Annotated in this window: 99 protein-coding genes, 1 tRNA gene and 3 pseudogenes; 50 read left to right on the top strand and 53 right to left on the bottom strand. The window is 71.2% G+C overall.

Features of this window, described 5'->3' with window-relative positions; all coding sequences use genetic code 11:
- From V6U81_RS14955 to V6U81_RS14940, 4 genes and pseudogenes are all read right to left on the bottom strand, one after another.
- Nucleotides 1-388 (bottom strand): annotated as a pseudogene (locus tag V6U81_RS14955) (CDP-alcohol phosphatidyltransferase family protein); the annotation flags it as partial.
- Nucleotides 385-999 carry an ABC transporter ATP-binding protein gene (locus V6U81_RS14950; RefSeq protein WP_420884028.1) on the bottom strand — a complete coding sequence of 205 codons (615 nt, stop codon included), beginning with the start codon at nucleotides 997-999 and terminating at the stop codon, nucleotides 385-387. The pseudogene V6U81_RS14955 and the gene V6U81_RS14950, both read right to left, overlap by 4 nt.
- A gap of 131 nt (nucleotides 1,000-1,130) precedes the next feature.
- Nucleotides 1,131-1,958, bottom strand: coding sequence for an ABC transporter permease (locus tag V6U81_RS14945; RefSeq protein WP_334489581.1), 828 nt, complete (start codon nucleotides 1,956-1,958; stop codon nucleotides 1,131-1,133).
- A 40-nt stretch (nucleotides 1,959-1,998) separates the two neighbouring features.
- On the bottom strand, nucleotides 1,999-3,369 hold the full coding sequence (locus V6U81_RS14940) for an L-serine ammonia-lyase (protein ID WP_334489579.1): 1,371 nt from the start codon (nucleotides 3,367-3,369) through the stop codon (nucleotides 1,999-2,001).
- A 304-nt stretch (nucleotides 3,370-3,673) separates the two neighbouring features.
- On the opposite strand from V6U81_RS14940, the gene V6U81_RS14935 reads away from it, so the two are divergent.
- Nucleotides 3,674-3,880, top strand: a complete 207-nt coding sequence (locus V6U81_RS14935) for a PspC domain-containing protein (RefSeq protein WP_334489577.1) — start codon at nucleotides 3,674-3,676, stop codon at nucleotides 3,878-3,880.
- Between the two features lie 46 nt (nucleotides 3,881-3,926).
- Here V6U81_RS14935 and V6U81_RS14930 read toward each other — a convergent pair whose 3' ends face one another.
- The 7 genes from V6U81_RS14930 to pdxH form a co-directional block, all read right to left on the bottom strand.
- A complete protein-coding gene (locus V6U81_RS14930) occupies nucleotides 3,927-4,694 on the bottom strand; it encodes a DUF4230 domain-containing protein (RefSeq protein WP_334489575.1) in 768 nt (255 codons plus the stop codon).
- A gap of 104 nt (nucleotides 4,695-4,798) precedes the next feature.
- Nucleotides 4,799-5,959 (bottom strand): acyl-CoA dehydrogenase family protein, encoded by a 1,161-nt coding sequence (locus V6U81_RS14925; RefSeq protein WP_334489572.1) that lies wholly within the window; start codon nucleotides 5,957-5,959, stop codon nucleotides 4,799-4,801.
- Between the two features lie 32 nt (nucleotides 5,960-5,991).
- Nucleotides 5,992-6,297, bottom strand: a complete 306-nt coding sequence (locus V6U81_RS14920) for a type II toxin-antitoxin system VapB family antitoxin (protein ID WP_334489570.1) — start codon at nucleotides 6,295-6,297, stop codon at nucleotides 5,992-5,994.
- A 179-nt stretch (nucleotides 6,298-6,476) separates the two neighbouring features.
- Nucleotides 6,477-7,079, bottom strand: a complete 603-nt coding sequence (locus V6U81_RS14915) for a nitroreductase family protein (protein WP_334489568.1) — start codon at nucleotides 7,077-7,079, stop codon at nucleotides 6,477-6,479.
- Between the two features lie 2 nt (nucleotides 7,080-7,081).
- The gene (locus V6U81_RS14910; protein WP_334489566.1) at nucleotides 7,082-8,011 is read right to left on the bottom strand and encodes an aldose 1-epimerase family protein; all 930 of its coding nucleotides are present in this window, start codon (nucleotides 8,009-8,011) and stop codon (nucleotides 7,082-7,084) included.
- A gap of 47 nt (nucleotides 8,012-8,058) precedes the next feature.
- Nucleotides 8,059-9,354: an MFS transporter gene (locus V6U81_RS14905; RefSeq protein WP_334489564.1), complete on the bottom strand. Its 1,296-nt coding sequence runs from the start codon at nucleotides 9,352-9,354 to the stop codon at nucleotides 8,059-8,061.
- A complete protein-coding gene (gene pdxH / locus V6U81_RS14900; protein ID WP_334489562.1) occupies nucleotides 9,351-10,070 on the bottom strand; it encodes a pyridoxamine 5'-phosphate oxidase in 720 nt (239 codons plus the stop codon). Before pdxH ends, V6U81_RS14905 begins: the two co-directional genes overlap by 4 nt.
- Nucleotides 10,071-10,253: 183 nt before the next feature.
- Here pdxH and V6U81_RS14895 point away from each other — a divergent pair, with 183 nt between their 5' ends.
- The 4 genes from V6U81_RS14895 to V6U81_RS14880 all read left to right on the top strand — a co-directional run bounded on the left by V6U81_RS14895 (nucleotide 10,254) and on the right by V6U81_RS14880 (nucleotide 15,059).
- Entirely contained in the window at nucleotides 10,254-11,360 is a 1,107-nt protein-coding gene (locus V6U81_RS14895) for a citrate synthase 2 (protein WP_334489560.1), read from the top strand.
- A 249-nt stretch (nucleotides 11,361-11,609) separates the two neighbouring features.
- Nucleotides 11,610-12,737 carry a phosphoserine transaminase gene (serC, locus tag V6U81_RS14890; RefSeq protein WP_334489558.1) on the top strand — a complete coding sequence of 376 codons (1,128 nt, stop codon included), beginning with the start codon at nucleotides 11,610-11,612 and terminating at the stop codon, nucleotides 12,735-12,737.
- A 188-nt stretch (nucleotides 12,738-12,925) separates the two neighbouring features.
- Nucleotides 12,926-14,011: a septation protein SepH gene (gene sepH / locus V6U81_RS14885; protein WP_334489557.1), complete on the top strand. Its 1,086-nt coding sequence runs from the start codon at nucleotides 12,926-12,928 to the stop codon at nucleotides 14,009-14,011.
- Between the two features lie 61 nt (nucleotides 14,012-14,072).
- Entirely contained in the window at nucleotides 14,073-15,059 is a 987-nt protein-coding gene (locus tag V6U81_RS14880; RefSeq protein ID WP_334489555.1) for an aldo/keto reductase, read from the top strand.
- 148 nt (nucleotides 15,060-15,207) lie between these two features.
- On the opposite strand, the gene thpR is transcribed toward V6U81_RS14880, so the two are convergent.
- From thpR to V6U81_RS14855, 5 genes are all read right to left on the bottom strand, one after another.
- Nucleotides 15,208-15,786 carry an RNA 2',3'-cyclic phosphodiesterase gene (gene thpR, locus V6U81_RS14875; RefSeq protein WP_334489552.1) on the bottom strand — a complete coding sequence of 193 codons (579 nt, stop codon included), beginning with the start codon at nucleotides 15,784-15,786 and terminating at the stop codon, nucleotides 15,208-15,210.
- Nucleotides 15,783-16,298, bottom strand: coding sequence for a hypothetical protein (locus tag V6U81_RS14870; protein ID WP_420884025.1), 516 nt, complete (start codon nucleotides 16,296-16,298; stop codon nucleotides 15,783-15,785). The genes thpR and V6U81_RS14870 overlap by 4 nt, the downstream gene beginning before the upstream one ends.
- A gap of 99 nt (nucleotides 16,299-16,397) precedes the next feature.
- Nucleotides 16,398-17,684, bottom strand: a complete 1,287-nt coding sequence (locus tag V6U81_RS14865; RefSeq protein ID WP_334489550.1) for an MFS transporter — start codon at nucleotides 17,682-17,684, stop codon at nucleotides 16,398-16,400.
- Between the two features lie 70 nt (nucleotides 17,685-17,754).
- Nucleotides 17,755-18,204, bottom strand: a complete 450-nt coding sequence (locus V6U81_RS14860; RefSeq protein WP_334489548.1) for a MarR family winged helix-turn-helix transcriptional regulator — start codon at nucleotides 18,202-18,204, stop codon at nucleotides 17,755-17,757.
- Between the two features lie 122 nt (nucleotides 18,205-18,326).
- The gene (locus V6U81_RS14855) at nucleotides 18,327-19,805 is read right to left on the bottom strand and encodes an NCS2 family permease (RefSeq protein WP_334489546.1); all 1,479 of its coding nucleotides are present in this window, start codon (nucleotides 19,803-19,805) and stop codon (nucleotides 18,327-18,329) included.
- Nucleotides 19,806-19,893: 88 nt separating this feature from the next.
- On the opposite strand from V6U81_RS14855, the gene V6U81_RS14850 reads away from it, so the two are divergent.
- Nucleotides 19,894-20,154: a DUF2530 domain-containing protein gene (locus tag V6U81_RS14850; RefSeq protein WP_334489544.1), complete on the top strand. Its 261-nt coding sequence runs from the start codon at nucleotides 19,894-19,896 to the stop codon at nucleotides 20,152-20,154.
- A 4-nt stretch (nucleotides 20,155-20,158) separates the two neighbouring features.
- Here the strand turns inward: V6U81_RS14850 and V6U81_RS14845 are convergent, their stop codons facing one another.
- Complete coding sequence (locus V6U81_RS14845) at nucleotides 20,159-20,998, bottom strand: DUF3027 domain-containing protein (protein WP_334489541.1); 840 nt, start codon at nucleotides 20,996-20,998, stop codon at nucleotides 20,159-20,161.
- An 85-nt stretch (nucleotides 20,999-21,083) separates the two neighbouring features.
- Between V6U81_RS14845 and V6U81_RS14840 the strand changes: the two genes are divergently transcribed.
- Together V6U81_RS14840 and V6U81_RS14835 are read left to right on the top strand one after the other, a co-directional pair.
- Entirely contained in the window at nucleotides 21,084-22,733 is a 1,650-nt protein-coding gene (locus V6U81_RS14840; protein ID WP_334489539.1) for an MFS transporter, read from the top strand.
- Entirely contained in the window at nucleotides 22,730-23,380 is a 651-nt protein-coding gene (locus V6U81_RS14835) for a futalosine hydrolase (RefSeq protein WP_334489537.1), read from the top strand. Before V6U81_RS14840 ends, V6U81_RS14835 begins: the two co-directional genes overlap by 4 nt.
- Here V6U81_RS14835 and V6U81_RS14830 read toward each other — a convergent pair.
- Nucleotides 23,343-24,245, bottom strand: coding sequence for a GNAT family N-acetyltransferase (locus V6U81_RS14830; protein WP_334489535.1), 903 nt, complete (start codon nucleotides 24,243-24,245; stop codon nucleotides 23,343-23,345). The two genes, V6U81_RS14835 and V6U81_RS14830, sit on opposite strands and share 38 nt — an antisense overlap.
- A gap of 479 nt (nucleotides 24,246-24,724) precedes the next feature.
- On the opposite strand from V6U81_RS14830, the gene V6U81_RS14825 reads away from it, so the two are divergent.
- A complete protein-coding gene (locus tag V6U81_RS14825; protein ID WP_334489533.1) occupies nucleotides 24,725-25,579 on the top strand; it encodes a 1,4-dihydroxy-6-naphtoate synthase in 855 nt (284 codons plus the stop codon).
- On the opposite strand, the gene V6U81_RS14820 is transcribed toward V6U81_RS14825, so the two are convergent.
- Entirely contained in the window at nucleotides 25,540-25,926 is a 387-nt protein-coding gene (locus tag V6U81_RS14820; RefSeq protein ID WP_334489531.1) for a cold-shock protein, read from the bottom strand. The genes V6U81_RS14825 and V6U81_RS14820 overlap by 40 nt on opposite strands.
- A gap of 29 nt (nucleotides 25,927-25,955) precedes the next feature.
- Nucleotides 25,956-26,579 carry an HAD family hydrolase gene (locus tag V6U81_RS14815; protein WP_334489528.1) on the bottom strand — a complete coding sequence of 208 codons (624 nt, stop codon included), beginning with the start codon at nucleotides 26,577-26,579 and terminating at the stop codon, nucleotides 25,956-25,958.
- Between the two features lie 84 nt (nucleotides 26,580-26,663).
- Here V6U81_RS14815 and V6U81_RS14810 point away from each other — a divergent pair, with 84 nt between their 5' ends.
- Nucleotides 26,664-29,132, top strand: coding sequence for a helicase-associated domain-containing protein (locus V6U81_RS14810; RefSeq protein WP_334489526.1), 2,469 nt, complete (start codon nucleotides 26,664-26,666; stop codon nucleotides 29,130-29,132).
- Nucleotides 29,133-29,135: 3 nt separating this feature from the next.
- On the opposite strand, the gene V6U81_RS14805 is transcribed toward V6U81_RS14810, so the two are convergent.
- Entirely contained in the window at nucleotides 29,136-29,387 is a 252-nt protein-coding gene (locus V6U81_RS14805; RefSeq protein WP_334489524.1) for a hypothetical protein, read from the bottom strand.
- A gap of 90 nt (nucleotides 29,388-29,477) precedes the next feature.
- Nucleotides 29,478-30,389: a L,D-transpeptidase family protein gene (locus V6U81_RS14800; protein ID WP_334489522.1), complete on the bottom strand. Its 912-nt coding sequence runs from the start codon at nucleotides 30,387-30,389 to the stop codon at nucleotides 29,478-29,480.
- Nucleotides 30,390-30,561: 172 nt separating this feature from the next.
- On the opposite strand from V6U81_RS14800, the gene V6U81_RS14795 reads away from it, so the two are divergent.
- Nucleotides 30,562-32,241 (top strand): DNA repair helicase XPB, encoded by a 1,680-nt coding sequence (locus tag V6U81_RS14795; protein ID WP_334489520.1) that lies wholly within the window; start codon nucleotides 30,562-30,564, stop codon nucleotides 32,239-32,241.
- 9 nt (nucleotides 32,242-32,250) lie between these two features.
- Here the strand turns inward: V6U81_RS14795 and V6U81_RS14790 are convergent, their stop codons facing one another.
- Both V6U81_RS14790 and V6U81_RS14785 read right to left on the bottom strand, forming a co-directional pair.
- Nucleotides 32,251-32,595 carry a type II toxin-antitoxin system HicB family antitoxin gene (locus V6U81_RS14790; protein WP_334489517.1) on the bottom strand — a complete coding sequence of 115 codons (345 nt, stop codon included), beginning with the start codon at nucleotides 32,593-32,595 and terminating at the stop codon, nucleotides 32,251-32,253.
- A gap of 484 nt (nucleotides 32,596-33,079) precedes the next feature.
- Nucleotides 33,080-33,994, bottom strand: a complete 915-nt coding sequence (locus V6U81_RS14785; protein ID WP_334489594.1) for an RNA polymerase sigma-70 factor — start codon at nucleotides 33,992-33,994, stop codon at nucleotides 33,080-33,082.
- 168 nt (nucleotides 33,995-34,162) lie between these two features.
- On the opposite strand from V6U81_RS14785, the gene V6U81_RS14780 reads away from it, so the two are divergent.
- Together V6U81_RS14780 and V6U81_RS14775 are read left to right on the top strand one after the other, a co-directional pair.
- Entirely contained in the window at nucleotides 34,163-34,648 is a 486-nt protein-coding gene (locus V6U81_RS14780; RefSeq protein WP_334489515.1) for a carboxymuconolactone decarboxylase family protein, read from the top strand.
- 108 nt (nucleotides 34,649-34,756) lie between these two features.
- Nucleotides 34,757-35,266 (top strand): annotated as a pseudogene (locus V6U81_RS14775) (helicase-related protein); the annotation flags it as partial.
- 150 nt (nucleotides 35,267-35,416) lie between these two features.
- Here V6U81_RS14775 and V6U81_RS29185 read toward each other — a convergent pair.
- Both V6U81_RS29185 and V6U81_RS14770 read right to left on the bottom strand, forming a co-directional pair.
- On the bottom strand, nucleotides 35,417-35,605 hold the full coding sequence (locus tag V6U81_RS29185) for a helix-turn-helix domain-containing protein (protein ID WP_420884024.1): 189 nt from the start codon (nucleotides 35,603-35,605) through the stop codon (nucleotides 35,417-35,419).
- A gap of 312 nt (nucleotides 35,606-35,917) precedes the next feature.
- Nucleotides 35,918-36,427, bottom strand: coding sequence for a hypothetical protein (locus tag V6U81_RS14770; RefSeq protein ID WP_334489513.1), 510 nt, complete (start codon nucleotides 36,425-36,427; stop codon nucleotides 35,918-35,920).
- 303 nt (nucleotides 36,428-36,730) lie between these two features.
- Here V6U81_RS14770 and V6U81_RS29180 point away from each other — a divergent pair, with 303 nt between their 5' ends.
- Nucleotides 36,731-37,591, top strand: coding sequence for a PD-(D/E)XK nuclease family protein (locus V6U81_RS29180; RefSeq protein ID WP_420884027.1), 861 nt, complete (start codon nucleotides 36,731-36,733; stop codon nucleotides 37,589-37,591).
- Between the two features lie 793 nt (nucleotides 37,592-38,384).
- Here V6U81_RS29180 and V6U81_RS14765 read toward each other — a convergent pair.
- Nucleotides 38,385-39,404 carry an ImmA/IrrE family metallo-endopeptidase gene (locus tag V6U81_RS14765; RefSeq protein WP_334489510.1) on the bottom strand — a complete coding sequence of 340 codons (1,020 nt, stop codon included), beginning with the start codon at nucleotides 39,402-39,404 and terminating at the stop codon, nucleotides 38,385-38,387.
- 784 nt (nucleotides 39,405-40,188) lie between these two features.
- Nucleotides 40,189-40,398 carry a winged helix-turn-helix domain-containing protein gene (locus tag V6U81_RS14760; RefSeq protein ID WP_334489508.1) on the bottom strand — a complete coding sequence of 70 codons (210 nt, stop codon included), beginning with the start codon at nucleotides 40,396-40,398 and terminating at the stop codon, nucleotides 40,189-40,191.
- Nucleotides 40,399-40,775: 377 nt separating this feature from the next.
- Between V6U81_RS14760 and V6U81_RS14755 the strand changes: the two genes are divergently transcribed.
- Nucleotides 40,776-41,048, top strand: coding sequence for a DivIVA domain-containing protein (locus V6U81_RS14755; protein WP_420884026.1), 273 nt, complete (start codon nucleotides 40,776-40,778; stop codon nucleotides 41,046-41,048).
- The gene (locus V6U81_RS14750) at nucleotides 41,045-41,314 is read left to right on the top strand and encodes a hypothetical protein (RefSeq protein WP_334489506.1); all 270 of its coding nucleotides are present in this window, start codon (nucleotides 41,045-41,047) and stop codon (nucleotides 41,312-41,314) included. The genes V6U81_RS14755 and V6U81_RS14750 overlap by 4 nt, the downstream gene beginning before the upstream one ends.
- Before the next feature lie 309 nt (nucleotides 41,315-41,623).
- Here V6U81_RS14750 and V6U81_RS14745 read toward each other — a convergent pair whose 3' ends face one another.
- From V6U81_RS14745 to ligD (V6U81_RS14725), 5 genes are all read right to left on the bottom strand, one after another.
- Entirely contained in the window at nucleotides 41,624-42,589 is a 966-nt protein-coding gene (locus V6U81_RS14745; RefSeq protein ID WP_334489504.1) for a zinc metalloprotease, read from the bottom strand.
- Between the two features lie 155 nt (nucleotides 42,590-42,744).
- Nucleotides 42,745-46,107 (bottom strand): S8 family serine peptidase, encoded by a 3,363-nt coding sequence (locus V6U81_RS14740; protein WP_334489502.1) that lies wholly within the window; start codon nucleotides 46,105-46,107, stop codon nucleotides 42,745-42,747.
- 410 nt (nucleotides 46,108-46,517) lie between these two features.
- Nucleotides 46,518-47,267, bottom strand: a complete 750-nt coding sequence (locus V6U81_RS14735; protein ID WP_334489500.1) for a TIGR03089 family protein — start codon at nucleotides 47,265-47,267, stop codon at nucleotides 46,518-46,520.
- A 179-nt stretch (nucleotides 47,268-47,446) separates the two neighbouring features.
- Nucleotides 47,447-48,358 carry a non-homologous end-joining DNA ligase gene (gene ligD, locus V6U81_RS14730; RefSeq protein WP_334489497.1) on the bottom strand — a complete coding sequence of 304 codons (912 nt, stop codon included), beginning with the start codon at nucleotides 48,356-48,358 and terminating at the stop codon, nucleotides 47,447-47,449.
- Nucleotides 48,348-49,295 carry a non-homologous end-joining DNA ligase gene (gene ligD, locus V6U81_RS14725; RefSeq protein WP_334489495.1) on the bottom strand — a complete coding sequence of 316 codons (948 nt, stop codon included), beginning with the start codon at nucleotides 49,293-49,295 and terminating at the stop codon, nucleotides 48,348-48,350. Before ligD (V6U81_RS14725) ends, ligD (V6U81_RS14730) begins: the two co-directional genes overlap by 11 nt.
- 85 nt (nucleotides 49,296-49,380) lie before the next feature.
- On the opposite strand from ligD (V6U81_RS14725), the gene ku reads away from it, so the two are divergent.
- Nucleotides 49,381-50,406: a non-homologous end joining protein Ku gene (gene ku, locus V6U81_RS14720; RefSeq protein WP_334489493.1), complete on the top strand. Its 1,026-nt coding sequence runs from the start codon at nucleotides 49,381-49,383 to the stop codon at nucleotides 50,404-50,406.
- 46 nt (nucleotides 50,407-50,452) lie between these two features.
- Here ku and V6U81_RS14715 read toward each other — a convergent pair whose 3' ends face one another.
- Nucleotides 50,453-50,845 carry a PPOX class F420-dependent oxidoreductase gene (locus tag V6U81_RS14715; protein ID WP_334489491.1) on the bottom strand — a complete coding sequence of 131 codons (393 nt, stop codon included), beginning with the start codon at nucleotides 50,843-50,845 and terminating at the stop codon, nucleotides 50,453-50,455.
- A gap of 190 nt (nucleotides 50,846-51,035) precedes the next feature.
- Between V6U81_RS14715 and V6U81_RS14710 the strand changes: the two genes are divergently transcribed.
- The 3 genes from V6U81_RS14710 to V6U81_RS14700 all read left to right on the top strand — a co-directional run bounded on the left by V6U81_RS14710 (nucleotide 51,036) and on the right by V6U81_RS14700 (nucleotide 53,333).
- Nucleotides 51,036-51,674: an FKBP-type peptidyl-prolyl cis-trans isomerase gene (locus V6U81_RS14710; RefSeq protein WP_334489489.1), complete on the top strand. Its 639-nt coding sequence runs from the start codon at nucleotides 51,036-51,038 to the stop codon at nucleotides 51,672-51,674.
- Between the two features lie 142 nt (nucleotides 51,675-51,816).
- Nucleotides 51,817-52,647 carry an SCO6745 family protein gene (locus tag V6U81_RS14705; protein ID WP_334489590.1) on the top strand — a complete coding sequence of 277 codons (831 nt, stop codon included), beginning with the start codon at nucleotides 51,817-51,819 and terminating at the stop codon, nucleotides 52,645-52,647.
- 29 nt (nucleotides 52,648-52,676) lie between these two features.
- The gene (locus V6U81_RS14700; RefSeq protein WP_334489487.1) at nucleotides 52,677-53,333 is read left to right on the top strand and encodes an HAD family hydrolase; all 657 of its coding nucleotides are present in this window, start codon (nucleotides 52,677-52,679) and stop codon (nucleotides 53,331-53,333) included.
- A 26-nt stretch (nucleotides 53,334-53,359) separates the two neighbouring features.
- Here V6U81_RS14700 and V6U81_RS14695 read toward each other — a convergent pair whose 3' ends face one another.
- A complete protein-coding gene (locus tag V6U81_RS14695; RefSeq protein ID WP_334489484.1) occupies nucleotides 53,360-53,503 on the bottom strand; it encodes a hypothetical protein in 144 nt (47 codons plus the stop codon).
- 128 nt (nucleotides 53,504-53,631) lie between these two features.
- Between V6U81_RS14695 and V6U81_RS14690 the strand changes: the two genes are divergently transcribed.
- Entirely contained in the window at nucleotides 53,632-54,645 is a 1,014-nt protein-coding gene (locus V6U81_RS14690) for an NADPH:quinone reductase (RefSeq protein ID WP_334489482.1), read from the top strand.
- A 193-nt stretch (nucleotides 54,646-54,838) separates the two neighbouring features.
- On the opposite strand, the gene V6U81_RS14685 is transcribed toward V6U81_RS14690, so the two are convergent.
- Nucleotides 54,839-56,467 (bottom strand): fatty acid--CoA ligase, encoded by a 1,629-nt coding sequence (locus tag V6U81_RS14685; RefSeq protein WP_334489588.1) that lies wholly within the window; start codon nucleotides 56,465-56,467, stop codon nucleotides 54,839-54,841.
- A gap of 99 nt (nucleotides 56,468-56,566) precedes the next feature.
- Here V6U81_RS14685 and V6U81_RS14680 point away from each other — a divergent pair, with 99 nt between their 5' ends.
- Nucleotides 56,567-57,058 carry an NUDIX domain-containing protein gene (locus V6U81_RS14680; protein ID WP_334489480.1) on the top strand — a complete coding sequence of 164 codons (492 nt, stop codon included), beginning with the start codon at nucleotides 56,567-56,569 and terminating at the stop codon, nucleotides 57,056-57,058.
- Here V6U81_RS14680 and V6U81_RS14675 read toward each other — a convergent pair.
- Complete coding sequence (locus V6U81_RS14675; protein WP_334489478.1) at nucleotides 57,051-57,932, bottom strand: EamA family transporter; 882 nt, start codon at nucleotides 57,930-57,932, stop codon at nucleotides 57,051-57,053. The two genes, V6U81_RS14680 and V6U81_RS14675, sit on opposite strands and share 8 nt — an antisense overlap.
- An 84-nt stretch (nucleotides 57,933-58,016) precedes the next feature.
- On the opposite strand from V6U81_RS14675, the gene V6U81_RS14670 reads away from it, so the two are divergent.
- Nucleotides 58,017-58,991 carry a LysR family transcriptional regulator gene (locus V6U81_RS14670; RefSeq protein WP_334489476.1) on the top strand — a complete coding sequence of 325 codons (975 nt, stop codon included), beginning with the start codon at nucleotides 58,017-58,019 and terminating at the stop codon, nucleotides 58,989-58,991.
- Here V6U81_RS14670 and V6U81_RS14665 read toward each other — a convergent pair.
- From V6U81_RS14665 to V6U81_RS14655, 3 genes are all read right to left on the bottom strand, one after another.
- Entirely contained in the window at nucleotides 58,964-59,857 is an 894-nt protein-coding gene (locus tag V6U81_RS14665; RefSeq protein ID WP_334489474.1) for a COG1361 family protein, read from the bottom strand. The genes V6U81_RS14670 and V6U81_RS14665 overlap by 28 nt on opposite strands.
- A gap of 91 nt (nucleotides 59,858-59,948) precedes the next feature.
- Nucleotides 59,949-61,625: an MDR family MFS transporter gene (locus V6U81_RS14660; RefSeq protein WP_334489472.1), complete on the bottom strand. Its 1,677-nt coding sequence runs from the start codon at nucleotides 61,623-61,625 to the stop codon at nucleotides 59,949-59,951.
- A gap of 127 nt (nucleotides 61,626-61,752) precedes the next feature.
- Nucleotides 61,753-62,313 carry a type 1 glutamine amidotransferase domain-containing protein gene (locus tag V6U81_RS14655; protein WP_334489471.1) on the bottom strand — a complete coding sequence of 187 codons (561 nt, stop codon included), beginning with the start codon at nucleotides 62,311-62,313 and terminating at the stop codon, nucleotides 61,753-61,755.
- Between the two features lie 128 nt (nucleotides 62,314-62,441).
- Here V6U81_RS14655 and rfaE2 point away from each other — a divergent pair, with 128 nt between their 5' ends.
- Nucleotides 62,442-64,268, top strand: coding sequence for a D-glycero-beta-D-manno-heptose 1-phosphate adenylyltransferase (rfaE2, locus tag V6U81_RS14650; RefSeq protein WP_334489469.1), 1,827 nt, complete (start codon nucleotides 62,442-62,444; stop codon nucleotides 64,266-64,268).
- A complete protein-coding gene (locus V6U81_RS14645; protein WP_334489467.1) occupies nucleotides 64,265-65,143 on the top strand; it encodes a glycosyltransferase family 2 protein in 879 nt (292 codons plus the stop codon). Before rfaE2 ends, V6U81_RS14645 begins: the two co-directional genes overlap by 4 nt.
- A gap of 9 nt (nucleotides 65,144-65,152) precedes the next feature.
- Here the strand turns inward: V6U81_RS14645 and V6U81_RS14640 are convergent, their stop codons facing one another.
- The 3 genes from V6U81_RS14640 to V6U81_RS14630 are packed head-to-tail and all read right to left on the bottom strand — an operon-like array spanning nucleotide 65,153 to nucleotide 67,332.
- Nucleotides 65,153-66,280 (bottom strand): glycosyltransferase family 9 protein, encoded by a 1,128-nt coding sequence (locus V6U81_RS14640; protein ID WP_334489464.1) that lies wholly within the window; start codon nucleotides 66,278-66,280, stop codon nucleotides 65,153-65,155.
- 6 nt (nucleotides 66,281-66,286) lie between these two features.
- On the bottom strand, nucleotides 66,287-66,829 hold the full coding sequence (locus tag V6U81_RS14635; RefSeq protein ID WP_334489462.1) for an Hsp20/alpha crystallin family protein: 543 nt from the start codon (nucleotides 66,827-66,829) through the stop codon (nucleotides 66,287-66,289).
- Nucleotides 66,826-67,332: a DUF2231 domain-containing protein gene (locus tag V6U81_RS14630; RefSeq protein WP_334489460.1), complete on the bottom strand. Its 507-nt coding sequence runs from the start codon at nucleotides 67,330-67,332 to the stop codon at nucleotides 66,826-66,828. The genes V6U81_RS14635 and V6U81_RS14630 overlap by 4 nt, the downstream gene beginning before the upstream one ends.
- Before the next feature lie 155 nt (nucleotides 67,333-67,487).
- Between V6U81_RS14630 and V6U81_RS14625 the strand changes: the two genes are divergently transcribed.
- From V6U81_RS14625 to V6U81_RS14610, 4 genes are all read left to right on the top strand, one after another.
- A complete protein-coding gene (locus tag V6U81_RS14625; protein ID WP_334489457.1) occupies nucleotides 67,488-68,108 on the top strand; it encodes a pyridoxamine 5'-phosphate oxidase family protein in 621 nt (206 codons plus the stop codon).
- A 115-nt stretch (nucleotides 68,109-68,223) separates the two neighbouring features.
- A complete protein-coding gene (locus V6U81_RS14620; RefSeq protein WP_334489454.1) occupies nucleotides 68,224-68,874 on the top strand; it encodes a hypothetical protein in 651 nt (216 codons plus the stop codon).
- A gap of 168 nt (nucleotides 68,875-69,042) precedes the next feature.
- Nucleotides 69,043-69,345: a DUF4190 domain-containing protein gene (locus V6U81_RS14615; protein WP_334489452.1), complete on the top strand. Its 303-nt coding sequence runs from the start codon at nucleotides 69,043-69,045 to the stop codon at nucleotides 69,343-69,345.
- 92 nt (nucleotides 69,346-69,437) lie between these two features.
- Nucleotides 69,438-69,845 (top strand): hypothetical protein, encoded by a 408-nt coding sequence (locus tag V6U81_RS14610; protein ID WP_334489449.1) that lies wholly within the window; start codon nucleotides 69,438-69,440, stop codon nucleotides 69,843-69,845.
- Nucleotides 69,846-70,193: 348 nt separating this feature from the next.
- Here the strand turns inward: V6U81_RS14610 and V6U81_RS14605 are convergent, their stop codons facing one another.
- The 3 genes from V6U81_RS14605 to V6U81_RS14595 all read right to left on the bottom strand — a co-directional run bounded on the left by V6U81_RS14605 (nucleotide 70,194) and on the right by V6U81_RS14595 (nucleotide 72,450).
- A complete protein-coding gene (locus tag V6U81_RS14605; RefSeq protein WP_334489447.1) occupies nucleotides 70,194-70,613 on the bottom strand; it encodes a hypothetical protein in 420 nt (139 codons plus the stop codon).
- A gap of 377 nt (nucleotides 70,614-70,990) precedes the next feature.
- The gene (locus V6U81_RS14600) at nucleotides 70,991-71,341 is read right to left on the bottom strand and encodes a hypothetical protein (protein WP_334489445.1); all 351 of its coding nucleotides are present in this window, start codon (nucleotides 71,339-71,341) and stop codon (nucleotides 70,991-70,993) included.
- Nucleotides 71,342-71,871: 530 nt separating this feature from the next.
- Nucleotides 71,872-72,450 carry a DinB family protein gene (locus tag V6U81_RS14595; RefSeq protein ID WP_334489443.1) on the bottom strand — a complete coding sequence of 193 codons (579 nt, stop codon included), beginning with the start codon at nucleotides 72,448-72,450 and terminating at the stop codon, nucleotides 71,872-71,874.
- Nucleotides 72,451-73,355: 905 nt separating this feature from the next.
- Between V6U81_RS14595 and V6U81_RS14590 the strand changes: the two genes are divergently transcribed.
- Nucleotides 73,356-74,678, top strand: a complete 1,323-nt coding sequence (locus V6U81_RS14590) for a hypothetical protein (protein WP_334489440.1) — start codon at nucleotides 73,356-73,358, stop codon at nucleotides 74,676-74,678.
- A 271-nt stretch (nucleotides 74,679-74,949) separates the two neighbouring features.
- Here V6U81_RS14590 and V6U81_RS14585 read toward each other — a convergent pair whose 3' ends face one another.
- Entirely contained in the window at nucleotides 74,950-77,247 is a 2,298-nt protein-coding gene (locus V6U81_RS14585) for an SDR family NAD(P)-dependent oxidoreductase (RefSeq protein ID WP_334489586.1), read from the bottom strand.
- 596 nt (nucleotides 77,248-77,843) lie between these two features.
- Between V6U81_RS14585 and V6U81_RS14580 the strand changes: the two genes are divergently transcribed.
- The 5 genes and pseudogenes from V6U81_RS14580 (at nucleotide 77,844) to V6U81_RS14560 (ending at nucleotide 81,796) form a co-directional block, all read left to right on the top strand.
- Nucleotides 77,844-78,794, top strand: coding sequence for an NADP-dependent oxidoreductase (locus V6U81_RS14580; RefSeq protein ID WP_334489438.1), 951 nt, complete (start codon nucleotides 77,844-77,846; stop codon nucleotides 78,792-78,794).
- A gap of 28 nt (nucleotides 78,795-78,822) precedes the next feature.
- Nucleotides 78,823-79,239, top strand: a pseudogene (locus V6U81_RS14575) (transposase); the annotation flags it as partial.
- Nucleotides 79,240-79,434: 195 nt separating this feature from the next.
- A complete protein-coding gene (locus V6U81_RS14570; RefSeq protein WP_334489598.1) occupies nucleotides 79,435-79,776 on the top strand; it encodes a hypothetical protein in 342 nt (113 codons plus the stop codon).
- A 278-nt stretch (nucleotides 79,777-80,054) separates the two neighbouring features.
- Nucleotides 80,055-81,236 (top strand): low temperature requirement protein A, encoded by a 1,182-nt coding sequence (locus tag V6U81_RS14565; protein WP_334489436.1) that lies wholly within the window; start codon nucleotides 80,055-80,057, stop codon nucleotides 81,234-81,236.
- A 191-nt stretch (nucleotides 81,237-81,427) separates the two neighbouring features.
- The gene (locus tag V6U81_RS14560) at nucleotides 81,428-81,796 is read left to right on the top strand and encodes a hypothetical protein (RefSeq protein WP_334489434.1); all 369 of its coding nucleotides are present in this window, start codon (nucleotides 81,428-81,430) and stop codon (nucleotides 81,794-81,796) included.
- Nucleotides 81,797-81,972: 176 nt separating this feature from the next.
- Here the strand turns inward: V6U81_RS14560 and V6U81_RS14555 are convergent, their stop codons facing one another.
- Nucleotides 81,973-82,344: a hypothetical protein gene (locus tag V6U81_RS14555; protein ID WP_334489432.1), complete on the bottom strand. Its 372-nt coding sequence runs from the start codon at nucleotides 82,342-82,344 to the stop codon at nucleotides 81,973-81,975.
- A gap of 255 nt (nucleotides 82,345-82,599) precedes the next feature.
- Here V6U81_RS14555 and V6U81_RS14550 point away from each other — a divergent pair, with 255 nt between their 5' ends.
- The 6 genes from V6U81_RS14550 (at nucleotide 82,600) to V6U81_RS14525 (ending at nucleotide 86,875) form a co-directional block, all read left to right on the top strand.
- Nucleotides 82,600-82,749, top strand: a complete 150-nt coding sequence (locus tag V6U81_RS14550; protein WP_334489430.1) for a hypothetical protein — start codon at nucleotides 82,600-82,602, stop codon at nucleotides 82,747-82,749.
- Nucleotides 82,750-83,174: 425 nt separating this feature from the next.
- Nucleotides 83,175-83,531 carry a hypothetical protein gene (locus V6U81_RS14545; RefSeq protein ID WP_334489427.1) on the top strand — a complete coding sequence of 119 codons (357 nt, stop codon included), beginning with the start codon at nucleotides 83,175-83,177 and terminating at the stop codon, nucleotides 83,529-83,531.
- 233 nt (nucleotides 83,532-83,764) lie between these two features.
- Complete coding sequence (locus tag V6U81_RS14540; protein ID WP_334489425.1) at nucleotides 83,765-84,406, top strand: hypothetical protein; 642 nt, start codon at nucleotides 83,765-83,767, stop codon at nucleotides 84,404-84,406.
- Nucleotides 84,407-84,842: 436 nt separating this feature from the next.
- On the top strand, nucleotides 84,843-84,971 hold the full coding sequence (locus tag V6U81_RS14535) for a hypothetical protein (RefSeq protein WP_334489423.1): 129 nt from the start codon (nucleotides 84,843-84,845) through the stop codon (nucleotides 84,969-84,971).
- A gap of 32 nt (nucleotides 84,972-85,003) precedes the next feature.
- A complete protein-coding gene (locus V6U81_RS14530) occupies nucleotides 85,004-85,627 on the top strand; it encodes a hypothetical protein (protein WP_334489420.1) in 624 nt (207 codons plus the stop codon).
- 597 nt (nucleotides 85,628-86,224) lie between these two features.
- Nucleotides 86,225-86,875: an HAD family hydrolase gene (locus V6U81_RS14525; RefSeq protein WP_334489417.1), complete on the top strand. Its 651-nt coding sequence runs from the start codon at nucleotides 86,225-86,227 to the stop codon at nucleotides 86,873-86,875.
- 301 nt (nucleotides 86,876-87,176) lie between these two features.
- On the opposite strand, the gene V6U81_RS14520 is transcribed toward V6U81_RS14525, so the two are convergent.
- Both V6U81_RS14520 and V6U81_RS14515 read right to left on the bottom strand, forming a co-directional pair.
- The gene (locus V6U81_RS14520) at nucleotides 87,177-87,920 is read right to left on the bottom strand and encodes a PP2C family protein-serine/threonine phosphatase (protein WP_334489414.1); all 744 of its coding nucleotides are present in this window, start codon (nucleotides 87,918-87,920) and stop codon (nucleotides 87,177-87,179) included.
- Nucleotides 87,917-88,726: a GntR family transcriptional regulator gene (locus V6U81_RS14515; protein ID WP_334489412.1), complete on the bottom strand. Its 810-nt coding sequence runs from the start codon at nucleotides 88,724-88,726 to the stop codon at nucleotides 87,917-87,919. Before V6U81_RS14515 ends, V6U81_RS14520 begins: the two co-directional genes overlap by 4 nt.
- A 157-nt stretch (nucleotides 88,727-88,883) precedes the next feature.
- Between V6U81_RS14515 and V6U81_RS14510 the strand changes: the two genes are divergently transcribed.
- From V6U81_RS14510 to V6U81_RS14475, 8 genes are all read left to right on the top strand, one after another.
- The gene (locus tag V6U81_RS14510; protein ID WP_334489409.1) at nucleotides 88,884-89,309 is read left to right on the top strand and encodes a hypothetical protein; all 426 of its coding nucleotides are present in this window, start codon (nucleotides 88,884-88,886) and stop codon (nucleotides 89,307-89,309) included.
- An 86-nt stretch (nucleotides 89,310-89,395) separates the two neighbouring features.
- Nucleotides 89,396-89,860, top strand: coding sequence for a hypothetical protein (locus tag V6U81_RS14505; protein WP_334489407.1), 465 nt, complete (start codon nucleotides 89,396-89,398; stop codon nucleotides 89,858-89,860).
- 3 nt (nucleotides 89,861-89,863) lie between these two features.
- Nucleotides 89,864-91,294: an FtsK/SpoIIIE domain-containing protein gene (locus V6U81_RS14500; RefSeq protein ID WP_334489404.1), complete on the top strand. Its 1,431-nt coding sequence runs from the start codon at nucleotides 89,864-89,866 to the stop codon at nucleotides 91,292-91,294.
- Nucleotides 91,291-91,899, top strand: coding sequence for a DUF2637 domain-containing protein (locus V6U81_RS14495; protein WP_334489401.1), 609 nt, complete (start codon nucleotides 91,291-91,293; stop codon nucleotides 91,897-91,899). Before V6U81_RS14500 ends, V6U81_RS14495 begins: the two co-directional genes overlap by 4 nt.
- Entirely contained in the window at nucleotides 91,896-92,540 is a 645-nt protein-coding gene (locus V6U81_RS14490) for a GGDEF domain-containing protein (protein WP_334489399.1), read from the top strand. Before V6U81_RS14495 ends, V6U81_RS14490 begins: the two co-directional genes overlap by 4 nt.
- A complete protein-coding gene (locus V6U81_RS14485; protein ID WP_334489395.1) occupies nucleotides 92,537-94,249 on the top strand; it encodes a replication initiator in 1,713 nt (570 codons plus the stop codon). Before V6U81_RS14490 ends, V6U81_RS14485 begins: the two co-directional genes overlap by 4 nt.
- The gene (locus tag V6U81_RS14480; protein ID WP_250791967.1) at nucleotides 94,246-94,431 is read left to right on the top strand and encodes a helix-turn-helix transcriptional regulator; all 186 of its coding nucleotides are present in this window, start codon (nucleotides 94,246-94,248) and stop codon (nucleotides 94,429-94,431) included. Before V6U81_RS14485 ends, V6U81_RS14480 begins: the two co-directional genes overlap by 4 nt.
- A 3-nt stretch (nucleotides 94,432-94,434) precedes the next feature.
- A complete protein-coding gene (locus V6U81_RS14475) occupies nucleotides 94,435-95,568 on the top strand; it encodes a tyrosine-type recombinase/integrase (RefSeq protein ID WP_334489389.1) in 1,134 nt (377 codons plus the stop codon).
- Between the two features lie 17 nt (nucleotides 95,569-95,585).
- Here V6U81_RS14475 and V6U81_RS14470 read toward each other — a convergent pair.
- Nucleotides 95,586-95,659: transfer RNA gene (locus V6U81_RS14470), tRNA-Thr, on the bottom strand.
- A 133-nt stretch (nucleotides 95,660-95,792) separates the two neighbouring features.
- Here V6U81_RS14470 and V6U81_RS14465 point away from each other — a divergent pair.
- Complete coding sequence (locus V6U81_RS14465) at nucleotides 95,793-97,535, top strand: metallophosphoesterase family protein (protein WP_334489386.1); 1,743 nt, start codon at nucleotides 95,793-95,795, stop codon at nucleotides 97,533-97,535.
- Nucleotides 97,536-97,551: 16 nt separating this feature from the next.
- Here V6U81_RS14465 and V6U81_RS14460 read toward each other — a convergent pair whose 3' ends face one another.
- On the bottom strand, nucleotides 97,552-98,391 hold the full coding sequence (locus V6U81_RS14460; RefSeq protein WP_334489382.1) for a PSP1 domain-containing protein: 840 nt from the start codon (nucleotides 98,389-98,391) through the stop codon (nucleotides 97,552-97,554).
- 261 nt (nucleotides 98,392-98,652) lie between these two features.
- On the bottom strand, nucleotides 98,653-99,306 hold the full coding sequence (locus V6U81_RS14455; RefSeq protein ID WP_334489379.1) for a hypothetical protein: 654 nt from the start codon (nucleotides 99,304-99,306) through the stop codon (nucleotides 98,653-98,655).
- Between the last annotated feature and the right edge of the window lie 105 nt (nucleotides 99,307-99,411).

The following is a 99,411-nucleotide window of genomic DNA, read 5'->3' as shown; positions in this document are numbered from 1 at the left end:
GGGCCGGCCGGTCCGCCGCGCCCACCCGCAGCGCCCCGCCGAAGACGCCGGTGGCGTCGGGCAGTTCCGGGCCGGCGTCGGCGAGCTGCCCGCGTTCCTCGCGGACGGCCGCCCGGCCGGCGGCCGGCGGATCGGCGAGCACCAGGGCCACCGTCGGCCCGGCCGGGCTGGTCGCCAGGTGCCGCAGTACGGCGGTGTGCGCCACCAGGTCGGCCCCGCTGACCAGCACCGGGCCGGGGGCGGCATCGACCAGGGCGGCCAGCTCGGCCAGGTCGCCGGCCCGGCGGACCCGGTCCGCCCCGGCCCGGCGCCACTGGGCGGCGAGCCGGTCCGCGACCGGCCCCCCGGCGGCGGGGGCCCCGGCGGTGAGCACGATCGCGAGGGTCACCTCCGCACCGCGGCGTGGTACGCCGCCAGCGCCTCGTCCACCGTCCCGTCGACGGTCAACCGGCCGGCGTCCAGATAGAGGCCCCGCCGGCAGAACCGGGTCAGATCCTTCTCGTTGTGCGACACCAGCACCAGGGTCCGGCCCTCGGCGAGCAGGCGGTCGATGGTCGCGTAGCACTTCTCCCGGAACTCCGCGTCGCCCACCGCGGTCACCTCGTCCATCAGCAGGACCGGGTGCGGCAGGTGCGAGATGATCGCGAATCCCAGCCGGACCTTCATCCCCGACGAGTAGTGCCGGACCGACGTGTCGATGGCCCGTTCCACCTGCTCGCCGGCGAAGGTCACGATGTCGTCGAAGTGGCGCTTCAGGTAGCCCGGCGAGAGCCCGTGCAGGCCGCCGACCAGGTGCAGGTTCTCCCGTCCGGTCAGCTCGTTGGAGAAGCCGGCGGAGAGTTCCAGCAGCGGCGCGACGTCGCCCCGGACCCGGATCCGCCCCTCGTCGGGGATGAGCACGCCGGCGATCAGCCGCAGCAGGGTGCTCTTGCCGGTGCCGTTGCGCCCGATCACCCCGATGGTGTCCCCGGCCTCGACGGTGAAGGAGACGTCCCGCAGCGGCCAGAACTGGCCGGCCGCGGCGGAGCGCCCGCCCCGGTGGATGAAGAGTTCGCGCAGCCGCAGCTGCCGCCGGCGGTTGCGGACGAACCGGATGCCGAGCCCCTCGGCCTCGATGATCGGGGCCACCCTCAGAGTTCTTTCAGCACGGCCGGTTCGAGCCGGCGGAACGCCCACCAGCCGGCGGCCAGTACGACCAGGCTGCCGCCGACGGTGGTCAGCAGCAGCCGGGCGTCGGGGAACTCGTCGGGGTACCAGATGGCGTGCTGGAGCTGGAAGATGCCGACCAGCGGGTTGAGCTCGTACGCCACCTTCAGCCAGCGCGGCAGGTCGGACTCCCGGACCAGGCTCAGCGGGTAGATGATCGGCGTCGCGTAGAAGAGCACCCGGATGATCAGCCGCATGATCCGCTCCACGTCGCGCATCAGCACGTTGAGCGCCGACAGCAGCAACGACATGCCGATCAGCAGGATCGCCTGCACCAGCACGGCGAGCGGCAGGGCGAGCAGGGACCAGCCGGGGTGGATCCGGCCGTGCGCGGCGTAGACGGCGGCGATGGCGGCCAGGATCGGCAGGCCGGCGACGTACTCGGCGAAGCGGCCGGTGACCCGGCCGATCGGGAAGACCTGCCGGGGCACGTTCATCGTGGTGATCAGCCGGGACTGCCCGGTCAGCGCGTTGGTCGCCTCGCTGAGCGCGGAGCTGGTCCACGCCCAGGCGAAGATGCCGGTGATCAGGAAGAGCGGGTACGACGCGCCGGCCTCGCCCAAATGCCGGGTGGTGTCACCGGCGTAGAGGACGCCGAAGACGAAGAAGTAGATCGCGCCCATGCCGAGCGGCTCGATCAGCGACCAGAGATAGCCGAGCACCGACTGCTGGTACTTGACCGCCAGGTCCCGCTTGACCAGGATCCGCAGCGAGTTGCGGTGCGACCACAACGCCCCGACCGCAGAGCTCACCGCCCGCCTCCCACCCGGACGGCGACCGGTGACCGTCAGCTCAGCACTCGATCACGTTGACGGCCAGGCCGCCCCGCGCCGTCTCCTTGTACTTGACCTTCATGTCGGCGCCCGTCTCCCGCATGGTCTTGATGACCTTGTCCAGCGAGACGGCGTGCACCCCGTCACCGCGCAGCGCGAGCCGGGCGGCCGTGATCGCCTTGATGCTAGCCACGGCGTTCCGCTCGATGCATGGGATCTGCACCAGCCCCCCGACCGGGTCGCAGGTCAGCCCCAGGTTGTGCTCCATCCCGATCTCCGCGGCGTTCTCCACCTGCTCGGGGGTGCCGCCCATCGCCTCGGCCAGCCCGGCCGCCGCCATCGAACAGGCCGAACCGACCTCGCCCTGGCAGCCCACCTCGGCGCCGGAGATCGACGCGTTCTCCTTGAACAGCACGCCGATCGCGCCGGCCGCCAGCAGGAACCGCACGACACCCTCGTCGGACGCGCCGGGGACGAACCGGGTGTAGTAGTGCAGCACCGCCGGGATGATCCCGGCCGCGCCGTTGGTCGGGGCGGTGACCACCCGGCCGCCGGCCGCGTTCTCCTCGTTGACCGCGAGCGCGAAGAGGGTCACCCAGTCCATCGTGCGCAGCGGATCGGTCGAGTCGGTCTCCGCCTCCAGACTCTTGCGCAGCTCAGCGGCCCGGCGGCGGACCTTCAGCCCGCCCGGGAGGACGCCGTCGCGCGCGCAGCCCCGCTCGACGCACTCGCCCATCACCCGCCAGATCTCCAGCAGGCCGGCCCGGACGTCGGCCTCGCCCCGCCAGGAGAGCTCGTTCGCCAGCATCACGTCGCTGATCGACAGCCCGGTGGCAGTGGTGACGCCGAGCAGCTCGGCACCGGTGTAGAACGGGTGGCGTACCCGGGTGGTGTCCGGTTTGATCCGGTCCGCCCCGGCCGCCGCCTCGTCCACCACGAAGCCGCCGCCCACCGAGTAGTAGCTGCGGGCCCGCACCTCGGCGCCCGCGGCGTCGTACGCCACGAACGTCATCCCGTTCGGGTGGTACGGCAGGGACCGGCGGCGGTGCAGCACCAGGTCCCGGTCCGGGTCGAAGTCGATCTCCTGGGTACCGAGCAGGCTGAGCCGCCGCTCGGCGCGGATCCGGGCGACCCGGGGCGCCACCGTGTCGGTGTCGACCGTCTCCGGGGCCTCGCCCTCCAGCCCGAGCAGCACGGCTCGGTCGCTGCCGTGCCCGTGCCCGGTGGCGCCGAGCGAGCCGAAGAGCTCCGCCTGCACCCGGGCGACATCGCTGAGCAGCCCGTCGGCCTTCAGCCCGCCGACGAACGTCCGGGCGGCCCGCATCGGGCCCACGGTGTGCGAGCTGGACGGCCCGATGCCGACACTGAAGAGGTCGAAAACACTGATCATGGCTGCACTTCCTCGCCGTCGTCCCCGGTGGTGCGGGGTCCGGTTCGGGTCGCGGTCGCCCGGGTCCCCGGCGGCCGTGGCGGAACCGCCCGGGGTGTGGGCGGTACCGATCGGCGAGCCTACCCGCCCAGCTCACCCTCCGTCGCCGCCGGCTTCCCGCCGGCGGTGCGTCGGCTGACCCCGACACGGGTAACCACCTACGGGTACGGGGCCGCCGGATCCCTCTCACGGCCGAGGGCGCGGTGGCCGGCCGTTCCTACCGTGGATGTCAGAGCGGCGGATCGCCGCAGAGTGGAGTACGACGATGAGTCGCAAACTGGTCCGGCCCCGCGAGGGGCGCATGCTCGCCGGCGTCTGCGCCGGCCTGGCCCGCCGGTTCAACACCTCGGCCGGCCTGATCCGGCTGCTGTTCCTGCTGTCACTGCTGCTGCCCGGCACCCAGGTGATCGTCTACCTGGTGCTCTGGGTGCTGATGCCGAACGAGGACCGCTACGCCGCCACCCGCTACTGACCGGCTCCCCCGTCGCGCGGCCCGCTCCCCGGGCCGCGCGGCGCGGTCAGGGGGCCGTGTAGCTGATGGTGACCTTCTCATAACCGAGCGACCGGAGCAGACCCTCCAGCATCTTGCGGGTGTTCTCCTCGGCGCGCTGGGTCAGTCCGCTGTCGCGGGCGGCGGCGGTGATCCGCTCCTCGGCGAGCTGGTAGACCTGCTGCTGCCGGTTGGGGTCACCGTTGACCAGCTCGCTGAGCCGGTTGAGCAGGCCGCGCTCCTCGGCGAAGACGTAGCTCTTCTCCAGGTCGAGGTTGGTCTTGCCGAGCTGCGGCGCCGGCAGCTTGATCTCCACCGACTTGCCGTCGGCGGACTCGACCACCGCCCCCTCGGAGATCTTCGCGAAGTCGACGTACGCCTCGACGCTGCCGGCCCCGACGAAGAGGGTGCGCTGGTTGAGCAGGAACTCGGGCACGTTGCTGCGGTCGTTCTGCAGGTCGACCACGACCTGGAAGTTGCCCTCGGCCGCGACGTACCGGCTGAGGTCCTGGATCGACTTGAGCAGCGGCGGTTGGCTGCGGTCGGTCTGCTCCTTGGCGAACGGGTTGCGGAACTCGGGGAAGATCCCGGTGGCCTGGGCGCCGAGCAGCACCACCACGGCCAGTGCCGCCGCGCCGAGTACCGCGAAGAGGCCCCGGGTCGCCCCGCGACCGGCGGGCGGCGGCGTTCCGGTGCGCGGCTCCGGTGTGGCGTCGGACCGCCCGGGCAGGGTGTCGGCGGTCGGGTAGCCGGGGAACTCCCTCGTCGGTTCGTTGCTGTCACCGCTGCGGGCCATCGCCCTCACCGTCCTCGTCCGACACGTCGTCTGTCGATGACGTTACGTGCCCGGTGCGACACCCGCTCGGCGAGCCACCCGGACGGGTGACGGCCCCGCCCAGGTCAGGCGAACGCGGAGATTCCGGTGAGCTTCTGCCCGATGACCAGCTGGTGGATCTCCGAGGTGCCCTCGTAGGTGAGCACGCTCTCCAGGTTGTTGGCGTGCCGCATGACCGGGTACTCGCCGGAGACGCCGTTGGCGCCGAGGATCGTGCGGCACTGCCGGGCGATCGCCAGGGCCTCCCGGACGTTGTTCAGCTTGCCCACGCTGACCTGCTCGGGGCGGAGCTTCCCGGCGTCGGCGAGCCGGCCCAGGTGCAGCGCGAGCAGCAGGCCCTTGTTCCACTCGACGGCCATGTCGGCGAGCTTGGCCTGGGTGAGCTGGAAACCGGCCAGCGGCCGGCCGAACTGGGTCCGGGTGGTCGCGTACGACAGGGCCGTCTCCAGGCAGTCGCGGGCCGCGCCGAGCGCTCCCCAGACGATGCCGTGCCGGGCCTCGGTGAGGCAGCTCAGCGGCGCCTTCAGCCCGACCGCCTCGGGCAGCCGCGCGTCCGCCGGGAGCCGGACCCCGTCGAGGGCGATCTCGCCGGTCACCGAGGCACGCAGCGACATCTTGCGGCGGATCTCCCGGGCCGTGACACCGGGCGTGTCCATGGGTACGGCGAAGCCGCGTACCCCCTCGTCGGTGCGGGCCCAGACCACCGCGACGTCGGCGATCGGCGCGTTGGTGATCCACATCTTGGCGCCGTCGAGGATCCAGTCGTCGCCGTCGCGACGGGCCCGGGTGATCATCGACGCCGGGTCGGAGCCGTGGTCCGGCTCGGTCAGCCCGAAGCAGCCGATCGCCTCGCCCGCCGCCATCGCGGGCAGCCAGCGCTGCTTCTGCTCCTCGCTGCCGAAGCGCCAGATGGCGTACATGGCCAGCGAGCCCTGCACCGAGACGAGCGAGCGGATGCCGGAGTCGCCGGCCTCCAGCTCCAGGCAGGCCAGCCCGTACGCGACGGCCGAGGCGCCGGCGCAGCCGTACCCGGTCAGGTGCATGCCGAGCAGGCCGAGCTTGCCGAACTCGCGGGCCAGCTCGCGGGCCGGCACCTCGCCGTCCTCGTACCAGCCGGCGACGTGCGGGCGGACCCGGTCGTCGATGAGCTGGCGCACCACGGCGCGGATCTGGCGCTCCTCCTCGCTCAGCGAGGCATCGACGTCCAGCAGGTCGAGAGGGCTCATGGGGGCCACCTTAACGATTCGTCAGGCGGGCGTCACTCGGCCTGACCGCTGAGCACCAGCACCCGGGCATGGATCTGGTTGCGCTGCTGCAACGCGGCGCGCAGCGCGCGGTGCAGGCCGTCCTCCAGGTAGAGGCCGCCGTTCCACTGCACGACGTGCGGGAAGAGGTCGCCGTAGAAGGTCGAGTCCTCGGCGAGGAGCTTGTCCAGCGCCAGCTCCCGCTTGGTCGTGATCAGCTGGTCCAGCCGCAGCGGGCGCGGCGGGATCTCCGCCCACTGCTTGAGCGTGAAGTGGTGCTCCGGGTACGGACGCCCGTCCCGGACCGCTCTGAAGATCACGGCACGCTCCCCTCCCCGTGGCCGGGCCGACCGACGGCGTGGAGCCGGGTCACGCCGAGGCGCCGCGGAGTGCGGCGCCCATGTCCGTGCCAGCCTAACCGCCCTCGCCACACCGTGTTTTACTCCCTCATGTCGGTTTCGCTACCGTCGATACCCGTAGCGGACCGGACGAACCGTACTCAACTCCACCGGCCTCGCCGGACCACCTCACCGACCGGCCGCCGGCCGCGACGCAGCGACGGTGACCGGTGGTCGGCTGTCCGGTAGCCCACGGTGACCGCACCGATCGGCTGGTACTCCTCGGGCACCCCGAACGCCTCCCGGTAGGCGTCCAACCGCTGCGGCGGGATACCGAAGAAGCACGCCCCCAGCCCCTCGTCGACCGCGGTGAGCAGCATCAGCAGCGCGGCGAAGCCGGTGTCGACGAACCAGTACGGCACCGGCCACCGCTCGGTCGACCGGTCCGCCCAGCCCTTGTCCGGCTCGGCGTACCGCTCGAGGTAGGCCGAGCGGTTGGCGTGCGGCACCACGATCAGCGGGGCCCGGCGCATCCCGGTCAGCCAGCGTTCCCGCCCGCCGCCCGCCGGGGTGGCCGCGGCCCAGAACCGCTCCCGGTCCTCCGGGGCCTCCAGCACCAGGAAGCCCCAGCCCTGGGCGAACCCGGCCGAGGGCGCCCGGACGGCGTGGTCGAGCAGCCGGTCCACCACCTCCGGCGGGACGGGGCGGGCGGGGTCGTAGTTGCGCACCATCCGGCGCCGCCGGACGACCTCCTGGAATTCCACGCTCAGACTCCGGGGCGGACGCCCCAGGCGCCCCGCCAGGTCACCCCCGGCTCCAGCTCGATCACGTCCTTGCCGGAGCGGAACGCGTCCGCCGGGCAGGTCATCGGCTCCACCGCCACCGACCGGCGGTGCCGCTCCCCGGTCAGGGTGTCCCCGGTGAAGACCTGCCACCAGCCGAACTCCCGGTCCGCCCAGACGTGCACCGAGGTCGCGCCGTCCGGCGCGGCCAGCGTCACCGCCGAACCGCCGTCGTCGTCCCGGACCACGTCGCCGAAGGCCAGGTCGAGCACCGCCTCACCGATCGGGCGGGGCGCGGTGTAGTCGTACTCGGAGCCGGCCACCGGGGTGGCGCCCACCGGGAGCAGCCGGCCGTCCAGCAGCACCCGGGTCCGGCCCGGGACCCGCATCGACATCTCGTTCACCGGCACCCCGGGCAGCCGCAGGTAGGGGTGCATGGAGTAGCCGTACGGGGCGGGCTCCGCGCCGAGGTTCGTCGCCTCGTGCTCGACCCGCAGGCCGTCCGCCCCGACGCTCCACCGGGTACGCAGCCGCAGCGGCCACGGGTACCCCGGGTTCGCCGGCAGGTCGTAGCCGACCGTCACCGCGTCGGCGGACTGCTCGACCAGGTGCCACCGCACCCAGTTGACCAGCCCGTGCATCGCGTTGTGCCGGGCCGGCTCGGTCAGGTCGAGCTGCAACGACCGCCCGCCGAAGGTGTACTGCCCGTCCCGGATCCGGTTCGGCCACGGCGCCAGCACCTGCCCCGCCGAGCCGGGGCAGATCTCGTCCGCCTCGTACCCGTCGACGTAGTCCACCCCGTCGTGCCGGTACCACCGCAGCCCACCGCCCACCTCCACGATGACGGCCTCGTGGCCGCCGGCGGAGATGGTCCACTGTGTCCCGGACGGGTGGCGGGGTGCGGAGTTGTCCATGTCGGCTGACCTTAGTCGGTCCCCACCGCCCCGCGCCCCACCCCGGTTCAGCCCCGCGGCTCCCGCCCCGCGCCCGCCGCCCGGTAGCGCAGCAGCGCCGGGAAGGCCACCACCAGCAGCACCGCGAGCGCGGCCGAGACCAGGCCGCCACCGATCCAGGCCACCCCGGTGCCGAAGCCGGCCGCCACCGCGCCCGCCCGCAGGTCGCCCAGGCGCGGGCCGCCGGCGACCACCACGGTGTTCACCCCCTGGAGCCGGCCGCGCATCCGGTCGGGTGCGTAGATCAGCAGCATCGACTGCCGCAGCACGGCGCTGACCAGGTCGGCGGCCCCGGCGACGGCGAGCAGCGCCACCATCAGCCAGAGCTGCCGGGCCAGGCCGGCGGCGGCGATGGCCAGCCCCCACCCGACCACCGCCACCACCAGGGCGAGGCCCTGCCGGTGGATCCGGCCGATCCAGCCGGAGGTCAGCCCGCCCACCATGGCGCCGATCGCGATGGCGCTGTAGAGCCAGCCCACCGCCGCACCACCGCCGAAGCGGCTCTCGGCGATCTCCGGGAAGAGCGCCCGAGGCATGGCCAGGATCATCGCGATCAGGTCGATGGCGAAGGACGACAGCAGCACCGGCGTGGTGCCGAGGTAGCGGAACCCGTCGAGGATGCCGGCCAGCCCACCGCGGCGCACCTCTCCCTCGGCGGCCGGCTCCGGGGGCATCGCGGGCAGCCGCACGGTGGCCACGACCAGCCCGGTGAAGAGCAGCGCGTCCAGCGCGTAGGCGACCGGCAGACCCGGTCCGGTGCCGAAGGCCGCGAAGATCAGACCGGCGGCGAGCGGCCCGACGACCGAGGCGGCGGTGAAGGTGGTGTAGTTCAGCGTGCTGCCCGCCGGCACCAGCTCCGCGGGCAGCAGCCGGGGCAGGATCGCGCTGCGGGCCGGCGAGCTGATCGCGAACGCGACCGAGTGCACCGTCACCAGGGCGAGCAGCAGCACCGGGCTGCCCCGGCCGACCAGCGCGTGCACCAGCAGGCCCACCATCGAGGCCCAGAGCAGCGCCGAGCCGGCGAGCAGCACCCGGCGCCGGTCGCGGGCGTCGGCCACCGCGCCGCCCCAGAGACCGAAGACCAACAGGGGTACGAAGCCGGCGACGCCGAGCAGCCCGACCCAGAACGAGTCCCTCGTGAGCGCGTACATCTCGACCGGCACCGCGACGGCGGTGAACTGGAAGCCGAACATGGCCAGCGTGTTGCCGAGCCACATCCGCCGGAACGCCGGCACCGCCAGTGGGCGCAGGTCGATCGCCCAGCGGCGTGCCTCGCGCGACCGGGTGCCGTCGACGGCGGTCACGGGGCGAGCCGCTCGGTGACCCAGTCGCCGTCCTCGGTCCGCCGGAAACACAGCCGGTCGTGCAGCCGGCTGGCCCGGCCCTGCCAGAACTCCACCGACTCGGGCCGGACCCGCAGGCCGCCCCAGTGCGGCGGCGCGGGGATCTGCGCCACGTCGGCGAAGCGCTCGACCACCGCCCGGTACGCCTCGTCCAGCGCCGCCCGGTCGGGGAGGACCTGGGACTGGGTGCTGGCCCAGGCGCCCAGCTGCGACCCGCGCGGCCGGCTGGCGAAGTACGCCTCGGTCTCCGCCCGGTCGACCCGCTCCACCCGGCCGGCGACCACCACCTGCCGCTGCATCGGGAACCACGGGAAGACCAGGCTCGCCCACGGGTTCGCGGTCGCCTCGGCGCCCTTGCGCGAGGCGTAGTTGGTGTAGAAGACGAAGCCCTCCGGGTCGTACCCCTTGAGCAGCACCGTCCGGCCGCTGGGGTGACCGGCGGCGTCGGCGGTGCCGACGATCATCGCGTTCGGTTCGGGCAGCCCGTGGGCCACCGCGTCGGCGAACCAGCGGTCGAACTGGCCGTACCAGTCGGCGGCCAGGTCGTCCTCGGAAAGGCCCAGGTCGGCGGCGTACTCGTTACGCATGGCCGCCGGAGCGGGTGTGTCGCCCGTCACAGTCCTTCCCCCCCCTCGTCGGGGCCGCCACGTCCCCCGACGCTGGCCAGCCCCCACCATCCAGTCTCGCCGAGACCGCGACGCCGTCCACCGGCGGGGATGTCGCGTGCGGCACAGTCGCACTGGGTCGCGGACTCGGTTACCCACCAGGCAAGATGGCACGAACACATCCCTGAGGGTCGCCTAAGGTGCAGGGCCGGATGAGCCCGCGCGGGCGCACCGATCCGGAAGCCAGGAGACGACATGTCGGACTTCAAACCGGGCCTGGAAGGCGTCGTAGCCTTCGAGACCGAGATCGCCGAACCGGACCGCGAGGGCGGTGCGCTGCGCTACCGGGGCGTGGACATCGAGGATCTGATCGGGCAGGTCTCCTTCGGCAACGTGTGGGCGCTGCTGGTCGACGGCCGCTTCGGCCCGGGCCTGCCGCCGGCCGAGCCGTTCCCGGTCCCGGTGCACTCCGGCGACATCCGGGTGGACGTGCAGTCCGCCGTCGCCATGCTCGCCCCGTACTGGGGGCTCGACCAGCTGCTGGACATCTCCGACGCGCAGGCCCGCGAGGACCTGGCCCGGGTCTCGGTGACCGCGCTCTCCTTCGTCGCCCAGTCCGCCCGCGGCCTGGGCCTGCCGGCCGTGCCGCAGAAGGAGATCGACAAGGCCGAGACGATCGTCGAGCGCTTCATGAAGCGCTGGCGCGGCGAGCCGGACCCGCGGCACGTCAAGGCCGTCGACGCGTACTTCATCTCGGCCGCCGAGCACGGCCTGAACGCCTCCACGTTCACCACCCGGATCGTCGCCTCGACCGGCGCCGACGCCGCGGCCTGCATCTCCTCCGGCATCGGCGCCCTCTCCGGCCCGCTGCACGGCGGCGCCCCCTCCCGGGTGCTCACCATGCTCGAGGCCGTCGAGCGCAGCGGCGACGCCGAGGGGTACGTCAAGGGCGTCCTCGACCGCGGCGAGCGGCTGATGGGCTTCGGCCACCGGGTCTACCGGGCCGAGGACCCGCGCGCCCGGGTGCTGCGTCGCACCGCCAAGGAGCTCGGCGCGCCGCGCTTCGAGATCGCCGAGGCGCTCGAGAAGGCCGCCCTGGCCGAGCTCCAGGCCCGCCGCCCGGACCGGGTGCTCGCCACCAACGTCGAGTTCTGGTCGGCCGTGGTGCTGGACTTCGCCGAGGTGCCGGCGCACATGTTCACCTCGATGTTCACCTGCGCCCGGATGGGCGGTTGGTCCGCGCACATCCTGGAGCAGAAGAAGCTCCAGCGGCTGGTCCGCCCGTCCGCCCGCTACGTCGGGCCGGGCAGCCGGAAGCCGCAGGAGGTCGAGGGCTGGACCGCCATCCCGCACGGCGTCTGATCCGGGTACCCGTCGAGGGGGCCCCGTCCGCGCGGACGGGGCCCCCTCGCGCGTCTGTGGCGCACGACTCACCCCCCGGCGTGGGACCAGCCGCCGGGCCGGCCGGCCCGGGTGCGAGGATGAAGACCGGCAGTGTCGCCGGACCGGGCCGGATCCCGGCCGCGCCGCGCGCCCGCGCGCAGCGCCGCTGGGCAGATCCGCGCCCGGTGTAGGGCCCGCCCTCGCCCATGCGGAAGGATCTCGACAACCGTGGCTGACGCACCGACCATCCGGATTCCCGACGACCTCAAGCCCGCCGACGGCCGGTTCGGCTGCGGGCCGTCCAAGGTCCGTCCAGCGGCGGTGTCCGCACTCGCCGACGTGGCCACCAGCTACCTGGGCACCTCGCACCGGCAGAAGACGGTCCGCGACCAGGTGGCCCGCCTGCGCAAGGGCATCGCCGAGTTCTTCTCCCTCCCCGAGGGCTACGAGGTGGTGATCGGCAACGGCGGCACCACCGCGTTCTGGGAGGTCGCCACGTTCGGCCTGGTCCGCGACCGGGCCCAGTTCGCCAGCTTCGGCGAGTTCGGCGCGAAGTTCGCCAAGTCGGTCAAGGACGCGCCGTTCCTCGGCGAGCCGACCGTGCGCAAGTCCGAGCCGGGCAGCGCGCCGACCCTGGCGGCCGAGGCGGGGGTGGACGTCTACGCCACCCCGCACAACGAGACCTCCACCGGCGTCGCGGTGCCGATCCGCCGGGTGGCCGGGGCCGACCCGGGCTCCCTGCTGCTGGTCGACGCCACCTCCGGCGCGGGCGGCCTGGAGGTCAACGTCGGCGAGACCGACGTCTACTACTTCGCCCCGCAGAAGTGCTTCGGCTCCGACGGCGGCCTCTGGCTGGCCCTGATGGCGCCGGCCGCGCTGGAGCGGGCCACCGAGATCAAGGGCTCGGGCCGCTACATCCCGGCCTTCCTCGACCTGGTCACCGCGATCGACAACTCGCGGCTGGAGCAGACCTACAACACGCCGGCGCTGGCCACCATCTTCCTGGCCGCCGAGCAGACCGACTGGATGAACTCGCAGGGCGGCCTGTCGTGGGCGGCCAAGCGCACCGCGGAGAGCGCCGGCATCGTCTACGGCTGGGCGGAACGCTCCGACGTGGCCGCGCCGTTCGTCACCGACCCGGCGCTGCGCTCCAACGTGGTCGCCACCATCGACTTCGCCGACGAGGTGGACGCCTCCGCGGTGGCGAAGGTGCTGCGCGCCAACGGCATCGTGGACACCGAGCCGTACCGGAAGCTCGGTCGCAACCAGCTCCGGGTGGCGCTCTTCCCGGCGGTCGAGCCGGCGGACGTGGAGGCGCTGACCGCCTCCATCGACTACGTGGTGGAGCGGCTCTAGCAGGCCGTCACGGTGGGTGGCCACGGCGGCCCCGACGGCCACCCACCGTGATCATCGCCGCAGCTCAGTCGCGACATGCGGGTGTCGCATCCCCCACCTCTGGGAAGATGAGCGTACGGTGGTTCGAGACGCCCGGGTGGCCGGCTCGTGGCGTGACGCGGCCAGCGAAGCGGGACGGAGGCTACGCCATGCGCCCAGTACGCTTCGTCGCCCTCTCCGAGGACGGCCAGGCTCTGGTGCTCGCCGACGAGGTCGGGCGCCTGCTCGCCCTCCCCATCGACGAGCGCATAGCCACGGTGCTGCACGCCGAGCCCGGCGCGGCGCCCCTCGCGGTGGTCCCCACTGCCGTCGACCCGGTGCCGTCACTGTCCCCACGGGACATCCAGGCCCGCATCCGCTCCGGCGAGTCCGCCGAGGACGTCGCCCGGATCGCCGGCGTGCCGGTCGACCGCGTGCTGCGCTACGCCGGCCCGGTGCTCCAGGAGCGGGCCATGCTCGCCCAGCACGCCCGGCGCACCCGGCTCAAGGGCGCGGAGAAGCCCACCCCGCTGGCCGAGGTGGTCAACGGTCGGCTGGCCCAGCACGGGATCGACACCGAGAAGATCTCCTGGGACGCCTACCGGCGCGACGACGGCACCTGGCGGATCATCGCCACCTGGCCGTCCGGCAAGGCCACCGCGCAGGCGGTCTGGGATCTCGACAAGCTCCGGCAGAACGTCACCCCGCACGACGACATGGCGCAGTACCTCTGCGCCGAGCGTCCCACCCCGATCCTCGGCCAGGAGCCGGCGCCGGAGCGGGGCGGCCACGCGCTGCCCGGCCCGTCGCGCGGCGAGCCGAGCCGGGGCGGGCACGGCCTGCCGGCCGCGGCCGAGCACGGTCGCCCCGGGCGGGACCCGATCCGCGCCGGCCGGGACGCCCTGCTCGCCTCCCTGGACCGGCCGCTCGGCGGCACCTCCGGGCGTGGGCTCGACCCGCGCTCCCCGGCGGCGATGGCCGGCGGCGACGCGCCCCGGCAGCGGGCGGTCGGTGGCGGCGCGGCGGCACTCCTCGGCGGCGGCCAGGGTTCCGCGTTCGACGACGACTCGGACGCGCCGAAGGAGGTCCCGGCCGTACCGTCGCTGGCGGTGCTCCGGCCCCGGCGCACCGGCACCGCGGCGGCCGCCGCGGCCGGCGCTGAGTCGACCGACGCCACCGGCAAGCCGCGCAAGCGGCTGCCGAGCTGGGACGACGTCCTCTTCGGCAGCGGCCCGGCGGCCCGCGAATCGTCCTGATCCAACGACGCCACCCTGGTAACGCGAGGCACTCGAAGTGCCCGCGTGCCAGGGTGGAGTCATGGAGTACACGAATCTGGGACGCACCGGTCTCTCGGTGAGCCGGCTCTGCCTCGGCACAATGAACTTCGGGCCGCAGACCACCGAGTCGGACAGCTTCGCCATCATGGACCGGGCGCTGGAACACGGCATCAACTTCTTCGACACCGCCAATGTGTACGGCTGGCAGACCGGTGAGGGGATCACCGAGCAGATCATCGGCCGCTGGTTCGCCCAGGGCGGCGGGCGGCGCGAGAAGGTCGTCCTGGCCACCAAGGTCTACGGCAAGATGGGCGACTGGCCCAACGAGCAGGGTCTGAGCGCCCGGCACATCATCCGGGCCTGCGAGGGCTCGCTGCGCCGGCTCCAGACCGACGTCATCGACCTGTACCAGATGCACCACGTCTCCCGGACCACCCCGTGGGAGGAGATCTGGCAGGCGATGGAGACGCTGGTCGCCCAGGGCAAGGTGGTCTACGTCGGATCGTCCAACTTCGCCGGTTGGCACATCGCCCAGGCGCAGGCCGCGGCCGCGAAGCGGAACTTCCTCGGCCTGGTCGCCGAGCAGTCCATCTACAACCTGCTCACCCGGCACGTCGAGCTGGAGGTGCTCCCGGCCGCCCAGCACTACGGGCTGGGCGTGATCCCCTGGTCGCCGCTGCACGGCGGGCTGCTCGGCGGGGTCATCCGGAAGATGGCCGAGGGCGGCGCCGCGCGGGGCACCAGCGGCCGGGCCGCCGACGCGCTCGCCGCGCACCGGCCCACCATCGAGGCGTACGAGAAGCTCTGCGCGGACCTGGGCCAGGACCCGGCGGACGTGGCGCTGGCCTGGCTGCTCTCCCGGCCCGGGGTGACCGCCCCGATCGTCGGCCCACGCACCCTCGAGCAGCTCGACCGCAACCTGGGCGCCCTGGAGATCGACCTCGACGAGGCGACGCTCAAGCGCCTCGACGAGCTCTTCCCGCCGATCGGCAACGGCGGCCCCGGCCCCGAAGCCTGGGCCTGGTAACCCCCACCCCACCCCACCCCACCCCACCCCGCCCCGTCGATCTTGCACTTTCGGCCCGCGAAATGTCCGATAAGGACCTTTGGTCGGGGCCAAAAGTGCAAGATCGGCGGCGTGGGGGTGGGGGGGTCGGGGTGGGGGTGGGGGTGGGTCAGAGGGGCCAGGCGGCGAGGCGGTCGTACGTGGGGTTGGGGCCCGGGTGGCTGCGGACCAGGACCAGCTCGGTGGCGGGCCACTCCGGGCCGGTGTAGTCGGCGAGCGCCTCCCGGTCGGCCTCGACGTCGGCATGGTCGATCCGGTCGCCGGGCCGGGCGACCGTCAGGTGGGGGCGGAACGGCTTGTCGTCGTGCGGCAGCCGGGCCCGGCGCAGTCCGAGCCGGATCAGCCGGCCGAGCACGTGCAGTGCCTCGACCTCGCCGAGCAGGTCCACCCAGAGCACGGTGAAGCGGTCCCGCCCGAAGCGTCCGCCTCCGCCGAGCCGGAGCCGGGGCGAGCTGCCCCGGACGTCGCGCAGGGTCTCGGCGGCGAGCCCGAGGACACTCTCCACCTCGATCAGCCGGTCCGCCTCGACGTCGCCGAGGAAGGCGAGCGTGACGTGCAGGTGGGCCGGGTCGGCGAGGCGTACGTTGATTCCGGCGGCGGAGGCGGCGCCGACCCGCAGCCGAGCCATCCGGGCGGTCAGGTCGGCCACCGCGTCGGCGGGCGGGTAGACCGCGACGAAGAGTCTCACGCCCGCCGGTTGCGCGGACGCCGGCCGGCGCGGGCGGCCGGGACGGGCAGCCCGGCGGCGTCGAGCAGCCCCTCCACCCGGACCCGTTCGATCTCCCGGTCGACGCCGTCCAGGTCGGCCAGGTGCTCGGTGATCCCCAGCGCCCGGCAGCCCGCCCGGAGCCGGTCGTCGTACGCCTCGATGACCGCGCCGTGCCAGACCACCGAGCGGCCGCCGGCGGCGAGCCGGTGCCCACCGAGGCGGCGCAGGTCGGCGGCGATGAGTTCGAGCGGTTGCCGGTCGGGACGGTCCAGCGCGGTCAGGTCGACGTCCCGGGTGAGGGCATCCGCCTCGATCGCGCGGTCCAGCCGGGCGATGGTACGCCGCTCGTGGCGCCGTTCCCGCCACTCGCTCCATCCGCAGACCACCCGGTCGAGGATCTCGTCGACGCAGAACAGCAGGGCGAACGCGACTGGCAGGCATGCCACAGCCAGGAACGCGAGTGCGAGCGTCAGTGCGCTACCGCCTGCCACGTATCGACGCTAAGGCCCCGACCCCCCGTCCGCCACCGGATTGCCGGTATCCGGACGCGAATCGGTCCGCCCTCCCGGCGGGAGAGCGGACCGTCGGGGTCAGCAGTCGGGCGCGGAGGTCACGTAGAAGCGGGGCATCGGCAGCACCCGGAAGCGGAGCCGGGCGCCCGAGCGGCGCAGCTGCCAGGTGAGCGCGAGCAGCGCGGTGGCCAGCGAGATGAGCCCACCCATCCAGATGCTCGCCCCGGCGCCGTAGGTTTCCGCGACCCAGCCGATGATCGGCGCGCCGACCGGGTTGGTGCCGAGGAAGACCAGCACCCACAGCGCCATCACCCGACCGCGGAAGGCGGCGTCGACGCCGAGCTGGACCCGCTGGTTGGCGGCCTGGGCGAAGAAGACCATGAAGAAGCCGGTGGGCAGGAGCAGCGCCACCACCATCCAGTACGCCGGGACGAAGCCGACCAGGGTGCCGAAGCTGGCGCAGCCCACCGCCGCGCCGAGCACCAGCCAGACCGAGGGGCGGCTGCGTCGCCCGGTGCCGGCCAGCGCCCCGACCAGGGCGCCGCAGGCGAGCGCGGTGCTGAAGAGGCCGAAGGAGGCGGCCCCGGTGTGGAAGACGGTCTTGGCCAGCGCGGCGAGGGTGAGCTGGAAGTTGAACAGGGTCATCCCGATGATCGACATGACCACCATCGGCAGCAGCAGGTCGGGGCGGCGCCAGACGTAGCGCAGCCCGTCGACGACCTTCGCGGAGTCCCGCTCACCGACCGGCGGCAGGTCCTTGCGGTGCAGCTCGGCCGGGCGCATCCGGACCACGTTGGCCAGCGGGGCGATCGAGCTGACCGCGGTGAAGAGGAAGACCGGGCCGACGTCGAAGGCGGCGATGGCGAGGCCGGCGACGGCGGGGCCGACGATCCGGGCGGTGTTGAACACGGCCGCGTTGAGCGAGAGCGCGTTCGGCAGCAGGGTGGTACCGACCAGCTCCGAGACGAAGGCCTGGCGGACCGGTGTCTCCACCGCGTTGGCCACGCCGAGCAGGAGGGCGAAGGCGAAGACGTGCCAGAGCTGGACCAGGCCGGTGAGCACCAGCACGCTCATGCCGAGCGCCAGCAGCGTCCAGAAGGCGTTGGCGACGAAGAGGAGCATGCGCTTGTCGTACCGGTCGGCGAGCCGGCCGGAGAGCAGGGTGAGCAGCAGCACCGGGGTGAACTGGAGCGCGGTCACCACGCCGAGCGCGGTGGCCGAGTTGTCGGAGAGCTCGAGGACGAGCCAGTCCTGGGCGATGAACATCATCCAGACGCCGATCAGTTTGATCAGCTGTCCGGTGGCGAAGAGTCGATAGTTGCGGACTCGTAGGGACTGGAACATCGTGCTCAATCTCGCCTGCACTCTTGGTGCGCCTCCTCGGGTCGATACGCGTCATCCACTACGGACGGCGCGGACCCGGTGGTACGGGCGCTCAGGCGCGGGCGAGCTGCTGGAGGATCTCGGCGGCGCGCCGCAGCGTGTCGCGTTCGTCCTCCGTGAGCGCGGCCAGCCGGCTGGCCAGCCACTCGTCACGGACCCGCTCGAACTGGTCGAGCACGGCCCGTCCCCCCTCGGTCGCCGCGAGGATGACCTGTCGCCTGTCGGTCGGATGGGGGGTGCGCTGCACGAGGCCGCGCTCCTCCAGCTTCGCGACGATCTTGGTCATCGTCGGCGGTTGCACCCGCTCGACGTCGGCCAGCTCCCGGGGCGTCAGGGCACCCGCCAGCCGGAGGCTGGTGAGCGCGCTGAGCTGGGTGACCGTCAGGTCGCCGACCGGGCGGGCCTGTCGGACCCGCCGGTTGAGTCGGGTGATCGCATCACGCAGCTGAGGGGCCAGCTGCGCCGGTGGCACGCGTTTCGCCGTCACCGTCCGCTCCGTCACGGTAGTTAGCCTAACTAATGAGCCTGGCTAACGAGGTGTGATATGACCATGCTCACGAGGAAGTTTGTCCTGCTCCGGGCCGGGAATCCGATTTCGGATGCCCCGGCCCGGAGCCGGACGGGTCAGAGCAGCGCGGACTCGATCGGCCCACGCAGGAAGTACAGGATGAACAGCGCCGCCACCCCGTAGAGCAGCGGGTGGATCTCCCGCGCCTTCCCCTTCGCCAGCTTCAGCACCACGTACGTGATCAGACCGGCGCCGATGCCGTTCGAGATCGAGTAGGTGAACGGCATCAGGGTGATGGTGAGGAACGCCGGGATGGCGATCTCGTAGTCGGTCCAGTCGATGGTGCGCACCGCGGTCATCATCAGGAAGCCGACCACCACCAGCGCCGTCGAGGCCGCCTCGAACGGCACCACCGTGGACAGCGGCGCCAGGAACATCGCGAGCAGGAACAGCGCGCCGGTGACCAGGTTGGCCACGCCGGTCCGGGCGCCCTCCGCGACACCGGCGGCACTCTCGATGTACGACGTGTTGCTGGAGACGCTCGCCGCGCCGCCGGCCGCCGCCGCGATCGAGTCGACCAGCAGGATCTCCTTCGCCCGTGGCGGGGTGCCCCGCTCGTCGAGCATGTCCCCCTCCTGGCCGATCGCGACCATGGTGCCCATGGTGTCGAAGAAGTCGGTGATCAGCAGGGTGAAGACGAACATCAGCGGGACCAGCCAGCCGACCCGGCTCCACGAGTCGAGCACGTTGAAGTTGCCCAGCAGGGACAGGTCCGGGATGTCCACGACCTGCTCCGGCAGCTTCGGCACGTTCAGCGCCCACCCCTTCGGGTTGGGCTGACCGTTGACGAAGGACGGCCCGACCTTGGCGATCGCCTCCACGATGATCGCCAGCACGGTCGACGCCAGGATGCCGATCAGGATCGCCCCGCGCACCCGGCGCACCACCAGCACCAGGGTGAGCAGCAGGCCGACCACGAAGACCAGCATCGGCCAGCTGACGATCTTGCCGTTGATGCCCAGTCCGACCGGGACGGTGGTGTTCGCCACGTCCGGCACCCGCCGGACGAAGCCGGCGTCGACCAGGCCGATCATGGTGAGGAAGAGACCGATGCCGACGCCGATCGCGGTCTTCATCTGAGTCGGGACCGAGCGGAAGACCGCCGTCCGCAGGCCGGTGAGCACGAGGATGCCGATGACCACACCCTCGATCACCACCAGGCCCATCGCGTCAGCCCAGGTCATCTCCGGCGCGATCTCGAACGCGACCAGCGCGTTCACGCCCAGACCGGCGGCCAGCGCCATCGGGAAGCGCCCGACGACACCCATCAGGATCGTCATCAGGCCGGCCACCAGCGCGGTGGCGGCGGCCAGAGCGGGGATCGAGAGCTTCTTGCCGTCGCCGTCGACGGCTCCGCCCAGGATCAGGGGGTTCAACACCACGATGTACGCCATCGTGAAGAAGGTCGCCAGACCACCCCGTACCTCGCGGCTCATCGTCGAACCGCGGGCGGAGATCTCGAAGTATCGGTCGAAACCGTTACGGGGGTGGGCGGGATCGGGCGGGGTGCCGTTGTCCGGCGGGGCAATGGCCATCAGGTCCTCGCAGGTGATCTTCCGTTGTCGCGCGCATCGTCCCAGATCAGGGGCCGCCGACAAAAGTTGATCGCGTACGCTTTGCCCCGTGCCACAGGAGCAACCGCCGCGGCCCGAGCCGCTCGACCCGCCGATGGTCCCGTTCGCGGTCGCCGGGCTGATCGCCTGGGCGGTGGTGGGCCTGGTTCTGTTGATCTTCTTCCGTGACTGGCTGACCAGGACCGGGCACCAGAACTGGCTCTGGACTTGCCTGGCGGGATTCCTCTGGGGCTTTCCCGGTCTGGTCACGATGATGCGGCACGACGCTCACCGACGACGCCGCCGGGAAGCCGCCGCCCGGCGGGACTGACCGGTCAGGAGTGGCCGTACGGCTCCGCCGGCTCGGCCGCCTCGACGGAACCCGGGGCCCGGCTGACGGACATCGCCTCGACGGCGCTGTCGTCGTAGACCGTGGGCAGCTCCTCGACCGCGGGCTCCCCGGTCTCGATCAGGGTCTCCGAGTGCGCGCCGCAGCCGTGGTCCGCGCTGACCACCCGGCCGTCGTCGGGGGCGTAGAAGTTGCCGCAGGCGCCGAAGGACTGCCGCAGGGAGCCGGCCAGCGGCAGGTAGAAGCCGCAGGTGCCGCAGCGGGCGGCGGCCGGCGCGGCGGTGGAGATCGGCGCGGACGGGCCATGGTCGCCGTCGTACCAGCGCTGGGCCGCCTCGGCGCGCCCCTCCCGGGAGAGCACCCGCGGCCGGCCGAGGCCGAGTTCCCAGGCGGTCTCCTCGACCGCCGGGTCGTCGGAGAGCAGGTAGCCGGGGGCGAGCCGGTCGTCGTCCGGCGGGGTGGGGAGCAGGTCACCGGGGCCCAGGTCGCCCGGCTTGAGCCGCTCCTGCCAGGGCAGCCAGCCGGGCGCGAGCAGCGCGTCCGAGCCGGGCAGCAGCACCGTCTCGCAGATCGTGACGTGCTTGCTGCGCGGCACCCGGGTGACGGTGACCGCCCACCGCCAGCCGCGGTAGCCGCCCATCAGACATTCGAAGTAGTGGGTGACGACCCGGTCGCCCTCGGCGACGGCACGCAGGTGGTCGCCGACGTCGGCGGGCTCCACCTCGGTGATGCCGGCACGGGCCACCTCGACGGCGGCGGCGCAGACCTGGTCGAGGCGGGCGGCACGGGTGGAGACGGGCCTGGTCACCCGACCATTGTTCCCCATGCACGCGGCCGGCCGACAGGCACTCCCCGGTGATGTCTCCCCGGTGGTGCGGCACCGGTGGAAGAGATGGGCGAGGATGGTGCACATGCCGCTGTTCTCCCGCTCCGGGCGGTCCGTACTGGGCCGGACCGCGGGCACGGGCTTCCGTGCCGGCCGCCTGCTGCTCCGCGGCTCGGTCAGCGGCGGCCGCTGGATGACCCGGCGGGCCGGGTCGGCCAGGGCGCGGGGGGCTGGCGGCGAGATCGGCATGGTCCGCCTCTTCGACCTGCACGCGATCTCCTGCGCCGGGGACACCCTGATCGCCATCGGCCTGGCCGGCACGATCTTCTTCGACGTGCCTCTCGGTGAGGCCCGCAGCAAGGTCGCGCTCTATCTGCTGGTCACGATGGTGCCGTTCGCCATGCTGGCGCCGGTGGTCGGCCCGCTGCTCGACCACTTCCGGCACGGCCGCCGGTACGCCCTGGCCACCACCATGCTCGGCCGGGCCTTCCTCGCCTGGTTGATCTCCGACTACCTGGGCGGCCTGGGGTTGTACCCGGCGGCGTTCGGGGTGCTGGCGCTCTCCCGGGCGTACGGGGTGGCCCGCTCGGCGGCCGTACCCCGGTTGCTGCCGGAGGGCCTGGGCCTCTCCCAGGTCGGCGCCCGGGCCAGCGTCTACGGCACCGTCGCCGGTGCCCTGGTGGCGCCGATCGGGCTCGCCGCGTTCTGGTTCGGGCCGCAGTGGCCGTTGCGGGTGGCGTCGGTGATCTTCCTGGTCGGCATGGTGATCGCGTTGCGGCTGCCGCCGAAGGCGGATTCGGAGCCGCCGGAGCGGGTGCCTCGCCCGCTGCGGGCGTTGCGCCGCGACGGCGACCGGCCGCTGGGCCGGGGACGCCCCGCCGGCCGGGTCGTGATCGCCACGTTGATCGGCGCGGCGACGCTCCGCGCGCTCTACGGCTTCCTCCTGCTCTTCCTGGCGTTCGCGCTGAAGAAGGGTGATCTCACCACCGACTTCTTCGGCCGGCAGCTCAACGATCAGGCGGCGCTGGGCCTGGTCGGCGGGGCGCTGGCGGTGGGCGGCTTCCTGGCCACCGCGGTGGGCACCCGGCTGCGCATCCACCGCCCGACGGCGATCCAGTCCAGCAGCATGGTCATCGTCGCCGGGGTGGCGATCCTGGCGACGTTGAAGTTCTCCCTGCCGATGGTCGCGGCGCTCTGCCTGGTCGCGGCCCTGAGCAGTGGGATCGCCAAGCTGGCGGTGGACGCCTCGATCCAGGAGCGGATCCCGGAGCGGCTGCGGGCGAGTTCCTTCGCGCATTCGGAGACGGCGCTGATGCTCGCCTTCGTGGCCGGTGGCGGCCTCGGCCTGGTGCCGTTCGACGGACGAGTCGGCATCGCGGTCGCCGCCGGAGTGGGCACCCTTGCCGCGATCCGAGGCGCGGTGGTCGCCGGTCGGCTGCGGGCGGAGCGGCTGATGGGCCGGCCGCTGCACGACGACGAACTGGCCACCCGCGACAACACGACCACCGGCGACAACACGACCACCGGCGGCGACGCGACCACCGAGGTCGTCGCCCAGGTGGCGCCGACCTCTCCCGCGCCGACCTCCGCCGCGCCGACCGGGCACGACTCCCCCGGCGCCGCGGACGCCGGTCTGGCACCGCCCGGCTACCACATCTACCGGCCGTCGTCGGCGGTCGGCGGGTCGGGCGCGGACGGCGAGCAGCGACGCGAGTCGCAGGGACCGGTGTCGTGACCGGCCTGCTGGTGCTGACCGCGGTGCCCGCCGAGGCGGAGGCGGTCCGGGCGGGCCTGACCGACCCGACGGTGACCGTCCGCCCGGTGGGGGTGGGCCCGGCCGTCGCGGGCGCCGCCACGGCACGCCTGCTCACGCTGGCCGAGGCGGCCGGCCGCCCGTACCGTGCGGTGCTCAGCGCGGGCGTCGCCGGCGGCTTCGCCGGCCGGGTGACGGTCGGCGGCACGGTGCTGGGCACCCGCAGCGTCGCGGCCGACCTCGGCGCCGAGTCGCCGGCGGGCTTCCTCCCGATCGACGAGCTGGGCATGCCGCCCGAGCTGCTGGGCGGCGGCCCGATCGTCGACGCCGACCCGGAGCTGTTGGCCGCTCTGCGGGAGGCCCTGCCCGAGGCGGTGGTCGGTGCGGTGCTCACCGTGAGCACGGTGACCGGCACGGCGGAGAGCACCGCCGCGCTCGCCGACCGGCACCCGGACGCCGTGGCCGAGGCCATGGAGGGGTACGGAGTGGCGGTCGCCGCCGTCCAGGCCGGCCTGCCCTTCGTCGAGCTGCGGACCGTCTCCAACCCGATCGGTCCCCGGGACCGCGACGCGTGGCGGATCCGGGAGGCGCTCACCGCCCTGACCGCCGCCGCCCGCTTCCTGCGCTGACTGCCGGCCGGTCGAGTCCTGCGCTGACAGTCGGCCGGTCGAGTCCTGCGCTGACGGCCGGCCGGTCGAGCCGGAGCGAGGCCGGTCGGCTGGCCTCCAGCCGGTAGCCGCAGGCCAGCAGGAAGCCGATGCCACCGAACTCGGCGATCGCCTGCACGGCGCCGATGCCGGCACGATCCATCTCGGTGGCGAGCGCGTCGAGCAGGCGGCGCCCGATCCCCAGCCCCCGGTGCTCGGCGGAGACGAGGACGCCGTCGAGCACGAGTTCCCGCCGATCACCCAGGGGGTACCGGCGGAAAAATTCGACGCTGCGCTCGTGCGCCCGCAGCTCGCCGACCAGTGCACCGTCGGGCAGCTCGGCGACGAACCGCCAGGACGTAGCTGGGAGGTCATCGACGCAGCGGCGTACCCGCACGTCACGCCGGATCTGTTCGCCCCAGCGCCGCCGGTCCCGAGCGGCCCGGTCCAGGGCGTAGGTGGTCGCCGGCAACGTCACGTTCCACCGCTCGGGCGGAAGGTCGTACCAGTGCGCCCACCAGGCTCCCGGCCAGTCCCGTGGTTCCCGCACCTCCCGGGCATCGAGGTGTGCCGGGCAGTGCCGCCCGGCCGCGTCGCGAAGCTCCTCGTGCGGGATCGGCGGGGGCGAAGCGTCCGGCTCGCCAAGGGTGATCCGCCCCGAGGCCGCTCGCACCAGACGCTCCACGGTCCGGAACCTGGGGTCGGTCACCGCGCCGGACTCGATCCGGGCGATGGTCGGCTGCGGCACTCCGGACCGCTCGGCCAGCTCACGCTGGCTCAGGTCCGCCGCCCGGCGCAGGGCCCGGAGGGCGGCGCCGAGATCGACCTGAGGCGTCGTCTCGCTCATCCACACCATGCTGGCCGGCTCCGTAGCCGTCCTCAACACCCTCGACCGCCCTGTGGATAACTCTGTGGAAAACGGCCGGAGCTGGGGATGAAGGTGGTCAACGGGACGCTACAAACTTGATGACGGCAACGAATCGCTGGCGGGGGGCACACCCCGGGCACCGCGAACCCGGCCGGGGCCGGGGAGGTGATTCGTTGACGTCATCAAGTTCGTAGCGAGCCGGGGAGGGGGTTCCTCGGCCCCTAATCCGCACGCAGCGTCACCGCTGGCACCGGTGGACGGTAGGGCCGGAGGCGGGCGGCAGCACCGCCGGAGGCCCCCGGGGGGCGGCATCACCGCCGGAGGGCCAGAGGCGGGCGGCATCACCGCCGGAGGGCCGGCGGCGGGCGGCACCAAAGTCGGAGGGCCGGAGGCGGGCGGCGTCACAGCCGGGTGGGCGGGGGTGCGTCGGGCCAGCGGGGCGGGGCTACCGTGGGAGCGTGGCGCTCACCCTGGCGATCTCGCCCTGCCCCAACGACACGTTCGTCTTCGACGCCCTGGTGCACGGCCGGGTGCCCGGCGCGCCGCCGGTCGAGGTGACCTACGCGGACGTCGACGTCACCAACACCGCCGCCGAGCGGGGCGCGTTCGACCTGGTCAAGGTGAGCTACGCGGCGCTGCCCTGGCTGCTCGACGACTACCACCTGCTGCCCTGCGGCGGGGCGCTCGGCCGGGGCTGCGGCCCGCTGGTGCTCACCCGCGGCGACCGGACCGACCTGACCGACCTGACCGGCGCCACCGTCGCGGTGCCCGGCGACCGGACCACCGCGTACCTGCTCTTCCGGCTCTGGTCGGCCGAGCGGCCGCCGGCCCGGATCGAGGTGGTGCCGTTCCACGAGATCATGCCCGCCGTCGCCGCCGGGACGTACGACGCCGGGCTGGTCATCCACGAGGCCCGGTTCACCTATCCCCGGCACGGGCTGACCGCGCTGGTCGACCTCGGCGAGTGGTGGGAGGCCGACACCGGCCTCCCGATCCCGCTCGGCGCGATCCTGGCCCGCAAGGGCGCCGTCGACCCGGTCGAGGCCGCCGGCTGGATCCGCGAGTCCGTCCGGCAGGCGTGGGCGGACCCGGCGGCGAGCCGCGACTACGTGCTCGCGCACGCCCAGGAGATGGAGCCCGACGTGGTGGACCGGCACATCGCCCTCTACGTCAACGACTTCACCGCCGACCTCGGGGACGCGGGCTTCGCCGCGGTGGACGCGCTGCTCGGCCGGGCCGCCGACGCCGGGCTCGTACCCCGGGTCTCCAGCCCTCAGACCTCCAGCTCGCGCGCCACCGCGTGGACCAGCTGAGCGATCTTCTGCGCGGTCCTCCGATCCGGGAAGCGGCCCCGGCCCAGGTCCGGCTGGACCTTGGCCTCCAGCACCTTGATCATGTCCTCGACCATGCCGTGCAGCTCCTCGGCCGGCCGCCGGCGCAGCTCCGACATCGACGGCGGGGCGTCCAGCACCTTGACCCCCATCGCCTGGGCGCCCCGGCGGCTGTCCACCACGCTGAAGTCGACCCGCTGACCACCCTTGAGGTCGGTGACACCCGTCGGCAGCGCGCCCTTGGGCAGGAACACGTCGCCACCCTCGTCGCTGGTGACAAAGCCGTATCCCTTGGCCGCGTCATACCACTTCACTCGACCCGTCGGCACCTTTGGAACCCCTGCTTCACTTGAGACGTCTACTGCTCCAAGGCTAGCCCGATGATCCGGTCCAGCGCCGCCGAGAATCCGGTGAGGTCGCCGAGCACCAGCTCCGCCCCGGCTGCCCGCAGCTCGTCGGTCGTGCACGGCCCGGTGGCCACCCCGAGGCCCGGGATCCCGGCCGTCTGCGCCGCCACCATGTCCGCCACGTGGTCGCCGACGTACAGGCCCGCGCCGTGCTCGCGCAGTGCGGTCGACTTCTCCTCGGCGAACAGGTCGCCGACCAGCTCGTCCACGGCCAGCCCGAGATGGTCCAGGTGCAGCCGGGCCAGCCGGCCGAGCTTCGAGGTCACCACCATCACCCGGCCGCCCAGGGCGTGCACCGCGTCGACCGCCTCGCGCGCGCCGGGCAGCGGCACCGTCGGGGTGATCGCGTACGCCGGGTAGAGCTCCCGGAAGATCGTCACCGTCTCCTCGACCCGCTCCGGCGGGAACCAGTGCGCGATCTCGGTGCGCAGCGGCGGCCCCAACCGGGAGACCGCCAGCTCGGCGTCCACCGGCACGCCGGTCAGGGCGGTCAAAGCCCGATAGCAGGCGGCGATGCCGGGACGCGAGTCGACCAGGGTCATGTCGAGGTCGAATCCGACCATCAGCGCGGGCATCCTGAGAACGTACCCGGCCAACCCCGGCCGAGCCGGACGTCCGAGGGGCGGGAACGCCCCGGACCGGGCTAGCGTGGAACGACGATGACCACCTCACTCGCCGACCACCTGCGCGCCCTGCCCGACGAGTCGCTCGCCGCCCTGCTGCAACTGCGGCCCGACCTCGTCGTGCCGGTGCCCGCCGACGTGTCCGCGCTCGCACTCCGGGCCGAGTCGCGGGTGTCGGTGGCCCGCGCGCTGGACGGGCTGGACCAGTTCACCCTCCAGATCCTCGACGCCGCCCGGCTGACCCGGCACCCCGAGGGGGGCACCACCTCCACCGACGCGGTGCTCGCCACGGCCACCGCCGGGCCGCACCCGCCCGCCCCGACCACCATCCGGGCCGCGGTCGACAAGCTGCGCGCGCTCTTCCTGCTGTACGGCCCGGAGCACGCCCTGCGCGTCGTGGGCAGCGTGGACGAGCTCGCCCCGTACCCGGCGGGGCTGGGCCGGCCCGCGGCCGACCTGGACCCGCGGACGGCCGCGGTCTGCGCGGACCCGGCGAAGTTGCGCCGGGCGCTGCTCGCCGCTCCCCCCTCGGCCCGGGCGATCCTGGACCGGCTCGCGGCCGGCCCGCCGGTCGGCAGCATCCCCCCGGGCGCGCTGCGGGCCCCCGCGACCGGCGCGGAGGACGACCTCCCCCCGGACGCCACCAACGGTGGCGCGCCAACCGGTTCGCCGGTGCGCTGGCTGGTCGAGGCGCGGCTGCTGGTACCGGTCTCCGCCGGCACCGTGGAGCTGCCCCGCGAGGTCGGGCTGCTGCTGCGTCGGGACACCGGCCCGCTCGGCCCGCTGCGCACCAGCCCACCGTCGGTGGCCGCCGCGCCGCGCGAGCCGAAGGCCGTCGACTCCGCCGGGGCGGGGCAGACCATGGAGCTGGTACGGCACACCGAGGCGCTGCTGGAGAGCCTGGCCGCCGAGCCGGCGCCGGTGCTGCGCTCGGGCGGCGTCGGGGTACGCGACCTGCGCCGGCTGGCCCGCACGCTCGGGCTGGACGAGTCGACCACCGCGCTGATCTTCGAGGTGGCGTACGCGGCGGGGCTGGTCGGCGAGCTGGACCTGCCCGGAGCCACCACCGCCCGGTACGGCGCCGACCAGCAGGTGCTGCCCACCGGCGGGTACGAGGTGTGGCGGGCGATGTCGCTGGCCCACCGCTGGGAGCAGCTCGCCCGGGCCTGGCTGACCATGAGCCGGCAGGTGGGCCTGGTCGGCCAGCGTGACGACCGGGACCGGCCGATCAGCGTGCTCTCCGCCGAGGCGGAACGGGCCGGCGCGCCGGCCGCCCGCCGGGCGGTGCTCGGGGTGCTGGCCGACCTGGAACCGGCCACCGCGCCGACGCCGGAGGAGGTACTGGAGCTGCTCGACTGGCGGGCGCCGCGGCGCAGCCGGGGGCGGGAGACCGCGCACCGGGAGGTGCTGACCGAGGCGGCCCAGCTCGGCGTGACCGGGCTGGGGGCGCTCACCTCGTACGGGCGGCTGCTGCTGGCCGACGTCACCGACGCCGACGAGCGGGGCGCGGACGACCCGCTGGGGCTGCGCGCGGACACCGAGAGCGGGGACCCGTCCAGTGCGATGCGGGCGCTGGACTCGCTGCTCCCCGCCCCGGTCGACCACTTCCTGGTGCAGGCCGACCTGAGCGTGGTGGTGCCCGGCCCGCCCGACCCGACGCTCGCCGCCGAGCTGGACGTGGTGGCCGAGCACGAGTCGGCCGGCGGCGCCAGCGTGCACCGGGTCAGCACAGGCAGCGTGCGGCGCGCCCTGGACGCCGGGTACACCGCCGACGACCTGCACGAGCTCTTCCGCCGCCGGTCCCGGACCCCGGTGCCGCAGGGGCTCACCTATCTGGTGGACGACGTGGCGCGCAAGCACGGCGGGCTGCGCGTCGGCTCCGCCGGCGGGTACGTGCGCAGCGACGACGAGGCGCTGCTCGCCGAGGTGCTCGCGGACCGGCGGCTGGAGCCGCTGGCGTTCCGCCGGCTGGCCCCGACGGTGCTCTCCACCCCGTACCAGGTGCAGCGGATGCTGCTCGCGCTCCGCGACGCCGGGTACGCCCCGGTGCCGGAGGACGCCAGCGGCGCGGCGGTGCTGGCCCGGCCGAAGACCCGGCGGGCCCCCGCCCGGGTGCCGGTGACCACCCGCGCGGTCGACCCGCTGGCCACGCCGAAGCTGCCGATGCCGCGGCTGCTCGGCGTGGTGGAGCAGATCCGGCGGGGCGAGGCGGCGGCGCGGGCCGCCCGACGGGCCCCCGCGGTGGTCCGCGGTGCCGCGACCCGGACCGGGGCTGGGCCGGTGCCGGCGCACGGCCATGGCGAGGCCCTCGCCGTGCTTCAGCAGGCGGTCAGGGACAAGGCGCTGGTCTGGGTGGGCTACGTCGACGCGCACGGGGCGACGATGTCGAGGCTGGTCCGGCCGGTCTCGATCGGCGCGGGCTACCTGCGCGCCGAGGACGACCGGACGGAGATGCTGCACACCTTCGCCCTGCACCGGATCACCGCGGCGGTGCGCGAGGACTGACGGTCAGCGGCGGCTGCGGCGTACGGTGCCGACCACCGCCACGCTGAGCAGGAGCGCGGAGCCGGCACCGGCCGCCTCGCCGACCGAGGCGACGAAGCCCTGTTTCTGCACCAGCCAGCCGAAGAGGAACCAGCCGACGACGGCGGCTCCGGCGACGGAGTAGCCGACCACCGTGGCCGTGGAGACCTCGTCGGGCGGGGTCACCCGCCCCCGGGGTAGCGCGTCGTCGGCGATCACTTCGCGGTCGACGGTCATGCCAGCCCTCCCGCCCCGTCCGGCTCTGCCCTCCAGGGTGGCACCCGGCGGCCGGCCCGGACAGGGGCGAAAACCCTGATCCCCGGTGGCTCAGGTGCCGGGGCGCCGGCCGACGAGCGTGACGGTGGCGCCGACCCGGCCCAGCTCCCACCAGCGCACCGCGTCGGTGGGCAGCAGGTTGACGCAGCCGTGCGACCCGATCGCGGAGTTGTGCAGGTACGTGGTGGTCTCGTGGAAGCCGATCCCGCCGTTGAACTGCTGCCAGTACGGCAGCCAGACGTCGTACGGGTCGGACCACTCCTTCAGGCTCCGGTTGAAGATCGTGTAGCTGCCGGCGGGGGTGGCGTAGCCCGACATCCCGGTGCGGGTGACGGTCGGGCCGGCGACGAGCTTGCCGTTGCGCATCACCCAGGTCGTCTGCCGGGTCAGGTCGACGCAGAAGGTGGTGCCCGAGCCGGCGTGGCAGCGCTGCACGTCCGTGGTGGCCAGCCGCTTCGCCACCTCGTAGGTGAGCGGGCCGGCGCGGCCGGCGGCGGGGCGGATGTCGTACCGCTGCTGGAACTTCTTGATCGCGGCGCAGTCGGCGTCCGACTGCCTGCCGTCGACGGTGACCTTGCCGAAGCCGCCCAGCTCGGCGAGGTACGCCTCGACGTCGCGCTGGCGTTCGCCCTGGGGGCAGGTCGTGCGCGACGCGGATGGCGACGGGGTGGGCCGGTGCGTCGCGGTCGCGGAGGGGGACGGGGTCGCCGATCTCGTCGGCGTGGCCGTCGCCCGCGGCTTCGGGGCTGTGGTCGTCGGCCGGGCCACCGGCCTGAACGGGGCCCGCTGGTCGGGCCGGGGGGTACCGCTCGCCCCCGTTACTTTTTCCGCACTGCCGACCGGGGCGAGCCCTCCTCCAGTGCCACCCGGGTCGGCCTGCGGATCGAACGCGCACCCAACGGCGCCGACCAGCGTGACCACAGCCAGGGCGGCGATCCGGGCGGCGAAACTGATGGTGCGCATGGGGCCTCCCGGGTCGTCCGTCCTATTGGTAGACGTTTCCGGTACCGGGGCGGTTGCGTCGGATGAGCAGTTTTCTTGCTGTCACCCGGGCGCGTGCAACACTGGATGGTCGGCCTGCGGCGGGTGTCGCACGAGGTGGCCGACGATCCGACCTTCGGGAGAGGACGCTGGCGTGAGTGGTGGACCACTGATCGTGCAGTCCGACAAGACCCTGCTGCTGGAGATCGACCACCCCGACGCGCAGGCCTGCCGGATGGCCATCGCCCCCTTCGCCGAGCTGGAACGCTCCCCGGAGCACGTGCACACCTACCGGCTCACCCCGCTGGGGCTGTGGAACGCCCGGGCCGCCGGCCACGACGCCGAGGCCGTGGTGGACGCCCTGCTCAAGTACTCCCGCTACCCCGTCCCGCACGCGCTGCTGGTCGACGTGGCCGAGACGATGGACCGGTACGGCCGGCTCCAGCTCGCCAACGACCCGGTGCACGGCCTGGTGCTGCGGGCCCTGGACCGGCTGGTCCTGATCGAGGTCGCCAAGAGCAAGAAGCTCGCCGGCATGCTCGGCAACAAGATCGACGACGACACCATCCAGGTGCACCCCTCGGAGCGGGGTCGGCTCAAGCAGGCGCTGCTGAAGCTCGGCTGGCCGGCGGAGGACCTGGCCGGGTACGTCGACGGCGAGGCGCACCACATCGAGCTGGCCGAGGCGGGCAAGGACGGCCGCAAGCCGTGGACGCTGCGGTCGTACCAGCGGGAGGCCGTGGAGGCGTTCTGGGCCGGTGGGTCGGGCGTGGTGGTGCTCCCCTGCGGCGCGGGCAAGACGCTGGTCGGGGCGGCGGCGATGGCCGAGGCGAAGGCGACCACGCTGATCCTGGTCACCAACACGGTCGCCGGCCGGCAGTGGAAGCGGGAGCTGATCGCCCGCACCTCGCTGACCGAGGAGGAGATCGGCGAGTACTCGGGCGAGCGCAAGGAGATCCGCCCGGTCACCATCGCCACGTACCAGGTGCTCACCTCGCGGCGCGGCGGCGCGTTCACCCACCTGGACCTGTTCGGCGCCCGCGACTGGGGCCTGGTCGTCTACGACGAGGTGCACCTGCTGCCCGCGCCGATCTTCCGGTTCACCGCGGACCTCCAGGCCCGCCGCCGGCTGGGGCTGACGGCGACTTTGGTACGCGAGGACGGCCGGGAGGGCGACGTGTTCAGCCTGATCGGCCCCAAGCGGTACGACGCGCCGTGGAAGGACATCGAGTCGCAGGGCTGGATCGCCCCGGCCGAGTGCACCGAGGTACGGGTGACGCTGACCGACGCCGAGCGGATGTCGTACGCGACGGCGGAGTCCGAGGAGCGCTACCGGATGGCGGCGACGGCCCGGACGAAGCTGCCGGTGATCAAGGCGCTGGTCGACCGGCACCCGAACGACCAGGTGCTGGTGATCGGGGCCTACATCGACCAACTGCACCAGCTCGGCGAGTATCTCGACGCGCCGATCGTGCAGGGCTCGACCACCAACAAGGAGCGGGAACGACTCTTCGACGCGTTCCGCTCGGGCGAGCTGCGCACCCTGGTCCTCTCCAAGGTCGGCAACTTCTCCATCGACCTGCCGGAGGCGGCGGTGGCGATCCAGGTGTCGGGCACCTTCGGGTCGCGGCAGGAGGAGGCGCAGCGGCTGGGGCGGGTGCTGCGACCGAAGGCCGACAAGCGGCAGGCGCACTTCTACACCGTGGTCTCCCGGGACACGATCGACACGGAGTACGCGGCGCACCGCCAGCGGTTCCTCGCCGAGCAGGGGTACGCGTACACGATCATCGACGCCGACGACGTGCTGGGGCCGAAGCTGCCGAGCGTGGACTGAACGGCCTGGTCAGGCGGCTCGGAGCTTCCCCAGCACGTACTGGTTGAGGCTCATCCCGTCCTCAGCGGCCCGCATGGCGAGTTCGCGGTGCAGGCTCTCGCCGACGCGGAGATTGAACTTGCCCGAGTAGCTGCGGTCAGCGAACGGCTGTGGCACCGGCTCACCCTGCTCCGCCATGTCCCCGATCACCTCACGCACCAGATCCTCAAGCCCTTGGAGGGCTCCGATCTGCGACGGCGCAAGCCAGGAGAGCGACGGGAACTCGACGCAGGTGGCGACGAACTCGTCATCCTCAGCGGACCAGGTGACGCGGTAGGTGTAATGGGTGATCTCGGGACGGGCTTCGGGGTGCATCACATGGCCTCCTTCTTGTCGATCGCCTTGAGTACCTGCCGGACCTGGTAGGCCTTGGCCTTGCCCTTGTCGTTCTGGATGTTGACGCGTGGGTCGCCCGCCCAGGGCATCTTGAACACTGCGTGGGAGTACCGGCCTGCCGGGGCTTCCCGAAGTAGTGCTCGCACACGCCGTAGAGATCGTTGTAGGCGACGTTCTGCTGGTTGCTTCGCATCGCTTCAACGAGCTTGGCTATGGACGGCACGATAAAATGGTACTGGATGCGGTACCATTTCGCCACGCCTGCTGCAGATGGCGTCGATCATCGACGCCGACGATGTGCTCGGGCCGAAGCTGCCGACGGTCGACTGACGCGCGGGCCGGCGCGGGCGGCCGGGACGGCCGGCCGGGCCCCGGTGCGGCGTTCGCGGGGAGCGGAGGTCTGGTTCGCTCGCTACCAACTTGATGTCGTCAACGAATCAGCCGGCCACCCGTCCCCGCCGGCTCAGCGGCTCAGGGTGGTTTCCCGCTCCATGTGCGACAGCTTCTCGGGGTTGCGCACCGCGTAGAGGCCGGTGATGAGGCCGCCGTCGATGCGCACGGCCAGGACGGTGTCGAGCTCTCCATTGAGTTGGACAATCAGCGCCGGGTAGCCGTTGACCTGCGCCGGCCGCAGCGACGAGATGTCGGCGATCCGGCCCCAGCCGCCGGCCAGCAGGCGGGCGACCTTGTCGGCTCCGACGATGGGCCGCGGGACGGCCTGCTTGACTCCGCCACCGTCGCCGAGCAGGACGACATCTGGCGCGAGGATGTCGAGCAGGCTCTGCAGATCGCCGGTCTCGACCGCCCGTTGGAACGCGTCGAGCGCGTACCGGGTCTCGGTCGCCGAGACGACCTGGCGCGGCCGGCGCGCCGCGACGTGGGCCCGGGCCCGGTGTGCGATCTGACGGACCGCGGCCGGGCTCTTGTCGACGGCTTCGGCGATCTCGTCGTACCCGATGTCGAACACCTCGCGCAGCACGAACACCGCCCGTTCGGTCGGCGCGAGCGTCTCCAGCACCAGCAGCATCGCCATCGAGACGCTGTCGGCCAACGCGACGTCCTCGGCGACGTCGGGCGCGGTGAGCAGCGGCTCGGGCAGCCAGGAGCCGACGTAGGACTCTTTGCGGCGGCCGAGCGTACGCAGCCGGGCGAGAGCCTGGCGGGTGGCGATCCGGACCAGGTAGGCACGCTGATCCCGCACCTCGCCGAGATCGACGCCCGCCCACCGCAACCACGTCTCCTGCAGGACGTCCTCCGCGTCGGCGGCTGACCCGAGCATCTCGTACGCGACGGTGAACAGCAGGTTGCGGTGGGCGAGGAACGCCTCGGTGGCGGGATCCGGGCGGTCGTCGGCTGCGGTTTGCGGCGTGCCCACCATGGGTGACTCCCGTTCGTTCTCGACTGCGGTCACCCACCAGATGCCGAACCCCGCCGTGGTGTGACACCTCCGGGGAGTGGCGGTCGTCACCTGGCCGCGCCGTCACAGGGATCCGACCGCCGGCATCTCGTGTTCGTCCACCGAACACCACGAGCGAAGGACGGAACCATGGACGCCCGATTCAACATGTTCGACAACGAGATCGCCATGAAGTTCTTCAAGCGGTTCGCCAACGCCGGCATGGTGATCCAGCAGTCGCCGCTGCCGAAGTCGACGCAGGAACTGGTGTCGCTGCGGGCCAGCCAGATCAACGGCTGCGGTTGGTGCATCGACATGCACACCAAGGAGGCCGAAGCCGCCGGCGAGACCGCGGTCCGGCTCCACCTGGTCGCCGCTTGGCGCGAGTCCACCGTCTTCACCGAGGCCGAGCAGGCCGCGCTGGCCCTCGCCGAAGAGGGCACCCGGCTCGCCGACGCCCACCAGGGCGTGTCCGACGAGACCTGGGCGCAGGTGCGGAAGCACTACGACGACGATCAGATCGCCGCGCTGATCTCCCTGGTCGCACTGATCAACGCAGCCAACCGGCTCGCCGTGATCGTGCACCAGCGGGGTGGTTCGTATCAGCCCGGCATGTTCGCCGCCGCGTTCGACTGACGCGCAGACGGATTTGGCCCGGCCCAGAATTATCCGATACTGGGCCGGGCGCTCACCTTGGTGACCTTCAGCCAGCCCCTCATCACCGCGGACCTCCAGGGCCGCCGCCGGCTCGGCCTGCCAGTAGTGAGGGCGCGGTCGACCGGCACGGAGGCGACCAGGTGCTGGTGATTGGCGGTTACATCGGCCAACTGCACCAGCTCGGCGAATACCTGGACGCGCCGATCGTGCAGGGCTCCACCACCAACAAGGAACGGGAACGGCTCTTCGACGCGTTCCGCTCGGGTGAGATCCGCACCCTGGTCATCTCGAAGGTCGGCAACTTCTCCATCGACCTGCCCGAGGCGGCGGTGGCGATCCAAGTCTCCCGGCACCTTCGGGTCGCGGCAGGAGGAGACGCAGCGGCTCGGCCGGGTGCTGCGGCCGAAGGCCGACAAGCGGCAGGCGCACTTCTACACGGTGGTCTCCCGGGACACCATCGACACCGAGTACGCGGCGCACCGGCAGCTCTTCCTGGCCGAGCAGGGTACGCGTACACGATCATCGACGTCCCGGGCCGGGACCTCCCCCTGATGCGGCGACGACGTCCTCGGGCCGAAGCTGCCTAGCGTCGACTGACCCCGCGTTGATCGACCCCGCTTCCAGGATGTTTCAGTATCGGCTAACCCCGACACTCCCATATTTCGGAAGCGAAGTCGATCACTGCGCGAGCCTCGGGGATCCCGCTCCGGGACTGGGGTGGCTCTCGTGCTCGCTACGGACCTGATGTCATAAGCGACTCAGCCTCACCGCTTTCTCAACCCGGCGACCAAGACGCCCGCACCCCGTGCGGCCCTCGTCGTTGGCCACCATGGCGAGCAGCTCAGCTCGCACGTCCTCTGGCGTCCCGTAGTAGTGAAGGAGGGCGGCGAGGTCGCGGGCGCTTACGGCAATTCGCGCATTCTCGATGCGGGACACCTTCGGCTGGGACTAGCCGAGGGCAGCGGCCACCTCCTTGCCCGGCAAGCCCAAGCTCTCCCTCATGCGCTTAAGCTCCGCAGCAACGAGCTCCCGTCGGCCCGGAACGCCCACGGCAAACCCCCTGTCCTGCAGACATGCACACGCCCCACAGTGCAAGAGAAGAGCAGGTTCGACCCCCGGTGTGCGTCGGTAGCCGCCTATCTGACCTGCCAGACGCCGAGGAAGTGCCCCTTTGGCACCAGAACGCGGCATTCACGTTAGACACGACCTTGCGGCTGCAACTACCCCCGACTCAATAGATATGGGAAGCTACCTGTCGGGTGCGGGGGAAGGGTTAATCACGTGAAGGATTGGCGTCCCGGGGGATTCGAGCTTACCCCGGCCGAGATGTTCAAGGTCTCCGCCACCGACGTGGAGAATGATCATCTCTGCCGACAGTACGCCTATGTGAAAACCCACTTGGGCTCCAACGTGAGTGGCACTCACGGTTGGATCAAGCAGTGGGACCGGGAGGACATACCGCTCAAGCAACTGTTTCAAGCCCTCGGGGTCTTCCACGTTACCCGTCGGGTGGGTCGCCAATACGAGGATGCGCGCAAGGCCGCCGCGAGGTCGCTCTCTGCCGCCCACCCCGGTCTCCGAACCTTCCTCGTTAGGGCCATTGACAACTATTTGGACTTTCTGGAATCCCGAGAAGACGAGCTGGGCTTCCCGCTCGATTACCTGGGCTTTGATCTTAAGACGCGAGTAACTAGGAATGGCCAGATATCCTACTGGGGCCCTACCTACCGATCCGCGAATGGCCATGTAGAGGTACATCGGGTGCGACTAAAGCATGCCAGGGATAAGGTCACGAGGTGGGCAGAGCTTGCCGCATACGCGGCCACACGCATTGCCGGTCAGGGAACGCGACACGCATCGGTTGTCGAGGTCGGACTCTTCAGCAGCAGAGGACCAACCGAAGCAGTCGTCCTTGATCGCATTAGCCCCGCGGAACTCGACGAGCGCTACAAAGCTTCCGTCCGCCCAAGGGCTCTAGAACTCATCGACGGAGACAATCCTACTCCTAGTCGGGATTGTGCTAGTTGCAAGGTTGCGGGCGCGTGTGAGGCCCTAATTCCAATGGACGGAGCGCTCTATCAAGTACAACGAGGCCCCTATACGCGCTCTGTATCTGCGACCGACCTACGCATTTACGAGCGGTGCCCAGCTCGATGGTACCTAGAGCGGAAGCTTCGCCTCCCGCCCGACCTAGACGCTGAGGTTTATGGGGAAGAGGCGGACCGAGGACGTGCTATTCACCATTGGCTCCGGGTTGCCCATGCCAGATCTAGGGCTTGTAGTGAAGATGACCTGCCTGATGTCTCCCTAAGAAGCCATCAGGACATCGCGTTCGAGGATTTAGACGACGCAACCTACGCCACCATTCGGCCGTTCCTGCTGCACCACGTACAGCAGTGCCCATTAGCGAACAGCGTGGACGTGGTCCGCTTGGAGTCGCCGCTGTACGGCTGGGACGTGACTGCGGACACCATTGTGGTTTCTTCGCCCGACGCGCTCTACATCCGCGACTCCAATTTGGTGGTACGTGAAACCAAGACGACAAATGCTGAGCTTCCACCTGATGCTGACGTTGCTCGTGATGGGTTCGAGGGCATTGTCTATTGGTTGTTGGCGCTATTGGACGGCGGTTGGACCACCCGCCATGGAGCCACGGAAGGAGTTGTCGAGCTTGAGGTACTAACTCCTAAAGGCGCAGAGGTCTTTACATATCGCACTAGCGACGAAACACTCATGCTCATCGCGGAGGCCCGCGTCGCCAATCGGGTGGGACAGTGGCACTACGACACCGAATGGCAGGCGCGGCCAGGTGCCCATTGCTCAGCATGCCCAATGGCGATATGGTGCCCGGAGGCGGCGTCCGGATATACACCTCCCAGCCCCGCCGCCATGCGTCCTACACAATCGGGAGTGTCCTACTAATGACGCATCCGACTCCGAATCCCGGGATGTTTCGTCACCGTCGCATCAGCAGCGTTCCTCCCCGGCAGACGCAGAACGAGGTCGCGCAGCACGCGTTTCCTCGCAACGTAATTCCTCAAGGTGATCGCAACCGATTTGCCCTGGTCGATGCCGGGATTCTCTTCTCCCTCGGGGCATCCACTCGGATAAACGCCGTAGCGCGTTTTCATGTCTTATACGAAAGCCGTGCGTCAACTACAGATGCAGTACGAGACGAAGTCCGTCGAAAAGCGCTGGCAACGACCTCGGAGCCGAGAGGGCTTCAACCTGCAGCGGTTCGGGCGCGCAACTTCTTTCTGACGAGTGCCCGGCTCGCCGTGGACGAAATTCAGATGTCTCAGGAACTTGCCGCGAGACTTCAGGTTGTGCACGGCCAGTTACGATCCTACGAAGCTGCTCGACGCCAGCCCGGAGCCCAAGTGCATGGGCTCGTACTAAAGCATGCTGGTGAGGCAACACTTATCGTCGCAGCGTCGAGGCGGCCCAATCCTGTTCTCTTGACGAACGACGGTGGAGCTAGCTACGTCGCGAGCCGTCAAACTCCGAGTGTTCTGTCGCTTCACTTCGGGCACCTGCTCCGCGAACTCGTGTGTCATGCCGAAGACTTGATTCAACTCGCCGATGTAGTTGCCGACTACGAAGCGGCCTGCCTCATCTCGGGGATACCCGCTGATGCTAAGCCAGGCGCTAGCACAGACTCTTTCGCCTGTAGTCGCGATAGCGCAAGCGGAAAATGCGCAATCTGCGACCAGGTCTAGAACTCCGCGCGAATTTCCCAGCCCTGCAACTTGAGCTCTTCCCTAACTTTGTCCTCTGGCTGTCCAAGAGCGCTGGCCACAACGCTGGCAGGAACAAGGCCCTCCTCATAGAGATGCAGCGCCGACTCGACGAGCCAAACAGAAGCGCTGGCCACGCTTTGTTCCTCAACGAGCTCAGCCCAGATGGGCCCTAAGCCGGCCGACTGCATACGGTTCCACACCGAATCCTGTTCGAGTTCCCGAAGCAAACCACCGTCTACGAGCCTTTCAGTGCGCAGAAGGCGCAGTGTTGCCTGCCGACTGATTCCAAAGTGCAGCATAAACTCGCACAGCGCCTTATTGGCGTCCCCGCCGCTGCCCTTAATGTGAGACGTCCAGATCTTGCGCGCCTCTAGAGAAGGGGCCAGGAAATGGCGCGCAAAGGCTTCGGCCCGAATTTCCTCGCTCTTGGTGCTCTCAGGCACGTGCTCGTCGTTAACGAAGACAAGACCCGAGTCCCGATAGAACACATGACACAGTTCATGAGCAAGGGTGTAGCGTTGGCGCACCCAAAAGTCCTGCACACGAATCAGTATTGCGCAGTCCCACGCACCAAGGGACTGGTCGTGAATGGTCAGCCCGTGGACATCCTCTGGCAGATCGTCCCTAAGCTCCACCGGTATACCTAAAGATTCGACCAAGGCAACTAGGTCCCCGATTGGCTCGTCTTTAGCGATGAGCTTAAGTCGGGCAAGCATGGCACGAACCTGTTGAGCTGCATACATGCCGGCATTAGGAGGGAAAGCCTCGCGGGAAACGACGCTCCGGGCGCGCTCGAGACGCGAGGCCCTTTCGGCCCAATCGGCACCGAGCCAGGAGCAAATCAAACGGGAGGTCTCGACTAGCTCGATCCCACGCCGCTGCGCGGCCCCAGTGGCTTCACCTGGACTCGCGAGCGTGCCTGCCCGCAAGGCGACGCCAGTGCTGCTTGCCGGATCGACGAGACCGGCCAACACCGGCACCGGAATCGCCGTCACTGCGGACAGTATTAGGTACTCGGACGCCGATGGCGCAGCGTCGCCATGGAGGGCGGCTTTCAGCCAATCAGGCTCTTCGCCTACTTCGGCCGCAACGCTTGCGACAACCTCTTCATGTGTGTAGCGAGCAGCCCTAAGCGCGGCTAGCAGTGAGTCGTGCCATCCGGAGCTGCTGGGGGGGCTCATGGCTACACCTCCTTGGCTGCTGCCTAGCCTACGTGCCTGGCTAAAGCTCTTGCATACCCAACGAGGCCCCGACACCTGTCGCGACGGCTCGAAGGGTTGCTGGTCCCGTCCCTGTTGCCACCTACAGAGTAGTACGCCTGTACGACAATCGGCGAGGGCCGATCGCAGAAGATGGATGACTAGGAAGGTTGGTCATGGCGCTGAGCAGGGCTTTCCGCCCACATTGCCGAATCTTATAGATCAAGGAGCCGCGCAAGCGCGGCGCACCGCCCGCACTCGACCTGCTGGCGGCGCGGGCGCCGGAATCGGCCGGCGCGGGCGGACAGGCAGACGACCTGTGTCTGGGTCAGGCTGAGCTACTACGAGCCAGACCCGTCGGGCAGTTCGCCGAGCCTGACCAGCCGAGAGCGAATTCCGCCCTCGACTCGCCCGAACTCCTTGGAGAGCTGAGGGATCGTGGCCCCGGCGCGGAAGCGCTCGCGCAGGCGCTTCTCTTCCTCCTCGGTCCACCGGGCGTAGGCGTTCGGGTGCCTGGGCCGCCCCAACTGGGTCGCTGTACGACCGGGCAGCGGACCAGCTCACCGCTGGCCGGTGCGGATCAGCGCCTGCTGGATTCCGCGACGAAGACGCCGCGACCCGGGCGGCCAACCAGCACACCTTGCTCCCGCAACCTCGCCACCGCCCGGCTGATCGTCGACTGCGACACGTCATACTCATCCGCCAGCGCCCGCCCAGAGGGCAGCTGAGATCCAGGCGGGTATGTCCCGTCCTTGATCTTGCTTAAGAGCGCATCGAGCAGCTCGTCCATCGTGGGCGGAATAGGCACGCGGGGCCCCTTGCAGTCGGTTGGCCCACCCAGTATTGATCAGCCGTTTCGACGCAGGCAACACACGTAGCACGAGTGACACAAGTGGGTAGCTGACTCACAGACATGCTTGACATAGGTGACTCGGTGGCAATAGCGTCGCTCTCGGTGATGCGGTGCTGCTGCGGTCGGTTGGCGCCTCTCGTACCGGTCTCGCATCGCCGCTGAGACCTCACCTCCGCGCTCCCCCGGCGCGGCCCTGCCGCCGTACCCAAATAAGGCCGCAGGGCGGGGCGGCCTCCGCCGACCACAACCGGCGGAGACCGCCCCCTCCACCTCGACGCGATCCGATGAAGGGCGGTCACCGCGTGCGCAAGCTGATCCGCCGGCTGGTGAGCCGGCGCGAGGAGAGACACCCCAGGGAAGAAGACGACAGAAGGCTTCCCCTGCGGCCCTGGCAGATCCGTGACCGGTGCTTCAACGTCCGCCGGCGCGGCCTCGACCCCGTCGAGATCCGCGCCTTCCTGCACCGGGTGGCCGACGAACTCACCGTCGCGCAGACCGCCCTGGTCGCGGTGCAGGAGGAAAACGTACGGATCAAGAACGCCCTGCGCACCTGGCAGAGCGCCCAGTCGGCGCAGAGCTACCGATGAGCGACCGTTGGGTGATTCACCTGCCGGTCACCGCACCCGACCTGCTCCGCGCCCGGATCTTCGCGCGGACCGCCGCTCGGGTGCTGGCCCGGCTCAGCGCCCGGGTCGAGCCGGGCGGGGTGACCGTTTCGGCCGAGGACCAGCAGGGCGTACGCCATTTGGTCTTTTGCGATCGGCCGCTGCCCGACGGCGGCGGGCGGTGCGGGCTGCCGGTGGACCACACCGCACCCTGCGCGCGGCGCACGCCGTGGCTCAGCCGCCGCTGAAGACGACGATTGGGTGCCGGTCCGTCAGCGGCCGACGCTGGTGAATGACCGCTGGCCCATCGGGTACGCGGGCTGCGACACGCGAAGGATCAGGCCGGGAGCAGAGAGGCATGCGATGAAGGACCGAATCCTCAAGGGCTTGAAGAACAAGGCGAACACGATCATGGTCCGCCGAAGGCGCAGGGATTCCGTGATCACCAAGCCGGGCCGCTCCCGAAGGCCCGGCAGGCTCTTTCAGTGAGCGCGGCAGCTACGGCAGGGGGCGACGAGCCGCTCGCGGCCCGTCGCCCCCGTCACGCGCCGAGCTGATTAGCCGACGCCGCCGGCCCGGAAGGCCAGCCAGGCGTCGCTCATCCGGTCCGCCTGTCCGGCGGTGAACATGTCCATGCAGGAGTCCTGCGTGTAGTCCATGAAGTTGTGGATCGGGTCCAGCCCGGGAGCGGTGCAGGTGTCCGCGCCCACCGGGCAGTTGAACTGCGGGTGCGCCTCACGCGGGGTGTCCGCGACGTAGTCGCCGGAGGCGGCGCAGCCGTGCGCGAAGGTGTGCTCCAGCATCAGCCAGTGCCCGACCTCGTGCGTCAGCGTGTCACCCAGGGCGTACTTGCCCGCGGTGCCGCCCGGCATCGACTCGTCGAGCATCACCACGCCGTCGATGTAGTCGCGGCCGTTGTTGTAGCCCTTCGGGAAGTACGCCCAGCCGAGGAGCCCGCCGCCGATGTCGGCCGCGTACACGTTCAGGGTGCGGGAGTCGCCGGTGTACAGCGCCTTCTTCATGTCCCGCTCGTTCTTGCCCGGCACGACCGTGTACCAGTCGCTGTTGACCGTCCAGGTCGTGTCGACCAGGTCGAACCGGAACGGGGTGTCGGCGGCGTCCGCCGCCGTGCTGCCCGCGAACGAGTCGTTGAGCACCGTCATCTGGTTGGCGATCAGGGTGTTCCACCTGGTCGTCTCAGCGGCGGTGAGGGTGTGGTCGGAGACCATGTGGAAGACCGTCGGGATGGTGACGCTGCCGTTGGCCAGGCGCGGCGAATCCTTGATCACGCCGTAGGCGTTCGCCTCGTTCTTCGAGTACAGCTCCGGCTCCTGGGCGGTAGCGCCCTCGGCCACCCGGGCCGCGCTCTGCGCCTCAGCTCCGGGCGCACAGGCCGCGGCACCCGGGGAGGTGGTCGCGGGCGCTGCCGAGGCGACCGCCCCGGAAGCTCCGCCGGCCCCCAGGAAGGTGGCGGCGGTGGCGGTCAGGACCGCCAGTTGGAAAGCCGATCTTCTTCTGCGCATCCTTGCACCTTTCACATACGGGGAGGGAGGGTCACAAAGCGAGATGGACGAGGGTCGCCGCGACACAGGCGATTTACATCGTCGTCACGACATAACAACACGTCGTCGGCATTAGCAACAGCCCAGGACACGGAAGGATCGCCAGATCGTCGCCGTCACCGTGTCCGGACCTGCACCGTCCGTAGCGACGAGTCCGCACCGGTGTACGCCGTCGAGCCTGGGTAGATCCACTGGTAGTCGGTGCTGACGCTCGGCGTGTGACTCAGCGACAGATCCCCGGTGCCGCTGCTCGTCGCCGTACCCACCAGCGACCATGCCGTGGACCCCTCGGGCCGCCCGTACAACTGCACCGACACCCCCGCGATCGCTGCCCGGGTGTCCGCCCGGGTCAACTGGCCGGTCACCGACACGGAACTGCCGTAGCTCACCTGCTTCGCACTGCTGGAGATCGTCACCGCCGAACCGGTCACCGTCACCGTGCTGGGGCTGCTCAGCTTCCCCGACCGGTCCCGCACCCACGCCCCGAACGTGTACGTCGACCCCTCGGTCAGCCCGCTCACCGTCACGCTCGACCCGGTCCCCGCATAGGCGGCGGTGCCCGACGTCACCGACGACGGCGCCGTCGTCCCGGCGGCCATCCGCACGATCACCTGGTCGAGATCCGAGATCGACGGCACGGTCCAGGAGAGGCTCGCCGCCCGCAGCGCCCCGGTTGCCTTGAAGTCGCTCACCGGGCCCGGCGCCGCGTCCACCGTGCTGAACGTGCTGCTGAACCGCTTCGCCTGGGTCTCGCCCGAGGTGTCCCGCACGCCGTCCACCACCAGCCGGTACGGCGTGTCGGCCTGCAACGCCACCGCTGGCGTCACCCGCGCCGTGCGCGACCCGGCGTCGTACGACACGGACGCCGTCACCGCCGCCCCGGTCCGGCCGTGCACCAACCGCACCGTCGACGACGACACCGACTCCGGATCCAACGCCCGCTGGAAGGTCACCGACGGCACCGCGGCCGGCGCCACGTCCGAGGCGAAATCAGCCGGCGCGACATCCCGCACCCACAGCTGCGACCCGCCCCGCGTGGGGCCGTTGTTGTTCCACAGCACCACCAGGCCGTTGTTGTAGTCGGCGATCACCGCGTCCGTCCGGTTGTCGCCGTTGATGTCACCCAGCGCGAGGCCCTGGTGGGTGTAGCTCGACGCGTACGGGAGGTCGCCGCTCTTGATCGGCGTGCCGAGCCTGCCGTCGTCCGTCTGTGGCAGCACGCTCACCACGTTCCACCCGTGCAGGACGACCACGTCCAGGCGGGAGTCGCCCGTGATGTCGCCCGCCTCAACGGGCTGGGGAATGTCCCACACCGGGTAGAGCACCCCGCTGTCGAGCCCGCCGCCAGCGTTCTGCACGAGAACACTGACCTGGGAACTCGGCTTGTTGCCGCCGAACGTGGTGACGATGTCGGCGCGACCGTCCCCGCTCACGTCGGCGACCTCGATGCCATTGACGGTTTCGGGCGACGTCATGCCCGTCGCATGATCGGTTCGCGTCCACCCGGTGTCGGTCGGGTGGTAGACCCGGATCGGCGCGTTGCCGAGGTACGGCGGCGGCGCGCTGACGACCTCGAGCTTTCCGTCGCCGTCGACATCGCCCACTTCCGCCTCTCCCCCGCCCTCGGTGGAGACGGGGGTCGCCGTGAAGATGCCACCCTCGCCCTGCGTCAGCAGGGTGATGCCCGAGTCGCCAGCGGCGACCAGGTCGGTGTCGCCGTCGCCTTCCATGTCCCCGGCCACCGGGCTGCCCTTGCCCGGTAGCAGACCGGCGCTCTCCAGCGTTCCGGACGCGGTCTGCCGCAGGACGTTGATGCCGGCCACCGTGTTGATCGCGACGTCCTGGCGACCGTCGCCGTTGGTGTCGAGCACCGCGAAGAAGGGATGAGGCACGGCGTCGGTCGCGTAGCGCACCGGCGGGGCGAGCGTGCCGTCCTGCCGCTGCGCGAAGACGAACAGCTTGTCGTCGTTCTCCGAACCGGTGTAACCACTCGTCATCAGCAGGACGTCGTCGCGGCCGTCACCGGTCACATCCGCGACGTCGACGGTCCGCGCCTGCGCACCGACGCTGGCCCAGGCCGCCGGCTGGAACAGCGAGGGAGTGCCTCCGGTGGCGACCGCAAGGGTGTACGACCGGCTGTCGGCAGCCCCGTTGTAGTTGCTGACCGAGACGAAGTACGTGCCGGTGTCCGCCACGAACGTCAGCGTCTCCGCGCCGCCGGGGCCCGCCGAGTCGGCCTTGCCGATCAGACGCAGGTCGCTGTCGTACACCGACAGGATCGGGTCGGCGTTCTGGCCGATGCTGGCGTCGCGCGTCGGCGGCGTCACCGTGACGTCGACGGACTCCTGCCCAGTGGAGTCGAAGCGGTACCAGTCGACGTCGCCCTCGGCCGCCAGGCTCCCGGTGATCGAGGTGGCGAGGGCGGTCGCCCGGGCCGGCACATCGTTCGGCTCGCCCGCGCCCAGCGTCCGCGTCGGGAACTCCGCGCCCGGCGTGCCGCCCACCGCGCGGTACGCGTCGAGCACCCCGTACCCGTAGTACGGGTCGATGCCCCGCGGGCCGGCGTCCCGGGCCGTCGACCGAAGCTGGCCGATCACCTGCTCCGGGGTCCACGACGGATTCGCCGTACGCACCAACGCCGCCACGCCGGAGGCGATCGGCGCCGCGAACGACGTGCCGTCGCCCAGCGCGTACGTCTGATTCTGGCTGGTGGACAGGATGTCGAATCCGGGCGCCGCCACGTCGATGTGGTCGCCCCATGAGCTGAAATCGGTCAGGTTGCCGGCGCTGTCCGTGGCGCCGACGGCCAACACCTCGGGGTATGCCGCCGGATACAGCGGCAGGCTGCTCCCGTAGTTGCCGGCCGCAGCGACCACCAGCACGCCCCTGTCCGTGGCGTAGGTGACCGCGTCGTGCAGCACAGAACTGTCGGCAGAGCCGCCCAGCGACAGGTTCACGACCGTGGCGCCGTGGTCGGCGGCCCACGTGATCCCGGTCGCGATGGTGGAGTCGTTGCCTCTGCCGTCGGCACCGAGCACCTTGACCGGCATCACCCGTGCGGTCCAGGCCGCGCCGGCGATGCCGGTGCCGTTGCCGGTGTTGGCCGCGGCGATACCGGCCACCATCGTGCCGTGACCGTTGTCGTCCGAGGTCGTGCCGGCGGCGACGGCCGCCCCGGTGATCGCGTTGTAGCCATCCACCGTCACGCCGAGCAGATCGGGGTGCAGACCGTCGACGCCGGTGTCCACCACCGCGATGACCTGGCTGGTCGAGCCCTTGGTCAGGTCCCACGCCTGCGGCAGGCGCACCGTGTTCAGATACGACTGGCTGCCCGCGAAGTACGGGTCGTTCGGAATGGCTGCCGTCCGCCGCTCGTAGTCGAGCGACACCTCGGCCACCGCCGGGTCTTTGCGCAGCAGGCGCAGCAGGTCCGGCGCGGCCCCTTCGGTCCGTGCCTCGACATATCGGGTGCCCCGCACCGCATCGACCCGCCGGGCGCCCCGGCTCGTCAGCGCGCGGTCCTTCGCCGCGGCCGAGGCGCCGGTCTTGAACCGGACGAGGACCGCGTGTGGATCGAACTCGCGATCCTTGACCTCGCGCGGCCGATCCGGCCTCGGTAGCTGCTTGACTGCGGAATTGGCTGTCGGCTCCTGGCTCGCCGGCTGCGCCGCATGCGCAACCGAGACAGCCGAGCCGAGCAGAATCAGTGTGGACGCGGCCACGACCGCGTGACGAAGACCCATCGATCCCCCGTGATGACGAGTGCGGTGAGGGGAGTCTGCCAGACCACGCGTCGTCCCGCAGACCGCACACGCGACCGCGGCGGTTGCCATCGGCCTGGTCCCTCGCCAGGCAGCGGGGCGACGCCGACTGATCCGCCCGGCGGGGCTCAGAGCACGTGGCTGACCCGCTCGGCGGCGAGCCGGTCGGTGTCCAGGTTGGTGTGGACGACCACGGACGCGCCGACGGAGAGCGGGGCGAGCAGCCACTTCAGCGGTTGCTCATGCTCGGCGGCGTCGACCAGGAGGGTGTCACCGGCCCGCAGGCCGAGCTGGGCGGCGACCTCGTGCGCCAGCGCGCCCCACGCGCCGTAGCTGGTGCCGTCCGGGCTGGCCGGGTCGGAGGCGTGGACGGCGTGGTGGTCGGGTGGGGTGGCCGGGTGCCGGAGCACCTCGGCGGACCAGTCGAGCCAGCCGACCGGCACGTCGGTCAGCGACCCCGGCGCGGTGCCGACGAGGTAGCGGTGCGTCCCGTCGGGCACGTCCTCCAGCCAGTCGTCGAGCCGCTCCGGGGTCACGAAGACCGCGTCGTACGGCAGGTCGCCGCCGGGTTCGAGGACCGGCAGCCCGGCGGTGGCCCGGGGTCGGAACGACACCGCCAGCCCGACCGACCAGGCACCGAGCAGCACCGCCGCGGTACGCCAGTGCGGTGGCAGCAGCACCGCGACCCGGCTGCCCGGGCCCAGCCCGCAGCCGTCGCGCAGCAGCCCCGCGCTGCGCGCCGCCCAGTCGCCGAGCTGGTGCGCGGTCAGCGCGGTCCGCTCGCCGGTCGCGCCGTCGAGATAGGTCAGCAGCGGCGGCTGAGCCTCGTGGAGCCGGTCGACGCCGCCGAGGACGGGCAGGGCGGTGGACACGTCCATCTGACGCTCCTCCCTACAGAATCGCCCCACCCTAACGCCCGCCCCGGCCCCACCCGAGCAGGCCGGCGCCCGGCCCCCTCCATGATCGTTTGCGGCTCAGCCACTCGACCCGCCGACGGAACAACGGCTCAGCCGCAAACGATCATGGGCCCCACCCGAGGCCGCGCGTCGGGCGGTGATCACACGGGTAGTTCGGGGCCGCGGTCGAGCAGGGGGGCGAGCAGGTCGCCGAACTTCTCCACCCGCGTGAGCACCTCCCCCGCCGTGTACGGCTTCGTCGAGGGCCGCTTCCCGGCCGCGCCGGCCTCGACCTCGTCCCAGGTCAGCGGCGTCGACACCGACGGCACCGACTGGGCCCGCAGCGAGTACGGGGCGACCGTGGTCTTGGCCGCGTTGTTCTGGCTCCAGTCGATGAACACCTTGCCGGGCCGCAGGTTCTTGGCCATCTTCGACACGATCAGCTTCGGGTTCTCCTTCTCCAACTCCTGGGCGATCCGCCGGGCGTAATCAGAAACAAGATCGGAGGACTGGGTGCCGCTGATCGGGCAGCAGAGCTGCATGCCCTTCTTGCCCGACGTCTTCGGATAGGACTCCACCCCGTCGGCAGCCAGCCGGTCCCGCATCAGCAGGGCCACCTGGCAGCACTGCCGCAGCGCCGCCGGGGCGCCCGGGTCCAGGTCGACGACCATCATGTCGGGGTGTTCGCCGACCCGCCACTGCGGCGTGTGCAGCTCCAGGGCGGCGAGGTTGGCCAGCCAGACCAGGGTCGGCAGGTCGTCGGCGACCACGTAGTCGATGGTCTCCCGGCCCTTGCTCGACCCGGGGGCCGGCAGCGTCTCGGTGCGTACCCATTCGGGGGTGGCGGCCGGGGCGTTCTTCTCGAAGAAGGAGCCGCCGGTGACCCCGTTGGGGAAGCGGATCCGGGTGAGCGGCCGGTCGGCCAGGTGCGGCAGGAGCACCGGGGCGATCCGGGTGTAGTAGTCGATCACCTCGCCCTTGGTGAACCCGGCCTCGGGAAAGAGCACCTTGTCCAGGTTGGACAGCTCGAGCGGCCGGCCCTCGACGTCCACCTTGAGCCGTTCAGCCGGCATCGTCGACCTCCTCCGGCGGCTTGTCGGGGCGCAGGCGCAGGATGCGGGGGAACCGCAGCCGCCCGTCCGGGGTGCGCTGGCCGTACTTAACCTCCACCACGACCTGGGGTGTTACCCAGATCGCGCCGCGGGCATCCTCGCGCGGCACGTCGCCGGAGAAGGGCGAAGTCCCCGACCGGAGCGGCTCCAGCTCGCGCAGCAGCTCCCGCTCGATGGCCGCGCCGATCCCGCCGCCGACCCGACCCCGGTAGATCAGCCGCCCGTCCGGCCCGGGCACCCCGACCAGCAGGCCGCCGATCTTCCGGGCACCCGGTCGCCACCCGCCGACCACGAAGTCGCCGGTGACCTCCAGCTTGACCTTCACCCAGTCCGGCGAGCGCACGCCCGCCCGGTAGACCGCGTCGACCCGCTTGGCCATCACCCCTTCGAGCCCGTGCTCGCCAGCCGCCTCGTAGGTGGCGGGGCCGTCCGTGAAGGTCGGTGGGACGGCCCAGCGCGCGGCCCCCAGCCCGAGCGCCTCCAGCGCCGCCCGCCGCTCGTGCCAGGGACGGCCGGTCAGGTCCTCGCCGCGCAGCCGCAACAGGTCGAAGATCATGTACGTGACCGGGACGGTCGCCGCCAGCCGGGCCGCCTTCGCCCGGTCCCGCACGTGCATCCGTTCGGCCAGTGCGGTGAACGAGGGCTGCCCGGTCTGGTTCAGCAGGACCACCTCACCGTCGAGCAGGGCGTCGTCGACCTGCTCGGCCAGCGGGATCAGTTCCGGGTACGCGGCGGTGATCTCCACGCCGGAGCGCGCGTACAGGTGTTGCCGGGTGGCGGTGGGGGTGATGTCGGCGAGCGCGCGGACCCCGTCCCACTTGAACTCGTACGCCCAGCCGGCACCCACCGGGAGCTGCCCGGTCATCGCGAGCATCGGCTTCAGCGGCGCGCCGGGCACCTTCTGACTGTAGTTGGGCGGCGAAGAGCGTGCGTGCCGTTCGATCCTTTGCGATCCTGGGCAGAACCGGGGAGAGGAGCGCGGCATGCGGGCGATCTGGAAGGGAGCGGTGTCCTTCGGGCTGGTGTCGATCGGGGTGAAGCTCTACTCGGCCACCGAGGAGAAGGACATCCGCTTCCATCAGGTCCACCGGTCCGACGGTGGTCGGATCCGCTACAAGCGCACCTGCCAGGTCTGCGGCGAGGAGGTCACCTACGACGACATCGCCAAGGGGTACGACATCGGCGGCGGCGAGATGGTCATCCTGACCGACGAGGACTTCGCCGACCTGCCGCTGACCAGCTCACGCGCGATCGACGTGCTGGAGTTCGTCCCGGCCGAGCAGGTCGACCCGATCCTCTACAACAAGGCGTACTTCCTGGAGCCGGAGGGGACGGCGACCAAGCCGTACGTGCTGCTGCGCGACGCGCTCGCCGACTCGGAGCGGGTGGCGATCGTCAAGGTGGCGCTGCGCCAGCGCGAACAGCTCGCCACGCTGCGGGTCCGCGAAGGCGTGCTGCTGCTCAACACGATGCTCTGGCCGGACGAGGTGCGTACCCCCGACTTCGGCTTCCTGGACGAGGACCTGAAGGTCCGCCCGCCGGAGCTGGCGATGGCCAGCTCGCTGATCGACTCGATGGCCGGCGAGTTCGCGCCGGACGCCTTCACCGATGACTACCGGGCCGCGTTGCAGGAGGTCATCGACGCGAAGGTCGAGGGGCGCGAGGTGGTCCAGCCGGAGGAGGTGGAGGCCGCGCCGGCCGCCGCGGTGGACCTGATGGCCGCGCTGAAGGCCTCCGTCGAGCGGGCCCGGACGGCCCGGGGCGAGGAGCCGGCCGGCGGGGCGGGCGAGCCGACCCCGATCTCGGCGGCCCGGTCGGCGCAGAAGGCGGCGAAGGCACCGGCCAAGAAGGCCGCCGCGAAGAAGGCGGAACCGGCGAAGAAGGCCGCCGCGAAGAAGGCGGAACCGGCGAAGAAGGCCGCCGCGAAGAAGGCAGCGGAGAAGAAGGCCGCCAAGGCGCCCGCGAAGAAGGCGGCCGAGAAGAAGGCCGCGCCCCGCAAGACTGCCTGAGTACGGCTGGGCCCCGGTCGTCGCCGCCGGGGGCCCCGCCGCCCGCTCAGCCCCGGCCGAGCTTCTGGGTCGGGGTGATCCGGACGATCACCCGCTCCTCGCCCGGCTGCCGGAACGGGTAGGTGTCCTGCCCGAGGTACTTCTTCGCCATCCGGTCGATGTGCGCGTCGGCGCCCTCGGTGACGAACTCGGCGGTGCCCTTGATCCAGAGGGTGCGGAAGTCGTCCGCCTTGTCCACCACGGAAACCGCGACCACCGGGTTCCGCTCCATGTTGTTGTATTTCTGCCGCCCCTTGGCGGTGTTGAACACGATGTGCTCGCCGTCGGTGTCCACCCAGACCGGGGTGACGTGCGGGGTGCCGTCGGGCTCGATGGTCGCCACGTGGGCGAGCTGGGGCTCGGAGAGCAGGGCCAGGTCTTCGTCGGTGAGGATCGCCATGGTCTGGAACCTACCGCCGGGACCGGCCGCGCACCTGCCCGAACCGGGAGGAACGGGCCTCGTCGCGGCAGCGCGGGACAGAGTGACCGGGCGACCGGTCCGGGGCGGGCATCGACCCGGGTACCGTGTGCGCTGGCCACGGCACCGGGTCGCCGGGCCGGTCACCCACATCAGCAGGGGAGTTCAGGACGTGAGCGAGCGTACGGAGAACCGGTCGCCGGGCCAGGGCCCGGAGACGAAGGCGCAGCGCCGGCTGGCCGCGCAGCTGGCCGCCCAGAAGGCCGCCGAGGCGAAGAAGCGCCGGCAGGCGTGGCTGGGCGCGCTCGCCGGCGTGGCGGTCATCGCGGTGATCGTCGGCGTCTTCGTGGCCACTCGCGGCAACGACGACGCCCCCAAGCCGGCCGCGTCGTCCGCCGGCTGCCCGGGCGACTTCCCCCCTCTGCCCCAGGGCGCCGACCGGGCGCTCTGCACCAAGCCCCAGGCGGGCAAGGGCGAAGGCACGCTGAGCGGCCTGAAGGCGGTCCCGCTGATCCGGGGCAACGGCCCGGCCGCCCAGCCCGGCCAGCAGATCACGGTGAACTACGTGGGCGTGTCGTACAAGTCCGGTGAGGAGTTCGACGCCTCCTGGAAGCGCTCGGAGCCGTTCTCGTTCGTGCTCGGCCAGGGCAACGTCATCCCGGGCTGGGACCAGGGCATGCAGGGTCAGACCGTCGGCAGCCGGGTGCAGCTCGACATTCCGGCCGACCTGGCGTACGGCGACAAGCCGCAGCGCCCGGGCGCGCCGTCCGGCCCGCTGCGCTTCGTCGTCGACGTGCTCGCCGTGCAGTAGCCCACAGAGGTCTTCCCGGCGATCACCTACTGCCAGTAGGTTCGGGGTCACCGTGGGCGGTCGGTCCGTGCCACGGTGACCCCTTTCCTGTGCGGAGGTGCACGTGCCGGCACTGGACGACCCCGGGCGGACCGCCCGGTTGATGTGGACGCATTTCGAGCCCCTGCACGCGGTCACCTACTTCCACCCTCGAGCCCGGGCGGCGTACGAGGCGGTCGGGCTGCGCGGCTACTGGCGGGGCTACTTCGCCGGCCGGGCCGCCCCGCTCGGCCCGACCTCCGCCCCGCCGGTGATCGCCGCGTTCTTCAGCTTCGCGCCCCGGATGGTGGCCCGGGCGCTGCCCTCGGTCTGGCGGCTGGCCACCCCGGAGGAGGCGCTGCGCGCCCGGCTCACCGGCGCGGTGCAGGCGCTCGCCGAGTTCACCTACGAGCTGCCCGAGTCGCACCTCGTGGAGGCCGCCGAGCTGCTCGAGGAGGCCGCCGGCCGGGTGCAGACCGCCGGCCGGGTGCTCGGCGCGGTCAACGCCGCCCTGCCGGCGGGCGAATACCCGCTGGCCCGGCTCTGGCAGGCCGCCACCACGCTGCGCGAGAACCGGGGCGACGGGCACGTCGCCGCGCTGGTCACCACCGGGCTCGACCCGATCGAGGTGCTGGCCTGGCGCTGCCGGGTCGACCAGTCCCGGGAGTTCCACCAGCTCGCCCGGGGCTGGACCGACGAGGAGTGGACGGCCGCCGACGAGCGGCTGGTCGCGCGCGGCTGGCTGACCGCCGACCACGCCCCGACCGAGCACGGCACCGGCACGTTCCGCGCGGTGGAGGAGGCCACCGACCGGGCCGCCGCCGGCCCGTGGGAGGCGCTCGGCGCCGAGCGCACCGAGCGGCTGCGCGAGCTGCTCGACCCGATCGCCCGCCGGTGCCGCACGATCATTCCCCGGCAGAGCCCGATGGGCCTGCCGGCGACCCAACGGAGTTGAGCCACCGGCGACCACGGCAGGATGGGGCCATGGCGGTGGACGCGGTGATCTTCGACCTGGACGGCGTGATCGTGGACTCGGAGCCGGTCTGGGAGGAGGTCCGGCGGGCGTACGTGGCCGCGCACGGCGGCACCTGGCAGCCGGACACCCAACGTCGGCTCATGGGGATGAGCACCGGCGAGTGGGCCGGATACCTCAGCGGCGAGCTGGGCGTCGACCGGAGCGCCGGCCAGGTCGCCACCGAGGTGGTGGAGGAGATGACCCGGCGGTACGCGGAACGCGTACCCCTGATCGACGACGCCGACGCGGTGGTGCGGCGGATGGCCGCGCGGTGGCCGCTGGGGCTGGCCAGCTCGTCGCCGACCCGGCTGATCGCGGCGGCGCTGGCCGCCACCGGCCTCGCCGACGTGTTCGGCGCGACCCTGTCCACCGAGGAGACCGCGCGGGGCAAGCCCGCGCCGGACGTCTGGCTCGCCGTGGCGGAACGGCTCGGCGTCGACCCGACCCGCTGCGTCGCGATCGAGGACTCCTCCAACGGGGTGCGCTCCGCTGCCGCCGCCGGCATGCGGGTGGTGGCGGTGCCGCACGGGTCGTACCCGCTGGACCCGGACGCGGCGGCGCTCGCCGCCGCGCTGCTCCCCTCGGTGCACGCCCTCACCCCGGACGTGGTGGACCGGCTCGGCTGAGCCGCACCGGCTCCCAGGTTCGGAGGTCAGATCCGCCGGCTCCGGCTGGAGCGGGGCAGGAAGCGCCGCCCCGCCGGGGGCGGCGGCGCTGGTTCCGGCTCCTCGGCCCCGGGCGGGCCGGCGCCGTCCGTCGTGGGCGGCGTCGGAGCCACCACCGGTACGTCCCACATGACACTCCTCCTGCCACTGACTACCCGGTTGTACGGTTTCCGGGGCGGCCCGGATCGGAATGATCAGGATCGGCCCGGGTAGGGCAGCCCGCACGGGCCCGCCGGGCGTCCGAGGCGAGGAGACGGCGATGAAGGCGATCGTGTACGAGCGCACCGGCGACCCGTCGGTGCTAGAGCTGGTGGACCGACCGGTGCCGGAACCGGGCCGGGGTGAGGTGCTGGTCCGGCTGGCCGTCTCGGGGGTGAACCCGACCGACTGGAAGGGGCGGCGGTCGTGGCCGCTGCCGGCCGGCTGGCAGACCCCCGGGCAGGACGGCGCCGGGGTCGTCGAGGCGGTCGGCGAGGGGGTCGACCAGCGGCTGATCGGCGAGCGGGTCTGGGTCTGGGAGGCCTCCTGGCAGCGGCCCTGGGGCACCGCCGCCGAGTACACCGTGGTGCCGGTCCGGCAGGCGGTGTCCCTCGGCGCCGCCTCCTTCGACCTGGGTGCCTGCCTGGGCATCCCGTTCCTGACCGCGCACCGCTGCCTGACGGCGGGCGAGTACATGCCGGACTCGCTGCACGCCGGGGCGCTCAGCGACCACACGGTGCTGGTGCAGGGCGGGGCGGGCGCGGTGGGGAACGCGGCGATCCAGTTGGCCCGGTGGGCCGACGCCTGCGTCATCGCCACGGTGAGCAGCGCGGAGAAGGCGCAGCTCGCGGCGGCCGCCGGCGCCTCCTTCGTGATCAACTACCGGGATCAGGACGTGGTCGAGGAGCTCCGCAAGATCGCCCCGGACGGGGTGCACACGGTGGTGGAGGTCGCGGTGGCCCGCAATGCCGCCATCGACGCGCAGGTGCTGCGACCCGGCGGCGCGGTCTGCGCGTACGCCGACGACGGCGGGGAGGCGGCGTCGATCCCGATCCGGCCGTCCATGGTGGCCAACGCCCGCTGGCAGTTCGTCCTGGTCTACACCGAGCCGAAGGCCGCGAAGGCGCAGGCGGTCGTCGACGTGGCCGCCGCGGTCGCCCAGGGCGGGGTGCGGGTGGGCCAGGACGCGGGGCTGCCGCTGCACCACTACCTGCTGAAGGACACGGCCGTGGCGCACCAGGCGGTGGAGGATGCGGTGGTCGGGAAGGTGCTGATCAGCACCGCCGAGGAGTAGACCGTGAAGCTATTTCGCGATCACCCGGACAGAACCGAGCAAGTCTCGCAACAATGACATTGCGGGTCGCCCCGCATGGAACGGGCGGCCCCGGCGCGGTGCGAACGCCGGGGCCGCCCCTGGGGAGGGATGCCTCAGGAGATACGTCCCTGCCCCTAGATGCGTCGGACGGGCGGAAAGTGTTACGCCCCCGTCAGCTCAGCTCCCGCACCTCCAGCCCACCGTCGGCGTAGCGGGAGCGGACGACCTTCTTGTCGAACTTGCCGACGCTGGTCTTCGGCACCGCGTCGATGACCGCCCACCGCTCGGGCAGCTGCCAGTGCGCCACCGACCTGCCGAGGAACTCCCGCAGCTGCTCCACAGTGGTCGATGCCCCCTCCCGGACCACCACCGTGGCGAGCGGCCGCTCACCCCAGCGCTGGTCGGGCACCCCGACGACGCATGCCTCCTGCACGTCCGGGTGGGCCATCAGGGCGTTCTCCAGCTCCACCGAAGAGATCCACTCGCCGCCCGACTTGATCACGTCCTTGGCCCGGTCGGTGAGCGTGATGTAGCCGTCCGGGGAGAGCGTGCCGACGTCGCCGGTACGCAGCCAGCCGTCGCGGAACTTCTCCTCGTCCGGGGTGTCGTCGCCGACGTACGTGGCGGTCACCCACGGGCCACGAACCTCCAGCTCGCCGACGGACTCGCCGTCGGCGGGCAGCACCTCGCCCAGCGGGCCGACGATCCGGGCGGCGACCCCGGCCGGCACCCGACCCTGGGTGTAGCGGTAGCGCCAGGCCTCGTCGGTGGTGACACCGGCCGGTGGCCGGGACACCGACCCCAGCGGGGACATCTCGGTCATCCCCCAGGCGTGGATCACGTCGATGTGGTGCCGCTCGGCGAACGCGTGCATCAGCGCCGGCGGGCAGGCCGAACCGCCGACGATCACCTCCTTCAGCGAGGAGGTGTCCACGTCGTTGTTGTCCAGGTACGTCAGCAGGTCGTTCCAGATGGTCGGCACCGCGCCGGCCAGGGTCGGCCGTTCGGCGGCGATCATCTGAGCGATCGGGGCGGCCTGGAGGAACCGGTCCGGCATGATCAGCGACGCGCCGGAGAGGAACGCCGCGTACGGCAGGCCCCAGGACATCGCGTGGAACATCGGCACGATGGCCAGCTCCCGGTCGCCCGGGCCGAGCCCGAACCCCTCGGGCATGCAGACCTGCAACGAGTGCAGGTAGATCGAGCGGTGCGAGTAGGCGACGCCCTTCGGGTTGCCGGTGGTCCCGGAGGTGTAGCAGAGCGCGGCGGCGTCCCGCTCGTCCACCTCCGGCCAGTCGTACGTGTCGGGGCGGCCCGCCAGCAGGTCGTCCCAGTGGTGGAAGGTGATCCGGTCGCCGGCGACGGCGCGCAGCGGCGCCGGGTCACCACCGCCGACCACCACCACGTGCCGGACGGTGGTCATCTCGCCGAGCACCTTGGCCAGCAGCGGGATCAGCGTCGAGTCGACCACCACCACCCGGTCCTCGGCGTGGTTGGCGATGTACGCCACCTGGTCGGGGAAGAGCCGGATGTTGAGGGTGTGCAGCACCGCGCCCATGCTGGGTACGGCGAAGTACGCCACCAGGTGCTCGGTGTTGTTCCACATGAACGTGGCGACCCGCTCGTCGCCGGTCACCTCGCACTCGTCCCGCAGCGCGTGGGCGAGCCGGGCCGCGGCCCGACCGACCTCCGCGTACGACATCCGGCGCGGCTCGGCGCCGGTCCACGTGATCACCTCGGCCGTGCCATGCACGGTGGAGCCGTGTTCGAGGATCCGGGATACCTGGAGAGGGGCGTCCATCATCGTGCTACGCATGGGTAACAAGCTAGTGTCGCCGGTCACAGCTTGGGAACCCCCGGAACTCCGGTCGACCGCCGGGAAGCTGCATAGATTGTCCGGGTGAGCATCTCCTGGGCCGACTCGTACGTGGGCCAGCTGCGCGCCCTGGCCGGTGACCGGACGCTGATGTTCGTCGGCGCGCGCGCCGTGGTCCGCGACAACGCGGGCCGGGTGCTGCTGATCCGGCGCTCGGACAACGGCCAGTGGGCGCTGCCCGCGGGCGCGATGGAGCTCGGCGAGTCGATCGCCGACTGCGCGGTGCGCGAGGTGCGCGAGGAGACCGGGCTGCGCGCCCTGCGGGTGAGCGCATTCGCCCTCTACACCGGCGCGGACCGCACCCACACCAACATGTACGGCCACACGTACCAGATCTTCACCACCGCGTTCCGGGTCGAGGACTGGGACGGTGAGCTGGCCCGGGTGACCGACGAGACCATAGACGCGGGCTTCTACCCCCGCGACGAGTTCCCCGCGCCACTGTCCGCCTCGGTCCCGGAGACCCTCGCCGATCTGGACGTCTTCGAGCAGACCAACCGGCTGATCCTCAAGTAGTCCCGGCCGGCGCCGGCTCGACCCGGGCCGGCGCGACGGCCTCCGGCCGCCCGCCGCTGCGTTCCGCGCCGATGCCGGCGACCACCACGAAGGCGATCCCCAGCACCGGCGCGACGCCCGGCACCTGGTGCAGCGCGACCAGCCCCACGACCAGGGCAATCGCCGGTTCCAGGCTCATCAGGGTGCCGAAGGCGGCGGTGGTGAGCCGGCGCAGAGCGAGCAGTTCCAGGACGAACGGGACGATCGGCAGCAGCACCGCCAGCCCGAGCCCGGCCAGCAGCACCTGCCAGGTCAGGTCGGCGAAGACCGACGGGCCGACGGCGACGGTGGCGACCACGGCGGCCACCGGCATCGACACGGCGAGGCCGCGCAGCCCGGAGACCTCGTCGCCGACCCGCTGGGTGAGCAGGATGTACGCCGCCCAGCACGCCCCGGCGGCGAGCGCGTAACCGACGCCCAGCGGGTCGGCCCCGCCGCGCCACGGCTCGGTGAGCAGCAGCACCCCGACGGCGGCGAGCGCCGGCCAGAGCTTGGACCCGCCTCGGCCGCGGGCCACCGCGACACCGAGCGGGCCGAGGAACTCCAGCGCGCTCGCCGTCCCCAGCGGCAGCCGGGCCACCGCGGCCATGAACAGGATGGTGACGCCCGCCGTCACGACGCCGAGCGCCAGGCAGGCCCGCAGCGCCGACCGGGTGAGCGCGGACGGGCGCGGGCGCACCAGCACGGCCAGCAGCAGGCCGGCCCAGGCCAGCCGGAGCCAGGCGGCACCCTCGGGTCCCACCCGGTCGAAGAGCCCGACCGAGGCGGCCAGGCCGAGCTGGACGAACATCATCGAGGCGACCGCCATTGCCGCGCCGGCGCGAGTGGGAGTCATGTCCACCAGTAGAACCGGCCGGGACCGTTCGCGTCCACGTGACTTCACTGGACGGACTGTTCAGCAATCCTGAACAATGACGGGATGGATTTGCGTCGCCTGCGGCTGCTCCGGGAGCTGGCCCGGCTCGGCTCCATGCGGGAGGTCGCCGACGAGCTCGGCGTCACCACCTCGACCGTGTCCCAGCAGCTCGCCGTGCTCGCCCGCGAGGTCGGCGCGGAGCTGATCGAACCGCACGGCCGCCGGGTCCGGCTCACGCCCGCCGGGCGCCGGCTCGCCGAGCACGCCGTGACGATCCTGGCGGCCGTCGACGCGGCCCGCCTCGACCTCGACCCGCAGGCCGAGCCGGCCGGCACGGTACGGGTCGCCGGCTTCGCCACCGCCGTCCGGCGCTCGCTGCTGCCGGTCACCGCCGACCTCGCGGCGCGCCACCCCCGGGTCCGGCTGCGCATCCACGAACACGAGCCGGCCGAGGCGTACGCGCTGCTCGCGGCGGACGACGTCGACCTCGCGCTGACCTACGACTACCACCTCGCGCCGGCGCCCTTCGACCAGTCCGTCGAGGCGACCCCGCTCTGGTCCGCCCCGTGGAGCCTGGGCGTGCCCGCCGACGGTCCGCCGGCGCCCGCCGGCCCGGCCCCCGAGGTCTTCGGCCACTTCGGGGAGGGTGGCTGGATCGTCAACTCCCGCAACACCGCCGACGAGGTGGTGGTCCGCACCATCGCCTCGATGGCCGGCTTCGAGCCCCGGATCGCGCACCGGGTGGACAGCCTCGAACTCGTCCAGGACCTGATCGTCGCCGGGCTGGGCGTCGGCCTGCTCCCGTCCGACCAGCCGACCGTGCCCGGCGTACGCCTGCTCCCCCTGACCGACCCGGAGGCCCGGCTGCGGTCGTACGCGGTCACCCGGCGCGGCCGGACCGCCTGGCCCCCGCTCGCCCTGATCCTCGACCTGCTCAAGGCCCGCGCGCGGGCCGACCGGTCGGGGGTGGCCCCGGGGCGCGATCACCCCGGGGCCACCCCGCCGCCGGATCAGGCGGCGGGGACGGACTCCACGTAGCGGTACATCACGTCCGCGTCGTGGCTCGGGTCGGGCCGCCACTCGGCGCTCGTGGTGCTCACCTCGCCGTGGACCGTGAACTGGTCGCCCGCCGTACCCGCGGCGACCACCATCGGGACGGTGAGCGACGCGTACTCGCCCGCCTTCAGCGTCCCGAGCGGGCAGGACATCGACGTGTCGGTCACGGTGCACAGCCCGCCGAACCCGTCGCCCTCGAACGAGGCGCCCGGCGGCAAATCGACGACCAGCGTCACGTCCTTGGCCGTGCCGGTGCCGGTGTTCTCCGCGGTGAACTTGGGCGTGATCGGTCCGCCCTCCGCCGGCACCTCCGTCTCACCCCAGGAACCACTTAGCTCGCCGGGGCGCAGGGCAAGCTCGGGGAGCTTGGCGTAGGTGGTCTTGACTTGGTCGGTGTTGTTGGTCTGGGTGATCTCGGGCGTGCTCGTCGAGACCGTCGCCGAGATCCGCGCCTCGGCTCCCTCCTGCTTCACCGGCAGCGAGAAGTAGACGTTCAGGCTGGTCGTTTCGCCGGCCGCCAGCGCCCCGTACCGGTAGGTGCAGACGAGGGTGGCGTAGTCGCACTGCCACCAGGGATCGCCGGCGATCTCGCCGCCGGGCGGCAGCTGGTAGGTGATGGTGACGTCGTCGACGCTGGCGCTGCCGACGTTCTGCACGACGGCGTCGACGATGACCTCGGCCCGGTCGTGCCAGAGCATCGTCTGGCTGGCGGTCAGGTCGAGCTGCAGGTCGGCTCCGGTCGCGGCACTCTCGGCCACGGCGGCTGACGGCTGGAGGCCGACCGCAGCGGCGAGAGCGGACAGGGCGACGCCGGCACGGACCAGCCGGCGTACGTGTTGCGATGACATGAACATCCCCCGATGCATGAAGGAGCGGCCGGACGGTCGCTCCTCCACAACAGACGTTCATGTCCGTGATTCCGTTACGTGATCGACTCGATCAGAGCATGGTCTGCGACTTGGCCTCCATGTCGGCCGCCGCCTCCTCCTTCGACTCCCTGGTCAGCGGCTTGCCGCCGGGGGCCGGCGCCTCGCCGCCGAGCGGGTCGGCCCCGCCCGTGGCGCCCTGCGGGCCGGCGCCGCGCAGCTGCTCGTTCGGCAGCGCCAGGGTGACCAGCACCGCCAGGATCGCGACCAGGCCGGTGGTCAGGAAGACCATGTGCAGCGACTCGACGAAGGCGGCCTGGATCGCGGCCCGCACCGGGCCGGGCAGCGCCAGGATGGTCGCCGGGTCGTTGATCGAGATGTTCGCGCCGCCGCTGGCCGCCACCGCCGCGCGCTGATCCGGCGGCAGCTGGGCGATCGCCCCGGGCAGCCGGTCGGCGAGCTCCCCGGTGAGCCGCGAGGAGAGCACCGCACCGAGGATGGCCACCCCGAACGAGCCGCCCAGCGACCGGAAGAACGTCGCCGAGGAGGTACCGGCCCCCAGGTCGCGGACGTCGACGGCGTTCTGCACCGCGAGGATCAGCGACTGCATGCACAGGCCCAGCCCGACCCCGATCACCACCATGAAGCCGAAGGCCACCCAGAGCGAGGTGTCCACCTGGAGACGGGTGAAGAGCAGCATGCCGGTGAGCAGCACGATCGACCCGGCCACCGGGAACCACTTGTACCGGCCGATCCGGCTCATCGCCCGGCCGGTCAGGATCGAGGTGACGATGATGCCGGCCATCATCGGGAGCATCAGCAGACCGCTGCGGGTCGGCGAGGCGCCCTTGACGATCTGGAGGTAGAGCGGGATGAAGATGATCGACCCGAACATCACCAGACCGAGCACGAAGCCCGCCGAGTTGGCCAGCGCGAAGGTGGCGCTGCGGAACAGCCGCAACGGCAGGATCGGCTCGGCGACCCGGGCCTCCTGGAGCAGGAACGCCACCCCGAGCACCGCACCGGCCACGAAGAGCCCGACGATCACGGCGGAGCCCCAGGCGTACTGGTTGCCACCCCAGCTCAGCGCGAGCAGCAGGGCGCTCACCGCGGCCACCAGCAGCCCCGCGCCCAACCAGTCGATCGCGTGCTCGCGACGCTGAAACGGGATCAACCGCATCACGTGGTAGCAGACCACGATCGCCAGGATCGCCAGCGGCACGTTGATGTAGAAGATCCACCGCCAGTTCGTCTCGGCGAAGTAACCACCCACCAGCGGCCCGGCCACCGACGACAGCCCAAACACCGCCCCGAAGAGCCCCTGGTAGCGGCCGCGCTCCCGCGGTGAGACCACGTCCGAGATGATGGTGAACGCCAGTGTCATCAGGCCGCCCGCGCCCAGACCCTGGATGCCCCGGGTGACGATCAGCTGGGTCATGTCCTGCGACAGGCCCGCCAGCAGCGAGCCGAGCAGGAACGTGCCGATCGAGAAGAGGAAGACGGGCCGGCGCCCGTACAGGTCGGCCATCTTGCCGTACAGCGGGGTGGAGGCGGTGGAGGCGAGCAGGTACGCGGTCACCACCCACGAGTAGTGGTTGATCCCGCCCAGCTCGCCGACGATGGTCGGCAGTGCCGTACCGACGATGGTCTGGTCGAGTGCGGCCAGCAGCATCCCGGTCATCAGGCCGAACATCAGCAGGCGGATCTGGCGGGTGTTGAGCAGCGGGCGGCCATGGGCTTCCGTGGTCATCCCGCCTTCTATCCCGTACCGGGAGGAACATGCGTCGGCCTCGCGAAATCCCCCGACGCCCAGGAGGCCGGGGCCGCCACCGCCGGCGAACGCGCAGTGGCGGCGACCCGACCCGGACCCTCGCGGCTCAACGGGGGCTGTGGACGCCCTCGGCGAACTCTTCGACGATCTTGGCGCAGAAGGCCGGAAGGTCGTCGGGCTTGCGGCTGCTGACCAGGCCGTTGTCCGTGACGACCTGCTCGTCGACCCAGTTGGCACCGGCGTTGGTCAGGTCGGTGCGCAGGCTCGGCCAGCTCGTCATCCGGCGGCCCTGCACCACGCCCGCCTCGACCAGGGTCCACGGGCCGTGGCAGATCACCCCGACCGGCTTGCCGGCGTCGAAGAACGCCTTGACGAAGCGGACCGCGTCCGGGTCCGTCCGCAGGAAGTCCGGGTTGGCGACCCCGCCCGGCAGCACCAGCGCGTCGTAGCTGCCGGCGTCCGCGTCGGCCGCGGTCACGTCCACGTCGTACGTCTTGCCGTGGTCGAGGTGGTTGAAGGCCTGGATCGATCCGGGCTTCAGCGAGACCAGCTCGGCGGTGGCGCCGGCCTGCTCGACCGCCTCGCGCGGCTGGACGTACTCGACCTCCTCCACGCCGTCGGTGGCGAGGAAGGCGACCCGCTTGCCCTGCAGAGTGTTCGGTGCCATGTCCTTCTTCTCCTCTCCGGGGTTACCTTCGGCCGGTTCCCGGGGCCTGCCGGCCGAAACGTGACGCGGTCGCCGTCCCCGCCGGGTGGGCACGTTTGGCCCCGGAGCGTGGGGGGATGCCGGAAGGCATGGCAGGAGCAGCAGCGGAACAGCGCCGGCTCGCCACCGTCGTGGAGAGCTGGCTCGGACGCCCCGTCCTGGTCGTCGGCGACGCCATGCTCGACGAGTGGCGTTTCGCCGAGTCCGACCGGCTCTGCCGCGAGGCGCCCGCCCCGATCCTCAGCCTGCGCCGGCGCATCTCCGCGGCCGGCGGCGCCGCCAACACGGCGGTCAACATCGCCACCCTCGGCGGCCGGGCACTGCTGGTCGCCCCGGTCGGCGCCGACGTGGCCGGCGACGAACTGCACGACTGCCTGGACCGGGCCGGCGTCTGGGACCGTACGGTCAACCAGCCGCACCGGCCGACCCCGGTGAAGCGCCGGATGCTGGCCGGCAACCAGATCCTGCTCCGCGAGGACTCCGGCGACCCGGAGGACCCGCTCGACGCCGACGGGGTGGAGGGGCTGCTCACCGCGCTGGACTGCGCGACCGAGGAGCTGAAGGCCGTTGCCGGGGGCGCGGCACCCACCCTGGTGGTCTGCGACTACGGCCTGGGCGCGCTGCCCGCCGCGGTCCGCACCTGGCTGGTGCTCAACCGCGACCGGTTCGCCACCGCCGCCCTGGACGCCCACGACCTGGCCGACTGGCGGGGCCTGAACCCCACTGTGGTCACCCCGAGCTTCGCCGAGGCGACCCGACTGCTGGCCCGCGCGGCGGCCGGCTTCGGCGCCCCGCCGCCGACGGCCCGCACCGGCGGCGTCGATCTGCACCTGGACCACCCGGCCGGCGACCCCGCCGACGGGCCGTCCGAACTCACCGTCGGCGCGGCACCGGGCGGTGCCGGCGAGCGGCCCCTCGCAGAGCCCGCCCCCGTCGGTGGCCCGACGGCCGGGCCGACCGGTGAACCGACGCCGGGCGAGGACCGGGTCGCCCTGACCGGGGACGGGCTCAGCGTCACCGGCGCCGGCGTCACCGTGAACGCCAGCGCCGGTGAGGGCGTCGACCGGGCCGTCCTGGCCGAGTCGCGCCTGGCCGAGCTGCGCGCGCACACCGGCGCCGACGTGGTGGCGGTGACCCTGGACACCGACGGCGCGGTGGTCGGCGGCGCGGACGGCGAACCGCGACGCAGTCACAGCACCCCCGTCCCGGCCAGTCACGCGGTGGGCGCCGGGGACGCCTATCTGGCGGCGATGACGCTGGCCCTGGCCGCCGAGGCGCCGCTGCCGACCGCCGCGCAGCTCGCCCAGCTCGCCGCCACCATCACCGTCTCCGACACCGGCACCTGCGTCTGCCGGCGCGAGGACCTGCTCGCCGCCCTCGGCGACGCCCCCGGCGGTACGGCCCATCCGACGCTGGTCGGGCCGGACGAGCTGACGGCCCTGGTCGCCGACCACCGGCAGGCCGGCCGCTCGATCGTCTTCACCAACGGCTGCTTCGACGTGCTGCACCCCGGCCACGTGCGCTACCTGGAACAGGCCCGGACGCTGGGCGACCTGCTGGTGGTCGCGGTCAACTCCGACGGCAGCGTGCGCCGGCTCAAGGGCCCGGACCGGCCGGTCAACCCGGTCGAGGACCGGATCACCCTGCTCGCCGCGCTGGCCTGCGTGGACCACGTGGTGGTCTTCGAGGAGGACTCCCCGGCCCGGCTGATCGAGACCGTCCGCCCCGACGTGTACGTCAAGGGCGGTGACTACCCGCCGGAGATGGTCCCCGAGGCGCCGCTGGTGCGCCGGCTCGGCGGCCAGGTACGCACCCTCGGCTACGTGCCGGACCGCTCCACCTCCGCCATCATCGACCGGATCCGCGCCCAGTCCGCGCCGTCGACCGCGCCGCAGCACCTGGGCAGGTCCACGTGAACCGACCGCTCGACCTCGGCGCGCCCGGGGAGTTCCGCCAGCCACGACAGCTCGACGTGCTGATCCCGACCCGGAACCGCCCCGCCGAGCTGGCGGTCACCCTCTCCGGGTTGGCCGCCCAGGAGGGCCTGCCCGGGTTCGGGGTGGTGGTCAGCGACCAGTCCGACGGCGACCCCGCGTACGCGCACCCGGCGGCGGCCACCATGGCCCGGGCGTTGCGCTACCGGGGGCACCCGGTGCTGCTGACCCGGCGGCTGCCTCGACGCGGCCTGGCCGAGCACCGCGCGTACCTGCTGGACCAGTCGGCGGCGCGGTACGTGCTCTGCCTCGACGACGACGTCTGGCTGGAGCCGGGCACCCTGGACCGGCTGGTCACCGCGATCGGGGAGCTGGGCTGCGGGTTCGTCGGCAACGCGGTGCACGGCCTGTCGTACGCCGACGACGTGCGCCCCGAGACGCACGGCCACTACGAGGAGTGGGACGGCCCACCGGTGCCCGAGCGGATCCGGCCGGACACCCCCGAGTGGCACCGGGCGGCCCTGCACCCGGCGGCGAACCTGCTGCACGTCACGGAGAAGCTGGACCTGCCGGCGGGCGCGTGGCGGGCGTACAAGGTCTCCTGGATCGGCGGGTGCGTGCTCTACGACCGGGCGGCGCTGGTCGACTCCGGGGGCTTCGACTTCTGGCGGCGGGTGCAGGAGAGGCACCAGGGCGAGGATGTCGCCGCGCAGCTCTCCGTGATGGCGCGGTACGGCGGCGCCGGGGTCCTGCCCAGCGGGGCGTACCACCTGGAGTCACCGACCACGGTCACCGAGCGGGACGTGGAGGCGTGGGAGGTCGTGCTCATCGAGTCCGACGCCCCGCAACCGGCCTGAGTCCGCGGCTCACGCCCGGGACGCGCCCGGCTCCGGTCGGAGCAGCTCGGCGGCGGCCTCCAGCACCTCGACCACCGGCACGTCGGCGACGAAGGAGTCCCGGTGCGGGCAGTCCCCGGTGCCGGGGCGGTGCGGATAGATCCCCGGGGTGCAGTCCACGCCGCAGACCGGGCAGTGCGTCGTCCAGGAGGCGATCGGTCGGTGCCGGGCGCGTAGCGGGGTGGCGCCGTTGATCAGGTTGCCCAGCCAGTAGACGCCGACGGTCGGGGTGCCCACCGCCCCGGCGAGGTGCAGCGGGCCGGTGTCGTTGGAGACGACCAGCGCGGCGCCCTGGTAGGCCGCGGCCAGCCCACCGAGGCTGAGCGTGCCGACCTGGGCACGGACCGGCACGCCGGCCGCCGCGACCACCGCGTCCACCACCTCCTGCTCGGCGGGGGTGCCGGTGACCAGCACCTCGTACCCGTCGCGGTGCAGCGACCGGGCGACCTCGGCGAAGCGTTCGGCGGGCCAGCGGCGGCGGGTGTCGGTGGCGCCGGGGTGCAGCGCCACCCGGGGTCGGTCCGGCGCGCCGAGCACCCGCAGCGCCTCGGCCCGGTCGGCGTCGGTCACCGCCAGGGACGGGATGACGGTGGTGGCCGGCGCCCCGACCAGGGCGACCGCCTCCAGGTAACGGATCACCTCGTGCTGGTAGTAGACGTAGCGCATCCACCGGTCCAGCGGCGGCGCGCCCTCGGCCCGCAGGCCGGCGGTGACCCGGGCGCCGAGCCGGCTGACGATCGGGTTGGAGTTACCGCCCCCGCCGTGCACCTGCAACGCCAGGTCGAAGCCCTCCTTCGCGGCCCGCTCCAGGAAGTCGTCCATCGACGACGGCTCCTCCCCCGGCCCCAGGTCCCGAATGCCGGGGGCCGGCGGGATCACCAGGACCCGGTCCACCGGGCTGGGCCGGTCGCGCCAGAGCTTCGCGTGCCACGGCGCGCCGAGCAGCACGATCTCCGCCGCCGGGTACGCGGCCCGCAGCGACTCCAGCGCCGGCAGCAGGAAGATGAAGTCGCCGAGCGCGTTGGCCCGCAGCACGGCGATCCGGTCCACGTCGGGTACGCGCTCGCCCACCGGGCCGAGCAGGGACGGGGCGGTCACGCGACCCTACGGCCGGTCGATCTCGTCGAGGGTGGTGTCCGGGTGGTGCAGCTCCCGGTCCGCCGCCGGATCGGCCAGGGTGGCCCTGCCCTCGGCGGCCGGACCGCCGCGGTAGCCGGCACGGCCGACGGTGATGGTGCGCGGCGCGGGCCGCTGCGCCCGGGGCAGGTGGACCCGGAGCAGGCCGTGGTCCATCACCGCGTCGATCGCGTCCGGGTCCACCCGGGACGGCAGGTCGACCCGGTACTCGAAGCCCCGGGTCTCGAAGCCGCCGGGGATGCCCTGGTCGGCGTTGACCTCCGCCTCGGAGCGGGCCCGCACGCAGAGCTCCCGATCGTCCAGCTCGACGGCGACCTCCTCAGGCGCGACACCGGGCAGCCGGACGACCACCTCCCAGCCGTCGGCGGTCTCGGTCAGCTCGACGTCCGGTGAGCCACCCCGGGCGCCGCCGACCAGGCGGCTCAGCTCGGAGCGCAGCGACTGGAGTTCCCCCATCGGGTCCCAGCCCTGCTGCCGTCCCCGCCAGCCCCGACCCTGCTGTTCCGTCATCGCACGTCTCCGATCCGTTGGGTGGCCGCCGGGGGCCGCAGCGAGCTGGGCGCGTCCAGGCCGGCCTCCGGGTCGACCCCGACGCCGAGCCGGTCGACCAGTTCGCCGCCGAGCCAGGCGCTGACGCCCAGGATGGCCACCCCGACCAGCTCGATGGCGATCAGCGCGCCGCCGGCCGCCCGGGAGTCGGCGTTGAGCCGGACCACCCAGACGGCGGCGAAGAGCAGGATGACCGCGACGTTGGCCGCGGCGTGGGTGAGCGCCACCCGCTTCGCGCGGGTGCTCGCCGGGATGGCGAGCAGGTCGAAGGACCCGGCCGCCGCCGCCAGCAGGCCACCGACGAGGCCGACGGTGATGTTCCAGTACGCCACCTCGGCGAGGAAGTCCGGCCCGCCGACCGTGTCGACCAGGTCGAAGATCGTGCCCGTGACGAGGAGCGCCACCGGGAACATCACCAGCATCGGGTGCACGGGGTGGCCGAGCACCTTCAGTCGGCTCTCCATGGTGGGCCTCCACTGCTCGCATCGGGGGCGCTGTGTGAGCCGGTACCCACCGCGTCGGTGGACAAACCCCGGCTCGCCGCACCCTTCTAGGCTGACGGGCGGCGGCCTGCGCGCGCAGTGACCGCCACCGAGATCAACGGTCGGGGGAGGCGGACGTGACGGTGGAGATCACCTCACACGAAGAGTTGCGCGAACTGCTGGGGGCGCCGATGCCCCGGGCGGTGACGAAGGAGCGCGTCGTGCTGCACGAGCGGGACCGGCAGTGGCTGGCCGCCTCGCCGTTCTGCCTGATCGCCACCGCCGGCGCGGACGGCAGCTGCGACGTGTCCCCGAAGGGCGACCCGGCCGGCTTCGTCCGGGTGCTGGACGACACCACGATCGCGATTCCCGAGCGGCCGGGGAACCGGCGGGCGGACGGCTACCGCAACATCCTGGACAACCCGCACGTCGGGCTGATCTTCCTGATCCCGGGGCGGCCGGACACGCTGCGGATCAACGGGCGGGCCCGGCTGATCCGGGAGGCCGCGTACTTCGACGACATGCTGGTCAAGGGGCACCGGCCGATCCTCGCCGTGGAGGTGGCCGTCGAGCAGATCTTCTACCACTGCTCGAAGGCGTTCCTCCGCTCCGAGCTGTGGCGGCCGGAAACCTGGCAGCCGGACGTCCTGCCCACCCGAGCCCGGCTGATCAACGAGGTGGAGGACACCGGAGACAGCCTGGCCGATCTGGAGCGCCGGTACGGCCCGGCGTACCTGGAGACGCTCTACCGCCAGTAGGTCGGGTGCCGGGGTGCACGTTTGAGCTGCTCGGTGAGGGTACAGATGATCGTCATGGCCCGGCCCGCCCGCGTGGCGGGCAGCCCCAGACACGGGTCGAGAGAGGAGACGTTCGATGCCCACGCAGAACAGCTCGGGACGCGGCGGCTCGACCGCGACCAAGAATCCCCCGGGTAACCAGACCCCGAACACCCCCGACATCAACGAGAGCGAGATCGCTCGGCTGAAGGTCGACGAGCTGCGCCGCCGGCTGCGGGAGCGCGGCGTCGCCGACACCGCCGGCATGCACAAGGACGACCTGGTCAAGGCACTGATCAAGGGTTTGAAGGACGACTCGTCCACCGGCGGCGACAAGCGCTCCGGCCGGTCCTCCGGCTCGGCGTCGACCGACGGCGGCGTACGGACCGGTCCGCACACCTCGAAGTCGATCAAGTACTCGCAGGAGATCACCTCCACCGACGACGAGCCGGAGCGGCCCGGCCGCAGCCTGGTCACCACGGACCACGAGGTGATCCGGCAGTGGGCGGAGCAGCGCGGCGGCGTGCCGACCACGGTGGACGGCAGCGAGCACGACGGGCACGCCGGCGTACTCCGCTTCGACTTCCCGGCCAACGGCCGCGAGCAGCGGCTGAGCGAGATCAGCTGGGAGGACTGGTTCGCCGCCTTCGACCAGCGCCGGCTCAACTTCATCTACCAGGAGGAGCGCTCCGACGGTAGGCAGAGCAACTTCTTCCGGCTGGAGAGCCCGGACCGCGAGGACGGCTGAGCCGTACCAGTAAGGCATGGATGTGGGCGGGCGGCCCGGACCGGCGTGACGGTCCGGGCCGCCCGCCTGTTCACGCAGTCCAATCGGGGCATCGAGCAGCATGTTTGCGCGAGAGTCGAATCGGAAAGCAGGGAGGCCCACACGTCACACTTCACAAAGGAGGCTTCGATGAGCCAGCCCGCATACACCGACCCGGGCGCCGAGCACCGCCACCCGGCTCCCGTCGCCGGCGGTCAGGTCCGCGGCACCAACGTCATGGCGATCCTGTCGCTGGTCTTCGCCTTCGTCTTCTCGCCGGTCGGCATCGTCTTCGGGCACATCGCCAAGAAGCAGATCCGCCGCACCGGCGAGCAGGGCAACGGCCTCGCCACCGCCGGGCTCGTGCTGAGCTACATCTTCACCATCCTCGGCGTCATCTGGTTCATCCTGGTCCTGGTCGCGGCCGCCAACTCGGGCACCACGGGCAGCTGAGCCGCCGGCCGGCACGGGCCTGGCGGGGGAGGGTTCGAACGGAGACGACCGGTACGGCGGGTGGCCACGGCCGCCCGCCGTACGCGTGCCCGATGCCGATCGACAGCGTCGCCACCTCTTGCCGTCACCTGTTCTCATCGATGCATGAGGCGGCCATGGCAGATTCCGGGCACCGGGCGGAGCGGGATCGTCTGATCAGCGCCGCCCTGATCCACGAGAGCAGCCAGAACTGGCAGCACCACCGCCATCTCGAGACGCAGCGGGCCCACTACCTGGGCTTCTTCTTCACCGCTCTGCTCGCCTCGGCGGGCCTCCTCACCAGCGTCGCGGCCCTGAGTCGCAGGGACGACGACCTGCTTGTCCTCGGCGGAGCGCTGCTCTGCTTCATCCTGATGGTCATCAGCTTCGCCATCTATGCGGCGGTCCGTAAGTTGGGCGCGGTCATCCGCTCTACGACGGGGAGCTTCGGCTGCTGCGGCAGAGACTCTTCGCCGGCCTGAACCGGGAGACCGGAGAGTACGGCGAGCGGGAACTGGCCGGCGCCCACGTCCCACCGATCATGCGCACCCGGGTCTACAGCGCGCAGGGGGTCGCCGAGACGCTCCTGCTGAGTGCCTGCGTCGGCCTGTTCCTGACCCAACAGGCGATCGCGGTGCTCACCCTGAGCGGGGTCGCTGAACGGAGTCGCGACGTGGGGCACGGTGGCCCTGGCTGTCGTCTCGCTGGTGCTCGCCGCTCTCCTGGCCACCCTGCACGTACGGGTGCGACGCAGCGCGCGTCAGCCCTGACGCGGCACGAACCGGCGGTTTTGGCCCAGCGCCCGGCCTCGCGGTCGCCCGCCAGAAACGTCAGGGGAATTCGACGGGCTTGTCGGGATAGAGCTTCCGACTGCTCAGCCGGACACAGTCGGCCACCTCCCAGATCTTGTCCTTGGGAGCCGCGGCGACGAGGTCGTCCGGGTTCTCCTCACGGCCGGTGACCTTGAACCCCTTGTCCTTCATGCAGGCCTGCACGGCCTTCATCAGAGGCGGCTCCATGCGGGGCGCGTTGTCCCGGCGGAACCGGGCCGCCGCGACGTCGAAGTGGGCCGCCCGGCACTGACGGGCGACCTCCAGAACCTTCTCGTCCGCCAACTGGGGAGCCCGGTAGCCGAGCAGCATGCCCTGCTGATCGACCGGGTCCCACCCCTCGTTGACCAGCTCGACCTGCGACCGGGTCAGGCAGCTCTTCAGCTCACCGACCGCGACCTCGTATTCCGCCCTGGTCATCCGTACCGAGACCACGCTGTCGGTGGCGACCGGGGACGCGGCGGCCGTCGGCGACGCGGCGGCCTCGTCTCGGGTTCGCTCCCCCGCGTCGGACCGGGAGGAGCAGCCAACCAGCAGACCACCGGCTACCAGAGCCAGGACGACAGCTACCGGTCCAGGATTCCGCAGAGTCTTCACGCCCACCTACCTGATCGAAACAACGTCACCCACTGCCATGCCCGGCAGCGCCGGTCTGGCCACCGCGTGCCCGCCGCTGTCCCGGCACCGGACGGGATCTGCACCCAAGGACCGCCGACTGGATGCCCGAGAACCACGGCCGGGCCGCCCGACAGCACGACGAGGGGTGCCGGGTGACCGCCACCCCTCGCCCGGCTCACCTAGTGGCTGTAGTAGGTGTAGCTCTCGCCCGACTGGGACTTGTGGCCGACCAGGGTGAAGTACGACCCGGAGGGGGCGTAGTGGCCGACGAGCGACGCGCTGTCGCCCGACCAGATGACGCCCTTGTTGGTCTTGGTGTAGAGCCAGGCGTGGCCGGCGCAGCTACCGAACTGCTTCTCCGTCCACGCGTAGCTGTGGTCGGTCACCGTGCCGCCGCTGTACCGGCAGCTGTTGCGGTCCTTGACCCAGGTGGTCCAGTGGGCGGAGGCCGGCGTGACGGCGAAGAGGCTCGCCACCCCGGCGAGGGCCGAGACGAACGCGACCCTCCCGATCAGACTCTTGGCTTTCATTGTTTCCCTTCCACTTGTCGCGGCGTCAGCGGGACGCCTTCCGGCCGAGATCGGCGCAGCATGACGGGAAGTGGATCATCCCCGTACGTGGATCCGGGCCGAGATTAACCACTCGCATCGTCGGACGTTGTCCGCCCGGAAATACCGCGCTCAATCGCCGTGAAGGCACCGGTTGCCTCGATGACCGATGAAAGTGGCAAGTGGGGACACAATGGCCGGACCCACCGCGCGGACCTGTCGGGTGAGGTCGACGCTGGTTGCGGGTATCGGAAGGCGGGGCTCGACGGCGGCGCGTTCGCTACGCGAGGCGGGTCGAGCCGCCGTCAGCCCCGCCGCTCGATCGGCCCGGCATCCGTGAGCTGTCAGTCGAAGTCGAAAATGCTGTTGCGGTCATAGAAGTGCAGCACGTACCGGCAACGGCGGCAGATCATCAGGGTCATGCGGTGGCTGGTGAGACCCCAGCGACTGTCCTGTCGCGCTGCTTCTCGCCGAAAGTCGGTGCCTCGGCAGTCCAACGTGGACCCTGACCGTTATCGGGCGGCCTCCTGCGCATTCCGCTCCACCATGTCTCGATGGGCGGCCCATGTCGCCGCATCCGGCGGCGGCATATTGGTCGACGTGCTGAGAAGGCCGACCGCGCCATCGATCAGCTCTCGGATGATGTCGGCATGACCAGCATGGCGCTGCGTCTCAGCAGTCACATGGACCAAGACCTGATGCAGCGTCACCTCGCCGCCATCGCCCCACCACGGCACCCGGCCGACCGCGTCCAGCGGCAGCGCCTCGATCGTCGCGTCCGCATGCACCCAGGCCTGCCGGTACAGACCGACGATGGACTCGCGCGACTCTGTCGGCAGTGCCCACGGATCCCAAGCCTGCTCGCCCTCCGGCCATCGTGCGACGGCGTCACTTGGACGCCCGAAGGTTTCGCCGAAGTACCCGAACTCGCCACGTGCCAGATGCTTGACCAGCCCCAGCAGGTTGGTCCCGGTGGGCGTCAGCGGGCGGCGGACGTCGTACTCGGTCAGCCCGTCGAGCTTCCACAACATCGCACCGCGAGCCCCTTGCAGGTAGTCGAGCAGGTCTGCCTTGGGGTCGGAGATCGTCATGGCGGACATCGTGCCAGCATCCAACAAACCGCACCAGGCATCCCGAACCCACGGCCTCGGAGCCGAACTGCACCGAAAGTAGACCCGACCCGATACCAGGCCACAGTCACGATCGCCTCGCTCTTGCAATGGCTATGACCCGCTGACGACCCCACCAACGCGGTCGTCCAGGGCCCCGGCGGCCACGACGGCGCCGGAGTCGCGATCACCGCGCCGCCGGACACGGACGGCACATGCCACGACCAGAACGGTGGCCGTCGCGGCGGCACCCCAGACGGTCAGCATGACCAACTCCGCCACAGGGCTCTCCGCCGGCCGTGGCAGCACCACCATGTTGAGCGCCGCACCGACGGGAGCGACGAGGGCCGCGAGAACGCCGAGTGGTCCCCGACGCCGAATGGTGGCCCCACTCCCCCGAGAGGCAATCCCAACACCAGGCTTGCGACCAACCAGATTGGCATCTGCCCCCACCCGAAGCCTTGATGGAACGGGAACAGCGGATCTCCTCCTCTGAAAGGCGACTTGCCGCGTGCCGGGCACCAGGTGGTGCGGGTGCCGACCCGGCCGATGGCCGCGGCGCGTCGGCGTTCGCGGCAGGCCGGCAAGTCTGATCGGATGGCGCGCTCGCGGTGGCGCACGTGGCGCTGCGCGAGGGCGGAGGGCGTGCCGGTGACGGCGGATCGCCGGGTCGGCCCGAAAGAGGATTGTGGAGCGTACGGCAGGCGGGCACAATTCGACCGTCTTGGCTGGCCCGGCCGTTCGGCGGGCGCTCGCCGACGAGCCGTCCCGAGGGATGTGCCGTCTCCGGCAGCACCGTCGTTCGACCGGTCCGAGGGTCGGCCTCTCCCCGCACGGCCGTGACCACTCGACCGGCGGGGCCCATCCATTCCACGGGGAGGAAATTAGTGCGGAAATTCGTGTCTGCGGTGGCGATCGCGGTGGGCGTCGCCGCCGCCGGTCTCGCGCCGACGGCGGCCCAGGCGGCGTCCGCCGCGCCGGCGGTGCTCTGGGCGAGCAGCGTCGAGGAGGAGCTGGGCCGAATCCAGGTCGGCGTGAGCGCCGACGCCGGGGTCGCCAGCATCAAAATCCACGTCATCTCGCCGGCGACCGAGCAGGAGGTCGCCGTCGTCGACTCGTTCCACCTGGTCAACGGCACCGAGCAGAACGGCTGGTGGCAGGCGGACGACGCGGTGATCCTTCCCGAGCTCGGCGCCTACCGGCTGGACTCGGAGATCACCGACGCCGACGGCGTGCACGTCGAGCAGCGGTCGGTCGGATTCCTGGCGTACATGGTGAAGATGTTCTTCAAGGACCTCAAGGTCACCCGGACCGTCTCGTACGACAAGCGAAAGGTCACCGCCTCCGGTCGGCTGATGGGCCGGTGGCCCGGCACCGGCGACGTCAAGCCGGTCGAGAACTTCCCGATCGAGTTCGTCACCTGGTACGGCAACCCGGCCGACGGGGTCTCCGGAAAGGTCGGCCACTTCGAGCTGACCACGGAGGTCCAGTACGCCGACGAGGCCGGCTACCTCACCACGCTCTGGGACGACTCGCGGCGCTTCTACCTCCAGGCGTACGCCGACACCCAGGCCCCGGAGGTCCGGCTGGCGGACACCCGGATCACCGCGGACCTCGACCGCGACACCGTGATCAACGGTGAACAGGTCACTCTCACCGGCGAGTTGAGCTGGAAGACGCCGCAGGAGTGGCGGCCGATGCCCGATGCGCCGGTCTACGTCTCGTACTGCGACACGCGCGACTACTGCACGCTGCTGGGCGCCACCAGCACGGACGGGCAGGGGCGGTACCAGGTCACGGTCAGCCCGTTCTGGGGTGGGACGCTGCGGGTCTCCACCTATAACCCGGACCCGTTCGTCACCACGGTCACCCACGTGGACAAGCAGGTGGTCGTGCTGAACCGCACCCAGTTCACCGACTTCTTCGGCGAGCGGAGCGCGGACGGCCAGGTGTGGCTGCACGGGCACCTGCAGTTCCTGGACAACTCCACGCCCGGACAAATGCCGGTCGACATCCAGTTCTCCAAGGACGGCACCGCCGGCTGGCACACGGTCAGCTCGTTCGACATCTCGTACAACCCGACGAACCCGGAGGGGTATTCGTTCGAGGCGTTCCTCGACGAGCCGGGCCCCGGCTACTGGCGGGCGACGTATGCGGGCACCGCGACCTCCTTCCAGAGCGCGGTGAGCGCGGTGGTCTTCGTCGACTAGACGTGCTGGTCCCGCAGAGCAGGCCCGGGCTTTCCGCCCGGGCCTGCTTTCTGCCGTCAAGGATCCTCTCGACCTCGGTGGCGACCTGGTCGCGTTGTCGCAGGACGTCGCGGAGGCTGTCGGGTGCTTTGTGCCCGATTTTCGGGCCGAGGGACTTCATGGGGCGTGACCTGGCCCGGCTGGCGTCACTCGGGATGGCCCAGCCGCAGGCCGCGCCCGTCGTCGTCCCGGCCGTTGATGGTCACGGTGTCGGACCCGGGCGGCTACTTGGTTACCGGTCCCGGGTCGGCTTGCCGGTGGCCGAGCGGGGCAACGTCGCGACGATGACGATGTCACGACGCAGCTCGGCGCGGGTGAGCCGGTGCCGTAGCCACTCGCGGAGGCTGGCCTCGGTCAACGTGCGACCTGTACGCACCTCGACCGTGGCCAACAGGCGCTGGCCGAACTCCTCGTCGGGTACCGGCCGCAGCACGGCGTCTGCTACGTCGGGGTGGCTGGTGATCACGGCGACGACGGGGCCCGGGTACACGTTCTCTCCACCGGAGACGATCATGTCGTCGATCCGGCCGTCGAGCAGGAGCCGGTCCACCAGGTCGAGGTGGCCGAGGTCACCAGTGGCGAGCCACGCTCCGCCCGGCTGCCATCCGCTGACCTGTACCTCGCCGACGTGGCCGGGTGGGAGGGGCGCGCCAGCGCGGTCGACGACCCGCAGTCGTACGCCTCGCGGTGACCGGCCGACCGTGCCGGGCGCGGCTCGCAGGTCGGTAGGCGTGGCCATCGCGGCCCAGCCTGCCTCGGTCGTCGCGTACATGTTGAAGACGCGGTCGCCAAAGAGTCCGCGCAGCCGCTCGCCGAGTTCGGCCGGTAGAGGGGCGGCGCCGCTGATCACCGCCCGCAGGTGCCGAAGCGGGGGGCGATCGGTCACGGGTAGGTCGCACATGCGCCGCAGCTGGATGGGCAGTGCGACAAGCAACCGGGCGCGGTGCTCCTCAACCGCGTCGAGGATGCCCTGCGTGTCGCGGCCGCTGACCAGCACCACCGGGCCGCCGAGGGTCAGGCCGGCCGAGAGGTACGTCAGCCCGTAGCCGTGGTGGACCGGTGCGGCTACGGCGATCGGTTCCCCAGGGCGGACCGGGGTGAGCCGCAGGTGGGTGATGGCCGGGCCGAGAAGCATGCGCACCGGCAGGGGTCGGGACACACTGCGAGGGGTGCCAGTGGTGCCGGACGTGAGCACCGACATCCGGCCCTTGCCGCGCCCGCGGGGCGGATACGTCGCCGGGTCGCCAGCCAGCAGCACGGATATCGGCACGGCGGGCACCCGGCACGCCGGCGCGCCCGACTCGTGTACCAGCGCGACCAGGCGTTCCCGGGTCACCAGGTCGGTTAGCCGGTCGGCGGGCAGGTCCGGGGGCAGCAGCAGCACGTCAGCGCCGGCGCGGGCCAAGCCGGCCGCCGCCGCGACGAAGCCGCGGTGGTCGCGGCAGGCGAGGCCCACCCGGTCACCAGGCTGTACGCCGAGGGTCGCCTGGGCCGCCGCCGCGCACCTGCCGGCGGCCGTGTCGAGTTCCCCGTACGTGGCCGGTCCGTCCTCATCGATCACGGCGACCGCCGTCGGCGACCCGGCGGCGACCGCCGTGGCGAGGGTACGCCCGTGGCGACGGCCAGCCCGCGCCAACCGCACCAGCCGGCCCGGCCGCAGAAGGCCCGCGCCGACCATGACCCGTACCGGTTCGGTCGCCGCCACCACCTGTAGCCCCGCGGCGAGCGCCCCCTCCACCGCACGGGGCAGCGCGGCCGCCGCCGCCGAACCGAGCCGAGCCCACCATGGCCACCAGGTCCGCGGGCGCGCGACGGCGCGGCACACGATGCCCGCCGCCTCGTCGGCCGACATCGCCGGCGCACGCCGGTAGTGCGCGGTAGGTGCAAGCATCCGGGTACGTACCAGGTTGCAGTACACGGTGCTGACGGTGACGTCGTCATGCCGCAGCTCCGCGGCGGCAGTGCGCAGCCACGTGTCGAACGCCGCCTTCGAGGCGTGGTACGCCGACCAGTGCGGGGCGTTGATGGCGAGTCCGGCCGTCGAGACGTTCACGACGTGCCCACCGCCAGTGGTCCGCATGCCGGACAGCAGCACCAGCAGCAGTTGCGCCGGCCCCAGGTAATTCAGGTTGATCGTGCGTTCGAGGTCGTGGAACCGGTCGGCGGTGTCGGCCACCGCACGGCGGATCGACCGCCCGGCATTGTTGACCACCACATCGATCCGGCGGTACCGCGTCAGCAACTCCTTCGCCAGCGCGGCGGCCTCCGCGGGTACTGAGAGGTCAGCGGGGTGAACGTACGCCACGCCGCCGCCCGCCACGATCTCGTCCCGAACCTGCTCCAACCGCGACGCCGTGCGTGCCACAAGAAGTACAACGGCGCCCGCCTCGGCCAGCCGGCGGGCAGTCGCCGCGCCGATCCCCTCAGACGCGCCGGTCACGAGGACAGTACGACCGGCGACCGCCGCGCGCAGCCGGTCAGGACTCACCCCACGTCCGGTGACACCCGCAGCAATCCGCACCCAATGCATGAGCCGGCCCATCGCATGATTGTGGCGTTAGCTCGGAACCTGTCAAGATCAATGAGATCTGGAACCGCTATAGGTCCACCAACCTCATCAACGACGCCGCTGACCCGTTCTTGTCTTCTTAGCCGAGTCGGCGCGGGATGGCTGTGGCCTGGGCGTGAGGATCAGCAGCCAACCCGCTGGACGAGGCGTTCGCTGCACGGGACAAGGACTGTTCAAGGACTCGACCCGGAGGCGGCGATGTAATCCACCAGGTCCACGGCCTGGTCCTCATGCCGGACATGGCGTCCCGGTCCGCCGTCGTCCGGTCATGCTCGCTGGTTTGGCTGCTCGCTTGGCTGCTCGACGGGATCCTGCTCCTGTTCTGATGCGCCAACCCTCACGCCTTGGCTTCGGCGGTCGCCGCCAGACGTCCGCCGCGTGCTGCTGCCCGGGAGCGCCCCTGATCCAGCGCGCTTCTGCACCGAAGGGGCAAGGGTTACGGAAGTCCGACAGGCGGCTGCCGAACTGCCAGATAATGCGGGAGTTGACCTGCGGTTTATCGCCAAGGGGCGGCCGGCGGGCTGATCGAAATACGGTCGGGAGGGAGCAGTAGTCGGATGAGCACGATGCACGCCGTGAGAGCTCACACCAGAGGCGGGCCGGAGCAGCTCGTGTACGAGGAGGCGCCGCGGCCCGAGCCGGGGCCTGGTGAGGTGTTGGTGGCCGTGAAGGCTGCTTCCATGACACCCACTGAGCTCACCTGGCCGCAGACTTGGACGTACAGCTCGGACGGGTCAGGACCTGAGCGCACTCCGATCATCCCGTCGCATGAGTTCTCCGGAGTCGTCGCGGCGTCCGGGGCGGGGGTGGAGAGCCCCGCCGTGGGGGAGGCCGTCTACGGCTTGATCCCTTTCACCCGCGATGGCGCGGCGGCCGAGTACGTCGCCCTGCCCGCGGCCGTCCTGGCGGCCAAACCCGCGAACGTTGACCACGACCACGCCGCGGCGCTCCCATTGGCTGCGTTGAGTGCCTGGCAGGCCCTGGTGGATCACGCTGACCTGCAGGCCGGCCAGCACGTGCTGGTGCAGGGCGGCGCCGGCGGCGTGGGGATCTTCGTGGTGCAGCTCGCGGCCGGTCTCGGTGCTCGCGTGAGCGCCACGGCGGCGGCGGCCGACCTGGAATTCGTCAAGGGTCTGGGTGCCGAGCAGGTTATCGACTATGCGCACGACCGCTTCGAGGGTCACGTTCGCGACGTGGACGCGGTTGTTGATCTTGTGGGGGGAGCCACGCAGTCGCGGTCCTGGTCGGTCCTGAAACCGGGCGGTGTCCTGGTCACCCTCGTCACCCCACCCGACCAGCAGGAAGCAGCCCGGCACGGCGTCCGCGGGGTCTACTTCATCGTCGAGCCCGACCAGAACGCGTTGCGTTCCATCGCCGAGCTCGTCGACAACGGCCGGTTGAGGCCGGTGCTGGACCGCGTGCTGCCCCTCACTGAGACGCGCTCCGGCTACGAGGCGCTCGAGACGGCCAAACGCCGCGGCAAGATCGTCATCCACGTCGCTGACTAGTCACTGCAGTCGGTGCCGCTGTGGGCACGTGTGGCCCGCGCTGTTCGGTGACGGGGTCCGGTCGGCCCGCAGGCCCGGACTACTCGCTTACAAGCTCTCTGCGGGCCGTCCGGCGTCGGATGTCCGCGTTCGCGACCTCGGACGACTGTCCGCACGCTTCCGCCAGCGCGCGTCCTCGTCGAGGTCTGTTGCTGTCACCGCTGCTGTCTTCAGGCCGAGATCGACGACCTCGACAGCCACCTGGCCGCCCTCGTCACCTCCGCCGCCCCCGGATTTGGTCGCGCTGCCTGGCGTCGGCGTCGACACCGCCGGACAACTGCTCGTCACCGCCGGCGACAATCCTCACCGACTGCACTCCGAAGCGGCTTTCGCCCGGCTCTGCGTCGCCGCCATCCTCGCCAGCTCCGGACGCACCGACCGCCACCGCTTGCACCGTGGCGGCGACTGCGACGCCAACCGCGCCCTCTGGCGCATCGCCCTCGTCCGCATGCGCTGCCACCACCCACCAAGGACTACGTCACCCGCCGGACCGCAGAGGGCAAGAGCAAGACCGAGATCATGCGCTGCCTCAAGCGCTACATCGCGCGGGAAGCCTTCACCCACCTCGCACCTAGCCCAACAGAGCGGGCACCATGACCAGGTGCGACTACTGACGGCAGACGAGTTCACCGCCACGATCGGGACACCGCCAACACCAGTCGACGTCGATGAACGTCCTCCCTTCGACTTCTGGTCCTACTTCGACGCTATCCCCCATGATCACTTTGCCGGCCACGACTTCAGCCGTGAGGAAGTAACTAACGTCTGGCAAATGCCCGACGGGACGCATCAGCACGTCCTCATCGCGTGCGGGACCCCGAACGTGTTCATGGCGCTCGTGCTCAACCTTCGAACAGCATCAGTACTCGGCCACCACCTGCTCGACCTCAACGAGCTCTACGGGCTCAGCCAGTCACCCACGACGCCACTTGACGAACAATAGGAGCGTCCACTTCGCCGGCGGCCGGCCTGTCGGGTTCCAGGACTTGCGTGAAAGATCGGTATCAGGACCTTGGTGACGCTCCGCCGTCTGGAGCACCGCCGCGATGCCTGGGCCAGGTCGACGGTCTGATCCGAGCCGGCGGCGACGGATAGCAGGAACTGACCGGCCTCTACCGTCGCCGCGCGTGTAACGCGGCCGCGGCCGCAGATCCTCCTCGCCAACGTCGCCGCGTGGTACGAATGCTTCAAGGCTCCGACAAAGCCGGCAGAACGGGCGGGATGATGACGACGAGCGGCGCCAAGCTGCTGCGAAAGCCCGGGGAGGCGCGGCGGTCGAACTTCCTGGAGCTGTTCTTCGACCTGGTGTTCGTCGTCGCGCTCGTCCAGCTCTCGCACGGGCTGATCCAGGATCTCACGTGGAGCGGCGGCTTCCAGACGCTGGTGCTGCTGTTGGCGATGTGGTGGGTCTGGTCCATCACGGCGTGGATAACCGACCTGTACGACCCGCAGCGGTTGGCGATACAGCTGCTGGTGACCGCGAGCATGCTCGGCAGTTTGGTGATGGTGGTCGCGCTGCCCGATGCGTTCGGCGAGCGAGGCCTGGTCTTCGCAGGCACGTACGTCGCCATCCATGTCGGCCGCCAACTCTTCCTCGTCCTCGCCCTGCGTGGCCACGAGTTGCAACGCAGAAGCATCCGGGTGCTGTTCTGGTTCGGTGTGTCGGCGGTGCCGTGGATCGCGGGTGCGGCCGTGCACGGTGCGGCGCGCGGGGCGCTGTGGACGCTGGCGGTGGCCGTGGACTACACGGCACGCGGATTCCGCTTCCCCACGCCGGGGTTGGGTCGCTCGCCCGAATCGGAGTTCCCGATCGCGGCCGAGCATCTGGCCGAGCGGTACCGGCAGCTTTTTATCATCGCGCTCGGCGAGTTGATCCTGGTCACCGCGTTGACCCTCAGTGGCAGCGGCTTCGCGGCTGATCGGACCGCGGCGTTCATGGTGTCGTTCGTCGGCACGGTGCTGTTCTGGCGGATCTACATCTACCGCTCGGGGGTGTTGTTGCCGGCTGCCATCGCAGCGGCGCCCGACCCAGACCGCTTAGCCCTGTCGGCGCTAACCGCTCATCTGCTCATGATGGCCGGCATCGTCGCGACCGCGGTGGGCGACGAACTCGTCATCGCTCATCCACTCGGGCACACACGGCCGGCCTGGGTCGCCGTCATCCTCGGCGGGCCCGCGCTGTTCCTGGTCGGGCGTTCCTTCTTCGAGTACGCGGTGTTCAGCCGCGTGTCCCGGGACCGGGTGATCGGACTGCTCGTGTTGGTCGCCCTGACACCGCCGATGCTCCTCGTACCGCCGCTACTGGCCGCCATCGCCGCCATCGCGGTCCTCGCCCGGATCGCCATCGCCGACGCAGCCCGCGCCCGCGGACGCCCACCCGAGCCGCCGTCACCACCCGGCTAGCCGAAAGTGTCACTCACGTCTTGAGACTGTTCTGTCACGCAGGTCCTGAGACCCGACATTGGATGGAACCGGGCGTCGGTCTACCCTTTCCCACGTCCTCACAGGCGGGATCTAACGTGGCGCAGACAGGTTCAGCCAGTCCCGGGGCTGCTGATCGGGCGTCGGGCCCGTCGCATGCTCTAGCAGGTCGTGTGTTGCGCGTTGCCGCGCTCCTCCTTGCCGTACTGGTCGCAGGCATCTCGATCTACCTCTTCTGGTTGTCGCGCAGGGAGACGACCGAGGAGAAGATCCGTGGGTCCGCCGCCGTCAAAGGGTGTGACGTCCGCGGTTCCACGGTTGTCGTGACCGCCGTGGTCTTCAACGACAAGGGGTACCCAGGAACTCATTCGATGCTCTACTGGGCGGAGGACGCGTCAGGATCTCGGCTGACCAAACTCGGTGAGCCGCTCGTGTCGGTCCTTGTTGAGCCCGGCCAGCAAGCAACCGCGCGCGGTATCGCCGAGCTGCCGGAGCGCGTGGATCCGACGAAAGTCGCCCGTTGCGACGTGTCCGTTCGCTGACCAGAGTCCCGCTCGTCTGGAGATGCCCATCCGTGGGTTCTAGCCGGACGTGTCACCCACGTTCCGAGCCTGATCTGTCATCCATGAAGGAGCGGGGCGCCGGGGTTCGGGGCGGAGCCCCGAGATGGCGCCTGGTGAGGGGTCGAGCGCTGTGCCACCCGATTGGCCGCGTGCTGTTACTCGGCTGCTGCTGAGATCAGGTCAACAACGCCATTGCCAACGAAGATTGAGCCGAAGAGCATGAGCCCAATCCCCCAGATGTACCGGCCGAGGGCCATCCCGCCGTGGCGCTTCATCTCCTCCGGGGGCACCTCGCGACCTTCCACCAAGCGAGCCATCCGGCGAGTCGATGAACTCCGCGCGATCCGACTGGCGTGCTCGTCTGCGACACCGAAGAGGTTCGCCACCCAGACGAGGCCGACGAACCCAAGGAGCAGGCCGAATCCGATGAGGCCAAGAGCCTGCTGGATGTGCAAGGGCATGACGACTCCAAAGCGGGCGAACGCCTTCGGTGAGCCAGGGTAGGCGATGATCACAACCTCGATCACGACGCGCTGCCGGCCGGCTTGGCTGGTCGGTGCCGATTCCGCGGTTCCTCGTTGACGAGCTGGCCGCGCACGTCGCCGGGAAGCGTCGGGACGCGCTGGTGTTCACCGCGCCGAACGGCGGACCGGCAACACCAACTTCCGGTCGCGGGTCTTCGCGCCGGCGGCAGCGTCGATCGGGCTGGCCAGGCTGACTCCGCACGACCTCCGGCACACGGCGCGAGTCTGGCGGTGGCGGCGGGCGCCAACGTCAAGGCGGTGCAGCGGATGCTCGGGCATGCCTCGGCGTCGATGACGCTGGACGTGCACGCGGGGCTGTTCGGTGACGACCTGGACGCCGTTGCCAACCGGCTGGACGAAGCGGTCGCGGCGCGGGATGCGGACTATCTGCGGACTGCACGGCCGTAGGCGAGGTTGTCGACCTCGGAAAACGGCGAAGCCCAGGTCTCTGACCTGGGCTTCTGTACCGAGCCGCCTGACGGAATCGAACCGTCGACCTACGCATTACGAGATCATATTGCCCGCCTCGACCTACCTGCGCAAACCCTGCCTGACCTGCGGAAGCGTCTCTCGACGTCTCTCAAAGTCGGTGGTCAGGGATCGACATCGTGAGGACTAGATGAGGACTGACGCCGACCAAACGCACGGCCATCTGATCCGTAGCCTCGGCCGGACTGTCCGGCTCGGTGCAGGAGTGTCGGCAACGGCTGATCGCGGCGCTCTACTCGTCCGCTGCTGCGTCGGTCCGTCCAGTGCCGTTGCTGTCATCCGTTGCTGTCATCGCCGCTGTGATTGCTGTCAGCTCGGCAAGTAGCTCTGGCACCATGCGACGCATGAACGCGAGCCCGCCCGCCTGGTCACTGCTGAAGGTCCAAGCCGTCGAGCTGATCGAGTACGACTTTCCGGGCTGGGTGCGGGTACGCCTGGTCGATGCCGACGGCAAACCGAGGGTCTTCGAAGACAAGATTCCGATCTTCTTCCACGGAGACCAGCCCACGCCGGCCACGACGCTTCCGGTCCCTGCTCACATCCGCTGCCAGGTGCTTCGGGCTGAGCTGGACAGGGCCGGCCGGAAGACACTCATCGTCTCCACCGCCGTCGACCATGTGAAGGATCAGGACGGCCTGGACGAGTTCCGTGTACGCCGCGACCAGCTGGAGCTGTCTGCCTCGCCCTCGCCGGGATCCTGACTGTCAGCTTGGGAATTGTCGATCTCCGGCAGGCCACCGGCTTGGCCGCCTGGTCTCGACGGTCTCTCGTGGCCTCGGCTGGCCCCTGTTGTCCTCGCCCAATGGCACGCTAATGGCACGCCGGGCTGCTTCCCTCGACCCATGTGCGCGTAGTCGAAGTGGTGGCCTACAGACCCGGCCTCGTGAATACCGACCATGGCGCGCCCGGCGGGTGGCCGAGGCAAGGAGCAGGCATGTCGACCGAACCGGAACCGGGCCTCGCGCCCGAGGACGCGAGACCCCGCAATACCAAGGTCGATCCCATCATGATGGGTTCCATAGAGGTCACCAAGGACGGGCGAAGCTGGCGGATCGGTACGGCCGGCGACGTCGCCTGGATCGCTGGCAAAACCACGGAAGGTTTCTCGATCACCACAGCGATACCGCCGGTGTTCGACGCCTACGCCACCTTCTACCCCCCCGACGGCGTGAGTGTCCAAGCCCATGAACGCGCTGTGATCGACGTACTCACCCAGCACACCCCTGACCAGCCCTGGTGGCTGGGCTATCTCGACACGGGCGCCCACGACATCGTCTTCCCCCTCGCTCCGAAGGTGTCCCTCTACTGGAACTGGCCCTATGTGCTGGTCGAAGCAGGACCCGAACAAGCCCTCACCTGGCGGACCGGCCACATGCGCGCCGGACAAGGATCGCTGCCCGATCTGTTCTTCCCTGCAGATCACTCCTGGGTCGTCTCCGCCCTCTGGGACGACATATGGACCGACATCGGCGGCACGGCCGCCCTGATTGCCGCCCTGCAACGCAATCCGCTGCTCAACGCTCGCCGGGTCGGGCCCGACGAAGACGCCCTTCCGCCAGGACTCACGCGCGACTAGGGCCAACAGGCTCGGCAGCTTCAGTTTGGAAGGACGTGCTCAACCGGCCGTGATGCCCGAAAAGCCTGCCTGCGGCCACGCGGCGGCAGACCTCTCGTGCCCGCTGGTGCCCGCTCGACCTCGTGGCTACTGGCCCGTGGACGGCCCGGCTGCCATCTGATCCGTAGATTCCCAAGACCACTTCGCAGCCGTTCGGGGACGTCCGCGTCGCCCTGGTCGCCGCGCTCTCGGCAACTGGATCGGTCCGGGCTCGTCCGGCCCCGTTCGCCCCGGTGGCTCCCACGCCTGGCTCCCAAGCCAGCCCCTCTGGTCCGTAGGCTCGGCAAAGCTGGCCGGAACGGTGCCTCGTTGTCGGGGATCGTCGGCGTCAGCGCGTGGTCTTGGCTGTACGAATGGCTGTAGCGACGCCGACAGCAGACCCCTATGGTTCACGATCATGGAACAGTCGATCGCAGTCGTTCTCGTCTACGCGCTGAGCCTGTTCGTCCTCTACTGGGTGATCCGTCTGGCTGTTCGGCACGCGATCCAAGACGCCGACAAGCGCCGGTCACGGGGTGGGTCGTGAAGGTCCGCGTGGCCAACGGTCGAGCAGCCGTCATGCGTGCGCTTCAGCGCCTCACGGCGTCGGCGGCCCTCGCCTTGGTCGCCGCCTGCGGCTCCTCACCGGCCCCCACACCGAGTGGTGGTCACAACCATGCTGCCCCGTCGGCAGTCACAGTCGGTGTCCGTAGCACCTGCACGCCCGCAGAGGCGAAGCTGACGTGGTCGAACGTGTCGCGGGCCAAGACCCTCACCAACGTCTTCGTCCGAGACGGTGACGCGGCGAGCAGGACAGTGCTGGTGCATTCCGAAGGTCCGATCAAGCCGCAGGTTTCCGACCCGTCTCTGTCTTCCACGGATTGGCTCACCACCCTGGTCGAGTCGCTCAGTGAGGCTCGTCAGGTGCCAGTCGAACTGGCTCCGCCGCCTGAGGACGAGGCTGATCTTGCCAAGGCGACGCTGCTAGAGAACAAGCAGGCCGGCCGACTCGTGGCCTACTCAGGATTGGAAAAGATCAAAGCCAGCTTCACCGTGTTCTGCCCGGCACCCAACGGTGGGACGAAGGTCAGCGGCGAGCTTTCGTCGTGGGCCGTGCCGACGACCGGGATCCTGCATTGCTCTATCACGTCTGGAGCCACGACCTTCGGTCATCTGGCTCGCAAATACTGCGGCAGGCTTTAGCCAACCGATTGCCTCGCAGCGGATCTCCTCGTCGGGCAGTCGTAGACCGTCCAGCCTCCCCGGACGGGGACAAGGTGGAGCGCCCTACCGGACGAACGACCTTGGCCCCGTCCGGGGAGGCTGGTAGCCCTTGTGGTGCCCGGCGAGGTGATCCGCTCCCGGCTGATCTCTGAGGAGGGCCAGGGTTCGGGGCGGAGCCCCGAGGTCTTCTAGATCCTGGACATCCCAAAGCGTGGCCGGCCGGCCCGGCCGATGCCGGCCGAAGGTCGCCAGCAGGCCGGGGCCGGGCCGGCGCGGCCCGCTTGCGGGCCGCCTTGATCTGATAGAGCGCAATTCGGCAGCGTCATCCGGCCAGCTGTCCTCCGTCGACTGATGCGCGATAGTCGTCCGCCAACTGATCTGCGACATCCAAGCGCGGATCGGGGCAGAAGCGGGCGTCCTTCTCGGCCCCGGTCGTGCACCGGACGCTGGTGCTGCCTCGCAACGTGGTCGACCTGTCCGAGTTGGCCACCGCCTCGGCGGTGACGGCGATCCGGCGCTTTCGGGGGACCGTGGATGCCTCCAGGTTCGCCCCACCCACTCGACTAGCCTGTTCGGATGATCAATTCGATCGGGCTTGTCATCTTCGACTGCGACGGGGTGCTGGTCGACAGCGAGCGCATCGCGGTCCGCGTCAACATCGCGCTTGGCGCGGAACTGGGCTGGCCACTGACCGAGGCAGAGGTCATCGAGCGCTTCATCGGCCGGTCCAGCACGTCCATCGGGGAACAGATCGCGGCCCGCCTCGGACATGCCACGGCTGCCACCTGGGCGGACCGGTTCGAGCTTGCACACCGCCAAGCGGTGGACGCCGGACTGACCGCCGTCGACGGGATCCACGAGGCGCTCGATGAGATCACCCAGCCGACGTGCGTGGCCTCCAGCGGTACGCACGAGAAGATGCGCCACACCCTGGGCCGCACCGGCCTGTATCCCCGCTTCGACGGCCGCATCTTCAGCGCGACCGAGGTCGCCCAGGGCAAGCCCGCCCCCGACCTGTTCCTGCACGCGGCGGCGACGATGGGTGTCCCGCCCGCGGCGTGCGTCGTGGTCGAGGACAGCCAGTACGGAGTCCAAGCGGCCCGCGCCGCCGGGATGCGCTGCTTCGGCTATGCGGGCGGATTGACCCCCGCCCACCGGCTGGAAGGCCCCGACACGGTGGTCTTCGACGACATGCGCAAGCTCCCGGCTCTGCTGAACACAGCCTGACCACTCGCGACCACCACAGCATCAACCGCACCAGGACGGAGAAGCCCTTGGCACTCATGAGCAGCAGCACCGCAGGCTACGGCGAAGCCGCTGCGACCTGCTGGTCGTGGTACGCCGGCTGGTGCGCGACCTCCATGACGCCGGTGCGGCCAGACGTACTGTTCTCGACAGATGCGTGCGTTCGCGCGCCGAGGGCCTGCTGCCCAACTCCCTGGCACATGTCGCACTTCAACTGACGGAGATCTGTCGCGCATCTCTTGTCGGACGACGGTTCACCGTGCCGTTGTCCCTCGGTGACCGATCAGCGGCGGCCGTCGAGTGCCTGGTCCTCGATGTCGATGACCATCACCGTGACGTTGTCGTGCCCACCCTGATCGAGGGCGGCGGCAATGAGCGCGTCGGCGACGTGCGGCGGACTGTCAGCTGAGTTGAGGGCACTGCGGATAAGGTCCGCCGGCACGTACGAACTCAGCCCATCCGAGCACAACAGCAACCGGTCACCAGGGCGGAGCTGCAGGACGGTCAGATCCGGTGACCGACCGTCGGTTCGCCCGTCAAGGAAGCGCGCCAGCTTCTCAGGCAGGTCCGGCACGTCCCCCGCGTCGGATACGAGGTGCCGATAGATGTGGTCCTCACTGACTCGAACTAACGGACTGTGGGCGGCTCGGAAGTCGCGCATCAGATACGCGCGGGAGTCGCCGACATTCGCCAGGACTGCGGTGTCGCCTGACCACAGGGCGGCGACCATGGTGGTTCCCATGCCTGCCAGCTCAGGCTCCTGGCGGATTCGCTGACGGAGTGTGTCGTTGGCGTCATTGATCGCTTTTCCGAGCACGTCGGCAAGGTCTGCCGCCGGCACCAGCCGGTCGTACGCCTTCACCGCGTCGATTGCCGTTGTGCTCGCGATGTCACCGGCGACGTGGCCACCGAGGCCATCGGCGACGGCGTAGAGCCATTGCCCCTGGTAGAAGGAGTCCTCGTTGCGTCGCCTGACCAGGCCCACGTGAGTCCGGCTCGCAGCGTGCACACCGGGTTTTGAAGTCATGCCTGACCTGCCAACGTGTCATCGTCCGGCCACGGATCACGCGCGTTCTCGTCCCGGTGCAGGATGTGCACGGTCTCAACACGGTCGCTGGCGACCACGTACTCGGTGACCTCAACCGGCTTTTTGTCGGCTCCTGATGTCCCCACCCGGACGATCTCTAGGACGGGCAGGCTGGTCGGGATGTCGAGCAGCGCGGCCTCGTCCTTGCTGGGCATTCGCGCCCGGTGGAGCTCCATCCAACTAATCGGCCAGTGGCCGGCCTTCTCGATGCGGTACAGCCACTCACCGGCCGCCGGGTTCGCGTCGACGTCGGCGACGATGTCCGCAACTCGTGGGTGAATCCAGGAGATGTTGATTTGGAACGGCGCCTCGGAAGCTGGGCCGGTCACTCGGAACCGGCGCAGCACCTCGGTGCCCGGCGTGACGCCTAGCAGCTTGGCGATGCGTGGATCGTTGAGCGGTGCGGGAGCGTTGACCGCCTCCCCGTGGCGAACCCACACCTCCTGGCTACTGGCAGAGGGAAACGAGTAGCCGGTGGCCTGCTCGTTGCGCTTGACCATGTCACCACGAGGACGACGCGGGCGCATGGTGCCATAGCGCACGGTGATCCCGCGGCCCTGCACCGCCCAGACGTAGCCCTCTGTTTCCAGCACAGCGATGGCCCGGCCGATGGTGTCACGGTTAGCGCCGTACTCGGTCGCGAAGTCGTCCAGGCGAGGAAGCCGGGCGCCTGGTCCCCACTCTCCAGCTTCGATCCGATTACGGATCTTGGAAGCAATGTCCTGGTAACGCGAGTGTACGGGCATCTCGATACCTCTTCCTCCGCGATTATCCCAAGACAATCCTTGACAGCGTCCGTGATTGTCCCCAGACTATCGGTACAGGATTATCCCAAGACAATCTGATGGGCGCGTGCGTCGGGAGGACCCGACGGCGTTCCGCGACGAGAGGGAGTGAGCCGAGGTGGCTGTTCCGAACGCACTGAAGGTGCCGGTTCCGTTCGACTACGTGTTCCCGGCTGGCGCGCTGTGCCTGGGTGTGGAGCCGGTGACGGACTTCGACAAGCGCGGCCAGGGTGACGACCAGGCGCGTGACAAGGACACGGGCGAGCGCCTGTGGGTGGTCAAGGTTCTGGACCTGGACCCGGAGGCCGGGAAGTTCGGCGGGTCGAAGGAAGTGAAGGTGAAGATCGCCGCGCCGGTTCAGCCGGTGCCGCCGGCGTCGAAGATCCCGGGCTATCCGCCGGCGGTGGAGTTCACCGACGTGACGCTGACGCCCTACGTGGACTCGCAGCGGTGCAAGGGCTCGGGGAAGTGCCGGGCGCGTCAGGCGTGGTCGATCCGCGCCGGGGCGATGACCGAATCCGCGGCCGTGAAGCAGGCGGCCTGACCAGATCTGCACGCGGGGCGGGCCTCTTCCGCCAAGTCGAATCCCGCCCCGCGCTGCACCTCATCTCCTCGAAAGGAGTTGGGCTGATGCCCACGCTAGCTGACGCTGCCCGCATCGCCGGGAACCCGCGCCCCGCCCCGAACCGCCGCACACACCGCCGCGCAGTCATGCTGCTCGCCGGGCCGGGCATCCAGGCCGCCCGCCAGGTCTACACCACCATCCCGGCCGACGCCGTGCGGGTGGCTGCCCTGGTGGAGATCTCCGCCGCCGCCGCCGCGCTGGCGCGAACGGTGGTGAAGCTCCGCCACCTGGACCCGGACCTGATCGCCCCGCACGTGAGCGACCGTGTCGACCTGCGCGCCGTGCTCGGTCGGGGCAGCTGGCTGCCGACCATGACCCGCCACGTCCCCGCCCCGCTGACGGGGCCGGTCGACCTGGCCGCGCTGATGCCCGCCCGGCCCCCGGTCCGTCGTCGCGTCGTCCGCCGTCGCCCCGGCTCCCCCGGGCAGGGCTCCCTGTTCACCGCCGCCGCGTCGGCCGGGGAGGGCTGAGTCGTGCCGCTGGTCAACGTGATCCGGGGTGACCGGATCAACTCGGCTCCGATCAATGTCCGCACGCCCTTCATTCGCATCCCGCTGTGGTTGGCCCTGTCCTGGTGGACCCTCAAGGCGGTTGCCCGGCTGGCGGTGGTCCTGGTCCGGTTCTGGTACGTCACCGCCCCGGCCGCGTTGTTCGGCTGGCTGTACCTGCGGTTCGGGTGGGCCGGCCCGGTCGGGGTCGTGGTCCTGGTCGCCGTCGTCGCCGCCAGCTGGGCCTTCGGCCACCGGCCCTCTTTCCTCCGGTTCGGCTGGTGGCCGGTCCTGTCCCGGTTCCGGCGGTGGTTGTACCGGCGCAACTGGCACGCCGCGATGGTCACCGCCAAACTCGCCGTGTCCTTCGACTCTCACACCGTCCTTCCCGTCCTGCGCCGCGTCCGCTGCTCCTCGGGCGTTGACGTGGTGACGGTGCGGATGGTGACCGGGCAGATCCCGGACGACTTCGCCCGCGTCGCGGAACGCCTCGCCCACACGTTCGGTGTGCGGCAGGTCAAGGCGGCCCCCGGCAACCGTCCGGATGTGGTGCTGCTGCACCTGTTCCGCGGTGACCCCCTCGCCAAGCTGGTCCGCCCGGTGCCGGTGCCGGCGGTGCCGGAGTTCACCGCCCTGCCCGTGGGCAAGCGCGAGGACGGCGACGGCTACGAGCTGCGTCTGTTCGGCACGCAGGTCCTCGTGGTCGGGGCGACGGGGTCGGGGAAGGGCTCGGTGATCTGGTCCGTGGTTCGCTCGCTGGCCGCCGGTGTCGCCTCCGGCCTCGTGCAGATCTGGGGCCTGGACCCCAAGGGCGGCATGGAACTCGGGATGGGTGCGCCGATGTTCACCCGCTTCGCCCGCAAGGACTACACGGCGATGTGCGAGCTGATCGAGGAAGCCGCTTCGGTCGCCAAGACCCGCGCCGGGAAGCTCTACGGCCGCACCCGCCAGCACACCCCGACACCGGCTGACCCGCTGATCGTCCTGGTGATCGATGAGCTGGCGAACCTGACCGCCTACCTCACCGACCGCCAGTTGAAGGACCGGATCAAGGCCGCCCTGTCGATCCTGCTCAGCCAGGGTCGCGCGGTCGGCGTGCACGTGGTCGCCGCGATCCAGGACCCCCGCAAGGAAGTCCTGCCGTTCCGAGACCTGTTCCCCACCCGCATCGGCCTGCGCCTGGCCGAGGCCGCGCAAGTCGACCTCGTGCTCGGCGAGGGGATGCGCGATCGCGGGGCGCTGTGCGACCGCATCCCGCAGTCCCTGCCGGGTGTCGGGTTCGTGGTCATCGACGGTGACCCGACCCCGATGCGGGTCCGCTTCTCCTACCTCACCGATGACGAGATCCGCGACATGGCCCACACCTACGGCCGGCTCCGAGTGATCGACGGCGAAGTCCTGGACGGTGCCGCATGAAACCCCACCCCACCACGACCCGCGCCGACCGGATCGACGGCCTGGTCCTCGTCGTCATCCTGCTCATCGTCGCCGGCTTCGCGGGCGCCGCATCGTTTACCCACGTCAAGGACTGGACCCTCGACAACTCCCCGGCCGGCACCGGCGAGTGGTTCGGCTGGGCCAACGCCGTCATCTCCGAGTTGATCCCCGCGGCTGCGCTGCTGACCATCCGCCGCCGACGCCGCAGCGGCGGGCCGATCGGCTACCCGATGTTCCTGCTCGTCGCCGCCGTCGCCCTCTCCCTGGCCGCACAGCTGGCGGTGGCGAAGCCGGGCCTGTCCGGGTGGCTGCTGTCCGCCGTGCCCGCGCTGGCGTTCATCGGCCTGTCCAAGCTCGTCCTGTCCACCGGTGCCACCCCTGCCCCCGCCGTCGGCTCCGCGCCGGCCCGCCCGGTCACGCCGTCGACCCCGCCAGCTCCGGCCCCCACCGCTGCGCCGGCCGTTGCTGAGCCCGTCGCCCTGGTCCCGGCCGAGCCTGCCCGCCCGGCTCCGGTCGCCCCGGTGCCGCCGGCTGCCTTCGTTCGCCGCAACGGCACCCCGCTGATCGGAGAGGTGACCCGATGACCGACCACCTGCTCTCCGGCCTCTTCCTGACCGCCAGCCTCGCCGTCTTCGCCTGGGATCAGTACCGGCTCTACGTCGCCCGCTACGAGCTAGCCGCCCTGCAACGCGCCACGCTGCGCGACCCGCTCACCGGCCTCGCCAACCGCGCCGGCCTCGCCGCCGGCTGGGAACAGCTCGCCCCGCTGCGTCCATGGGTGGTGGTGGTCGACCTGGATGGGTTCAAGCCGGTCAACGACACCCACGGCCATGCCGCCGGGGATCTGGTGCTGACCGCCGTCGCCGCCCGGCTCCGACAGGTTCACGGGGTGTCCGCCCGGCTCGGCGGGGACGAGTTCGCCGCACTCCTCCTGGACCCGAACCCGGCCGCGGCTGCCCGCCACCTCGCTGCCGCCATCGCCGCCCCCGTCCGCCTCCCCTCCGGCCTCGACGTGTCGGTCACCGCGAGCATCGGGCTCGCCCCCGCCAGCCCGGCCGGGCTCGCCGTCGCCCTGGCTGACGCTGACGCGGCCATGTACCGGGCGAAGACCACCCGGGCCGGCGTGGTGGCGTTCGACCCGCTGCGCGATGACCACGCCACCGCCAACCCCCGCCCCTGTCTGCGGGTCCGCGACCTCGCTCCCTCTGTGGGGGTGGGCCGATGACCATCACCCCGACGCTGCCCGGCCTCGCCCCCGACACCGGAGCTCCGAGGCCGGGCTCCCGGGCCGCCCGGATGCTCATGCCCCGTTCCGTCGACGTGGTCAAGGATCTGGCCGCTGACTATGGCGTCTGCACCCGCCCCGTGTCCCTGCGCCGCACCGACCTGGACTCAGGCCAGACCGAAGTCATCGACATGCCGTGCGGCGCCACCCAGGAAGCCAAATGCCCGGCCTGCGCCACCCGCGCCCGGAAGCTGCGGCAGCAGCAGATCCGCGAAGGATGGCACCGCGACGACGAACCCGACCCCGACCCCCAACCGGCTACTGAAGCGCAACGCGGCCTGATCGTCGCCCGCGCTCACCTGGAATTCGCCCGCGACGAAGCCGCCCGCGCCTCGCAGTGGGATCAGGTCGCCGACCTGGACGACGCCATCGAGGAACTGGAAGGCCAGATCACCACCGAGGGCATGCGCGGGCGTCCCGCCCCTCTGCATGCCGGCGAGGACCAGGAGGACGGTGACGGCAAGCGGCGGGTGCGGTCGACCAAGCGGCGGCAGGACGCCCCCGACCTGCCCCGCCTCCCCGTCGACAACCGCACGGTCGGCCGCACCTACGACGGGCACGGCGGGCAGGTATTCCGGCCGTCGATGTTCCTCACCCTCACCCTCGGCTCCTACGGCCGCGTCCACTCCGACGGCGCACCGGTCGACCCGGACAGCTACGACTACCGGCGGGCCGCCTGGGACGCGGTGCACTTCCCCCGGCTGCTCGACCGGTTCTGGCAGAACATGCGCCGCGCGGTCGGCTGGAACGTCCAGTACGCCGGGGCAGTGGAACCGCAACGCCGGCTTGCCCCGCACGCGCACTTCGCCATCCGGGGCACCATTCCCCGGGCGCTGGTGCGGCAGGTCGCCGCCGCGACGTATCACCAGGTGTGGTGGCCGTCCGTCGAGCACCGGGGCTACGAGCCGGGCAACGCGCCGCAGTGGGACGCCGACGCGGGCGGCTACACCGACCCGACCACGGGCCGGTTGCTGCCGTCGTGGGATGACGCCCTGGACCTGGTCGACGCCGACCCCGACGCCCAACCCGTGCACGTCGTCCGCTTCGGCGTCCAGGTCGACGCCAAGGGCGTCCTCGCCGGCACCAAGGACGCCGACCGGTGCGTCGGCTACATCACCAAGTACCTGACCAAGCAGGCCGCCGACTGCCACCAGGTGACCACCGGCCGGCAACGCGCACACCTCGAACGGCTTTGGCAGGAACTGCGGCACACGCCATGTTCGGAGCGGTGCGCCAACTGGCTGCTCTACGGCGTCCAACCGAAGAAGGCCCGACCGGGGCTGCGGCCGGGCAACTGCAAGAACAAGGTCCACAAGCGGGACACCCTCGGCATCGGCGGCCGACGCGTCCTCATCTCCCGGCAATGGTCCGGCAAAACCCTCACCGACCACCGCGCCGACCGCCGCGAATGGGTCAAGGCCCTCCTGGGCGTCACCACCGACGCCGACATCGCCCCGCCCGGCGGCGAACAGCGCCACGCGTGGGAACTCGCCAGACCCACCGATCCCGACGTTGCCCCGCTCGGGCACCGGGTCCTGCGCGCCATCTCCGAACGCATCCAATGGCGGGTGCAACTCGACGCCGCGAGACGCAACCAGGCACCACCCGATGTTTCGGCAACTGCCACGACGCAGGAGGAAGCAGCATGAAGGCCCGGACCATCGAACCGCTGTGGACGGCCGAGGACGTGTCGACCTTCCTCGGCGTACCGGTCAGCACCCTCTATCAGTGGCGCTACCGCCGGATCGGCCCGCGGGCGTCCCGGGTGGGTCGGCACCTGCGCTACGACCCGGCAGACGTGCGGGCCTGGCTCGCGAAGCAGGCGGCGTAGCCGGTGAGCATCGAGAAGCGGCCGAATCGTAAGTGGCGGGCGCGCGTCTATGACGCCTCGGGCAAGCAGATCGCTCGGCACTTCGATCGGAAGTCGGATGCGGAGCGGTGGGAGGCATCCGCCAAGGCGGCTGTCGCGCGGGGCGACTGGATCGACCCCGCTCGGGCACGGGTGACGGTGGGCGCCTGGGCGGCGCAGTGGATGGCGGCTCAGGTGCAGCTCAAGCCATCGACTCGCGCCCGGTATGAGCTGGCCCTACGGCGGCAGATCCTTCCGACCTGGGAGGACACCCCGCTTTCGGCAGTCTCCTACGCCGAGGTAGCGGCCTGGGTCCAGCGGCTCACCGCGTCCGGACTCGCCCCGGCAACGGTCCGGTATGCGCACCGTGTGCTGTCGCTGGCCCTGGCCCACGCCGTACGGGACGGCCGCATGTCTCGGAATCCGGCAGAGGGCGTGCGGCTGCCTCGGGTGGTGCGAGGCGAGCCGGTGTTCCTCGACCACGACCAGGTGGCGAGGCTCGCGGAGGCGTGCGGGCGCTATGCGCTGCTGGTCCGGTTCCTGGCCTACACGGGTCTGCGGTGGGGTGAGGCGTCTGCGCTGCGGGTATCGCGGCTGGATCTGCTGCGGCGTCGGGTCACCGTGGCCGTGGCGTTCGCGGAGGTCGGCGGGGAGCTGGTAGAGGGCACACCGAAGAATCACCAGCGGCGGTCCGTGCCGATTCCGCGCTTCCTCGTCGACGAGCTGGCCGCGCACGTCGCCGGCAAGGGTCGGGACTCGCTGGTGTTCACCGCCCCGAACGGCGGGCCGCTGCGCAACACCAACTTCCGGACGCGGGTCTTCGGGCCGGCGGCGGCGTCGATTGGTCTGGCGGGGCTGACTCCGCACGATCTGCGGCATACGGCGGCGAGTCTGGCCGTGGCGGCGGGAGCCAACGTCAAGGCGGTGCAGCGGATGCTCGGGCACGCCTCGGCGTCGATGACCCTGGACGTGTACGCGGGGCTGTTCGGTGACGACCTGGACGCGGTCGCCCACCGCCTGGACGAGGCGTTCGCTGCACGGGACAAGGACTATTCAAGGACTCGACCCGGAAGCGGCGATGTAATCGACCTTGGAAAACGGCGAAGCCCAGGTCGTTGACCTGGGCTTCTGTACCGAGCCGCCTGACGGAATCGAACCGTCGACCTACGCATTACGAGTGCGTCGCTCTAGCCGACTGAGCTAAGGCGGCAACGATCGTCAAGTGTACGGCACGACCCGCTCACCGGCCGAGGGGGTTACCCGCCGCCGGAAACCGGACATCGGGCGCGATCGGGTCGTCTGCCGGACAGCGGTGGCAGCGGAGCGGGACTACGCTGCGGCGGGTGAGCGACGATCACCGTCCCCCCGCGCAGGATCCCGGTCACGACGAGCACGCCCCGGGCGAGCGGGCGGCCCGCCGGCCGCTCAGCGTCGATCCCCTCGAGCTGGGCTTCACCCCCCGCAAGCCGGTGCCGTGGCTCGCGCCGGCGCTGCTGATCAGCACCGGCATCCGCACGCTGCTGGCGATGCTGTTCGGGGCGTACCTGGACAAGCGGGAGCTGCAGAACGCACTGGACTCCAAGATCGGCAAGCAGGTCGGGCCGGACGGCGGGCTCTGGCTGGACTACGTGGCCGACCTGGGCGACGGCTTCGACGCCACCTACTCGGTGGCGTACCTGCTGGCGCAGCCGGAGCTGGAGGTGGACGGGCACCAACTGCCCCGGGGCCGGACCCTGGTGATGGGGGGCGACCAGGTCTACCCGTCGGCGGACTACGCGGCGTACGAGGACCGGTGCAAGGGGCCGTACCAGGCGGCGCTGCCGGTGTCGCCGTCCGACCGGCCGACGCTCTTCGCCGTCCCCGGCAACCACGACTGGTACGACGGCCTGACGGCCTTCCTGCGGCTCTTCGTCCGCTCCCGGGACCGGCACTTCGGTGGCTGGAGCACCGGCCAGTCCCGGTCGTACTTCGCCGTCGAGCTGCCGGCCGACTGGTGGTTGCTGGGCCTGGACGACCAGTCCGGGTCCTACCTGGACGACCCGCAGCTCGCCTACTTCGACGAGGTGGCCGGCCGGCTGGGGCCGCAGAGCCGGTTGATCCTGGTGGTGCCGGCGCCGACCTGGGTGAAGTCCGTCGACCACCCCACCGCGTACGACTCGATCGACTATTTCATCCGGACGATCATCGCCCCCACCGGTGCGCACGTGCGGCTGCTGATCTCCGGCGACCTGCACCACTACGCCCGGTACGCCGGTCCGGAGCGGCAACTGATCACGTGTGGCGGCGGCGGGGCGTACCTCTACCCGACGCACAAGCTCCCGGAGCGGCTGGAGGTGCCGCCGAAGGACACCCTGTCCCGGCGGGCCAGCCAGACCCGCGGGTACGACCTGGTCGCCCGCTACCCCGACCCGGTCCGCTCCCGGCGGTACGGCTGGGGCATCTTCCACCGGCTGCCCCGGCGCAACCCGGGCTTCGGCACCCTGCTCGGCACCCTGCACACGCTGCTGATGCTGGCCATGGCCGGGGTGGCCGCGAACCGGGTCGACACCACCGAGCAGCGGCTGTTCAGCGTCCCCCTGGTGATCATGCTGGCGGTGACACTGCTCGGCGCGGGCTTCTTCGCCAAGCCACCGAGCGCCGGCGGGAAGCGGCACGCGCGGCACTGGATGCTCGGGGTGGGGCACGGGCTGGCCCACGTCGCCCTGGCCGCCGCCGGCACCTGGGCCTGGCTCCACCTGCCCTTGTACGACTGGCCGTGGCCGCTGCCGGCGGTCGCCGCGGCGGTCCTCTACGGCCCGGTCGCCGGTCTGGTCGCCAGCCAGGTGGTGGCGGCCTACCTGCTGGTCGCCGGATCGCTCGGGGTGAACGTCAACGAGCTCTTCGCCGCCCAGGGCATCGAGGACGCCAAGTCGTTCCTGCGGATGCGGTTCGATCCGGACGGTTCGCTGACCATCTATCCGGTGGCGGTGGACCGGGTGAACCACGACTGGGCGGTCAACCCGGACCAGGAGCCGGACGCCTCCTGGCTGGTCCCGAAGGGGTCGCTGCGGGCGCGGCTGGCGGAGCCGCCGATCACCCTGCGCTGAGCGGGGAGCCGCCGAATCAGGTGGAGTATTGCTGGTCGTGGGCCTGACGGGGGCCGCAGACCGAGGCGCGGGAGCAGGAGCAGCGGGAGCCGTCGGCGTCGAGCCGTACCGTGACGGCGTCCCGGGGGACGCTGTGGCCCACCACCTTGCCGTCACCCTCGGGCGTGGTGACCCGGCTGCCGATCGGCGGAGCCGACTCCTGGAAGCGCTGGTAGAGGGGGTGTTCATATTTCAGGCAGCACATCAGCCGGCCGCACGCCCCGGAGATCCGCAGCGGGTTGAGCGGCAGGTCCTGGTCCTTGGCCATCCGGATCGTGACCGGCTCGAAGTCGTTGAGGAAGGTCGCGCAGCACAGGTCCCGACCGCAGGAGCCGATGCCGCCCTGCACCCGGGCCGAGTCGCGGGCGGAGAGCTGGCGCAGCTCCACCCGGCAGTGCAGGGTCGCCCCCAGGTCGCGGACCAGCGAGCGGAAGTCCACCCGGTGCGGCGCGGTGAAGTAGACCGTGGTGCGGTCGCCGTCACCGTCGGCGGTGCCGAAGACGTGGTCGATGGCGACCACCTTCATCGGCAGGCCGTGCTCCCGGATCAGCCGCTTCGCGGCGACCTTGGCCTCGGCCTTGCGCCGCCGCAGCAGCTCGTCGCGGCGCAGGTCCTCCTCGCCGGCCATGCCGGCCAGCTTCGGGAAACCGTCGGTGGACTCGGTGACCCACTGGGCGGCCCAGACGCACTCCGCCACCTCGGGCCCGTCGTCGGTGGGCACCAGCACCCGGTCGCCGACCTGCGGGCTGAACTCCCCCGGGTCGAGGTAGTAGAGGCGCCCGTACCGGTTGAAGCTGACCGCGCAGAGCATGCCCATGGCCCCCACCCTACGACGGACGGCCGGTGCCGACCCGGCCACCCGTCGCCGAACGGTTACCCCGTGCAGTCATCGACGCCGTCGAATCGTGTGCATGCTCCTCGCCCGGACGGCTGAATAGTGCCGTCGGCCGGGGACAACGGCGGCCCGGTGCCGTTGAGTGGAGGCAGACCTGCGGGGGGTGCAGGGAAGACCACGGCGCCGCTGCCGGGCCCGGTGCGAACCGGCCGCCCCGCGCGGCGCCGTGGCCCGTGCAGCGGTTCAGCGGCCGACCCGGGTGGTGCCCTCGTAGCTCGCCGCCCCGCCCGCCGGCGACCGCCAGGTCGACTCGGCCAGGCTCGGCGACCACTGGCGCAGCAGGGTCTCCGCCCCGTCGTAGGCCACCCCGAGCACGGAGAGCACCCGGGTGGCGATCTCCGCCCCGGCGATTCGGCCCGCTTCCTGGCCGGTCGCCCCGAGCACCCGGACCGCCTCGGCGGAGCCGAGCACGTCGGCGAGCACCCGGGCCACCGCGAGCCGACTCCCCTCCACCCAGTGGGCCAGCGCGTCGGCGTACCCGGCGGTCGACTCCAGCCGCCCCACCAGGCTCTCCGGGCCCTCGTCGAGGTGACGCAGCAGCGCCGAGCGGGCCTCGTCGTACGCCCCGGCGGCGGGGCCGGACCAGATGCCCGGATCGGTCAGCGCGGCGCACGCGTCGTCGTACGCCGGGACGAGCCGGCGCACCGCATGCCCGGCGCCGGCCAGCGGCGCCGGATGCAGGTCGAGGAAGGCACGCAGCGCGTCGCCGGGCAGCACCTGCATGCGGCGCAGCAGCGGCCAGACCGGGTGCGCCTCCGGTGCGCCGGCGGCGAGCAGGGTGTCGACCCGGGCGAGCAGGTGCAGCGCCGGCTCGGCGAGCCGGTCGAGGGCGTCCATCACCGCTCTCCGGCCAGCCGGCGGCGGGCGGTGTCGTCGGCGGCCGCGTAGTGGTCGGCGGCGCTGCGCACGGCGGCCGCGGCGGCGGCCAGCCGGGCGGCGGCC

It is taken from the genome of Micromonospora lacuserhaii (genome assembly GCF_036902735.1).
GTDB lineage: Bacteria > Actinomycetota > Actinomycetes > Mycobacteriales > Micromonosporaceae > Micromonospora.
The sequence above is the reverse complement of the archived record's forward strand: the minus strand, read 5'-3'. Positions and strand labels throughout refer to the sequence as shown.

Bases quoted from the DNA above. Each gene is read 5' to 3' on its own strand.
- V6U81_RS14940 (WP_334489579.1), bottom strand. From the start codon at position 3,369: ATGATCAGTGTTTTCGACCTCTTCAGTGTCGGCATCGGGCCGTCCAGC.
- V6U81_RS14935 (WP_334489577.1), top strand. From the start codon at position 3,674: ATGAGTCGCAAACTGGTCCGGCCCCGCGAGGGGCGCATGCTCGCCGGC.
- V6U81_RS14930 (WP_334489575.1), bottom strand. From the start codon at position 4,694: ATGGCCCGCAGCGGTGACAGCAACGAACCGACGAGGGAGTTCCCCGGC.
- V6U81_RS14925 (WP_334489572.1), bottom strand. From the start codon at position 5,959: ATGAGCCCTCTCGACCTGCTGGACGTCGATGCCTCGCTGAGCGAGGAG.
- V6U81_RS14910 (WP_334489566.1), bottom strand. From the start codon at position 8,011: ATGGACAACTCCGCACCCCGCCACCCGTCCGGGACACAGTGGACCATC.
- pdxH (WP_334489562.1), bottom strand. From the start codon at position 10,070: ATGGTGGGGGCTGGCCAGCGTCGGGGGACGTGGCGGCCCCGACGAGGG.
- V6U81_RS14895 (WP_334489560.1), top strand. From the start codon at position 10,254: ATGTCGGACTTCAAACCGGGCCTGGAAGGCGTCGTAGCCTTCGAGACC.
- sepH (WP_334489557.1), top strand. From the start codon at position 12,926: ATGCGCCCAGTACGCTTCGTCGCCCTCTCCGAGGACGGCCAGGCTCTG.
- V6U81_RS14880 (WP_334489555.1), top strand. From the start codon at position 14,073: ATGGAGTACACGAATCTGGGACGCACCGGTCTCTCGGTGAGCCGGCTC.
- V6U81_RS14855 (WP_334489546.1), bottom strand. From the start codon at position 19,805: ATGGCCATTGCCCCGCCGGACAACGGCACCCCGCCCGATCCCGCCCAC.
- V6U81_RS14845 (WP_334489541.1), bottom strand. From the start codon at position 20,998: ATGGGGAACAATGGTCGGGTGACCAGGCCCGTCTCCACCCGTGCCGCC.
- V6U81_RS14840 (WP_334489539.1), top strand. From the start codon at position 21,084: ATGCCGCTGTTCTCCCGCTCCGGGCGGTCCGTACTGGGCCGGACCGCG.
- V6U81_RS14830 (WP_334489535.1), bottom strand. From the start codon at position 24,245: ATGAGCGAGACGACGCCTCAGGTCGATCTCGGCGCCGCCCTCCGGGCC.
- V6U81_RS14815 (WP_334489528.1), bottom strand. From the start codon at position 26,579: ATGCCCGCGCTGATGGTCGGATTCGACCTCGACATGACCCTGGTCGAC.
- V6U81_RS14810 (WP_334489526.1), top strand. From the start codon at position 26,664: ATGACCACCTCACTCGCCGACCACCTGCGCGCCCTGCCCGACGAGTCG.
- V6U81_RS14805 (WP_334489524.1), bottom strand. From the start codon at position 29,387: ATGACCGTCGACCGCGAAGTGATCGCCGACGACGCGCTACCCCGGGGG.
- V6U81_RS14800 (WP_334489522.1), bottom strand. From the start codon at position 30,389: ATGCGCACCATCAGTTTCGCCGCCCGGATCGCCGCCCTGGCTGTGGTC.
- V6U81_RS14790 (WP_334489517.1), bottom strand. From the start codon at position 32,595: ATGCACCCCGAAGCCCGTCCCGAGATCACCCATTACACCTACCGCGTC.
- V6U81_RS14785 (WP_334489594.1), bottom strand. From the start codon at position 33,994: ATGGTGGGCACGCCGCAAACCGCAGCCGACGACCGCCCGGATCCCGCC.
- V6U81_RS14780 (WP_334489515.1), top strand. From the start codon at position 34,163: ATGGACGCCCGATTCAACATGTTCGACAACGAGATCGCCATGAAGTTC.
- V6U81_RS14770 (WP_334489513.1), bottom strand. From the start codon at position 36,427: ATGTACCTCTACATGGCCATTCGCGGATCGGTAGGTAGGGCCCCAGTA.
- V6U81_RS29180 (WP_420884027.1), top strand. From the start codon at position 36,731: ATGGACGGAGCGCTCTATCAAGTACAACGAGGCCCCTATACGCGCTCT.
- V6U81_RS14760 (WP_334489508.1), bottom strand. From the start codon at position 40,398: ATGGACGAGCTGCTCGATGCGCTCTTAAGCAAGATCAAGGACGGGACA.
- V6U81_RS14750 (WP_334489506.1), top strand. From the start codon at position 41,045: ATGAGCGACCGTTGGGTGATTCACCTGCCGGTCACCGCACCCGACCTG.
- V6U81_RS14745 (WP_334489504.1), bottom strand. From the start codon at position 42,589: ATGCGCAGAAGAAGATCGGCTTTCCAACTGGCGGTCCTGACCGCCACC.
- V6U81_RS14735 (WP_334489500.1), bottom strand. From the start codon at position 47,267: ATGGACGTGTCCACCGCCCTGCCCGTCCTCGGCGGCGTCGACCGGCTC.
- ligD (WP_334489497.1), bottom strand. From the start codon at position 48,358: ATGCCGGCTGAACGGCTCAAGGTGGACGTCGAGGGCCGGCCGCTCGAG.
- ku (WP_334489493.1), top strand. From the start codon at position 49,381: ATGCGGGCGATCTGGAAGGGAGCGGTGTCCTTCGGGCTGGTGTCGATC.
- V6U81_RS14715 (WP_334489491.1), bottom strand. From the start codon at position 50,845: ATGGCGATCCTCACCGACGAAGACCTGGCCCTGCTCTCCGAGCCCCAG.
- V6U81_RS14705 (WP_334489590.1), top strand. From the start codon at position 51,817: ATGTGGACGCATTTCGAGCCCCTGCACGCGGTCACCTACTTCCACCCT.
- V6U81_RS14700 (WP_334489487.1), top strand. From the start codon at position 52,677: ATGGCGGTGGACGCGGTGATCTTCGACCTGGACGGCGTGATCGTGGAC.
- V6U81_RS14695 (WP_334489484.1), bottom strand. From the start codon at position 53,503: ATGTGGGACGTACCGGTGGTGGCTCCGACGCCGCCCACGACGGACGGC.
- V6U81_RS14690 (WP_334489482.1), top strand. From the start codon at position 53,632: ATGAAGGCGATCGTGTACGAGCGCACCGGCGACCCGTCGGTGCTAGAG.
- V6U81_RS14685 (WP_334489588.1), bottom strand. From the start codon at position 56,467: ATGGACGCCCCTCTCCAGGTATCCCGGATCCTCGAACACGGCTCCACC.
- V6U81_RS14675 (WP_334489478.1), bottom strand. From the start codon at position 57,932: ATGACTCCCACTCGCGCCGGCGCGGCAATGGCGGTCGCCTCGATGATG.
- V6U81_RS14670 (WP_334489476.1), top strand. From the start codon at position 58,017: ATGGATTTGCGTCGCCTGCGGCTGCTCCGGGAGCTGGCCCGGCTCGGC.
- V6U81_RS14665 (WP_334489474.1), bottom strand. From the start codon at position 59,857: ATGTCATCGCAACACGTACGCCGGCTGGTCCGTGCCGGCGTCGCCCTG.
- V6U81_RS14660 (WP_334489472.1), bottom strand. From the start codon at position 61,625: ATGACCACGGAAGCCCATGGCCGCCCGCTGCTCAACACCCGCCAGATC.
- V6U81_RS14655 (WP_334489471.1), bottom strand. From the start codon at position 62,313: ATGGCACCGAACACTCTGCAGGGCAAGCGGGTCGCCTTCCTCGCCACC.
- rfaE2 (WP_334489469.1), top strand. From the start codon at position 62,442: ATGGCAGGAGCAGCAGCGGAACAGCGCCGGCTCGCCACCGTCGTGGAG.
- V6U81_RS14635 (WP_334489462.1), bottom strand. From the start codon at position 66,829: ATGACGGAACAGCAGGGTCGGGGCTGGCGGGGACGGCAGCAGGGCTGG.
- V6U81_RS14630 (WP_334489460.1), bottom strand. From the start codon at position 67,332: ATGGAGAGCCGACTGAAGGTGCTCGGCCACCCCGTGCACCCGATGCTG.
- V6U81_RS14620 (WP_334489454.1), top strand. From the start codon at position 68,224: ATGCCCACGCAGAACAGCTCGGGACGCGGCGGCTCGACCGCGACCAAG.
- V6U81_RS14615 (WP_334489452.1), top strand. From the start codon at position 69,043: ATGAGCCAGCCCGCATACACCGACCCGGGCGCCGAGCACCGCCACCCG.
- V6U81_RS14610 (WP_334489449.1), top strand. From the start codon at position 69,438: ATGCCGATCGACAGCGTCGCCACCTCTTGCCGTCACCTGTTCTCATCG.
- V6U81_RS14605 (WP_334489447.1), bottom strand. From the start codon at position 70,613: ATGACCAGGGCGGAATACGAGGTCGCGGTCGGTGAGCTGAAGAGCTGC.
- V6U81_RS14600 (WP_334489445.1), bottom strand. From the start codon at position 71,341: ATGAAAGCCAAGAGTCTGATCGGGAGGGTCGCGTTCGTCTCGGCCCTC.
- V6U81_RS14595 (WP_334489443.1), bottom strand. From the start codon at position 72,450: ATGACGATCTCCGACCCCAAGGCAGACCTGCTCGACTACCTGCAAGGG.
- V6U81_RS14585 (WP_334489586.1), bottom strand. From the start codon at position 77,247: ATGCATTGGGTGCGGATTGCTGCGGGTGTCACCGGACGTGGGGTGAGT.
- V6U81_RS14580 (WP_334489438.1), top strand. From the start codon at position 77,844: ATGAGCACGATGCACGCCGTGAGAGCTCACACCAGAGGCGGGCCGGAG.
- V6U81_RS14565 (WP_334489436.1), top strand. From the start codon at position 80,055: ATGATGACGACGAGCGGCGCCAAGCTGCTGCGAAAGCCCGGGGAGGCG.
- V6U81_RS14545 (WP_334489427.1), top strand. From the start codon at position 83,175: ATGAACGCGAGCCCGCCCGCCTGGTCACTGCTGAAGGTCCAAGCCGTC.
- V6U81_RS14540 (WP_334489425.1), top strand. From the start codon at position 83,765: ATGTCGACCGAACCGGAACCGGGCCTCGCGCCCGAGGACGCGAGACCC.
- V6U81_RS14535 (WP_334489423.1), top strand. From the start codon at position 84,843: ATGGAACAGTCGATCGCAGTCGTTCTCGTCTACGCGCTGAGCCTGTTC.
- V6U81_RS14530 (WP_334489420.1), top strand. From the start codon at position 85,004: ATGCGTGCGCTTCAGCGCCTCACGGCGTCGGCGGCCCTCGCCTTGGTC.
- V6U81_RS14525 (WP_334489417.1), top strand. From the start codon at position 86,225: ATGATCAATTCGATCGGGCTTGTCATCTTCGACTGCGACGGGGTGCTG.
- V6U81_RS14520 (WP_334489414.1), bottom strand. From the start codon at position 87,920: ATGACTTCAAAACCCGGTGTGCACGCTGCGAGCCGGACTCACGTGGGC.
- V6U81_RS14515 (WP_334489412.1), bottom strand. From the start codon at position 88,726: ATGCCCGTACACTCGCGTTACCAGGACATTGCTTCCAAGATCCGTAAT.
- V6U81_RS14505 (WP_334489407.1), top strand. From the start codon at position 89,396: ATGCCCACGCTAGCTGACGCTGCCCGCATCGCCGGGAACCCGCGCCCC.
- V6U81_RS14495 (WP_334489401.1), top strand. From the start codon at position 91,291: ATGAAACCCCACCCCACCACGACCCGCGCCGACCGGATCGACGGCCTG.
- V6U81_RS14490 (WP_334489399.1), top strand. From the start codon at position 91,896: ATGACCGACCACCTGCTCTCCGGCCTCTTCCTGACCGCCAGCCTCGCC.
- V6U81_RS14485 (WP_334489395.1), top strand. From the start codon at position 92,537: ATGACCATCACCCCGACGCTGCCCGGCCTCGCCCCCGACACCGGAGCT.
- V6U81_RS14480 (WP_250791967.1), top strand. From the start codon at position 94,246: ATGAAGGCCCGGACCATCGAACCGCTGTGGACGGCCGAGGACGTGTCG.
- V6U81_RS14460 (WP_334489382.1), bottom strand. From the start codon at position 98,391: ATGGGCATGCTCTGCGCGGTCAGCTTCAACCGGTACGGGCGCCTCTAC.
- V6U81_RS14455 (WP_334489379.1), bottom strand. From the start codon at position 99,306: ATGGACGCCCTCGACCGGCTCGCCGAGCCGGCGCTGCACCTGCTCGCC.